Annotated in this window: 110 protein-coding genes, 1 tRNA gene and 1 pseudogene (2 of these 112 cut by a window edge); 65 read left to right on the top strand and 47 right to left on the bottom strand. The window is 71.2% G+C overall.

Going from position 1 to position 112,276, the window contains the following annotated elements; genetic code table 11:
- From ACBJ59_RS28310 to ACBJ59_RS28335, 6 genes are all read left to right on the top strand, one after another.
- Positions 1 to 17, top strand: the 3' end of a protein-coding gene (locus ACBJ59_RS28310) for a 3'(2'),5'-bisphosphate nucleotidase CysQ (RefSeq protein ID WP_375113276.1). The gene continues 748 nt to the left of window position 1, outside the view; only the last 17 of its 765 coding nucleotides appear in the window; the start codon falls outside the window, past its left edge; it ends in the stop codon at positions 15 to 17.
- A gap of 19 nt (positions 18 to 36) precedes the next feature.
- Positions 37 to 951, top strand: coding sequence for a sulfate adenylyltransferase subunit CysD (gene cysD, locus ACBJ59_RS28315; RefSeq protein WP_364128942.1), 915 nt, complete (start codon positions 37 to 39; stop codon positions 949 to 951).
- Positions 952 to 2,214, top strand: a complete 1,263-nt coding sequence (gene cysN / locus ACBJ59_RS28320) for a sulfate adenylyltransferase subunit CysN (RefSeq protein WP_375113277.1) — start codon at positions 952 to 954, stop codon at positions 2,212 to 2,214.
- Between the two features lie 91 nt (positions 2,215 to 2,305).
- Positions 2,306 to 3,208, top strand: a complete 903-nt coding sequence (locus tag ACBJ59_RS28325; RefSeq protein ID WP_375113278.1) for a sulfotransferase — start codon at positions 2,306 to 2,308, stop codon at positions 3,206 to 3,208.
- Positions 3,205 to 4,083 carry a glycosyltransferase family 2 protein gene (locus ACBJ59_RS28330; protein WP_375113279.1) on the top strand — a complete coding sequence of 293 codons (879 nt, stop codon included), beginning with the start codon at positions 3,205 to 3,207 and terminating at the stop codon, positions 4,081 to 4,083. The genes ACBJ59_RS28325 and ACBJ59_RS28330 overlap by 4 nt, the downstream gene beginning before the upstream one ends.
- 398 nt (positions 4,084 to 4,481) lie before the next feature.
- A complete protein-coding gene (locus ACBJ59_RS28335) occupies positions 4,482 to 5,213 on the top strand; it encodes a WecB/TagA/CpsF family glycosyltransferase (protein ID WP_375113280.1) in 732 nt (243 codons plus the stop codon).
- Here the strand turns inward: ACBJ59_RS28335 and ACBJ59_RS28340 are convergent.
- From ACBJ59_RS28340 to ACBJ59_RS28365, 6 genes are read right to left on the bottom strand one after another with little or no spacing between them, the layout of a single operon-like run.
- Positions 5,200 to 6,093 (bottom strand): sulfotransferase, encoded by an 894-nt coding sequence (locus ACBJ59_RS28340; protein WP_375113281.1) that lies wholly within the window; start codon positions 6,091 to 6,093, stop codon positions 5,200 to 5,202. The two genes, ACBJ59_RS28335 and ACBJ59_RS28340, sit on opposite strands and share 14 nt — an antisense overlap.
- Positions 6,090 to 7,334 carry a lipopolysaccharide biosynthesis protein gene (locus ACBJ59_RS28345; protein WP_375113282.1) on the bottom strand — a complete coding sequence of 415 codons (1,245 nt, stop codon included), beginning with the start codon at positions 7,332 to 7,334 and terminating at the stop codon, positions 6,090 to 6,092. The genes ACBJ59_RS28340 and ACBJ59_RS28345 overlap by 4 nt, the downstream gene beginning before the upstream one ends.
- On the bottom strand, positions 7,331 to 8,176 hold the full coding sequence (locus ACBJ59_RS28350; RefSeq protein WP_375113503.1) for a sulfotransferase domain-containing protein: 846 nt from the start codon (positions 8,174 to 8,176) through the stop codon (positions 7,331 to 7,333). Before ACBJ59_RS28350 ends, ACBJ59_RS28345 begins: the two co-directional genes overlap by 4 nt.
- 5 nt (positions 8,177 to 8,181) lie before the next feature.
- Positions 8,182 to 9,078, bottom strand: a complete 897-nt coding sequence (locus ACBJ59_RS28355; RefSeq protein ID WP_375113283.1) for a hypothetical protein — start codon at positions 9,076 to 9,078, stop codon at positions 8,182 to 8,184.
- A complete protein-coding gene (locus tag ACBJ59_RS28360; RefSeq protein ID WP_375113284.1) occupies positions 9,075 to 10,340 on the bottom strand; it encodes a hypothetical protein in 1,266 nt (421 codons plus the stop codon). The genes ACBJ59_RS28355 and ACBJ59_RS28360 overlap by 4 nt, the downstream gene beginning before the upstream one ends.
- Positions 10,337 to 11,629, bottom strand: a complete 1,293-nt coding sequence (locus tag ACBJ59_RS28365; protein WP_375113285.1) for a Wzz/FepE/Etk N-terminal domain-containing protein — start codon at positions 11,627 to 11,629, stop codon at positions 10,337 to 10,339. The genes ACBJ59_RS28360 and ACBJ59_RS28365 overlap by 4 nt, the downstream gene beginning before the upstream one ends.
- Before the next feature lie 281 nt (positions 11,630 to 11,910).
- On the opposite strand from ACBJ59_RS28365, the gene ACBJ59_RS28370 reads away from it, so the two are divergent.
- Complete coding sequence (locus tag ACBJ59_RS28370; protein WP_375113286.1) at positions 11,911 to 12,939, top strand: glycoside hydrolase family 26 protein; 1,029 nt, start codon at positions 11,911 to 11,913, stop codon at positions 12,937 to 12,939.
- On the opposite strand, the gene ACBJ59_RS28375 is transcribed toward ACBJ59_RS28370, so the two are convergent.
- From ACBJ59_RS28375 to ACBJ59_RS28385, 3 genes are all read right to left on the bottom strand, one after another.
- Positions 12,884 to 13,702: a sulfite exporter TauE/SafE family protein gene (locus ACBJ59_RS28375; RefSeq protein ID WP_375113504.1), complete on the bottom strand. Its 819-nt coding sequence runs from the start codon at positions 13,700 to 13,702 to the stop codon at positions 12,884 to 12,886. The genes ACBJ59_RS28370 and ACBJ59_RS28375 overlap by 56 nt on opposite strands.
- A gap of 149 nt (positions 13,703 to 13,851) precedes the next feature.
- Entirely contained in the window at positions 13,852 to 15,066 is a 1,215-nt protein-coding gene (gene cysC, locus ACBJ59_RS28380) for an adenylyl-sulfate kinase (RefSeq protein ID WP_375113287.1), read from the bottom strand.
- A gap of 126 nt (positions 15,067 to 15,192) precedes the next feature.
- The gene (locus ACBJ59_RS28385) at positions 15,193 to 15,912 is read right to left on the bottom strand and encodes a methyltransferase domain-containing protein (RefSeq protein WP_375113288.1); all 720 of its coding nucleotides are present in this window, start codon (positions 15,910 to 15,912) and stop codon (positions 15,193 to 15,195) included.
- A 62-nt stretch (positions 15,913 to 15,974) separates the two neighbouring features.
- Between ACBJ59_RS28385 and ACBJ59_RS28390 the strand changes: the two genes are divergently transcribed.
- From ACBJ59_RS28390 to ACBJ59_RS28480, 19 genes are all read left to right on the top strand, one after another.
- Complete coding sequence (locus tag ACBJ59_RS28390; protein ID WP_375113289.1) at positions 15,975 to 16,337, top strand: signal peptidase I; 363 nt, start codon at positions 15,975 to 15,977, stop codon at positions 16,335 to 16,337.
- A gap of 93 nt (positions 16,338 to 16,430) precedes the next feature.
- Complete coding sequence (gene mfd, locus ACBJ59_RS28395) at positions 16,431 to 19,919, top strand: transcription-repair coupling factor (protein ID WP_375113290.1); 3,489 nt, start codon at positions 16,431 to 16,433, stop codon at positions 19,917 to 19,919.
- 30 nt (positions 19,920 to 19,949) lie between these two features.
- Positions 19,950 to 20,549, top strand: coding sequence for a SurA N-terminal domain-containing protein (locus tag ACBJ59_RS28400; protein WP_375113291.1), 600 nt, complete (start codon positions 19,950 to 19,952; stop codon positions 20,547 to 20,549).
- A gap of 2 nt (positions 20,550 to 20,551) precedes the next feature.
- Positions 20,552 to 21,496 carry a MazG family protein gene (locus ACBJ59_RS28405; RefSeq protein WP_375113292.1) on the top strand — a complete coding sequence of 315 codons (945 nt, stop codon included), beginning with the start codon at positions 20,552 to 20,554 and terminating at the stop codon, positions 21,494 to 21,496.
- Between the two features lie 91 nt (positions 21,497 to 21,587).
- Positions 21,588 to 22,865 (top strand): phosphopyruvate hydratase, encoded by a 1,278-nt coding sequence (gene eno, locus ACBJ59_RS28410; RefSeq protein ID WP_375113293.1) that lies wholly within the window; start codon positions 21,588 to 21,590, stop codon positions 22,863 to 22,865.
- A 64-nt stretch (positions 22,866 to 22,929) separates the two neighbouring features.
- Positions 22,930 to 23,346 (top strand): septum formation initiator family protein, encoded by a 417-nt coding sequence (locus ACBJ59_RS28415; RefSeq protein ID WP_375113294.1) that lies wholly within the window; start codon positions 22,930 to 22,932, stop codon positions 23,344 to 23,346.
- On the top strand, positions 23,336 to 23,824 hold the full coding sequence (locus ACBJ59_RS28420; RefSeq protein WP_375113295.1) for a DUF501 domain-containing protein: 489 nt from the start codon (positions 23,336 to 23,338) through the stop codon (positions 23,822 to 23,824). The genes ACBJ59_RS28415 and ACBJ59_RS28420 overlap by 11 nt, the downstream gene beginning before the upstream one ends.
- Positions 23,815 to 24,762: an exopolyphosphatase gene (locus tag ACBJ59_RS28425; RefSeq protein WP_375113296.1), complete on the top strand. Its 948-nt coding sequence runs from the start codon at positions 23,815 to 23,817 to the stop codon at positions 24,760 to 24,762. The genes ACBJ59_RS28420 and ACBJ59_RS28425 overlap by 10 nt, the downstream gene beginning before the upstream one ends.
- Before the next feature lie 172 nt (positions 24,763 to 24,934).
- Entirely contained in the window at positions 24,935 to 26,098 is a 1,164-nt protein-coding gene (locus ACBJ59_RS28430) for a hypothetical protein (RefSeq protein ID WP_375113297.1), read from the top strand.
- Between the two features lie 97 nt (positions 26,099 to 26,195).
- On the top strand, positions 26,196 to 26,522 hold the full coding sequence (locus ACBJ59_RS28435; protein WP_364129007.1) for a PadR family transcriptional regulator: 327 nt from the start codon (positions 26,196 to 26,198) through the stop codon (positions 26,520 to 26,522).
- On the top strand, positions 26,519 to 27,445 hold the full coding sequence (locus ACBJ59_RS28440) for a hypothetical protein (RefSeq protein WP_375113298.1): 927 nt from the start codon (positions 26,519 to 26,521) through the stop codon (positions 27,443 to 27,445). Before ACBJ59_RS28435 ends, ACBJ59_RS28440 begins: the two co-directional genes overlap by 4 nt.
- Positions 27,446 to 27,463: 18 nt before the next feature.
- Entirely contained in the window at positions 27,464 to 28,258 is a 795-nt protein-coding gene (locus ACBJ59_RS28445) for a uracil-DNA glycosylase (RefSeq protein ID WP_375113299.1), read from the top strand.
- A gap of 96 nt (positions 28,259 to 28,354) precedes the next feature.
- Complete coding sequence (locus ACBJ59_RS28450) at positions 28,355 to 29,671, top strand: NAD(P)/FAD-dependent oxidoreductase (protein ID WP_375113300.1); 1,317 nt, start codon at positions 28,355 to 28,357, stop codon at positions 29,669 to 29,671.
- 79 nt (positions 29,672 to 29,750) lie between these two features.
- A complete protein-coding gene (locus ACBJ59_RS28455) occupies positions 29,751 to 30,263 on the top strand; it encodes an ACT domain-containing protein (protein ID WP_364129018.1) in 513 nt (170 codons plus the stop codon).
- Positions 30,260 to 30,796: a peptide deformylase gene (locus ACBJ59_RS28460; protein ID WP_375113301.1), complete on the top strand. Its 537-nt coding sequence runs from the start codon at positions 30,260 to 30,262 to the stop codon at positions 30,794 to 30,796. Before ACBJ59_RS28455 ends, ACBJ59_RS28460 begins: the two co-directional genes overlap by 4 nt.
- A 49-nt stretch (positions 30,797 to 30,845) precedes the next feature.
- Positions 30,846 to 30,918 (top strand) — tRNA-Leu (locus ACBJ59_RS28465).
- A gap of 564 nt (positions 30,919 to 31,482) precedes the next feature.
- Positions 31,483 to 32,277, top strand: coding sequence for a Bax inhibitor-1/YccA family protein (locus tag ACBJ59_RS28470; protein ID WP_375113302.1), 795 nt, complete (start codon positions 31,483 to 31,485; stop codon positions 32,275 to 32,277).
- 168 nt (positions 32,278 to 32,445) lie between these two features.
- Positions 32,446 to 32,679 (top strand): DUF4287 domain-containing protein, encoded by a 234-nt coding sequence (locus ACBJ59_RS28475; RefSeq protein WP_043628756.1) that lies wholly within the window; start codon positions 32,446 to 32,448, stop codon positions 32,677 to 32,679.
- A 55-nt stretch (positions 32,680 to 32,734) separates the two neighbouring features.
- Complete coding sequence (locus tag ACBJ59_RS28480) at positions 32,735 to 33,142, top strand: PPOX class F420-dependent oxidoreductase (protein ID WP_375113303.1); 408 nt, start codon at positions 32,735 to 32,737, stop codon at positions 33,140 to 33,142.
- A gap of 63 nt (positions 33,143 to 33,205) precedes the next feature.
- Here ACBJ59_RS28480 and ACBJ59_RS28485 read toward each other — a convergent pair whose 3' ends face one another.
- The 3 genes from ACBJ59_RS28485 to ACBJ59_RS28495 form a co-directional block, all read right to left on the bottom strand.
- Positions 33,206 to 34,423 carry an acetyl-CoA C-acetyltransferase gene (locus ACBJ59_RS28485; RefSeq protein WP_375113304.1) on the bottom strand — a complete coding sequence of 406 codons (1,218 nt, stop codon included), beginning with the start codon at positions 34,421 to 34,423 and terminating at the stop codon, positions 33,206 to 33,208.
- 72 nt (positions 34,424 to 34,495) lie between these two features.
- Complete coding sequence (locus ACBJ59_RS28490; protein WP_375113305.1) at positions 34,496 to 35,839, bottom strand: hypothetical protein; 1,344 nt, start codon at positions 35,837 to 35,839, stop codon at positions 34,496 to 34,498.
- Between the two features lie 104 nt (positions 35,840 to 35,943).
- Positions 35,944 to 36,927, bottom strand: coding sequence for an SGNH/GDSL hydrolase family protein (locus ACBJ59_RS28495; RefSeq protein WP_364138115.1), 984 nt, complete (start codon positions 36,925 to 36,927; stop codon positions 35,944 to 35,946).
- Positions 36,928 to 37,054: 127 nt separating this feature from the next.
- Between ACBJ59_RS28495 and ACBJ59_RS28500 the strand changes: the two genes are divergently transcribed.
- A complete protein-coding gene (locus ACBJ59_RS28500; protein ID WP_375113306.1) occupies positions 37,055 to 38,425 on the top strand; it encodes a cystathionine beta-synthase in 1,371 nt (456 codons plus the stop codon).
- On the opposite strand, the gene ACBJ59_RS28505 is transcribed toward ACBJ59_RS28500, so the two are convergent.
- Entirely contained in the window at positions 38,422 to 39,279 is an 858-nt protein-coding gene (locus ACBJ59_RS28505; protein WP_375113307.1) for an NAD(P)-dependent oxidoreductase, read from the bottom strand. The genes ACBJ59_RS28500 and ACBJ59_RS28505 overlap by 4 nt on opposite strands.
- Positions 39,280 to 39,341: 62 nt before the next feature.
- On the opposite strand from ACBJ59_RS28505, the gene ACBJ59_RS28510 reads away from it, so the two are divergent.
- On the top strand, positions 39,342 to 42,533 hold the full coding sequence (locus ACBJ59_RS28510; protein ID WP_375113308.1) for a BTAD domain-containing putative transcriptional regulator: 3,192 nt from the start codon (positions 39,342 to 39,344) through the stop codon (positions 42,531 to 42,533).
- Here ACBJ59_RS28510 and ACBJ59_RS28515 read toward each other — a convergent pair.
- A pseudogene (locus ACBJ59_RS28515) lies at positions 42,456 to 43,457 on the bottom strand (sensor histidine kinase); the annotation flags it as partial. The gene ACBJ59_RS28510 and the pseudogene ACBJ59_RS28515 overlap by 78 nt on opposite strands.
- Positions 43,458 to 43,669: 212 nt before the next feature.
- Here ACBJ59_RS28515 and ACBJ59_RS28520 point away from each other — a divergent pair.
- The gene (locus ACBJ59_RS28520; RefSeq protein WP_364138104.1) at positions 43,670 to 43,864 is read left to right on the top strand and encodes a hypothetical protein; all 195 of its coding nucleotides are present in this window, start codon (positions 43,670 to 43,672) and stop codon (positions 43,862 to 43,864) included.
- A gap of 138 nt (positions 43,865 to 44,002) precedes the next feature.
- On the top strand, positions 44,003 to 45,142 hold the full coding sequence (locus tag ACBJ59_RS28525; RefSeq protein WP_375113309.1) for a cystathionine gamma-synthase: 1,140 nt from the start codon (positions 44,003 to 44,005) through the stop codon (positions 45,140 to 45,142).
- 63 nt (positions 45,143 to 45,205) lie between these two features.
- On the opposite strand, the gene ACBJ59_RS28530 is transcribed toward ACBJ59_RS28525, so the two are convergent.
- Together ACBJ59_RS28530 and ACBJ59_RS28535 are read right to left on the bottom strand one after the other, a co-directional pair.
- Positions 45,206 to 45,637 carry a hypothetical protein gene (locus ACBJ59_RS28530; RefSeq protein WP_375113310.1) on the bottom strand — a complete coding sequence of 144 codons (432 nt, stop codon included), beginning with the start codon at positions 45,635 to 45,637 and terminating at the stop codon, positions 45,206 to 45,208.
- Between the two features lie 10 nt (positions 45,638 to 45,647).
- Positions 45,648 to 45,773: a hypothetical protein gene (locus ACBJ59_RS28535; RefSeq protein WP_375113311.1), complete on the bottom strand. Its 126-nt coding sequence runs from the start codon at positions 45,771 to 45,773 to the stop codon at positions 45,648 to 45,650.
- A gap of 139 nt (positions 45,774 to 45,912) precedes the next feature.
- Between ACBJ59_RS28535 and ACBJ59_RS28540 the strand changes: the two genes are divergently transcribed.
- Positions 45,913 to 46,335 carry a DUF6292 family protein gene (locus ACBJ59_RS28540; protein WP_364119062.1) on the top strand — a complete coding sequence of 141 codons (423 nt, stop codon included), beginning with the start codon at positions 45,913 to 45,915 and terminating at the stop codon, positions 46,333 to 46,335.
- 252 nt (positions 46,336 to 46,587) lie between these two features.
- Here the strand turns inward: ACBJ59_RS28540 and ACBJ59_RS28545 are convergent, their stop codons facing one another.
- The 4 genes from ACBJ59_RS28545 to ACBJ59_RS28560 form a co-directional block, all read right to left on the bottom strand.
- A complete protein-coding gene (locus ACBJ59_RS28545) occupies positions 46,588 to 47,040 on the bottom strand; it encodes a GNAT family N-acetyltransferase (RefSeq protein WP_375113312.1) in 453 nt (150 codons plus the stop codon).
- Positions 47,041 to 47,115: 75 nt separating this feature from the next.
- Complete coding sequence (locus tag ACBJ59_RS28550) at positions 47,116 to 49,074, bottom strand: VWA domain-containing protein (RefSeq protein WP_375113505.1); 1,959 nt, start codon at positions 49,072 to 49,074, stop codon at positions 47,116 to 47,118.
- A gap of 50 nt (positions 49,075 to 49,124) precedes the next feature.
- The gene (locus ACBJ59_RS28555; RefSeq protein WP_375113313.1) at positions 49,125 to 49,865 is read right to left on the bottom strand and encodes a hypothetical protein; all 741 of its coding nucleotides are present in this window, start codon (positions 49,863 to 49,865) and stop codon (positions 49,125 to 49,127) included.
- 62 nt (positions 49,866 to 49,927) lie between these two features.
- On the bottom strand, positions 49,928 to 51,319 hold the full coding sequence (locus tag ACBJ59_RS28560) for a sigma 54-interacting transcriptional regulator (RefSeq protein ID WP_375113314.1): 1,392 nt from the start codon (positions 51,317 to 51,319) through the stop codon (positions 49,928 to 49,930).
- 171 nt (positions 51,320 to 51,490) lie between these two features.
- Here ACBJ59_RS28560 and ACBJ59_RS28565 point away from each other — a divergent pair, with 171 nt between their 5' ends.
- Together ACBJ59_RS28565 and ACBJ59_RS28570 are read left to right on the top strand one after the other, a co-directional pair.
- Entirely contained in the window at positions 51,491 to 52,666 is a 1,176-nt protein-coding gene (locus ACBJ59_RS28565) for an FIST N-terminal domain-containing protein (protein WP_375113506.1), read from the top strand.
- A gap of 25 nt (positions 52,667 to 52,691) precedes the next feature.
- Positions 52,692 to 53,831, top strand: coding sequence for an ROK family protein (locus tag ACBJ59_RS28570; RefSeq protein WP_375113315.1), 1,140 nt, complete (start codon positions 52,692 to 52,694; stop codon positions 53,829 to 53,831).
- A gap of 91 nt (positions 53,832 to 53,922) precedes the next feature.
- On the opposite strand, the gene ACBJ59_RS28575 is transcribed toward ACBJ59_RS28570, so the two are convergent.
- The 5 genes from ACBJ59_RS28575 to hppD all read right to left on the bottom strand — a co-directional run bounded on the left by ACBJ59_RS28575 (position 53,923) and on the right by hppD (position 58,254).
- Positions 53,923 to 54,522, bottom strand: coding sequence for a hypothetical protein (locus ACBJ59_RS28575; protein WP_375113316.1), 600 nt, complete (start codon positions 54,520 to 54,522; stop codon positions 53,923 to 53,925).
- Positions 54,523 to 54,590: 68 nt separating this feature from the next.
- Complete coding sequence (locus ACBJ59_RS28580; RefSeq protein WP_364119047.1) at positions 54,591 to 55,136, bottom strand: RNA polymerase sigma factor; 546 nt, start codon at positions 55,134 to 55,136, stop codon at positions 54,591 to 54,593.
- A 74-nt stretch (positions 55,137 to 55,210) separates the two neighbouring features.
- Positions 55,211 to 56,620, bottom strand: coding sequence for a M1 family metallopeptidase (locus ACBJ59_RS28585; RefSeq protein WP_375113317.1), 1,410 nt, complete (start codon positions 56,618 to 56,620; stop codon positions 55,211 to 55,213).
- A gap of 46 nt (positions 56,621 to 56,666) precedes the next feature.
- Entirely contained in the window at positions 56,667 to 57,110 is a 444-nt protein-coding gene (locus tag ACBJ59_RS28590) for an RDD family protein (RefSeq protein WP_375113318.1), read from the bottom strand.
- Positions 57,111 to 57,144: 34 nt separating this feature from the next.
- A complete protein-coding gene (hppD, locus tag ACBJ59_RS28595) occupies positions 57,145 to 58,254 on the bottom strand; it encodes a 4-hydroxyphenylpyruvate dioxygenase (protein ID WP_375113319.1) in 1,110 nt (369 codons plus the stop codon).
- A 103-nt stretch (positions 58,255 to 58,357) separates the two neighbouring features.
- Here hppD and ACBJ59_RS28600 point away from each other — a divergent pair, with 103 nt between their 5' ends.
- Together ACBJ59_RS28600 and ACBJ59_RS28605 are read left to right on the top strand one after the other, a co-directional pair.
- Positions 58,358 to 58,837, top strand: coding sequence for an Lrp/AsnC family transcriptional regulator (locus ACBJ59_RS28600; protein WP_364119039.1), 480 nt, complete (start codon positions 58,358 to 58,360; stop codon positions 58,835 to 58,837).
- Positions 58,838 to 59,052: 215 nt separating this feature from the next.
- Positions 59,053 to 61,083 carry a transglycosylase domain-containing protein gene (locus ACBJ59_RS28605; protein WP_375113320.1) on the top strand — a complete coding sequence of 677 codons (2,031 nt, stop codon included), beginning with the start codon at positions 59,053 to 59,055 and terminating at the stop codon, positions 61,081 to 61,083.
- 82 nt (positions 61,084 to 61,165) lie between these two features.
- Here ACBJ59_RS28605 and ACBJ59_RS28610 read toward each other — a convergent pair whose 3' ends face one another.
- Positions 61,166 to 63,160 (bottom strand): thioredoxin domain-containing protein, encoded by a 1,995-nt coding sequence (locus ACBJ59_RS28610; RefSeq protein ID WP_375113321.1) that lies wholly within the window; start codon positions 63,158 to 63,160, stop codon positions 61,166 to 61,168.
- A gap of 107 nt (positions 63,161 to 63,267) precedes the next feature.
- Here ACBJ59_RS28610 and ACBJ59_RS28615 point away from each other — a divergent pair, with 107 nt between their 5' ends.
- Positions 63,268 to 64,413, top strand: a complete 1,146-nt coding sequence (locus ACBJ59_RS28615) for a hypothetical protein (protein WP_375113507.1) — start codon at positions 63,268 to 63,270, stop codon at positions 64,411 to 64,413.
- Between the two features lie 12 nt (positions 64,414 to 64,425).
- Here the strand turns inward: ACBJ59_RS28615 and ACBJ59_RS28620 are convergent, their stop codons facing one another.
- From ACBJ59_RS28620 to mca, 3 genes are all read right to left on the bottom strand, one after another.
- Positions 64,426 to 64,710, bottom strand: coding sequence for a GNAT family N-acetyltransferase (locus ACBJ59_RS28620; protein WP_364119033.1), 285 nt, complete (start codon positions 64,708 to 64,710; stop codon positions 64,426 to 64,428).
- Complete coding sequence (locus tag ACBJ59_RS28625) at positions 64,711 to 64,911, bottom strand: hypothetical protein (protein ID WP_375113322.1); 201 nt, start codon at positions 64,909 to 64,911, stop codon at positions 64,711 to 64,713.
- A 70-nt stretch (positions 64,912 to 64,981) separates the two neighbouring features.
- Positions 64,982 to 65,866 carry a mycothiol conjugate amidase Mca gene (gene mca, locus ACBJ59_RS28630; protein WP_364119027.1) on the bottom strand — a complete coding sequence of 295 codons (885 nt, stop codon included), beginning with the start codon at positions 65,864 to 65,866 and terminating at the stop codon, positions 64,982 to 64,984.
- A 133-nt stretch (positions 65,867 to 65,999) separates the two neighbouring features.
- On the opposite strand from mca, the gene ACBJ59_RS28635 reads away from it, so the two are divergent.
- The 13 genes from ACBJ59_RS28635 (at position 66,000) to ACBJ59_RS28695 (ending at position 78,148) form a co-directional block, all read left to right on the top strand.
- On the top strand, positions 66,000 to 66,419 hold the full coding sequence (locus tag ACBJ59_RS28635; RefSeq protein ID WP_375113323.1) for a DUF4307 domain-containing protein: 420 nt from the start codon (positions 66,000 to 66,002) through the stop codon (positions 66,417 to 66,419).
- 108 nt (positions 66,420 to 66,527) lie between these two features.
- Positions 66,528 to 67,028: a transcription elongation factor GreA gene (gene greA / locus ACBJ59_RS28640; RefSeq protein WP_364119022.1), complete on the top strand. Its 501-nt coding sequence runs from the start codon at positions 66,528 to 66,530 to the stop codon at positions 67,026 to 67,028.
- A 122-nt stretch (positions 67,029 to 67,150) separates the two neighbouring features.
- Positions 67,151 to 68,311 carry a C40 family peptidase gene (locus ACBJ59_RS28645; protein ID WP_375113324.1) on the top strand — a complete coding sequence of 387 codons (1,161 nt, stop codon included), beginning with the start codon at positions 67,151 to 67,153 and terminating at the stop codon, positions 68,309 to 68,311.
- Positions 68,312 to 68,382: 71 nt separating this feature from the next.
- The gene (locus ACBJ59_RS28650) at positions 68,383 to 68,904 is read left to right on the top strand and encodes a hypothetical protein (RefSeq protein ID WP_375113325.1); all 522 of its coding nucleotides are present in this window, start codon (positions 68,383 to 68,385) and stop codon (positions 68,902 to 68,904) included.
- 249 nt (positions 68,905 to 69,153) lie between these two features.
- Positions 69,154 to 70,947 (top strand): phosphoenolpyruvate carboxykinase (GTP), encoded by a 1,794-nt coding sequence (locus ACBJ59_RS28655; protein WP_375113326.1) that lies wholly within the window; start codon positions 69,154 to 69,156, stop codon positions 70,945 to 70,947.
- 74 nt (positions 70,948 to 71,021) lie between these two features.
- Positions 71,022 to 72,008, top strand: coding sequence for a TIGR04222 domain-containing membrane protein (locus ACBJ59_RS28660; RefSeq protein WP_375113327.1), 987 nt, complete (start codon positions 71,022 to 71,024; stop codon positions 72,006 to 72,008).
- 113 nt (positions 72,009 to 72,121) lie between these two features.
- On the top strand, positions 72,122 to 73,021 hold the full coding sequence (locus ACBJ59_RS28665; protein WP_375113328.1) for a TIGR04222 domain-containing membrane protein: 900 nt from the start codon (positions 72,122 to 72,124) through the stop codon (positions 73,019 to 73,021).
- 1 nt (position 73,022) lies between these two features.
- Complete coding sequence (locus ACBJ59_RS28670; protein ID WP_375113329.1) at positions 73,023 to 73,838, top strand: DUF692 domain-containing protein; 816 nt, start codon at positions 73,023 to 73,025, stop codon at positions 73,836 to 73,838.
- Positions 73,835 to 74,308 (top strand): hypothetical protein, encoded by a 474-nt coding sequence (locus ACBJ59_RS28675; RefSeq protein WP_375113330.1) that lies wholly within the window; start codon positions 73,835 to 73,837, stop codon positions 74,306 to 74,308. The genes ACBJ59_RS28670 and ACBJ59_RS28675 overlap by 4 nt, the downstream gene beginning before the upstream one ends.
- Before the next feature lie 25 nt (positions 74,309 to 74,333).
- Positions 74,334 to 75,215, top strand: a complete 882-nt coding sequence (locus ACBJ59_RS28680) for a hypothetical protein (protein ID WP_375113331.1) — start codon at positions 74,334 to 74,336, stop codon at positions 75,213 to 75,215.
- A gap of 86 nt (positions 75,216 to 75,301) precedes the next feature.
- Positions 75,302 to 75,802, top strand: a complete 501-nt coding sequence (locus ACBJ59_RS28685; RefSeq protein WP_375113332.1) for a hypothetical protein — start codon at positions 75,302 to 75,304, stop codon at positions 75,800 to 75,802.
- A gap of 55 nt (positions 75,803 to 75,857) precedes the next feature.
- Complete coding sequence (locus ACBJ59_RS28690; RefSeq protein WP_364118995.1) at positions 75,858 to 76,619, top strand: isoprenyl transferase; 762 nt, start codon at positions 75,858 to 75,860, stop codon at positions 76,617 to 76,619.
- 260 nt (positions 76,620 to 76,879) lie between these two features.
- Positions 76,880 to 78,148, top strand: a complete 1,269-nt coding sequence (locus tag ACBJ59_RS28695; RefSeq protein ID WP_364119084.1) for a PhoH family protein — start codon at positions 76,880 to 76,882, stop codon at positions 78,146 to 78,148.
- On the opposite strand, the gene ACBJ59_RS28700 is transcribed toward ACBJ59_RS28695, so the two are convergent.
- From ACBJ59_RS28700 to ACBJ59_RS28710, 3 genes are read right to left on the bottom strand one after another with little or no spacing between them, the layout of a single operon-like run.
- Positions 78,149 to 78,655, bottom strand: coding sequence for a hypothetical protein (locus ACBJ59_RS28700; RefSeq protein ID WP_375113333.1), 507 nt, complete (start codon positions 78,653 to 78,655; stop codon positions 78,149 to 78,151).
- On the bottom strand, positions 78,652 to 80,064 hold the full coding sequence (locus ACBJ59_RS28705) for an ATP-binding protein (protein WP_375113334.1): 1,413 nt from the start codon (positions 80,062 to 80,064) through the stop codon (positions 78,652 to 78,654). The genes ACBJ59_RS28700 and ACBJ59_RS28705 overlap by 4 nt, the downstream gene beginning before the upstream one ends.
- On the bottom strand, positions 80,061 to 80,735 hold the full coding sequence (locus ACBJ59_RS28710) for a response regulator transcription factor (RefSeq protein ID WP_364118986.1): 675 nt from the start codon (positions 80,733 to 80,735) through the stop codon (positions 80,061 to 80,063). Before ACBJ59_RS28710 ends, ACBJ59_RS28705 begins: the two co-directional genes overlap by 4 nt.
- Before the next feature lie 321 nt (positions 80,736 to 81,056).
- On the opposite strand from ACBJ59_RS28710, the gene ACBJ59_RS28715 reads away from it, so the two are divergent.
- Positions 81,057 to 81,716, top strand: a complete 660-nt coding sequence (locus tag ACBJ59_RS28715; protein WP_375113335.1) for a lytic transglycosylase domain-containing protein — start codon at positions 81,057 to 81,059, stop codon at positions 81,714 to 81,716.
- 70 nt (positions 81,717 to 81,786) lie between these two features.
- The gene (locus ACBJ59_RS28720) at positions 81,787 to 83,784 is read left to right on the top strand and encodes a glycosyltransferase family 2 protein (protein WP_375113336.1); all 1,998 of its coding nucleotides are present in this window, start codon (positions 81,787 to 81,789) and stop codon (positions 83,782 to 83,784) included.
- Here the strand turns inward: ACBJ59_RS28720 and ACBJ59_RS28725 are convergent.
- The 5 genes from ACBJ59_RS28725 to ACBJ59_RS28745 are packed head-to-tail and all read right to left on the bottom strand — an operon-like array spanning position 83,774 to position 89,865.
- On the bottom strand, positions 83,774 to 84,919 hold the full coding sequence (locus ACBJ59_RS28725; RefSeq protein WP_375113337.1) for an alpha/beta hydrolase family protein: 1,146 nt from the start codon (positions 84,917 to 84,919) through the stop codon (positions 83,774 to 83,776). The two genes, ACBJ59_RS28720 and ACBJ59_RS28725, sit on opposite strands and share 11 nt — an antisense overlap.
- The gene (locus ACBJ59_RS28730) at positions 84,920 to 85,918 is read right to left on the bottom strand and encodes an alpha/beta fold hydrolase (protein ID WP_375113338.1); all 999 of its coding nucleotides are present in this window, start codon (positions 85,916 to 85,918) and stop codon (positions 84,920 to 84,922) included. It abuts the gene before it with no gap.
- Complete coding sequence (locus ACBJ59_RS28735) at positions 85,915 to 87,189, bottom strand: MFS transporter (RefSeq protein WP_375113339.1); 1,275 nt, start codon at positions 87,187 to 87,189, stop codon at positions 85,915 to 85,917. Before ACBJ59_RS28735 ends, ACBJ59_RS28730 begins: the two co-directional genes overlap by 4 nt.
- Positions 87,190 to 87,220: 31 nt before the next feature.
- A complete protein-coding gene (locus ACBJ59_RS28740; protein ID WP_375113340.1) occupies positions 87,221 to 89,113 on the bottom strand; it encodes a helix-turn-helix domain-containing protein in 1,893 nt (630 codons plus the stop codon).
- The gene (locus ACBJ59_RS28745) at positions 89,113 to 89,865 is read right to left on the bottom strand and encodes a 3-hydroxybutyrate dehydrogenase (protein ID WP_364118968.1); all 753 of its coding nucleotides are present in this window, start codon (positions 89,863 to 89,865) and stop codon (positions 89,113 to 89,115) included. Before ACBJ59_RS28745 ends, ACBJ59_RS28740 begins: the two co-directional genes overlap by 1 nt.
- A gap of 241 nt (positions 89,866 to 90,106) precedes the next feature.
- On the opposite strand from ACBJ59_RS28745, the gene trpD reads away from it, so the two are divergent.
- The gene (trpD, locus tag ACBJ59_RS28750; protein ID WP_375113341.1) at positions 90,107 to 91,156 is read left to right on the top strand and encodes an anthranilate phosphoribosyltransferase; all 1,050 of its coding nucleotides are present in this window, start codon (positions 90,107 to 90,109) and stop codon (positions 91,154 to 91,156) included.
- 3 nt (positions 91,157 to 91,159) lie between these two features.
- Here trpD and ACBJ59_RS28755 read toward each other — a convergent pair whose 3' ends face one another.
- Complete coding sequence (locus ACBJ59_RS28755; protein ID WP_375113342.1) at positions 91,160 to 92,545, bottom strand: class II fumarate hydratase; 1,386 nt, start codon at positions 92,543 to 92,545, stop codon at positions 91,160 to 91,162.
- A gap of 470 nt (positions 92,546 to 93,015) precedes the next feature.
- Between ACBJ59_RS28755 and ACBJ59_RS28760 the strand changes: the two genes are divergently transcribed.
- On the top strand, positions 93,016 to 93,273 hold the full coding sequence (locus tag ACBJ59_RS28760; protein ID WP_364118960.1) for a hypothetical protein: 258 nt from the start codon (positions 93,016 to 93,018) through the stop codon (positions 93,271 to 93,273).
- A gap of 83 nt (positions 93,274 to 93,356) precedes the next feature.
- On the opposite strand, the gene ACBJ59_RS28765 is transcribed toward ACBJ59_RS28760, so the two are convergent.
- The 3 genes from ACBJ59_RS28765 to ACBJ59_RS28775 all read right to left on the bottom strand — a co-directional run bounded on the left by ACBJ59_RS28765 (position 93,357) and on the right by ACBJ59_RS28775 (position 97,139).
- Positions 93,357 to 95,315: a protein kinase gene (locus ACBJ59_RS28765; protein WP_375113343.1), complete on the bottom strand. Its 1,959-nt coding sequence runs from the start codon at positions 95,313 to 95,315 to the stop codon at positions 93,357 to 93,359.
- Positions 95,316 to 95,350: 35 nt separating this feature from the next.
- A complete protein-coding gene (locus ACBJ59_RS28770; protein ID WP_364118954.1) occupies positions 95,351 to 96,460 on the bottom strand; it encodes a serine/threonine-protein kinase in 1,110 nt (369 codons plus the stop codon).
- Positions 96,461 to 96,530: 70 nt separating this feature from the next.
- Positions 96,531 to 97,139 carry a superoxide dismutase gene (locus tag ACBJ59_RS28775; protein WP_375113344.1) on the bottom strand — a complete coding sequence of 203 codons (609 nt, stop codon included), beginning with the start codon at positions 97,137 to 97,139 and terminating at the stop codon, positions 96,531 to 96,533.
- Positions 97,140 to 97,754: 615 nt separating this feature from the next.
- Between ACBJ59_RS28775 and ACBJ59_RS28780 the strand changes: the two genes are divergently transcribed.
- Both ACBJ59_RS28780 and ACBJ59_RS28785 read left to right on the top strand, forming a co-directional pair.
- A complete protein-coding gene (locus ACBJ59_RS28780) occupies positions 97,755 to 97,943 on the top strand; it encodes a DUF5999 family protein (protein ID WP_375113345.1) in 189 nt (62 codons plus the stop codon).
- Positions 97,940 to 98,446, top strand: a complete 507-nt coding sequence (locus ACBJ59_RS28785; RefSeq protein WP_375113346.1) for a GNAT family N-acetyltransferase — start codon at positions 97,940 to 97,942, stop codon at positions 98,444 to 98,446. The genes ACBJ59_RS28780 and ACBJ59_RS28785 overlap by 4 nt, the downstream gene beginning before the upstream one ends.
- Positions 98,447 to 99,115: 669 nt before the next feature.
- On the opposite strand, the gene ACBJ59_RS28790 is transcribed toward ACBJ59_RS28785, so the two are convergent.
- A complete protein-coding gene (locus ACBJ59_RS28790; RefSeq protein ID WP_364118945.1) occupies positions 99,116 to 100,768 on the bottom strand; it encodes a fumarate hydratase in 1,653 nt (550 codons plus the stop codon).
- Between the two features lie 62 nt (positions 100,769 to 100,830).
- Positions 100,831 to 101,706: a DMT family transporter gene (locus ACBJ59_RS28795; protein WP_375113347.1), complete on the bottom strand. Its 876-nt coding sequence runs from the start codon at positions 101,704 to 101,706 to the stop codon at positions 100,831 to 100,833.
- A 68-nt stretch (positions 101,707 to 101,774) separates the two neighbouring features.
- Here ACBJ59_RS28795 and ACBJ59_RS28800 point away from each other — a divergent pair, with 68 nt between their 5' ends.
- Genes ACBJ59_RS28800 through ACBJ59_RS28810 form a run of 3 tightly spaced genes read left to right on the top strand, consistent with a single transcriptional unit; the run spans position 101,775 to position 105,073 of the window.
- Positions 101,775 to 103,187: a PLP-dependent aminotransferase family protein gene (locus ACBJ59_RS28800; RefSeq protein WP_375113348.1), complete on the top strand. Its 1,413-nt coding sequence runs from the start codon at positions 101,775 to 101,777 to the stop codon at positions 103,185 to 103,187.
- A gap of 50 nt (positions 103,188 to 103,237) precedes the next feature.
- Positions 103,238 to 104,176, top strand: coding sequence for a Gfo/Idh/MocA family oxidoreductase (locus ACBJ59_RS28805; protein WP_375113349.1), 939 nt, complete (start codon positions 103,238 to 103,240; stop codon positions 104,174 to 104,176).
- Between the two features lie 33 nt (positions 104,177 to 104,209).
- On the top strand, positions 104,210 to 105,073 hold the full coding sequence (locus tag ACBJ59_RS28810; RefSeq protein WP_375113350.1) for a deoxyribose-phosphate aldolase: 864 nt from the start codon (positions 104,210 to 104,212) through the stop codon (positions 105,071 to 105,073).
- A 34-nt stretch (positions 105,074 to 105,107) separates the two neighbouring features.
- Here the strand turns inward: ACBJ59_RS28810 and ACBJ59_RS28815 are convergent, their stop codons facing one another.
- On the bottom strand, positions 105,108 to 106,280 hold the full coding sequence (locus tag ACBJ59_RS28815; protein ID WP_375113351.1) for an MFS transporter: 1,173 nt from the start codon (positions 106,278 to 106,280) through the stop codon (positions 105,108 to 105,110).
- A 94-nt stretch (positions 106,281 to 106,374) separates the two neighbouring features.
- Here ACBJ59_RS28815 and ACBJ59_RS28820 point away from each other — a divergent pair, with 94 nt between their 5' ends.
- Entirely contained in the window at positions 106,375 to 106,965 is a 591-nt protein-coding gene (locus ACBJ59_RS28820) for a TetR/AcrR family transcriptional regulator (protein WP_375113352.1), read from the top strand.
- Here the strand turns inward: ACBJ59_RS28820 and ACBJ59_RS28825 are convergent, their stop codons facing one another.
- A complete protein-coding gene (locus tag ACBJ59_RS28825; RefSeq protein ID WP_375113353.1) occupies positions 106,966 to 107,634 on the bottom strand; it encodes a DUF998 domain-containing protein in 669 nt (222 codons plus the stop codon).
- Between the two features lie 96 nt (positions 107,635 to 107,730).
- Between ACBJ59_RS28825 and ACBJ59_RS28830 the strand changes: the two genes are divergently transcribed.
- Together ACBJ59_RS28830 and ACBJ59_RS28835 are read left to right on the top strand one after the other, a co-directional pair.
- A complete protein-coding gene (locus tag ACBJ59_RS28830; protein ID WP_375113354.1) occupies positions 107,731 to 107,922 on the top strand; it encodes a hypothetical protein in 192 nt (63 codons plus the stop codon).
- A gap of 54 nt (positions 107,923 to 107,976) precedes the next feature.
- Positions 107,977 to 108,627 carry a DUF1707 domain-containing protein gene (locus tag ACBJ59_RS28835; RefSeq protein WP_364118923.1) on the top strand — a complete coding sequence of 217 codons (651 nt, stop codon included), beginning with the start codon at positions 107,977 to 107,979 and terminating at the stop codon, positions 108,625 to 108,627.
- 40 nt (positions 108,628 to 108,667) lie between these two features.
- Here the strand turns inward: ACBJ59_RS28835 and glpX are convergent, their stop codons facing one another.
- Positions 108,668 to 109,702, bottom strand: a complete 1,035-nt coding sequence (gene glpX / locus ACBJ59_RS28840) for a class II fructose-bisphosphatase (protein WP_364118920.1) — start codon at positions 109,700 to 109,702, stop codon at positions 108,668 to 108,670.
- A 171-nt stretch (positions 109,703 to 109,873) separates the two neighbouring features.
- Between glpX and ACBJ59_RS28845 the strand changes: the two genes are divergently transcribed.
- From ACBJ59_RS28845 to ACBJ59_RS28855, 3 genes are all read left to right on the top strand, one after another.
- On the top strand, positions 109,874 to 110,482 hold the full coding sequence (locus ACBJ59_RS28845; protein ID WP_364118917.1) for a TetR/AcrR family transcriptional regulator: 609 nt from the start codon (positions 109,874 to 109,876) through the stop codon (positions 110,480 to 110,482).
- An 11-nt stretch (positions 110,483 to 110,493) separates the two neighbouring features.
- The gene (locus tag ACBJ59_RS28850; RefSeq protein ID WP_375113355.1) at positions 110,494 to 111,024 is read left to right on the top strand and encodes a DUF4245 domain-containing protein; all 531 of its coding nucleotides are present in this window, start codon (positions 110,494 to 110,496) and stop codon (positions 111,022 to 111,024) included.
- Positions 111,025 to 111,164: 140 nt separating this feature from the next.
- Positions 111,165 to 111,395, top strand: coding sequence for an exodeoxyribonuclease VII small subunit (locus ACBJ59_RS28855; protein WP_375113356.1), 231 nt, complete (start codon positions 111,165 to 111,167; stop codon positions 111,393 to 111,395).
- 44 nt (positions 111,396 to 111,439) lie between these two features.
- Here the strand turns inward: ACBJ59_RS28855 and ACBJ59_RS28860 are convergent, their stop codons facing one another.
- On the bottom strand, positions 111,440 to 111,853 hold the full coding sequence (locus ACBJ59_RS28860) for a nitroreductase family deazaflavin-dependent oxidoreductase (protein ID WP_375113357.1): 414 nt from the start codon (positions 111,851 to 111,853) through the stop codon (positions 111,440 to 111,442).
- 82 nt (positions 111,854 to 111,935) lie between these two features.
- Here ACBJ59_RS28860 and ACBJ59_RS28865 point away from each other — a divergent pair, with 82 nt between their 5' ends.
- Positions 111,936 to 112,276 carry the 5' portion of a TetR/AcrR family transcriptional regulator gene (locus tag ACBJ59_RS28865; RefSeq protein WP_375113358.1) on the top strand. It continues 259 nt past the right edge of the window, so only the first 341 of its 600 coding nucleotides appear in the window; it begins with the start codon at positions 111,936 to 111,938; its stop codon lies beyond the right edge, outside the window.

The raw sequence follows: 112,276 nt of genomic DNA on the forward strand, positions 1-112,276 counted from the left end.
GGGACCTGCACCGCTGAACCGCCGGAGGAAGCTCCCATGCTCCAGCGCGACTACACGACGTCGCAGCTCGACGTGCTCGAAGCAGAGGCCATCCACATCATGCGTGAGGTGGCGGCCGAGTTCGAGCGTCCATGTCTGCTCTTCTCCGGGGGCAAGGACTCGATCGTCATGCTCCGCATCGCGGAGAAGGCGTTCTGGCCCGCCGCCATCCCGTTCCCGCTCATGCACGTGGACACGGGCCACAACTTCGACGAGGTCATCGAGTTCCGCGACCGCCGCTCGGCCGAGCTGGGCGCGCGGCTGATCGTGGCCAGCGTGCAGGACTCCATCGACCAGGGCCGGGTCGTCGAGGAGACCGGCCGGCGCGCCTCGCGCAACCGGCTGCAGACCACGACGCTGCTCGACGCGATCGAGGAGCACGAGTTCGACGCGGTGTTCGGCGGCGCCCGGCGCGACGAGGAGAAGGCCCGCGCCAAGGAGCGGGTGTTCTCCTTCCGCGACGACTTCGGCCAGTGGGACCCGAAGAACCAGCGCCCCGAGCTGTGGAACCTCTACAACGCGCGCATCCGCAAGGGTGAGCACATCCGCGTCTTCCCGCTGTCCAACTGGACCGAGCTCGACGTCTGGGACTACATCAGGCGCGAGGGCATCGAGATCCCCTCCATCTACTTCGCCCACACCCGCAAGGTCTTCGAGCGCGACGGCATGCTGCTGCCCGACTCCGACGTCGTCCAGCGCGGCGACGACGAGCCGCTGTTCGAGTCCGTGGTGCGTTACCGCACCGTGGGCGACATGACCTGCACGGGCGCCGTCAAGTCCACGGCCGTCACGGTCGAGGAGATCATCGAGGAGATCGCGGCCACCCGGATCACCGAGCGCGGGGCCACCAGGGCCGACGACCGCTCGTCCGAGGCCGCGATGGAAGACCGTAAGCGAGAGGGTTACTTCTAAATGGACATTCTTCGCTTTGCCACTGCGGGAAGCGTCGACGACGGCAAGTCCACCCTCATCGGACGGTTGCTCTTCGACTCCAAGGCGATCTTCGAGGACCAGCTCGAGGCCGTCGAGCGGACCTCGCGCGACCGGGGCACCGAATACACGGATCTGTCGCTGCTGACCGACGGCCTGCGGGCGGAGCGGGAGCAGGGGATCACGATCGACGTGGCGTACCGCTATTTCGCGACGCCGCGCCGCAAGTTCATCATCGCCGACACGCCCGGCCACATCCAGTACACGAGGAACATGGTCACCGGCGCCTCCACGGCCGACCTGGCGATCATCCTCATCGACGCCCGCAAGGGCGTGCTGGAGCAGTCGCGGCGGCACGCCTTCCTGACCTCGCTGCTGCGCGTCCCGCACCTGGTGCTGGCCGTCAACAAGATGGACCTGGTCGACTACTCCCGGGAGCGCTTCGAGGAGATCAGGGAGGAGTTCACGGCGTTCGCGTCCAAGCTGAACGTCTCCGACCTCACCTTCATCCCGATCTCCGCGCTCAACGGCGACAACGTGGTCTCGCGGTCGGAGAACATGCCGTGGTACCTCGGCACCTCCCTCCTGCACCACCTGGAGAACGTGCACATCGCCTCCGACCGCAACCTGACCGACGTGCGCTTCCCCGTCCAGTACGTCATCCGCCCGCAGCGGGCCACCGACCACGCCTTCCACGACTACCGCGGCTACGCCGGCCAGGTGGCGGGCGGCGTGCTCAAGGCCGGTGACGAGGTGATGCACCTGCCGTCGGGCCTGACCACGCGGATCGCCTCGATCGACACCTTCGACGGGCCGGTGGAGGAGGCGTTCCCGCCCATGTCGGTGACGCTGCGCTTCGAGGACGACCTCGACATCTCGCGCGGCGACATGATCGCCCGGCCCAACAACCAGCCGCAGGTGGCGCAGGAGCTGGAGGCGATGGTCTGCTGGATGGCCGACGGCCTCAAGCTGACGCCCAGGTCCAAGCTGACGATCAAGCACACGACCCGCACCGCCCGCGCGATGGTGCGCGATCTGCACTACCGGCTCGACGTCAACACGCTGCACCGCGACGAGGCTGCGACGTCGCTCGGCCTCAACGAGATCGGGCGGGTGTCGCTGCGGGTCACGCAGCCGATGTTCGTCGACGACTATGCCCGCAACCGGCTGACCGGCGGCTTCATCCTGGTGGACGAGGCCACGAACGGCACGGTCGGCGCCGGCATGATCATCGACGCCAGCTGAGGTAGATCTTTTAGGGTTCTCGTTACCCGCTGATTACTCTGCGCGCTAGGGTCATCGCGTTCCGTGTTCACGCGACGCGAAGGCCCTTCCCGTGACCGATCCCACTCCCGCGACCGCCCAGGTGGTTTACCTCGGCGGCCTCGGCCGCAGCGGCACCACGCTGCTCGAGAGGCTCCTCGGCGAGCTTCCCGGCGTGGTGGCGCTGGGAGAGGTGGTGCATCTCTGGGAGCGGGGGATCCTCGCGGAAGAGCTCTGCGGGTGCGGTATGGCCTTTCCGTCCTGTCCGTTCTGGCGCTTCGTGGGGGAGCGCGCGTTCGGTGGATGGACCCGGCGGCTGGCCGAACGGATCCTGGCCCTGCGGGCCAGGGTCGACCGCACCCGCAGGATCGCGCGCATCGCCCATCCCGACCTGGCCGAGTACGCGCGGGCGTACCGGCAGCTGTACGACGCGGTGGGCGCGCCGGTCGTGATCGACTCCAGCAAGCACGCGTCGCTGGCCTGCTGCCTGGTGGCCGGCGGGCTGGACGTACGCATCGTGCACGTGGTCAGGGACCCGCGCGCGGTCGCCCATTCCTGGAGCAGGACCGTGCACCGGCCGGAGGACGGCCACCCCATGACCCGCTGGAGCCCGGCCCGCACCGCCGTCCACTGGGCGGCCCAGAACGCCGCGCTGGAGCTCCTCCCCGGGCGCGGGGCCCGCGTGACCAGGATCCGGTACGAGGACCTGCTCGCCGACCCCGGGGCCACCCTCAAGGCGCTGGCGCTCCGGCTCGGGCTGCCGGAGCCCGAGCTGCCGTTCATCGAGGGGCGCACCGCCTGGCTGGGGCCCTCCCACACCGCCTCGGGCAACCCGATGCGCTTCCACGTGGGGCGGGTGGAGCTGCGGCGGGACGACTCGTGGCTGTCGGGCCTGCCCGACGGCGACCGGCGCATGGTCAACGCCCTCACGTGGCCGCTCAGGGCCCGGTACGGCTACGCGGGGGCGGCCGCGTGAGCCGGTGGCCGTCCGTCGGGGTGGTCATCCCGACGCGCGGGGACCGTCCCGGGCCGCTGCGCGAGGCCGTGGAGGCGGTGCTCTGCCAGGACTACGCGGGGGAGCTCTCGGTGGTCGTGGTGGCGGACGGGGTGCCGTTGCCCCGGGTGGGCGGATCCGTACGGGTCCTGGGCAACAGGCTCACCCCCGGGCTGCCCGGCGCGCGGAACACCGGCATCGCCGCCTGCGACACCGACCTGATCGCCTTCTGCGACGACGACGACGTGTGGCTGCCCGGCAAGCTCACCGCCCAGGTGCGGGCCCTGCGGGACGGGGGCGAGTTCGCCAGTTGCGGCATCGAGGTCGAGCACGGCCGCCGCCGCGTGCCCCGCCTCGCCGGCGCCTCCGCCATCACCGTGGCCGACCTGATCCGGTCGCGGATGGTGATGGTGCACTCGTCGACGTTCCTGTTCCGGCGCGGCGTGCTCTGGCCCGACGAGAGCGCGCCCGGCGGCCAGAACGAGGACTGGGACCTGGCCCTGCGCGCCGCCAAGCGGCGACCGCTCGTCCACGTCGACCAGCCGCTCGTCCGGGTGCGCTGGGCCGGCTCCCACTACGCCGCCCGATGGGCGGACCGCATTGCCGGGCTCGAATGGATGCTCGCCCGGCACCCCGAACTGGCCGTGGACCCGTGCGGCGCGGCGCGGGTCTACGGCCAGCTGGCCTTCGGGCACGCGGCGCTCGGGCAGCGCGGCTCGGCCGTCCGCTGGGCCGCCCGCAGCTTCGCCTCCCGAGCCGGCGAGCCGCGCGCCGCGATCGCGCTCGCGGTGGCGGCCGGCCTGATCTCCGCGTCCACCGTCCTCTCCGCCCTCCACAACCGAGGACACGGCATTTGACCCCCCACCCCCACGCCGGCTCCCCTTCGGGGGCTGCTTCGGCTTCGGGGCCCGCTTCGGCCGTGAGGATCGCCTCACCCCCCGACGCCGCCCCACCTCCCGCCACCACCCCACCGCCCCGGCGGCCCAGCGTCCCCGCACCGCGCCCCTCGGAGCCGGCCGAGCGCCCGACGCCCGTCCCGCCCTCCGAGTGCCCCCCGCCTGCGCCCGGTGCCGCCGTGTGCTCGCCCGCGCCCGGTGCCCCCGTGTGCTCCCCGCCCTCGCCGGGCGTGTCAGTGGGTGCGGGGCTGAGGGGGCCCGGGAGGCGAGGGGCGGAAGGCGCGGGAGAGGGGCAGGGGCGAAGGTTCGGAGGCGGCGGGGTCGGAGGCGGGGGGCGGGTGCGGGTGGGTGGGGTCGAGGTGGATGCGTTGAGCGAGCGGGAGGTCGTGCGGCGGGTCGCGGTGGCGCTGGAGGCCGGGAAGGGCGGGCGGATCGTCACGCCGAACGTGGACATCTGCCGCGCCGTCGCCACCGACCCCGCGCTGGAAGAGCTGGTGTGCACGGCCGACCTCGTCGTCCCCGACGGCATGCCGCTGGTGTGGGCGGCCAGGCTGCTCGGCACCCCCGTGCCCCAGCGCGTCACCGGCGCCGACCTCATCTGGTCGCTCAGCGAGCTGGCCGCCCGCCACGGCTGGCCCGTCTACCTGCTCGGCGGCCCGCCCGGCGTGGCGCGCAGGGCGGCGGGCCGGCTCGCCAGCCGCCACCCCCGCCTGGCGATCTGCGGCGTGCACGCCCCTCCCTACCACTTCGACGCCACCCCCGAGGGGGCCGCCCGGGTTCGCCGGATGGTGGTCGCCGCGAGGCCCCGGCTGGTGTTCGTCGGGCTCGGCTTCCCCCGCCAGGACCGCCTCATCGCCGACCTGCGGGAGGAGCTGCCGGATGCGTGGTTCGTGGGCTGCGGGGCGGCCATCGCGTTCGCGGCCGGCACGGTGGCCAGGGCGCCGCGCTGGATGCGGCGCGCCGGGCTGGAGTGGGTGTTCCGGCTCGCCGCCGAGCCCGGCCGGCTGACGCGCCGCTATCTGGTCGACGACCTGCCGTTCGCGGTACGCCTGCTCGCCGGCTGCCTGGCCACCCGCATCAGCCGGCGGTGAGGGCGCGGATCCGGGCCGCCTCCTCCTCGCCGAGGCCCCGGGCCCCGTCCAGCAGCGCCTGCCGCGAGTCCATCCGGCGGTAGGCCGTGCGGGACAGGCCGGACCACGCGAAACCCCCGGTCCGGGACGTGCCCGTGTCGTGGCAGCAGGCCCTGGTGATCCGGCGTTCGGCGGTGGGGGTCCAGGGGAGGCCGGCGTACGCGTACAGGCGCCGGAAGCCGGGCACCGGGTCGGCGGCCAGCGACTCGTACGAGGTGACGAGGATGCCGGGCGTACGGTCCAGGATCGTACGGGTCGCCCGCCACAGCGCGGCCGCCTTGGCCACGCGGTCCCGCGACCCGACGAGCGCCCGCAGCTCCAGCAGCTCGGGATGGTCGCGGACCAGCAGCGGCTGCCCCAGCAGCTCCTGGAAGTGCACCGTCCACCCGAGCCGCTGCCAGCTGGCCACGAACGACACCGGATCCCGTACCAGCGCGATCACCCGGCACCCCAGCCGCCGCGCGAACCAGCCCGCGCTCAGCACCGCGAACGGGTCGTCCAGCAACGCCCGCCGTCCCGCCAGGCGGCCGAGCGTGAAGGCGGTGCCGTAGCGGAGCAGGCGGGCCAGGTCGTACGGGGAGCGGTTCGCGCGCAGCTCGGCCAGCCAGCGGTAGCGCAGGGCGACCGTGTCGCGGAAGGCGGGCAGCCAGGCGGCGGAGTTGTCGTCGCAGATGTACTGGAACCGGTGCGTCACCCGGGCGGCGAGCACCCCGGGGCAGCGGCCGGGCGGGTGCTGGGGGTTGAGCGGCTCGTTGACGTAGACCAGGTCGCCGCCGGCGGCGAGCATCCTGCCCGTCCAGCTCGTACCGCTCCGGGGCAGGCCCGTCACCAGGACCGTCATGCGGCCGCCCACCGCCGCACGCGCAGCGCCGCGAGGGTGTGGCGGCCGAACGGGTGCAGCCCGTAGCGGCGGTGCAGCTGCCACAGGGGGAGCAGGTTCTTGACGAGCACGCCGCCCGACCAGCCGGCGACCGCCCCGAGCGCGCCGTGGGCCGGGATCAGCGCCAGGTCGAGCAGCACGGTGCAGCCGACCGCGGCCAGCAGGTTGAGCAGGCTGGCGCCGGTGTGCCCGGCGGCCGTCAGCACCACGTCGACCATCCCGCAGGCCGTCGCCACCATCATCGTCCCCGCCAGCACCAGCGCCACCGGCACCGCCGAGTCGTACGAGGGCCCGAACACCTTCAGCACCCACGGCGCCAGCCCCGCGTACGCCAGCCACACCGGCCATGTCAGCAGCACCAGCCAGACCGTGGCCGCCTGGTACAGCTCACCGGCCCGCTCCCGCTCCCCGTCGGCCAGCGCCCTGACCAGCCCCGGCTGCACGGCCTGCGCCAGCCCCTGGTTGGCGAGCTGCCCCACCACCTTGAACCGGGTCGCGGCCGTGTAGACGGCGGCCTGCGCCGGCCCGGCGAGCACTGCCACGATCACGATGTCCACCCGCTGGAACACCGCCTGGATCGCCCCCGCGACCGACCGCGGAGCCGTGTACCGCCACAGGTCCCGCCCGGTCCCCGGCAGGTACGGCGTGCGCGGCACCCGCCCCCGCAACCCGCCCGCCGCGAGGACCAGCACCGGCAGGTACGGCACCCCCCACGCCAGCGGCAACCACCAGACCGCCGCCCCGGCCAGCGCCGCCCCGGCGACCAGCGCGAGCTGGCAGGCCGGCACCAGCACGCCCTCCAGCAGCACGGTGGGCCGCATGGCCCCGAACCCTCGGGTGGAGGCCAGCAGCACGTCGGCCGCCACCATGACCGGCAGCAGCCCGGCCAGCGGCCCCAGCCGCGGGTACAGCACGACGGCGGCGCCCGCCGCCACCACGACGCACGGCACGAGCCCCGCCCGGATATATCCGGAAATGCCGCGATAGCCATAGGTCTTGGCGCGCGCGATGAAGTAGATCAGCCCGGTCCCGGCGTCCAGCTTCGCGATGCCCGCCGCCATGAGCGCCAGCGCGGTCGCGGTGAAGAAGGCGCCGGCCTCGGCCGCCGGGTACGCCCTGGTCACCACCACCACCAGCACGAACTGCGCCAGCGCGCTGAAGGCCGCCCCCGTGAGCCCCGCCAGCCCCTTCCGGACGCTCACCGCCGCCACGACGGCTCACCGCCCAGCCAGCGGGTCAGCCGCGCGTCGTACGCCTCGAAGTGGTCCCGCAGCGCCTGCCCCAGCACCCGGGGCACCCGGCGCGGCAGCGCGCGGCCGTTGTGCCGCTCGAACGTGGGATAGCCCAGATGCGGCACCCCCAGGAACTCCAGCACCCGGTCGTAGGCGGCCTCCGGCTCCGCGAAGAACCGGTGGCTGTCGAGCACGAGGATGCGTTCGCGGCCGATCAGCGCCTCCAGGCGGTCGAGCTGGTCGGCGTAGCGGCCTCGCGCCAGGTAGCCGTGGTGGCGGTGCGAGTGGTGCAGCGCGAAGGGCGATTCGCGGAGCCGCTCCTCGGCCCCGGCCAGGCGCCTGGCCTCCAGCTCCAGGGCGTACTCGAAGTGCGACTCGGTCTCGAAGCCTCTGGCCAGCTCGTGGGCGTGCGCGGAGCAGGCCCGTTCCACCGGGTCGCGGACCAGCACGATCAGCTTGACGCCGGGCAGGTCGATGGCGATGCGCTCCCCGGCCAGGGGATGGAACAGGTAGTAGGGGGAGGATTCGTACGCCTGGGCGCGCGTGCCGTACCGGTGGCCGAGCAGGGCCGCGCTCACCCGCAGCGGGAAGTGCGCCTGGTACCAGGCCATCCCGCGCCAGTAGGCGACGTCGAAGTAGTGCACGCCCTTGTGCAGGACCGGTTTGAGGAGCAGCGGGTGCTGGGCCAGCGCCCGGTAGAGGGAGGTCGTGCCGCACCGCTGCGCCCCCGCGATCAGGAACGACGGCAGCACGCGCGCCCCTGACGTGAACCGGCCCGTGGCCCGCGACAATGACAGCACCGATCGCTTCATGGTCCTCACGTGAGCAGCTCCTCGTGGTCGACGGCCGGGTTGAGCCAGGACTCCGGCGGCCCGAGCGGCGCGTGGCCGTCGGCGGCGTGCCGGTCGGCCAGCGCGATGAGGTACCGCAGCGCGGTCTGCCTGGCCGTCGCCGCGGACAGGCCCAGGGGAGCCAGCAGCCGTACGGCCCCGGCCACGCACGCCCGCGCCGCCACCGGCGGCTCCATCCGGCGCAGCGCCCGCTGGAAGAAGTGGTGCACGGCGTCGAACCCGTAGGGGACGCCGACCTCGTACCGTTCCCAGTCCCAGACCAGCAGCCGCCCGTCGCGGGAGCGGCAGATGTTCCACGGGGCCAGGTCCCCGTGCCAGGCCGGGCGCGCGCCGCCGGTGCCCGCGATCTCCCTGACCGCCGCCAGCAGCAGCGGCTCCGGCACCCGGCCGCGCCGCACCGGCAGCGGCGACAGGGCCAGCACGGACAGGCCCCGCCAGTCGCCGTGGTGCAGCACGGACGGGGTGGCGATCGTGCTCAGGGGCAGACCGGCCAGCCTGCGCAGGGCCGCCGCCTCGGTGCTGATCAGCTCGCGGGCCCGCGCGCTGTCGCCGATCTTCACGAACGCCAGCCGCCGCCCGTCCGCGCGGGCCTCCAGGATGGGCTTGCGGTTGGCCCGCAACGCGGGACGTACGTGCAGGACGGTCTCGACCGGCCGGTGGAAGACCTCGCTCAGATGCGCCGCGATGGACCCCTCGACCGGCACCACGACCTGCGACCCGAGATGCCACCAGCGGCGCGGCGCGAGCCGCCGGGGCACGGCGGGGTGCGGCAGCACGGTGTACGCCCGGGGCGACCCGGAGCCGGGATACAGCAGCCGCACGGTCTCCGCGAGGTAACCAAGTCGGACAGCCGCATCACTCATGAATTCCTCCACAGGAGGGCGAACGAGATGAGATACAGGCTGAGCGGCGTGACCAGGCCGTCGTAGATGAACATGTAGAGCAGTACGAGCCCCATCACGAGCACCCCGGCCAGCCCGATGGGGCTGCGGTCACGCCAGTGGCGGCGGATCGCCCCCAGGAAGAACGCCACGTAGAGGGCCGCCCCCGTGAACCCCTGCGTGATGATCAGTAGCCAGAGTTGCCCGTCGCTCCCCAGCGGCGGGTGCCCGCAGGTCGCGCACCACTCGGTCTTGCCGGTGGTGATCGTCCGGTGGTTGCCCATGGCGTTGCGGGTGTTGCCGTATCCGATGACCGGCGAGTGGCCGGCCGCGGTGAGGGTGGCGGTCACGGTGAAGGCCCGGATGTCGTTGGAGTGCGGTCTGTCCAGCCGCTGCGCGAACAGCGGGGCCAGCGGGCTCAGCATGAACGCCAGCGCCGCCGCCACGACCGCCCCGCAGAGCGCCACCCTGGTACGCCCGCCCACCCGGACGATCACGTAGAGCACGGCCAGGCCGAGCCCGATCCACAGGCCGCGGTTGAGCGAGTAGACGACGGGGATCGCCGCCAGGGCCAGCACCACGGCCACGAACGCCCGGTGCCGCGCCCGGCCGTACACCCACCAGCCGACCACGAACCAGACCAGCAGCACCGACGCGTTGCTGCCCCAGGCGTTGGCCCACTCGTACGGCGCCTCGGGTCTCGGCGAGGCGAACCCCAGCACCTTCTGCGTCTGCGCGGCGGTGGGATGGATGAGGTTCTGCACGAACGAGTTCCCGCTGATCCACTCGGGCAGCAGCAGCTCCACCGGCGAGGTGAAGGCGAAGGCGGGGAAGAACACGCCGAGCAGCCCACCCGCGACCGTGGTGACGAACAGCACGCCGAGCATCCGCACCAGGCGCAGCTGCGGCAGCTCCCGCTCGGTGAGATTGCCCAGGTAGAGCAGCACGACGAGGACGGAGCAGTAGAGCGCCAGCCGCATGGAGTAGCCGACGATCCGGCCCGCCCCCAGCTCGCCGTACGTGCCCGGCGGCGTCTCCGCCAGCATCAGCGCGCTCACCAGGTAGCCGGCCAGCAGCAGTACCCACAGCCCGAACCCGCGCGGCACCTTGATCGGCCGGCGCCGCCACAGCACCACCGCCATGGGCACCGCCAGCACGATCACCGACAGCCCGCCGAACCCGAGCGCCCACCAGACCGGATAGCCGACCAGCAGCGCCCCGATGGGCCAGGCGGGCCCTCTCACGTCGGCTTGCCCGGCCGCCGCGGGTGGTGGATGGCCTGCATGGGCGTGGTCTCGGCCGACACGCTCGGCTCCAGCTCGCCGGTCGCGACGAGCTTGCCGAGCGAGGTGTGCGGGCGCGGCTCCAGCAGGGGTACGAACGACGGCACCGCGTCGGTGGCCGTCACCGCGCCGACGATCGGCACGTCGTGCCGGGCCAGCTGGCGTACGGTGGCCGCGACCTCCACGGAGGTGACCCGGCCCAACCCGAGCAGCAGCACGGCCGCGTCCGCCCTGGCCAGGTCGCGCACGTCGGAGCCGTCGAGCACGACCAGCGGCGCGCTGACGGCGAGCGGCTCGGCCAGCGACGAGGCGTACAGGTCGGCGGGCAGGGCCCTGACCAGCAGCCGCTTGCCCGGGCACGCGGAGACCACGGCGCAGGCCAGCTCGTGCAGCACGCCGTGCTCGCGCGGGCTCGACAGGTCGGCGAGCACCGGCAGGCCGGTGAGGCGTTCGACGTCGGCGGGCGTGCGCAGGCGGGTGTCGAGGCGGTCGCGGGCGTACGCGGCGGCCGAGCCGAGCAGCAGGCCAGCCATGAGCCCGGTGCCGAGGTAGAGGGGCAGGCTGGGGGAGCTGGGCGCGGTCGGCGGCGTGGCCTGGCCGATGACCGTGCCGGGGGTCACCGCGACCGTTCTCAGCGCGTCGTACTTGAGCGCCAGGTTGGCCGCCTGCCGGTTGAGCACGCCCTGGCGCTGGGTGGCGATCGCGTGCTCCGGGCTGCCCTTGGTCAGGCCGTCGAGCTGCTTGATCACGAGGTCGATCCCGGCGTTGACCTGCTTGAGCTTGCTCAGCACGGCCTCCTGCTGCTCGGCCATGGAGGTCAGCGCGCTCTCGCGGCGATGGGCCAGGTACGCCTCGGCGTAGGCCCGGGACTGCGTGGCCGCGACGGCGGGGTCGGCGGCGGTCACCGAGATCCACAACACCGCCGAGTTGGGCGGCACGGAGACCTCGACCGGCTCGGGGACGGCGAGCCCCAGGGTTCTGGCCGCCCGGGCCGCGACCACGGCCGACTGCGCGACCTGGGCCTCGGTGTCGAGGTTGAGCGCCTCGCGCTGGCGGTTGGTCACCTGGTTGGCCGGCTCCTGCGGGCCGATCGGCATGACCAGCACCTGCGTGGTCGCGGTGTAGGAGGGAGGGGTGAGGCGCATCAGCGCGAGTCCCGCGGTGCCGCCGAACACGACGCAGCCCACCAGGAGCAGCCACCGCCTGCGCAGCAGCGAAAGATGCTCGTCCAGGTCGGTGCCGGAGCTCATGTGCGCCCACTATAGGGCGGACGGTCATTACCCATGTTGAATACTCAAGATTTTCTCCGGTAAGGCCATAAAGAAGCTCCCCGATAAAGCGAAATATCCGGAAATGCGGAACGTTACTTGACCGCCACGAACTGGGGAGACTTCCACACTGGCTGAAGTTCCAGGAATGACATGGCAAGGTTCAGGAGTGAGAGGCGGGGGTCGTTCGACGAGGGAGTTGGAAGGCTTTGCAGCTACGGGGAATTTCGCTGAAAGCAACATCCGGCGGTGCCATTCTGGCCGTGGCCGCGGTGCTGGCCGCCTGCTCCGGCGCGGAGGGCTCCAACGCCCTGCCGCCGGCCGAGGCCCCTGCGGTGAAGGAGGTCGCGGGATCGCCCGCCTGTACGGCCACCTCCAGGCTCATCCCGTCCTGCGGCGCCTGGTGGGGCATGGCGCCCGAGGTCTTCACCGGCGCGCCGGTGGAGCAGGCGCTGCACGGCGCGGAGTCGCGCATGGGCGCCGCTGCCGACGTGCTGCACGTCTATCACCGGGGCAGCGAGCTGTTCCCCACCGCGGCGGAGGTCCGGCTCGCCCGAGACCCGGCCAGGCCGCGGCTGCTGATGATCAACTGGAAGCCGTCGTTCGACCACACCTGGGCGGAGATCGCCCGCGGGGCCCTCGACGCCCGGATCGACCGGCTGGCCGCCTACCTCAGGCGCACCTTCCCCGAGCGGTTCTTCCTCACCCTGCACCACGAGCCGGAGAACGACGTCGACTCCGCGTCGGGCTCGGGCATGCAGGCCACCGACTACGCGGCCATGTTCCGGCACGTGGTGCTCAGGCTGCGGGCCGGCGGGGTGAAGAACGCCGTCGTGGTCATGACGTACATGGGGGCGCCCAACTGGGCGGCCAAGTCCTGGTTCGAGGACCTCTACCCGGGTGACGACGTGGTCGACTGGGTGGCCATGGACCCGTACGCCGACGACCGGGTGCACGACTTCGAGGGGCTCGTGAACAAGACGCGCAAGGAATATCCGGAGTGGCCGGGGTTCTACCGGTGGATGCAGGCGCGCTTCCCCGGCAAACCGGTCATGGTGGCCGAGTGGGGGGTGTTCGAGCGGCCGCACGACCGCTCGTTCAAGCGGAAGTTCTTCGAGTCGGTGCTCAAGCAGATCAAGCGCTATCCGCAGATCAAAGCGCTGCTCTACTTCGACTCGCCGCAGGCGCCGCGCGGCGACACGAGCTTCGACTCCGATACGGGGGCCGACAAGGCGTTCAGCGAGCTGGCTCGAGATCCGTACTTTCGCTCGACGCCCGTGCCGCGGCCCTGACCCGCAGGCGCCAGCCCGCGATCGTGACCGCGACGGCCGCCGCGAGCGCCCAGACGGTGAGGATGTTGCTCGCGTCGAGCAGCTTGAGCGCGGAGGCGAGCAGGACGATCGCCAGCAGGGCCCTGATCAGGCCGCCGGGGGCGCGCGAGGAGATCCTGGCGCCGAGGTAGACGCCCGGGATCGAGCCGATGAGCAGCGACACCGTGAGGTCCAGCTGGAAGTCGCCGAACAGCAGGTGGCCGAGCGCGGCGGCGGTGACCAGCGGCACGGCCTGCACCAGGTCGGTGCCGACGAGCTGGTTGGCCTTGAGCGCCGGATAGAGGACGAGCAGGGCCACGATGATCAGCGAGCCCGATCCGACGGAGGAGACGCCGACCACCACACCGCCCACCATACCGACCAGTAGGGTCGGAATTGGGCGCACGACGATGTCGTGGGTGCTCGACTCTCCACCCCTCGAGCCGAGCCAGCTCTTGATCGCCATGCCCGCGACGGCCAGCAACAGGGCGACGCCGAGGGCGTACTTGACCGCGTCGGTGACCGCGAACGCCCGGGCCAGGAAGACCCCGCAGAAGGCGGCCGGCACCGAGCCCGCGCACAACCAGCCGACCAGGCGCAGGTTGACGGTGCCGCGGCGCAGGTGCACGACGCTGCCGACCGGCTTCATCACGGCCGAGGCGACCAGGTCGCTGGAGACCGCGGCCAGCGGCGGCACGTTGAAGAACAACATCATCATCGGGGTCATGAGAGCCCCGCCGCCCATCCCGGTCAGCCCGACCACGACGGCGACGAGGAAGGACCCGCCGATCAGCGCCCAGTCCGCGCTCAACGGTCGATCACCGCTCCTCCTTCGTTCCGCGGGGTGCCCCGCTCATCGGCCGCCACTCCGCTCGGCGCGTCGGGTCCGCTCCGTCAACGGATCCACCCTCCGCCCTTCAGCGTGTCCAGCACCCGGGACACGGCCGCCTCGACCGAGATGTGCGTGGTGTCGATCACCAGGTCGGCGTCGTCCGGCTCCTCGTAGGGGTCGGAGATGCCGGTGAACTCGGGGATGAGACCGGCGCGGGCCTTGGCGTACAGGCCCTTGCGGTCGCGCCGCTCGCACTCCTCCAGCGGCGTGGCGACGTGCACCAGCAGGAAGTCCGCGCCGACCGACTCGACCATCTCGCGCACCTCCTCGCGGGTGCCCGCGTACGGCGCGATCGGGGCGCAGATGGCCAGGCCGCCGTGGCGGGCGGTCTCGGCGGCGACGAAGCCGATGCGGCGGATGTTCAGGTCGCGGTCGGCCTTGGAGAAGGTCAGGCCCTTGGACAGCAGGTGGCGCACCACGTCGCCGTCGAGGTAGGTCACCGTGCGGGTGCCGAGCTCCAGCAGCGTGTCGCGCAGGCCGCGGGCGATCGTGGACTTGCCCGAGCCGGACAGGCCGGTGAAGAACACCACCAGGCCGCGCCGGTGCGGCGGGCCGGGGATGTGCACGGGGTCGGGGCCCGCAAGGTGCTCCGCCGCGCCGTAGGCGGTGGCGACGTGCTCGCGCAGCTCCAGGTCGATCTCGGGCTCGTCGCGCGGCGCCAGGGGCACCGACACGACGATCGTGTCCGCGGGGAGCTTCTCCTTGGCGCGCAGCGCGGCGCGGACGACGGCCGGGCCCGCCTCGCCGTACGAGAGGGGGAGCAGCATGATCACCGCGCCCAGGTCCTGGGCCGTGCCGACGATCTCGGAGAGGTCGTCGAGGGGCCCCCGCATGGTGACGGCCAGCGCGGGCCGCCCGCCCAGCTCGTCCTTGACCTCGGCCGGGGTGCGCCGCAGGCGCGCGAACGGCCCGTGCTCCGGCGCGCTCAGGCCCTTGACCGGGCCCGAGGTCAGGCCGTCGGGCTCGCGGGCGGTCACGGTGAGCGCGGCCAGCGCCAGGCCCTCGGGGTCGAGCAGCGTGACCTCGTCGCCGGGGGAGACGTCGGCGGGCAGGTGGAGGGTGACGGCCGCGGGCCACCGGGTGCCGTCGGCCAGGGTGCCGCGTTCGTGCACCGCGTGCAGGTCGTCGTGGCCCAGGAACCCCGTCAGCGGCTCGAACGCGCCGGAGAGCAGCAGCTCGAGGTCGGCCAGCTCGCGCGGGTCGGGGGTCCACTCCACGATGCCTACATCCCAACTATTCCGATTGAATTGGTAGGAAAGAAGTCTAGCGACTGGTACCAGTGTGTCGCTAGACCGCACCCCGCACGACCGTCCCCCCTGCCCCGCACGGCGCGGGGCGCCGGGTCAGATGAGCCGGGCGAAGTGGTGCTGGGGTTTTCTGATCACCATGGTGATCTCGTCGTGGGAGGCGGGGAAGCGGCCGTTGGTCAGCCGGGCCATCAGCGTGACGGCGGCGGCGCCGATCCGGCCCGTGCGGGCCGGGCCGCTGGTGTTGCGCTCGTCGTCGGTGATCATGAGGCCGCGGCTGAGGCAGAACGCGTACAGGCCGTCGCTCGACGCCAGCGGCTCGTACACGGCCGGCAGCGGGCCCGGCGTGCCCCTCCTGACCAGAATCCGCCACAGCAGGCGGCGCACCAACGACGGCATGATGCGGTCGAGCAGGCCGTAGGCCGACCTGCGGTCGCGCATGCGCAGCAGCACCAGGCCGCCCGGCCGCAGCGACTGCAGCAGCCGGTCGAACACCAGCTCGGCGTGTCTGACCCGTTCCAGCAGGAAGGAGAGCTGGATGACGTCGAAGGCCCTGGGCGGCAGCGGCACGCAGCGCAGATCCCCCAGCGACCAGGCGACCAGGTCGGCCCGCTCCTCCAGCACCCTCCTCACCGCGGGGTGGTCCTCGTCGGCCCCGGTGGCCCTCGTCTCGACGTGGTCGAGCACCAGGGGTTCGTCGTGCGCGCACCCGGCGACCAGCACGTCGAGCCGCCTGATCGGCTGCCCGGCACAGTGCTCGCGGACCCGCTCACCGAAGAGGTCGCCTCGCTGGGCGACCGATCGCACCTCAGACATGTGACCTACAGTAATCAATCAATCGGTATCAGTAATGCATTTCCCTGCTAGCGTCCTGGCTCGTGAGCGATCGGGTCTACGTGGGCAACGCCGGTGTGGACGCGGCCCTGGACCGGGGGTGGTTGCTCGGTCACTTCAAACCCCCGGGCGATCCAAGGCACAGCGACGATGTCGAGATCAAGTGGGGCGTGCACCCTCCCGGCGACGAGCGCGCGGAGTGGGTCAGGGGCGAGGACCGCACCGCCCTGCTCGTCCTGATCAGCGGCCGGTTCCGGGTGGAACTGCCGGGCCGCAGCGTGTTGCTGGCCGAGCCCGGCGACTACGTGGTCTGGGGCAAGGGCGTCGACCATTCCTGGCGGGCGGAGGTGGAGTCCACCGTGCTGACCGTTCGCTGGCCGTCGGTGCCCGGCTACCGCGTCGGCTGACGGTGGGTGTGGCGAGTAGTCTTGAAGGGACCCCCGCGACCTGACCCGGCCGGGGGTAGTCGTGTTGCCGTCGTGGGGCTGTGGGCGTATCTGATGAGTCTTTCCGGACTGCTTGACCTTGTTCGCGCCGACCCGAAACTGACCGCCGCTCTCGAAGAGGGCGGCGATGTGTCGCTGATCGCGCCGTCCGCGCTGAGGCCGTTCGGCGTGGCCGCGCTGGCCGGGCACGACCAGCGGACCGTGCTCGCCGTCACCGCGACCGGGCGCGAGGCGGAAGACCTGGCCGCCGCGCTGACCAGCCTGATCGAGCCGAGCCTGGTGGCGGTGTTCCCGACATGGGAGACGCTGCCGCACGAGCGGCTCTCGCCGCGCAGCGACACCGTGGGACAGCGGCTGGCGGTGCTGCGCCGGCTGGCGCACCCGGTCAAGGGCGACGCCGCGGCCGGGCCGCTCAGCGTGATCGTGGCCCCGATCAGGGCGTTGCTGCAGCCGATCGTGAAGGGGCTCGGTGATCTGGAGCCCATCAGGCTGCGCGCCGGTGACGACGCGGACCTCGACGAGGTGGTCACCAACCTGGTCAACAACGGCTACCACCGGGTGGACATGGTGGAGAAGCGCGGCGAGGTGGCCGTGCGGGGCGGGCTGCTCGACGTGTTCCCGCCGACCGAGGAGCACCCGCTGCGGCTGGAGTTCTGGGGCGACACGGTCGAGGAGATCCGCTGGTTCAAGGTGGCCGACCAGCGCTCGCTGGAGGCGGCCGAGGACGGCCTGTTCGCGCCGCCGTGCCGCGAGCTGCTGCTGACCGACGAGGTCAGGGCCAAGGCGCGAGAGCTGGCCGAGGAGCACCCGGCGCTGGCCGAGGTGCTCGACCAGCTCGCCGAGGGCACGCCGGTCGAGGGCATGGAGGCGTTCGCGCCGGTGCTGGCCGGGGAGATGGACCTGCTGCTCGACCACCTGCCGGCCAGGTCGGCGGTGTTCGTGTGCGACCCCGAGCGGATCAGGGGGCGCAGCGAGGAGCTCGTACGCACCTCGCAGGAGTTCCTCGAAGCCTCCTGGATCAACGCGGCGGCCGGCGGCGAGGCGCCGATCGACCTGGGCGCGGCCGCGTTCCGCTCGCTGGAGGAGATCCGCGGGCACGCCGACGTGCTGGGCCAGCCGTGGTGGACGATGGCGCCGTTCGGCAACGGGGTGGAGCTGGACGCGCAGGACTCCGAGGCCTACCGCGGCGACACCGCCAAGGCGCTGGCCGACATCAAGGGCTGGCTGGCCGACGAGAAGGCGGTCGTGCTGCTCAGCGAGGGCCACGGGCCGGCCGAGCGCATGGTGGAGCTGCTCAAGGGTGTCGACGTTCCCGCACGGCTGCGGAAATATCTCGACAAGGCGCCTGAGGCGAAGGTCGTCCACGTCTCGACCGGCCTGATCGAGCACGGCTTCATCACCCCCAACCTGGCCGTCCTCACCCACCTCGACCTGGTCGGGCAGAAGGCCTCCACCAAGGACATGCGGCGCCTGCCCTCCCGCCGCCGCAACATGGTCGACCCGCTCCAGCTCAAGGTCGGCGACCACGTGGTGCACGAGCAGCACGGCGTGGGCCGCTACATCGAGATGGTGCAGCGCACGGTGCAGGGCGCCACCCGCGAATACCTGGTCATCGAATACGCCAAGGGCGACCGCCTCTACGTGCCGACCGACCAGCTCGACGAGGTCACCCGCTACGTCGGCGGCGAGGCGCCCACGCTCAACCGCATGGGCGGCGCCGACTGGGCCAAGGCCAAGTCCCGGGCGAAGAAGGCGGTCAAGGAGATCGCCGGGGAGCTGATCAGGCTCTACTCCGCCCGGATGGCCTCGCCCGGGCACGCGTTCGGGGCCGACACGCCGTGGCAGCGGGAGATGGAGGACGCCTTCCCGTACGCCGAGACCGGCGACCAGCTGGAGGCCATCGACGAGGTCAAGCGCGACATGGAGCGCGGCATCCCGATGGACCGGCTGATCTGCGGCGACGTCGGCTACGGCAAGACCGAGATCGCGGTGCGCGCGGCGTTCAAGGCGGTGCAGGACGGCAAGCAGGTCGCGGTGCTGGTGCCCACGACGCTGTTGGTGCAGCAGCACATGTCCACCTTCGCCGAGCGCTTCTCCAGCTTCCCCGTGGCGATCAAGGCGGTCTCGCGCTTCCAGACCGACGGCGAGGTCAAGGGCACGCTCGAAGGTCTCCGGGCGGGTGCGGTCGACGTGGTGATCGGCACGCACCGGCTGCTCAGCCCCGAGGTCAGGTTCAAGGACCTGGGGCTGATCATCATCGACGAGGAGCAGCGGTTCGGCGTCGAGCACAAAGAGGCGATGAAGCACCTGCGCACCCAGGTGGACGTGCTGGCCATGTCCGCCACGCCGATCCCGCGCACGCTGGAGATGGGGCTGACCGGCATCCGCGAGATGTCCACGATCCTCACGCCGCCGGAGGAGCGCCACCCGATCCTCACGTTCGTGGGGCCTTACGAGGAGAAGCAGATCGGGGCCGCGATCCGGCGCGAGCTGATGCGCGACGGCCAGGTCTTCTTCGTGCACAATCGGGTGGCCTCGATCAACCGGGTCGCGGCGCGGCTGCGGGAGCTGGTTCCCGAGGCGCGCATCGCGGTGGCCCACGGGCAGATGAACGAGCACCAGCTCGAGAAGATCATGGTGGGCTTCTGGGAGCGCGAATACGACCTGCTGGTCTCCACCACGATCGTCGAGTCCGGGCTCGACGTGCCCAACGCCAACACGCTGATCGTGGACCGGGCCGACAACTACGGCCTGTCGCAGCTCCACCAGCTCCGCGGCCGGGTCGGGCGAGGCAGGGAGCGCGGTTACGCGTACTTCCTCTACCCGCCGGAGAAGCCGCTGACCGAGACCGCCCACGAGCGGCTGGCGACGATCTCGCAGCACACCGAGATGGGCGCGGGCATGTACGTCGCGATGAAGGACCTGGAGATCCGCGGCGCGGGCAACGTGCTGGGCGCCGAACAGTCCGGGTTCATCGCGGGCGTCGGCTTCGACCTGTACGTCCGGCTCATGGCCGAGGCCGTGCAGGAGCAGAAGGCCAAGCTGTCGGGCGTCGAGGTGCAGGAGGAGCAGCACGACGTCAAGGTCGAGCTGCCGATCAACGCCCACATCCCGCACGACTACGTGACCTCCGAGCGGCTGCGGCTGGAGGCGTACAAGCGGATCGCGGCCATCAGCTCCCCGGCCGACATCGACGAGGTGCGCGACGAGCTGACCGACCGCTACGGCAAGCCCCCGGCGGAGGTGGAGAACCTCCTGGAGGTCGCCATGTTCCGGATCAAGGCCCGCTCCGCCGGGCTCACGGACGTCACGCTGCAGGGGCAGAACATCAAGTTCGGCCCGGCCAGGCTCAAGGAGTCGCAGCAGGTCCGGCTCGACCGGCTGTACAAGAAGGCGATATACAAGCAGGCGGCGGAGACGTTGCTGGTGCCGGTCCCGAAGACCAAGCCCCTGGGCGGGCAGCCGCTGCGCGATCTCGACCTGCTCAAATGGTGCGGTGACCTGGTCGAGGCGATGTTCCTCGAGCCCGCACGGGTAAGCTAGCGGCGGTTTTCGGGTCGGAAAGGGACGTACGTGAAGTCGATACGAGTGGCTGTGGCCGCCGCAACGGTGGCCGTGGCACTGACCGCCTGCTCCTCCCCCATGCAGGCCGGGGCCGCGGCCGTGGTCGGGAACGAGCGCATCTCGACGAGCAAGCTCAACACGGACACGCAGGCTTACCTCGCCGCGCTGAAGCGGGCCAAGCTGGACGAGTCGGCGCTGGGCGTGCCGGTCATCCAGGTCGTGCTGCAGCGCCTGGTCAACGTGAGCGTGTCCAGGCAGCTCATGGCCCGGCACAACGTCCAGGTGAGCGAGACGGAGGTCGACGCCGCGCTCAAGGACCCGGGGCAGTTCGAGTCGCCCGAGATCAACCTGCTGGCCAACGGAGTCTCGCCGAACGACGCCCGCGACTACGGCCGGGTGATGGTGGGCCTGTCGAAGCTGCAGCAGAAGTTCGGCCAGGCCGGGCAGCAGCGGCTGGTCGCGGAGTTCAGCTCGATCAAGCCGGTCTTCAACCCGCGTTACGGCACGCTCAACCCGCAGCGCTCGGAGCAGAACCCGGCGCTGTTCGTCGACACCGGCAGGTTCGGCAAGCTCACCCAGCAGGCGCAGCCGCAGCCGCAGCAGGGCTGATCGTGCCGCTGATCGTCGTCACCACCTCGCCCAGGGTCGCGCCGGGCCTGCTGAGCCACCAGGCCTGGCAGGCGCTGCGCTCCGGGCCGGTGCTGACCGCCTCCGCCGCCCATCCGCAGCTTCCCTACCTGGCGGAGGCCGGGGTCGAGGTCGAGGTCGTCGAGCCGGACCCGTCCGGTCTGGCGCGGCGGGCGGTCGCCGAGACCGTGGTGTGGCTCTCCGAGCAGGACGGCGAGAACTTCATGCGGGCCGTCGGGCACGCCGCGGTCGCGCTGGCGGAGCCGCCGGTGATCGAGGTCGTGCCGGGGTCGTACGACCTGCCGGGCGCGCGGGTGCTCGACCTGGTCGCGGTGATGGACCGGCTGCGCACCGAGTGCCCGTGGGACCGCAAGCAGACGCACGAGACGCTGGTGCCGTACCTGCTGGAAGAGGCCTACGAAGTGCTCGAGACCATCGAGCGGGGCGACTACCAGGCGCTCCGGGAGGAGCTGGGCGACCTGCTGCTGCAGGTGGTGTTCCACGCCCGGGTGGCCGACGACTTCGACATGGACGACGTGGCGGCCGGGATCGTGGACAAGCTCGTCCGCCGCCACCCCCACGTGTTCGGCTCCGTACGCGTCGAGAGCGCGGACGAGGTCAACGACAACTGGGACGCGATCAAGGCGGCCGAGCGGGCGGCCAAGGGCACGGAGTCGGTGCTCGACGGGGTCCCCATGGGGCAGCCGGCACTGTCGCTGGCCGCGCAGCTGGTGCGCCGGGCCGAGCGGGCCGGGGCGCCGGAGTCGTTGTCGGCCGCGGTCGGGCAGGGGGTCGCGCGGGAGCTGTTCGACCTGGTGCGGCGGGCCGCCGAGGGCGGGCTGGACGCCGAGGCCGAGCTGCGCGCGGCGGCGCGGTCGTACCGTGACCGGGTGCGCGCGTGGGAGTCGTCCGGCCAGGACCGGGGCTGACCGGCGGGGGCGCAGGCCCGTGCAGTCTTCGGGTGCGGGCGTACCGATAGGCTCTGATGGCATATTGCCTTTCGATTTAGGAGCGCATCCCGTGGCTACCATCGAGGTCGTATACGCTCGCGAGATCCTCGACTCCCGGGGCAACCCGACGGTCGAGGTCGAGGTGGTGCTCGACGACGGCAGCACCGGCCGCGCGGCCGTGCCGAGCGGGGCGTCCACCGGCCAGTTCGAGGCGGTCGAGCTGCGTGACGGCGGCAAGCGCTATGGCGGCAAGGGCGTGGAGAAGGCCGTGCTCGCCGTGACCGACGAGATCTTCGACGAGATCAGCGGCGTCGAGGCCGAGGACCAGCGCATCATCGACCAGATCATGATCGACCTGGACCGCACGCCCAACAAGGCCAAGCTCGGCGCCAACGCCATCCTGGGTGTCTCGCTGGCCGTGGCCAAGGCCGCCGCCGACAGCGCCGACCTGCCGCTCTTCCGCTACCTGGGCGGCCCCAACGCCCACGTGCTGCCGGTGCCGATGATGAACATCCTCAACGGCGGCGCCCACGCCGACACCAACGTGGACATCCAGGAGTTCATGATCGCGCCGATCGGGGCGGAGACGTTCCGCGAGGCCGTGCGCATGGGCACCGAGGTCTACCACGCGCTCAAGAGCGTGCTGAAGGAGAAGGGCTACGCCACGGGCCTGGGCGACGAGGGCGGCTTCGCGCCCAACCTGCCCTCCAACCGCGACGCGCTCGACCTGATCCTGGTCGCCATCGAGCGGGCCGGCTACGTGCCGGGCGAGGACATCGCGCTGGCTCTCGACGTGGCCGCCTCCGAGTTCCACAAGGACGGCGTCTACACGATCGACGGCAAGGGCCTCTCGGCGCAGGAGCTCATCGCCTTCTACGAGGACCTGGTCGCCAACTACCCGCTCGTCTCGATCGAGGACCCGCTCGACGAGGAGGACTGGGAGGGCTGGAAGGCCATCACCACCTCGCTCGGCGACAAGGTGCAGCTCGTCGGCGACGACCTGTTCGTGACCAACCCCGAGCGGCTGGAGCGGGGCATCAAGGACGGCGCGGCCAACGCCCTGCTGGTCAAGGTCAACCAGATCGGCACGCTGTCGGAGACACTCGACGCCGTGGACCTGGCCCACCGCAGCGGCTACCGGTGCATGATGAGCCACCGCTCCGGCGAGACCGAGGACACGACGATCGCCGACCTCGCCGTGGCGGTCAACTGCGGCCAGATCAAGACCGGCGCCCCGGCCCGCTCGGACCGGGTGGCGAAATACAACCAGCTGCTGCGTATCGAGGAGCTCCTCGACGACGCCGCCCGCTACGCGGGTCGCGCGGCGTTCCCGCGTTTCCGGCGCTAGTTTCGAGTACGGCTCGCGGCACCCCGATCCGGCCGCGAGCCGCACTTGAGGGGGTGTGCAGCAAATGGCGAAAAGGCCGCAGCTGACCGGGCGGGCCGCCATCCTGGCCGTCGTGGTGTGCGCGATCGCGATGAGCCTGGCCTACCCTGTGCGCGAATACATCAGCCTGCGCCGCAGCATCTCGGAGCTGCGGGCCGAGAAGGCCAGGGTCGAGGCCGAGAAGCAGGCGTTGCTGGCCCGTGACCGGCAGAGCGACGATCCCAACTGGATCAAGAAGACGGCCAAGGAACGGCTGCACTACTGCGGGCCCGGCGAGAAGTGCTATGTGGTGATGGAGCCCGAACAGGGCAAGGAACAGACGGCCGTGAAACAGCCGGCGACGGTGCCGCCGTGGTATCAGACGCTCTGGGAGTCCGTGGAGGCCGCCGACAAGGGCACCGGTCGCCGGGCTGTGACGGGAAAGGAAAGCGTTGGACAGTAAGGACGTCGAGGTCGTACGGGAGCAGCTCGGGCGGCCGCCCAGAGGGCTGCGCGCGGTCGCGCACCGCTGCCCTTGCGGCAACCCCGACGTGGTGGAGACCGCGCCGCGGCTGCCGGACGGCTCGCCCTTCCCGACCCTCTACTACCTGACCTGCCCCAAGGCGGCCTCCGCCATCGGCACGCTGGAGGGCTCGGGGCTGATGCGCGAGATGCAGGCCAGGCTGGCCACCGATCCCGAGCTGGCGGCCTCCTACCGCGCCGCGCACGACGACTACGTGGCCAGGCGCGACAGGGCGGCGCAGGAAGAGGGCCTGGCGCCGCTCCCGCGCGACATGCAGAGCACGGGGGGAATGCCGCAGCGGGTCAAGTGCCTGCACGCGCTCGTGGCGCACGAGCTGGCGGTGCCCGGGGCCAACCCGTTCGGCAGGGAGGCGCTGGACGCTCTCCCCGACTGGTGGAGTGACGGACCATGCGTGTAGCCGCCATCGACTGCGGCACCAATTCCGTACGCCTGCTCATCGCCGACGTCGAGCGGGACGAGCTCGGCGACGTCGAGCGGCGGATGGAGATCGTCCGGCTCGGCCAGGGCGTCGACAGGACCGGCCGGCTGGCGCCGGAGGCCCTGGAGCGCACGTTCGCGGCCATGCGCGGCTACCAGGAGCTGATCGACCGGCACGGCGCCACCGCCACGCGCGTGGTGGCCACGAGCGCGACCAGGGACGCGGCCAACCGGCAGGAGTTCGTGGACGGCGTCCGCAAGATCTTCGGGGTGGAGCCCGAGGTGGTGACGGGGGCCGAGGAGGCCGAGCTGTCGTTCACGGGCGCGACCAGGGGGCTGGTGCACCTGTCGCCCGAGACGGAGGTGCCTCAGGGCCCGCTGCCTCCCTACCTGGTGGTGGACATCGGCGGCGGCTCCACCGAGTTCGTGGTCGGCTCCGAGCACGCGCAGGCGGCACTGTCGGTGGACATCGGCTGCGTACGCCTGACCGAGCGGCATCTGCGCGACGCCGGCGACCCGCCGTCGGCGCCGGCGCTGGAGGCCGTGGTGGCCGACATCGAGGCCGCCCTCGACGGGGTCGAGGCGGAGGTCCCCGTCCGGCAGGCGCACACGCTGGTGGGCCTGGCGGGCTCGGTGACGACGGTGGCGGGCATCGCGCTCGACCTGCCGGCCTACGACTCCGCCCGCATTCACCACTCGCGGATTTCCGCCGAGCAGGTGCACGACGTCACGCGGCGGCTGCTCGCGATGACCCATAGTGAGCGCGCGGCTCTGCCCGTGATGCATCCCGGGAGGGTTGACGTGATTGGCACCGGCGCGCTAATTCTTGACCGCATCGTCCGTCGTTTCGCGTTCTCGCAGGTCGTCGTGAGCGAACACGACATCTTGGATGGAATCGCCTGGTCCCTTGCCGGATAGCTGAAGAAATCCGGACATTTCCGATCCGCGGGTCGTGTTGAGCGTGCAATCACTATTGTGATTAGGTAAAGGGGCATTACGGGGGCTTTGCCATATCGCTGTGCGCGAAAGGCGCTGGCGTGGCGACCGTTCCCGAGCGCGTCTCTTCCCTCACGGAATGGAGCACTCTCACATGATGTCTGTTGGGTTAGCACGCAGGGCCGCTGCGTTCGGCGCGTCGGCCGCGGTGCTGGCCACCATGGCCGCGGGCCTGGTCGCCGGCCCCGCGCAGGCTGCCACCTCGGCCACGGCCGCGGGCAAGGCCGCGTCGGGACCCAAGGTCTCGGTCTCCGCGCCGAAGGCCTCTCCCGGTGACTACGAAGGTTCCTGCCCGGCCAAGGTGAACTTCTCGGCCAAGATCAAGGTGCCTGTCAAGGGCAAGACGGAGCTGGCCTACCGCTGGCTCCACGGTGACGGGTCCAAGAGCAAGGTCAACGTGATCAAGCTCAGCGGCAAGGGCACCAAGACGGTGACGGTCAAGCAGTCCATCACCTTCAAGGAAGACGTCAAGGGCTGGGAGGCCGTTCAGGTCCTCGGTCCGAAGAAGGTCACTTCCAAGAAGGGCTACTTCGCCGTCGACTGCCAGAAGCCGCAGGAGAACGTGCGTACGCACCTCGACGTCTCGGTCAGCGCCCGCGCCTGGGCCAGCCCGAGCTCGTACGCCGGCCCCTGCACCCCCGGCGACAAGATCGACTTCGTCGGCCTGATCGAGACCACCCGCCCGACGTGGGTGCGTTACCGCTGGGTCCTCAACGGTGACGTCGTCGACTACGGCAAGATCAAGGTCCGCGACGCGCGCAAGGTCGGCTTCGGCATCTCCCCGCGTCACAGCCAGCGCGGCTGGGCGCAGCTCGAGATCCTCGGCCCTGACGGCACGTCCTCCAACCGGGCCTACTACAAGGTCTGGTGCAAGGACAGCGCCCCTGAGGCTCCCGCCACCAAGGTGAGCGCCTCCTCCTCGGTGTCGACCACGAGCGACTGCAAGGTCTTCGCGAGCGGCACCGTCAGCTCGACCGGCGCCGGCAAGGTCCGTTGGACCTGGACGCTGAACGGCACGGTCGTGGGTGGCAGCGAGACGTACTTCGGCCGCCACGGTGGCACGAAGGCCGTCGAGACGATCACCAAGGAGCTGACCGGCGACGCCGCCAAGGGCGGCACTGTCACGCTGTCGGTCTTCGGCCCCGGTGACAGCGCCGCGGTCACGAAGTCCTACCCCGCGTGCCAGGTCCCGACGACGCCGACGCCTTCGCCGTCGCCGTCTTCGTCGACCACGCCGAGCGCGCCGTCCGCCTCCTGAGCGGAACGACGCTGATCGGCTGAACCGGGTGGCACCTTCGGGCGCCACCCGGTTTTTCGGTTGCCACTATTCTGCTTTGCACAGTAGTGTGCATCGCGTGGACAGCAGCCAGCTCCTCAAGGGCGTGCTCGACCTGGCCGTGCTGGCCGTGCTCGACGAACGTGACGGCTACGGCTACGACGTCGTGCGCAGGCTCAGGGAGGCCGGTCTGCAGGACGTGGGCGACGCCTCCGTCTACGGCACGCTGCGCCGCCTGTTCAAGGCCGGCGCGCTGACCTCTTACGTGGTGGCCTCCGACGAGGGGCCGCACCGCAAGTACTACGGGCTCAACGACGTCGGCAGGGAGATGTACGCCGCCTCGGCCAAGACCTGGGCCTCCTTCTCGGCCACCATGGCAGCCCTGCTCAAGGAGGGACAAGCATGACCCCCGAACAGTACGCCCAGGCCGTACGGGAGGCTCTGGCCGGCCATCCCGAGCGGGAGGAGTTGCTGGAAGACCTCGACGACCACCTGGCCGAGATCGCCGCGGACCCCGGCCTGCCGCTGGAGGACCGGCTCGGGCCGCCCGAGGCCTACGCCGAGGAGCTGGCGGCCGCGTACGGGGAGCGCCCCGAGCGGGGCCCCAGGAAGCGCCTGGACCCGCGCGCGTGGGCCCGGAGGGCGCATACCGGGCTGATGGGACAGGGGCCCTACAGGAGCTTCGTGGGCTTCCTGCCGGAGTTGCGGCCGGGGTGGTGGGTGCTGCGCGGCTACGTGCTGGCCATGCTGCTGCTGTCCATGACGGGCGAGGGGCAGGTCGCCCCGGAGAACCCCGCCGACTGGGCAGTCGTGGCGGCCGGGGTCTGGGTCTCGGTCTGGTTCGGCCGGCGGCGCAGGAGGCGGCCGGTGGTGCTGGTGGCGCTGGCGGCCAACGTGGTGGCCTCCTTGGCGCTGCTCGCGGGCCTGGCGCAGGCGGAGTCGCCGCAGCCGCGGGAGGTCTACATGGCCCAGCCCGACGTGTGGATGCGGCAGGCGTCGTCCGACGGCGTCTACAACATCCAGCCCTACGCCAAGGACGGCACCCCGCTGACCGACGTCTACCTCTACGACCAGGACGGCAACCCGCTCACGACCGATCCCGAGGACTACGGCTACGAGGTGGACCGGTCATGTGGCGAGCCGGTGCTCAACCGCTATCCGCTGCCGCTGGTCGAGCAGCGGGCGGCACTGGCGGCGGAGACGGGCCCGTCGCCCACGCCGTCGGCGTGTCCCACCCCGGAGCCGGCCCAGGTCCCGGCGGCCACGGCGACGCCCGCGCCCGTCCCCACGCCCGCGAAGACGCCCGCGAAGACGCCGGCGAAGGACTGATCGGGCACCATCGGTGTCATGAGTTTCGTACCTCCTGGCACCGGCTGGCCCGACGACCCCGCGACCGCTGACACGCCGGTCGCGCTCGATCCCGCCGACGTGCGCCGCCTCGCCGCCGCCAGCGGCACCCTCGCGGAGCTCACGGCCAGGCAGTCCGTCTGCCGCGCGTGCCCCCGCCTGGTGGAGTGGCGCGAGGAGGTCGCGGAGGTGAAGCGGCGCGCGTTCGCGGAGGAGACGTACTGGGGCCGTCCCGTCCCCGGGTGGGGCGCCGAGCAGCCGCGGATCCTGCTGGTCGGGCTGGCGCCGGCCGCCCACGGGGGCAACCGGACCGGGCGCATCTTCACCGGCGACCGCAGCGGCGACTGGCTGTTCGCCTCCCTGCACCGCAGCGGCCTGGCCGCGCGGGAGACCAGCACGCACGCGGGGGACGGCCAGCGGCTCCTGGGGACGCGCGTGCTGGCCTCCGTGCGCTGCGCCCCGCCCGCGAACAAGCCGGCGCCGTCGGAGAAGGCCACGTGCTTCCCGTGGATGGCGCGGGAGGTGGCGCTGGTCGCGCCGGACGTACGGGTGATCGTGGCGCTGGGCGGCTACGCCTGGCAGGCGATGTGGCCCGCGCTCAAGGACGCCGGCTACGCGCTGCCGCGCAGCCGGCCGCCGTTCGGCCACGGGGCCGAGGTCGAGGTCCGGTACGGCGATGCCCCCGTCACGCTCGTCGGCTGCTACCACCCGAGCCAGCAGAACACCTTCACCGGCCGCGTCACCGCCCAGATGCTGGACGACGTCTTCTCGAGGGCCAGGTCACTGGCTGTGTGACGCGTCCCACCATCCCCCGATTGGATTCGTCGAAAGCGAGGACGTAGGCTTGTGAATGCTTTCACAAGCACTCTCCACGAGGGATGGGGCCTCAGGATGAACAAGCACATTTTGATCGTCGGCGGTGGCTACGTCGGCCTGTACACGGCGCTCCGGCTGCAGCGCAAGCTCCACCGGGAGCTGCGCGGCGGCGAAGCCCGCATCACCATCATCGACCCCCAGTCCTACATGACCTACCAGCCGTTCCTGCCTGAGGCCGCGGCGGGCAACCTGTCGCCGCGCCACATGGTGGCCCCGCTGCGGCGGATCCTCCCGAAGGTCCGCATACTCAACGGAACGGTGACCAAGATCAATCACTCCGAGCGTACCGTCACCTTCCGGCCCGCCGAGGGGGAGGGCCGGAAGGTGGCCTACGACGTGATCGTGATGGCCGCGGGCTCGATCTCCCGCACGCTGCCCATTCCCGGGCTCACCGACATCGGCATCGGCTTCAAGACCGTCGGTGAGGCCATCGCGCTGCGCAACCGCGTGCTGCACCTGCTCGACGTGGCCGAGTCGACCGACGACCCGGAGATCAAGCGCAGGGCGCTGACGTTCGTGGTGGTGGGGGCCGGCTTCGCGGGCGTCGAGGCGCTGGCCGAGCTCGAGGACATGGCGAAGGACTCCACCCGCTACTACCGCAACATCGAGCCGTCCGACCTGCGCTGGGTGCTCGTGGAGGCGACGAACCGGGTGCTGCCCGAGGTCGGCCCCGAGATGGGCAAGTGGACGCTGGAGCAGCTGCGCGAGCGCGGCATCGACGTCAAGCTCGAGACCCGCCTGGTGTCCTGCGAGGGCGGCCACGTGGTGCTGTCGGACGGCTCGGAGTTCGAGGCCGAGACCCTCGTGTGGACCGCCGGGGTCAAGCCCAGCCCCGTGGTGAACGACAGCGACCTCCCGCTCGACGAGCGCGGCCGGATCAAGGCCACCGCCACGCTCACGGTGGCGGGCACGCCCGACGCCTTCACCGCCGGGGACGCCGCGGGGGTGCCGGACGTGACGAACCCGGGCCAGTACTGCGCCCCGAACGCCCAGCACGCGGTGCGCCAGGCCAAGGTGCTCGCCGACAACATCGTCCGCCTCCTGCGCGGGCAGGAACTGGTCGAATACCGCCACAAGTATGTCGGATCGGTGGCCGGTCTCGGCCTGCACCAGGGCGTCGCCAATGTCTATGGCGTCAAGCTTCGCGGATTCCCTGCGTGGTTCATGCACCGGACCTACCATCTGTCGCGGGTGCCGACGCTGAACCGCAAGGTCCGTGTCGTCGTCGATTGGACCCTGGCCCTGTTCTTCAAGCGAGAGACGATCTCTCTGGGTGAGATGGAGCACCCGCGCGAGGGCTTCAGGGCCGCCGTGGCGACGACTCGCCGCTAGCCCAGGTACGGCAGCGCCCCGGCGATCATCGCCGGGGCGTTTTCGGCACCCCTGGTCGCAAGCAGAAGGGGTACCACGGGTGGGTCTCTCAGCGGTGACCGTGCTCGGCGTCGACCGGCCTGGCGTGATCGCCGCAGTAACCGGTTCGCTCGCCGACTGCGGCGCGAACATCCAGGACTCGACCATGACGTTGCTCGGGGGCCACGTGGCGATGATGCTGCTCGTGTCCGGCGAGCTGGACTCGGCCGAGCTGATGAAGCGCGTGGGCGAGCCGGACCTCGTGATCACCGCTTCGGCCATCGAGGCCCGCCGCCACTTCTGCGACGACGGCGGCGGCCTGGGTTACGTGCTGACCGTGCACGGTCCCGACCGGCCGGGCATCATCTCCGCGATCAGCGCCGTGCTCGCCGCGGACGGCGGCAACATCACCGGCATGAGCACCAGGCTCACCGGCCGCCTGTACGTGCTGATCGCCGACGTCGAGCTACCCGAGGAGGTGGACGTGGCGGCGCTCATGCGCAGGCTGGCGGCCGTCGGCGCCAGCCTGGACTCGGACATAACCTTCCGGCCCGTCGAACCGGACCTGTTGTGACCCGGCCGGCCGGGACCCCCCGGGGGACCGCGCGGAAGCTGCTCGGCGCCCCGCACCCCATCCTGTCCGCCGTGGCGGAGCCGGTGGACCCGACCGCCCCCGAAGTCGTGGCCGCGGCGGCCGACCTCCTGGCCACCCTGCGCCACGAGCCCGCCACGACCGGCCTGGCCGCCCCCCAGATCGGCCTGAGCTGGCGGCTGATCGCCTTTGACGCCGGTCTCCACCCCAGGAGCCGTTCGTGGGCCGGAGAGCTCGTGGTGGCCAATCCACGGCTCGCGGGCGCGGCCCACTGGGACCACGGGCGCGAGGGCTGCGCATCCATCAGGGGGCTCACCGCCGACGTGTGCCGTGCGACGCGTATCACCGTACATGGGCATTTGCCAGGCACCGGCGAGACCGTCACCATCGAAGCTGATGCCTTCGAAGCTCGCTGCATTCAGCACCAACTGGACCATCTGGACGGTCTACTCTTCTTGGACAGAGTCCCTGGAGCGCTATCACTTCACCGCAGACTTCACAGTTGTGACGCCTGATGCGAAGTTGTGCTCCTCGGAAGCATGGTCCGTTTCGTATGATTGCGGCGCCCCCGTAGCCCAATGGCAGAGGCAAACCCCTTAAAAGGGTTGACGTGCGGGTTCGAATCCCGCCGGGGGCACTTGCCATCTTCATTGTCTTTGGGTCTCTGACCTGGAGGTTTACCGCGATCGTCGGACTGGGCCCGGGCGTGCCCTTCGTGGTCGATATCGAGTTGTTATGGAGTTGTTCTGTCACCGGCCGATCACTGCTGGTGGAGGGCCGGTGCCGTACCGGTGGAGTGCGTCGCGGGTGGCCCGGTAACCTCCGGTGGACAGGGTGTGGATGTGGGCCCGTGTTCGCCCGCCCGAAAACTTTTCGTGCTCCTCTCGATATTGACAACGCGTCGGTTTCCTGCTTTCTCCCGCGCTTTGCGGATGTTTCTTTCCGTGAATGGCCGACTACGCTTTACAACCGGCCTTTTCGTTCCGGGAAACACGGATAGTCGCCGACCGGGCCTCCGCCGGGCCGGGCGCCCCTGGCCGGCCGCCCCTCCGGGAAGGGTTTCCGGCGGCGGATGATCAGGGGAACTCTCCGGTGGGCACGTTCGTTGAGAACGGAGCCGTCCCGAATGAACATCGATCTAGAGCGACAGTTGACCAAGGTGCCGCCGCGCCCCTTAGGCTCGGCGTCACAGGAGGCAGCGATGGAGAGCAAGAACCCCGTATTCAGCAGGTCGCGGCAGCAGGCCGCGACGGGCTGGGCAGGTCCCAACCCGTCCCCCGACCAGTTGCAGAACATGTACGACGCGCCGTCGTACGCACCACCGTCCCGGCCGGCGTTCCGGACCATGACGCTCGACGACGTCGTGGTCCGAGGGTTCCTGACCCTCGGGACACTCGTCGTGGCCGCTGCCGCGGCCTGGATCCTGAACGTCCCGCCGATGGTCGCCATCGGCGCGGCCGTCGTCGCGCTGATCCTCGGGCTGATCGCCTCGTTCACGATGAGCACCAACCCGGCGCTCATCCTGGCGTACGCGGTGTTCGAGGGCGTGTTCCTCGGCAAGATCAGCTCGGTCTTCGAGGGCATGGTCAGCGGCATCGTGCTGCAGGCGGTGCTCGGCACGGCATTCGCGTTCGGCGCGGTGCTGACCGTCTACTCCCTGCGCATCGTCCGCGTCACGCCCAAGCTGGTGAAGTTCACCGTCGCGGCCGCCATCGCGGCACTCGGGCTGCTGCTCGTCAACATGCTCGTGGGCCTGTTCAATGACGGTGGTCTCGGCCTGCGCACCGACAGCCCGATCGGCTGGATCTTCAGCGTCGTCATGATCCTGCTCGGCTGCTTCTTCCTGCTGCTCGACTTCGACTCGATCGAGCAGGGCGTCAAGCAGGGCGCCCCGGAGAAGTTCGCCTGGCAGTGCGCGTTCGGCCTGACGCTGAGCCTGGTGTGGATCTACCTCGAGGTGCTCCGGTTCGTCAGCTATTTCACCAGTAGCGACTAGCCGTTCAGCCTCGTGTCACCCCAGAGGGCCTCGCCGTTCCGGCGGGGCCCTCTCGCTGTGCGACCGAAAATCTACCCGCCGTCACAAAATGATGCCAGGTTGGGGGCTTGCCATTCTCACGTGGGTGTTGCAGTGTCAAGCAAAGGACCTTAATCCGCGGAGGTGCCCATGTCCTTGAACCACTCACCGGAGACGCAGACAAAGCTGATCGCCAGAGTCCCCACGATAACGGGACGCGAACTCCCAGAGTGGTTTCAAGCCATCGACAACGGCCCGGCTTTCCTGAGGTGTGACGAGCGGGCCAACTGGCTCGCCGACGAGCACGGGCTGACCCACGGCTACGCCGCCGCCATCGTCCACGAGCACGAGCGGCACCGCCGTAACCGCATGGGCTTCATCTAGGCCCAAACCCATCCCCGCGCCCGTGCCCCAAGCACGGGCGCGTCATCATGGGGGGATGGATCTCGACACGGCACTCGGCTTTCTCCGCAGCAACCACCACGCGGTCCTGCTGACCAGGCATCCGGATGGGCGCCCGCAGATGTCCCCGGTCACGGTAGGAGTCCAGGACGGCCACGTGGTCATCAGCACTAGGGAAACGGCGATCAAGGTCCGTAACCTGCGCCGCGATCCGCAGGTGTCGCTGTGCGTCTTCACCGACCGGTTCTTCGGCGAGTGGATCCAGGTGGACGGCACGGCGGAGGTCGTCTCCCTGCCGGAGGCCATGGAGCACCTGGTCACCTACTACCGCGACATCTCGGGCGAGCACCCCGACTGGGAGGACTACCGCGCCGCCATGGTCCGCGACCGGCGCGTGATCGTGCGGGTCACCCCGACCCGGGTGGGGCCGGAGCACCACGGCTGAGGCCGGGCGCCCGGTTGCGCGGGCGCCCGACCACCGTACATACGGTCTGCTAAGGGCGTACGGTCAGCTCAGGCGCTCGATGACCATCGCCATGCCCTGGCCGCCGCCCACGCACATCGTCTCCAGCCCGATGTTCTTGTCGTGGTGCTGCAGGCTGTTGATCAGCGTCGAGGTGATCCGGGCCCCCGTCATCCCGAACGGGTGCCCGACCGCGATCGCCCCGCCGTTGACGTTGAGCCGGTCGAGGTCGATCCCGAGCTCGCGGTAGGAGGGGATCACCTGGGCCGCGAACGCCTCGTTGATCTCCACCAGGTCGATGTCGTCGATCGCCATCCCGGCCCTGGACAGCGCCTGCTTCGACGCCTCCACCGGCCCGAGCCCCATGATCTCCGGCGACAGGCCGGAGACGCCGGTGGACACGATCCTGGCCAGCGGCGTGATGCCCAGCTCGGCCGCCTTGACGTCGCTCATCACGACGACCGCCGCGGCGCCGTCGTTCAGCGGGCAGCAGTTGCCGGCCGTGACGGTCCCGTCGGGGCGGAAGACGGGGGCCAGCGAGGAGACCTTCTCGTATGTCGTCCCCGCCCGCGGCCCGTCGTCCTTGCCGACCACGGTGCCGTCCGGCAGGGTCACGGGCGTGATGTCCTTCTGCCAGAACCCGTCGGCCAGCGCCTTCTCGGCCAGGTTCTGCGACCGCACGCCGAACTCGTCCTGCTCCTGGCGGGAGACCCCCTTGATCTGGGCGACGTTCTCGGCCGTCTGGCCCATGGCCACGTAGACGTCGGGGATCTCGCCGTCCTGGCGCGGGTCGTGCCAGGCGCGCCCGCCCTCGGCGAACGACTTCGTCCGGCCCAGCGCGTCGAGGAAGATCGGGTTGTGGGTGTCGGGCAGCGAGTCGGAGTTGCCCTTGGTGAAGCGGGAGACGGTCTCCACGCCGGCCGAGACGAACACGTCGCCCTCGCCCGCCTTGATCGCGTGGAAGGCCATCCTGGTGGTCTGCAGCGACGAGGAGCAGTAGCGGGTCACCGTGGTGCCCGGCACGTCGTCGAGCCCCAGCATCACCGCCACCACCCGGGCCATGTTGAAGCCCTGCTCACCACCGGGAAGCCCGCAGCCGAGCATGATGTCCTCGATCGAGGACGGGTCGAGCTGGGGCACCTTGGCCAGCGCCGCCTGGATCATCTGCACGGTCAGGTCGTCGGGCCTGATGTCCTTGAGCGAGCCCTTGAAGGCTCGTCCGATCGGGGAACGCGCGGTTGCGACGATGACTGCCTCGGGCATGGCCCCTCCTTTGTCGGCGCTAATAGTAGAACTATATTCCAGTTCTTCGCGCAAGGCCCGCGGACCCCTGCCCTATCCGTACATACCTGGCGCCGTCGTCGTGTGGTCGTTCACGGCGTGGATGGCGCCCTTCTCGTCCCGCCACAGCCGCCAGCCGTCCTGGCTGCCCGTGAACCAGGGCGGCGGGGCCGTGGCCGGGGAGACCCGCTTGCCGGTGCCGAGGTCGTATTCGCAGATGGCGGCCGTGGAGTAGAAGCCCGGCGCCTGCCCGCGCAGCGGCAGCGGCTTGGGGTCTGTGACGCAGAAGGACCAGCCGCGCTCCTCCTCCACCGGCACGGCCTGGCCGGAGACGATGTCGAACGCCGTGCCCTTGGCGTTGTGCTTGAGGAAGCCCAGTTTGTCCATCCGGTCGGGGAAGGCCAGCCACCAGCCGGAGCCCGGCACCTCGGCGGCGGTGATCTGGCCGACCACGCGCCCGGTGCCCGAGTCGAGCCGGGCGAAGCCGCCGTAGGAGCCGTGGCGGTCGACCGGGCGTACGACCGGGGCGTAGCCGGGGTTGCCGCTCGGATAGACGCGTACGACCGAGGGCCGCATCCAGTTGATCGTCCCGTCGGCGATCTTCACGGAGAACAGCCCGAACGTGGAGACCTTCTTGGTCCGCGGGTTCGTGTAGGGGGCGACGTAGCCGACCAGGTCGTCGCCCGACGAGCCGAACGCCCACCCGCCCGACATGTCGATCCCCGGCCCGAGCGCCTGCTCGATCGGCTGCTGCCACTGGAGCTTGCCGGTCTTGAGCTCGTACGACTCCACCATGGGGTTGGCGGCCAGCCTGAGCAGCAGGACCCGGTTTTGGTCGGCCCACTCCACCTCGGAGATCCCGGGCAGCTTCCACAGCTGCTTCCCGGTGGCCGGATCGAGCACCACCATGCGCGCCTTGGCCAGCGCGGTGTGCTCGGACAGGCACACGTACGGGCCGCAGCGCTGCGGGCCGAACGTCGAGTGCACCGGCCTCGTCCACTTCTGCACCCCGGAGTGGGCGTCGCGGACGACGAGGGTGGCGTTCCAGGAGCCCTTCCTGACCGGGTCGAGCGCGGCGACCACGCTCTGCCCCCCGGCCGCCTGCACGATGGCGGGTGCGGAGACGCCCATGCCGGGCAGGCGGCCGGCCATCGTGGCCGGGTAGGCCCACAGCCGCCTGCCGTCGCGCAGGTTGACGGCGACGGTCTCGAGCGTGCCGTCGGGCCTCAAGGAGGTGGTGGCGACCACACCGCCGGCCACCGCCATCCGGCTGACGGCGTTGACTTGGGTGTTGTGCCAGGTCGGGAAGTTCGAGGTGGCCGCGTCGCTGCCGGAGCAGGCGGTGGCGGCGAGGGTTCCGGCGAGAGCGATGGACGGTTTCCAGAGGGGCCGGAGCACGGGCAATTCACTCCAAAGGGGACGAGGAGTGACGGCTTCGACTCGGAGGGTAACCGGCTGGGGGCGCGGTCTCGCCGAGCCGTCGGGGGTCATCGGAATGACCGTCAGGCGTCGTTGACGGGCTCGCCGAGCCTCCGGCGGAACAACGTCGCCCACTTCCCGTGCAGGCCCGTCGCCCGTCCGTCGACCCGGGTCGCGGTGACCTCGGTGCCGGACTCCTCCGCGGCCGTAGCCGCCGCGAGGTAGATCGGTTGCAGTGCTTCGCCGCGTGCGGGACGCGGCTCGGGCCAAAGCCCCAACGCAGCGCACACCGAAGGTAGCACCGCGTAAGCGGCCTGCGCGTAACCTCGGTCAGATGGATGGAAACGATCCGGTCCGAACATTTCTGTCGGATTTGTAGCGAACTCCGGGCCCAGGACGTCGGCGAACGCCACCGTACGGCCACCCGCGTCCACCACCGCCACCGTCTGCGCCGCGGCGAGCTGGCGGCTCCAGCGCCGCGTCACCCAGCGCAGCGGCTGCGCGATGGGCCGCACGGTGCCCAGATCGGGACAGGTGCCCACGACCACCTCGACCCCCGCGTCGCGCAGCCGGCGCACGGCCTTGGCCAGATGCCGCACGGCGATCGCGGGCGGCGTCTGGGTGATGATGTCGTTCGCCCCGACGAAGATGACCGCCAGGTCCGGCTCCATGGCCAGCGCCACGTCCACCTGCTGCGCCAGGTCGGCGGAGGGGGCGCCGGACTTGCCCGCGACCAGCAGGCGCACCTTGCGCTCCGCGACGGCGGCCAGGCCGTTGGCGAGCAGCACGCCGGGCGTGTGGGCGGGATCGGTCATGCCCAGGCCGACGGAGGTGGAGTCGCCGAGCATGGCCATCTTGAGCGGCTCGCCGGGGAAGTCGCCGTACACGCCGTCGGAGGGCGGCCCGTCCAGGCCGTGCGGACGTCCGATGACCTTGCGCGCGAGCAGCCCTTCGGCGATCAGCAGCCCGTACGCCGTGGCTCCCAGGGCCGTCAGCCCGCCACCACCGAGCGCCGCTGCCGTAGCAATCTTCCGTGCCGCCCGCGCCATGCCAGCTGCCCAGACCACGTAGGTGCCCTCCCTAGTCGAACTCGGCGGTAGCGTTTGCTTGAAAGTAGCCGAGGGCCTGCCACCCCCACTGGATCTCGGCCATTGGCAAGCTGATCAAGCTTTGGCAAAGAAGGTGAACACCTCGGTGCGCGTTTACGATTCCCTGGTCGACCTGATGGGGAACACTCCGCTGGTCCGGCTGCACAAAGTCAATGCGGGAGTCCCCGCCCAGGTGCTCGCCAAGGTCGAGTACTTCAACCCGGGAGGCTCGGTCAAGGACCGCATCGCGGTCCGCATGATCGAGGCCGCCGAGAAGTCGGGCGCGCTGCGCCCCGGCGGCGTGATCGTGGAGCCGACCTCCGGCAACACCGGTGTGGGGCTGGCCATCGTGGCCCAGCAGAAGGGATACCGGTGCCTGTTCGTGGTGCCGGACAAGGTGGCCCAGGACAAGATCGCGGTGCTGCGGGCGTACGGCGCCGAGGTGGTCGTCTGCCCGACCGCCGTCTCGCCCGACCACCCCGACTCCTACTACTCGGTCTCCGACCGGCTGGCGCGCGAGGTGCCCAACGCCTGGAAGCCCGACCAATACTCCAACCCCAACAACCCCGACTCCCACTACCACTCGACCGGCCCCGAGGTGTGGGAGCACACCGACGGCAGGGTGACGCACTTCGTCGCGGGCATCGGCACCGGGGGCACGATCAGCGGCGCCGGGCGCTACCTGAAGGAGGTCTCCGGCGGGCGGGTGAAGATCATCGGGGCCGACCCCGAGGGCTCGGTCTACTCCGGCGGGTCCGGGCGCCCCTACCTGGTGGAGGGCGTGGGCGAGGACATCTGGCCGGTCACGTACGACACGCAGATCTGCGACGAGATCATCGCGGTGTCCGACAAGGAGTCCTTCAACATGACCCGCCGGCTCGCCCGCGAGGAGGGGCTGCTGGTCGGCGGCTCCTGCGGCATGGCCGTGGTCGCGGCGCTGCGGGTGGCGGCCACGGCGGCGCCCGACGACGTGGTGGTCGTGCTGCTGCCGGACGGCGGCCGCGGCTACCTGTCGAAGATCTTCAACGACGACTGGATGGCCGACTACGGGTTCCTGACCACCTCCTCCGACGAGGGGCTGGTCGGTGACGTGCTGGCGCGCAAGAGGCCGGGGCTGCCGGAGTTCGTGCACGCGCACCCCCACGAGTCGGTCGGCACGGCCATCGCGATCATGCGCGAATACTCGGTGTCCCAGCTCCCGGTGATGAAGGAGGAGCCGCCGGTCATGGCGGCCGAGGTGGTCGGCTCCATCGTCGAGCGCGATCTCCTCGAAGCCCTCTACCACGGCAGGCTCTCCTCCGACGACCCGATCGCCGATCACATGTCGGCGCCGCTACCCACGATCGGCAGTGGTGAACCTGTGGCGCGTGCGGTTGAAGCGCTGGAGAAGGCCGATGCGGCGGTTGTGCTGGAAGACGGCAAGCCCTCCGGGCTGATCACCCGGCAGGACCTGCTCGCCTTCCTGGCCAACCACTAGGGCTTTCTGATCGACTCGATCACGGTGCCGAGGCCCTCGCCGCCGCGGCCCTCGGCGTCGGCGCGCTCGAACAGCCGCTGCAGCGCCTTCGGCACCGTGGTCTCCACCCCCGCCTCCTCCAGCGCCTCCACGGCGTGGGCGAGGCCGACGGCCTGCATGTGCAGGGAGTTCAGCTCGCCCGGATAGACCCCCGCCTCGAACTCCTCGGCCAGGTGCCTGGCGAAGCCCATCGCCCCGTCGCCGCCGAGCGAGATGAACGACTCCTGTGCGAACGGCAGGAACTCCTTCGGCTCCACCCCGGCCGTGCGCAGCAGCGCCATCGCGTGCATGTAGCTCGTCAGGCTGGACCAGAAGATCAGCAGCTGCGCCTGGTAGTACAGCATCGCCAGCCCCTCGTCGGCCCCCACGTAGGTGACCTCGCTGAGCGCCTCCAGCGTCGCCTTGTGCCGGTCGAGTGCGTCCTTCGGGCCGCTGTAGAACGTGTACGCCCCCGGCTCCCCGATCCCCGGCGGCGGCACCATAATGCCCGCCGTGATCAGGGTGCCCCCGCGCTCCGCCACCCGGCGGGCCGCCTCGCGCAGCTCGTTCGGGGTGCCCGAGCTGAGGTTGACCACCACCTTCCCGTCCAGCCTGGCGTCGCCGAGGCTGTCGTACATCGCCTGGTAGCTGATCTGGCTGAGAACCAGCAGCTCGCCGTCCGCGGCCGTCGCCGCCCGCCTGGCGCCCTTGGCCACCAGCGGGTCGGCCTTGCTCGCCGTACGGTTCCAGACCGCCACCTCGTGGCCCGCGGCCAGGAACGTCTCCGCCATTTTCGACCCCATCGGGCCGAGCCCCACAACTGTCACTTCGCTCATGCCCCCACCATCGGGCAGGCCGCTACGGAAACACTTCGGGTCCGCCACGGGTTGGCTATGACGTGGTGCGTTTCGGGGTGCTCGGGCCGTTGCAGGTCCGGTCGGATGACGGCTCGCCTCTCACCGTGGCCGAGGCCAAGGTGCGGGCGCTGCTGGCCGACCTGCTCGCGCACGGGGGCGGGCCGGTCTCGGCCGACCGGCTCATCGACGACCTGTGGGGCGGGCGGCCCACCCGCAACCCGCTGGGCACCCTCCAGGCCCGCGTCTCCCAGCTCCGCCGCTCGCTCGGTGACCCGGCCTCGGTCGTGCTCGGCCCGGCGGGGTACCGGCTGGCGGACCACTCCTCCGACGCCGACCGCTTCCGCGCGCTCGTGGACCGGCGCTCGGAGGACCCCGCCACGCGGGCGGCCGAGCTGGAGGAGGCCCTCGCGCTGTGGCGGGGGCCGGCCTACGCCGACTTCGCCGACGCGGACTTCGTCCGAGCCGAGGCCGCCCGCCTGGAGGAGACGCGCCTGGTGGCCCTGGAGGAACAGGCCGAGGTACGCCTGGAACTGGGCGACCCCGTGGAGCTCGGCGCCCTGGTGGCCCGGCACCCGCTGCGCGAGCGGCTCGTGGCCGCCCACATGAGGGCGCTGTACCGGGGCGGGCGGCAGGGCGAGGCGCTGGCCGCGTACGGGGAGCTGCGGGAGCGGCTGCGGGAGGAGCTGGGGGTAGACCCGTCGCCCGAGCTGGTGGCGCTCCACCAGGCGATCCTGCGGCAGGACCCGGGCCTGTCGGCCCCGCCCCGCACGAACCTGCCCGCGCCTCTCACCGAGCTGGTCGGGCGGGCGGCGGAGCTGGCCGAGGTCCAGGAGCTGCTGGCCACGTCCCGGCTGGTGACGCTGACGGGGCCGGGCGGCGTCGGCAAGACGCGGCTCGCCCTGTCCGTCGCGCGCGACGCCGCCGAGCCGGACGGGGTCTGGCTGGTCGAGCTGGCCGGGGCGGTCGATCCGGCCGAGGCGGTGGCCGCCGTGCTCGGGGTGCGCGACGACGCCGCCGCGCCGCTGCCGTCCAGGCTGGCCGGGGTGCTGGCGGGCAGGCGGGTGCTGCTGGTGCTCGACAACTGCGAGCACCTGGTGGGCGCGGCGGCCGAGCTGGTGTCGGGCCTGCTGCGGGCCGCTCCGGGGCTGCGCGTGCTGGCCACCAGCCACGAGCCGCTGGGGGTGACGGGCGAGCACGTACGCGTGGTGCCGCCGCTGCCGGAGGCCGAGGCCGTACGGCTGTTCACGGCCCGGGCGAACGTCGGGGCGAGCCCGGCGGTGGCCACCATCTGCCGGCGGCTGGACGGCATCCCGCTGGCCCTGGAGCTGGCCGCCACGCGCGTTCGGGCGCTCGGAGTGCAGGAGCTGGCGGACCGGCTGGACGACCGGTTCCGGCTGCTCAACGCCGGGATGCGGGACGCGCCCGCCCGGCAGCGCACGCTCCGGGCGATGATCGACTGGAGCTGGGAGCTGCTGACCGGCGCCGAACGGGTGGTGCTGCGGCGGCTGGCCGTGCCCGCCGACGGGTGCACGCTGGAGGCCGCCGAGGAGATCTGTGCCGAGCCCGGCGTGGACGTGCTGGACACGCTGGCCAGGCTGGTGGATCGGTCGCTGGTGGTGCGCGTGGCGGGACCCCGGTTCCGGCTGCTGGAGTCCGTGGGGGCGTACTGCGTGGAGCGGTTGCGGGAGGCGGGGGAGCACGACCTGATCCGGGAACGCCACGCTCGCTACTACACCGCGCTGGCCGAGCGGGCGGACCTGCGGGGGGCGGGGCAGCGGGAGTGGCTCTCGCGGCTCGACGCGGAGAGCGCCAACCTGCGTCTCGCGCTGGCCGGCGCGGAGGCGTTGCGGCTGGTCAACGCGCTGGCCTGGTACTGGATTCTGCGCGGGCGGCTCCGGGAGGCACGGCGGGCCCTGTCGGCGGCGTTGAGCGGGGCCGCCGGATCCCCTTCGGGGGCGGTCGCCGCGCGGGCGTCGGTCTGGCTGGCCGGGGTCGAGCTGCTGATCGGGGAGGCGGCCTCGCCCGTGCGGCGGGGCGAGCTCGACCGCGCCGGGGCGGCGCTGGCCGACTGGCTGCTGAGCCACGTGCGCTGGGCGTACGGGGACCGGCAGGCGCACGAGGCGGCGGCGAACCGGGCGCTGGCGGCGTACGAGGCGCTGGGGGACCGGTGGGGGGTCGCGGCGGCCCTGTGCCTGCGGGCCAAGCTCGCCGTCGGGCGCGGCGACCTGGCGGGGATGGAGCGCGACGGGGAGCGGGGGCTGGCACTGTTCAGGGAGCTGGGTGACGCGTGGGGGCAGATCGAGGCCATGGACGTGCTCGACCGGGCGGCCGAGATCCGGGGGGACTATCCGCGGGTCGCGCGGCTGCGGGAAGAAGGGCTGCGGCTGGCGGAGGAGCTGGGGTTCGAGGTGTCGTTCAAGCTGGCCGGGCTGGGGCGGATCGCGTTGCTGGCGGGGGACTACGCGGGGGCCGACGACTACCACGAGCGGGCCCGGGTGCTGGCGGTGGAGCAGTCGTACAAGTCGGCGGAGGAGAACGCCCTGCTGGGGCTGGCCATGAGCGCGCGGCGGAGGGGGTGGTACGCGGAGGCGGAGGCGTACCTGCTGCCCGTGCTGGACTGGCTGCGGCAGGTGCGGGGGACGCCCGGGGTCGCGTTCATCATGGCCGAGCTGGGGTTCGCGGCCGAGCAGCGGGGCGACGCGGAGGCGGCGCTCGACCGGCATCGCGAGGGTTACGTGGCCGCGCGGGCCACCGGGGACCCGCGGGCGATCGCGCTGGCCCTGGAGGGGCTGGCCGGGGCCCTGTCGCTCTCCGACGCGGAGGAGGCGGCGGGGTTGCTCGGGGCGGCGACGGCCATCAGGCGGTCGGTGGGGGCGCCGCTGCCGGCGGGTGAGCGGCTGGACGTGGACCGGATCCTCGGGCGGCTGCGCGCCGCGCTCGGCGACGAGGCACTCGGGCGGGCGCTGGCCTCGGGGGAAAGGGCTCTGGCGTCAGGGGAACGGGTTTTTGCGTCAGGGGAACGAGCCCTGGCGTCAGAGGAGCGGGCCCCGGCCGTACGGGAGCTCGGTCCAGGCGAGCGGGAGCTCGGCTCAGGGGAGCGGGAATTCGGCGACCACTTCCCAGGCGCCCTCGGGGGACGGGCCCGCGTAGAGCCTGCCGCCCAGCGCCTCCACCCGCTCGGCCATCCCGACCAGCCCGAACCCGCCGCCGAGGCGGGACACCCGCGGGTCTGAGCCGGACCCGAAGTTGCGGACGCGCAGCACCACGAACCGCTCGTGGCGCCGCAGGTCCGCCTCCACCCAGGCGGTGCGGGTGGCGTGCTTGCGTACGTTCGTCAGGGCCTCTTGGAGCACCCGGTGCAGGGTCGTCATGACCTCCGGCGGCAGCGTACGGTCGTCCAGCCCCGGCCCGATCTCGAACGCCACCCTGGGCCCGTCCGACGAGAACCGGTCGGTCAGCATCCGCAGGTCGGCCAGCGTGACGCCCGGCTTGCGATTCGCGTCGTCCGCGGCGCGTAGCACCGTGACCATGCGCCGCATGGACGTCAGCGCCTCCGACCCCGCCGTCGCGATCGCGTCCAGCGCCGGCGCCACCGCCTCCGGGCGGGTCTCCGCGACCGTCCGCGCGGCCTGGGCCTGGACCACGATGCCCGTGATGTGGTGGGCGACCAGATCGTGGAGCTCGCGGGCCAGCTCCAGGCGTTCGGCCCGGCGTACCGAGTGGACCGCCTCCGTACGGCGCTCCTGCTGGAAGCGCAGGTAGCCGCCGACTCCGGCGGCCGTCGACCAGCCGGCGAACAGGATGAACGAGAACACCAGCCCCGCGTTCTGGTAGTCGCGCCCGCTCGCCTCCGACATCAGCACGATCAGCGCCACGCACGCCAGCACGGCCGCCCGGCGCACCGGCTCGACGTGCCGCAGCACCCCGATGAGCAGGATGAGCAGCGAGCCCGTCTCCGTCATGCCGGGCACGCCGTCGAGCCCGGTGCCCCCGATCGCCAGCGACGTGCCCAACGACAGGGCCAGCATGACGACGAAGCCCTCCAGCCGGTACCGGCGCCGCAGCACCACGGCCGTCATGCCGGCCGCGCCGCAGACGGGCACCAGCCACTGGAAGGTCCCGACGTCGTAGGCGATCACGAGGTCGACCAGCAGCATCGTGCCCAGCCAGCCGAGTACCGCGATCTCGCTGAGCCGGCGGAGCCAGTACACGACGCGTTTCGAGTCCCCCACGCCCCGAGCCTAGGCCGGAAGTCGGACAAGTCGTATCAACCGTTTGGCCGAGGGGGCTCGCCGGAGACCAGCCCTTCAGTGGAGGCGGCGGGCGGGGGGCTTCGCCGATGCTGGATATGTCGGAAGGGGACAGGGAAATGGTTGCCATCGGGTTCGTGCTGCTGGGTGTCGGACTGGTCGTCGGGGTGCTGCTCGCGCTCGCCGACCCCGTGCTGCTCTCCCGCATCAACGGGGAGCGCGCGGAGGGCGGTCGCGGACGGTTCATCAAGGCGGACGTCGTACGGCTCTCGCCCCGGTCAGGCGAGGACCGGCCCGAACCCAAGGCGGCCTGACGACCCGGCTCGCGCGGGCATGGTGCGCGAGCCCGAACGGGGAGCCGTTGGGGACGGTGCCCCCGTGAGCGGCCCGCGATCCGGTGGGGACCGGATCGCGGGCCGTCTTCGTACGGGTCTTCCGTTAACGTGGCCTGTATGAGCAACGGTTTTGAGACCCTGGCCATCCACGCAGGTCAGGAGCCCGACCCGCTGACCGGCGCGGTCGTGCCGCCGATCTACGCCACGTCCACGTACAAGCAGGACGGCGTGGGCGGCCTGCGGTCCGGATATGAGTACAGTCGCTCGGCCAACCCCACCAGGACCGCGCTCGAATCCGCGCTGGCCGCCGTGGAGGGCGGGGCGCGGGGGCTGGCGTTCGCGTCGGGGCTGGCCGCCGAGGACACCCTGCTGCGTACGGTGTGCAAGCCGCAGGACCACGTGATCATCCCGAACGACGCCTACGGCGGCACCTACCGGCTGTTCGCCAAGGTGCACCAGCGGTGGGATCTCCACTACGACCCCGTGCCGCTGCACGACCTCGACGCCGTGGCCGCGGCGATGACGCAGAAGACCAAGGTGGTCTGGGTCGAGACGCCCACCAACCCGCTGCTCGGCATCGCCGACATCGCCGCCCTGGCCCAGCTCGCCCACGACAACGGGTCGCTGCTGGTGGTGGACAACACGTTCGCCTCGCCCTACCTGCAGCAGCCCCTCAGCCTGGGGGCGGACGTCGTCGTGCACTCGACCACCAAATACGTGGGCGGGCACTCCGACGTGGTCGGCGGTGCGCTGGTGGCCGGCGACGCCGGGCTGGGCGATGAGCTGGCCTACCACCAGAACGCGATGGGGGCGGTGGCCGGGCCGTTCGACGCGTGGCTGACGCTGCGCGGGCTCAAGACGCTCGGCGTACGCATGGACCGCCACTGCGACAACGCCGAACGCGTCGTGGACCTGCTGCTCGCCCACCCGCGCGTGACCGAGGTGCTCTACCCCGGGCTGGCCGAGCATCCCGGCCACGAGGTGGCGGCCAAGCAGATGCGGCGGTTCGGGGGCATGGTGTCGTTCCGCGTCGCCGGGGGCGAGGCGGAGGCCGTCGCGGTGTGCGACCGGGCCAAGCTGTTCACGCTGGGGGAGTCGCTCGGGGGCGTCGAGTCGCTCATCGAGCACCCGGGCCGGATGACGCACGCCTCGGCGGCCGGGTCGCCGCTGGAGGTGCCGTCCGACCTGGTGCGGCTGTCGGTGGGCATCGAGACCATCGACGACCTGCTCACCGACCTCACCCAGGCGCTCGGCTGACTCCGGGGGGTCCCTGGCCGGCCGATACCTGGTCGGCCGGGGTCGCGCCGACCAGGCATGGGCTCATTCGGGAACCACCATCAGGAACAGAATCACCAGCCAGATCACCGACAGCAGCCCGCTGATGGCGGCGATCCGACCGTTCTGCACCTTCGCATCGTCGTCCGCGCTCTCGCTCGAGAGTGCATGGACGGCGGTGCGCAGGTCGCGGTCGATGATGACGAGCAGCACGGCGGCCACGATGAACAGCGTCATGGACGCCGTCATGTACCACTTGCCGAGCAGCCCGCCGCCCAGTGTCACGCCGAGCACCAGCCCGAACACGAACACACCCAGGCTGCCGAGGCTGTAGATCCTCGTCGTACGCTGGATGAACTGCAGAGCGGGCACGTTCTTGTTGCGGATGACGCGCGGCGCGGCCATCGTCGCGGCGGTGACCGGGCCGATCGTGAAGATCGCGAATCCGATGTGCAGCCAGAGAAGCAGGGACGACATGCCGGAGAGACTAGTCCCCGGCGATCTCGCTGGGGGACTCGACACTCTCTTTGCTCTCTGCGGAGCAGCGCATGCACAGCTCCGTGGCCGCCACCGCGACGACCATCAGCACAATGAGGAGAACCATGGCAATCATGGGTGCCCCTCCTTCCCCGTCTAGGACGTAAATATCGTCCGTAATGACTAGACGGCTGTGCAACGGAATAAGTTCGCCGCGGGTATGGTTGCTTGTCGTCGCTTTTTCCTTACCGATTGGGCACAAGGGGGTGCCGTCCGTGGCCATCAGGCACGTCGAGCCGTATACCGACGAGTGGCTGCAGCAGCCGTACAGCTACGTGCAGCAAGTCGTCGACCTGCTCGGACCCGAGGTCGTGGACTGGTGGGAGGGTCCGTGCGACCCCCGTGACGCCACCCTCAAGCTCTCCGACGGCACCGCGCTGGTGTGGGACGAGGAGAGCGGCTGGCGCCTCGGAGCCTTCGTCTCGGGCGGGCGCGGCCGGCACACGGAGCTGTCGGGCGTCCGCTACCTGGGCCACGGCCTGCTGCCGAAGCCGGAGCGCGTACCGTCGGCGCTGAGCGACGCGAGGGCGGGCGTGGGCGCGAGCTCGGCCTGGCGCCCCTGCTACCGCTCCCACCGCAACTGCCGTGACGGCTTCGACGTCGCGCTCGACTTCTACTCCCGCCTCATAGAGGCCTGAACCCGGGACAACCGTCTCGAATCCCCGGCCAATCGCATGGGCCTCCGCCGCTGACGCGCTCCGCGCGAGACCGGCTCCGGGCTCCCCTTACGGGGGAGCCGAACCCCGAGCCTGGGCCGGGGGCCGCATGATGGGCCCTTCCCGGCTGGGGACTGCAGGGCGCACGTCACGTGTGCGACGAGGGGCGCGGAGGAGAGCGATCAGCCGGTCCCGACCGACGCGCGATGAGGAGGCTGGGCGGTCACCGCGGGGTCAGTGGAGCACCAGCAGGATGTGCTCGTCCTCGCCGTGCTTGATCGTCCCCGACCGCTCGAACCCGTGCTTCTCCAGGAGCCGTACGGACGCGGTGTTCGCGTGGAAGGGATCGGCGTACAGCGGCCGGGTCTGCTCCTTGCCGAGGAAGAGCTCCATCGCCCGGGTGCCGACGCCCCGGCCCCAGAACGCCCGCCCGAACCAGTAGCCGATGAAGCGCCGGTCCTCCTCCCACCAGGCCACCAGGTTGCCCGCCAGGGCGCCGTCCACCACGACGGCCTGCACGAAGACGGTCGGGTCGCCGAGGACACGGGTCTTCCAGTGGCGCAGGAACGCCTCCCGCTCCCGGGGAGCGAATCTCGACCGCCGCACCGCCTCCGGGTCGTGCTCCTGCTCCAGGAACACCTCGAGGTCGGCCTCCACGACATCCCGCAACCGCACGTCATCGCTCATGCCGAGAGAGTTTGGCAGGCGGCACCGACAATTCGTGCGCGGGAGTGGTCAGCCGCCGCCGCGCGGTCTGTGGCGTCAGCGGGAGCGGCGCAGGCGGAGGAAGTCGCTGACGACGTACTCGCCCAGCCGGTCCGCGCTCGGCGAGAAGACGCGCCCGCCGTTCCTGCGGGCCACCTCGTCCACGAACTCCTTCAGCCGGTCGTCGGCCGCCAGCATGAAGATGTTGATCGTGGCGCGGCGGCGGGTCATCTTGTCCACCTCGGCCAGCGTGAGCTCCAGGGTCTCGTGGGAGGGCGGCCACTCGAACGCCGACTGCCCGTTGCGCATCAGGTGCGCCGTGGGCTCGCCGTCCGTGACCACCAGCACCACCGGCTCGAAGTCGGGGTGGCGATCGAGGTGGCGGCCGGCGATCAGGAGGGCATGGTGCAGGTTGGTGCCCTGGACCATGTCCCAGTCGAGGCCCGCCAGCTCGTCCGGCTGCAGCACCCTGGCGTAGTTGGAGAAGCCGATGATCTGCACGGCGTCCTGCGGGAACTTCGAGGCCACCAGAGCCTGCAGGGCCAGGGCCGTCTGCTTGGCGGCGGCCCAGGTGCCGCGCAGGGCCATCGAGTAGGACAGGTCCACCAGGAGGCAGACGGCCGCGGCGCTGCGCCGCTCGGTCTCGGCCACCTCGAAGTCGTCCACCGACAGCCGCACCCCGACCCGGTCGCCGAGCGCGACGCCGCCGCTGCGCACGCCGTTGACCAGCGTGCGCACGACGTCGATCGGCTGCTCGTCGCCGAAGCGCCAGGGGCGCGACGAGCCCGTCAGCTCGCCGGCCGAGCCCGCGTCGTGCTGCTCGTGGTCGCCGCGGCGGCCCGCGTCGAGCGAGGAGAACACCCGGCGCAGCGCGGTCTCGCCCAGGCGGCGTACGGCCTTGGGGGTGAGCTCCAGCTTGCCGCGGCGGCGCAGGAGGTAGCCCTGCTCCTCCAGCTCCCGCTCGATCCGCTTGAGCGCCTCCAGGTCGTCGACCGCCGAGCGGCCGAGCGCACGGCGTACGGCGGCCTCGTCGATGTCGTCGAGCCGCGCGCCCGGGTAGTCCTGGCGCAGGGCGGTCTCCAGCTGGGTCAGGTCGGCCAGCTCCTCCAGCGCCGTCACCGCGTCGCCCATGCCGAGCGGCTCCTCGCCGGTGAGGCGTTCGGGGGCGTTCCAGGCCAGGTCGGGACGGCGGGCGTAGAGGGCCTCGCCCAGGCGGCGCATCTGGTCGGACAGGCCGGCCTGGTCGAGCGTCTGGTTCATGAGGTTGGACAGCTCCTCGCGCTGGCGCGGGGTCATCGAGGCGAGCATGCGCTGCGTGGCGGCGGCGCGGCGGGCCAGGATGTCGACGAGCTCGTCCAGGTTGCGGGGCTTCTCGGGAAACAGATCGCCATATTTCGCCATGAAGGCGTCAAAGTCCGCCTGGGTGTGCTCGCCTCGGGAGTCCTTGTCGAGCATGTCGTTCAGGTCCGACATCATCTGGCGGACGCGTTCGAGGGCCTCGGGGTCGGGGTTGGCGAGCGCGTCGCGCAGGCCCTTGAACTGGCTGTCCAGGACCTCCCGGCGCAGCAGGTCGCGCAGCTCCTCGAAGGTCTGGCGGGCCGCCGCCGAGCGCCAGTCGTACGTGCTCAGCTCCTGGATCGCGCTGGCGGTGTCCTCCGGCAGGCCGTCGAGCCCGGCCTCCCGCAGCCGCGCGTCGTCCGACGGGTCGGGGAACAGCTCGGCCCGCTCCTGCCCGATCGCCTTGTCCAGCAGCGCCCTGGCCCGCTCCAGCGTGCCGTCCAGGCGCCCGCGCTCGCGCAGGTCACGGCGGCGCCTGCGCACCTCCCTGAGCATGTCGTCGAGCCCGCGGCGCTCCTGCGCGCCGGGCAGGCCGCGCTTGAGCAGGTCACGCAGGGCGTGGACCGGCGTCGAGCCCGACAGGATGGCATCGCCCATCTCGTCGAGCGCCGCGCGTACGTCATAGGGAGGGGCCAGGGGGTCGGGGCCGTCGTGGAATTCGCCATAGCGGAAGGCCATCACGAAACCACGCTAACCCGAGAAATGCCTTCATGTGTGGACATGGAATTTCAGGCGTCGCCGAAGACCTCCCACACCTGGTCCAGGGAGTCCACGCCCGGCGTGTAGTCGATCTTCACGAGGACGGGGTACCGGGCGCCCTTGAGCGCCTTCGTCAGGTCCGTCCACGTGCACTGCTTCTTGCCGAGACCGTTGCGGTCCGCGTTGACCGGCCGGCCCGTCAGCCAGCCGTCGCCGCACCGGGCGGTGGTGCGGTAGAAGACCGTCGAGTACGAGTAGCCCAGCTTGATCTTCTTTCCGCCGGTCGCGAACACGACGGTCGTGTCGTTGACGCGCTTCAGCGTGCCCGTGGCCGAGCGCCCGCCGGGCCAGTCGGCGACCAGGATCTCGTTGACCCTGGTGGCCTTGCCGCCCCGGTGTTCGACGCGCACCGGCACGGGCCCGCGCCCCAGCGACGCGCGCAGGTGGGCGGGTGCGCAGGCGGTGCGGCCCAGGCCCTTGGCGTCCAGGGCGACCTGGCCCTCGGTCTCCTTCAGGTCGCACGCGACCGTGACCCGTGCGTACGCGGCCCCGGTGTAGTCGAGCCGCAGCTCCTTGGCCCCGGACAGGGTTTTGAGCCGGTGGAGCACGTTGCCCTGCCGGGTGAGGCGGGTGGCCGTCTTCGGCACGATCCGGAGGTGCCCCTTGCCGTCGGACCAGGCGTACCCGTACGCGGAACTGGCGGCCTGGGCGGGGGCGGTGAAGGCGCTCAGGGCGAGGGCGGCGGCGGTGGCACAGACTAGCGGGCGCATGGGCGGTCTCCCCCGACGGAGTGATGAACTACTCACTATGACGCGGGAGACCGCCGACATGTTCACGTCCGGTAGACGGTCACTCCATCAAGGTCTTCCTTGGACAGGCGCCGCATGAGGTAAAGACCCTCCAGCGCGAACTCCAGAGCGGCGGCGGCGTGCCCCGGCGACTCCTCGCCCGCGCCCATGCCCAGCCGCGACATGACCTTGGCCAGGCCCGTGACGGGACCGATGCGGTGCAGCAGCTCCCCTGCGGGCACCAGATCGCCGGACTCCACCTGGTTGCCCTCGGCGAACTTGTCGGTCACCGGAGACAGGTCCATGCCGCCCAACCGGCTCCTGAACGTCTCCGCCGTCGCCCGCCGCAGCAGGTGGGCGAGGATGTCGGTCTCCCGGCCCTCCTCGCTGACCTCGAACTCCACCTTGCCCCGCAGGCTGTGCACGACGCAGGCCAGGTCCACCACGCGCGTCACCGCCTGCTCCTCGCCCGTGATCGCCGCCCGGCGCACGGCGGAGGCGGCGGCGGTCTCGGCCGCGGCGATCGAGAAGCGCGCCGACACGCCGGAACGGGCGTCCACGGCGGTCGACTCGCGGACCAGCCGGGTGAAGCGGGCGATCACCTCGATCAGGTGCTCGGGGACGTCGGCCCCGATGTCCGGCACGGACTCCTGGCGGATGAGCGTGAGCTCGTCCTCGACGGTCTGCGGGTAGTGGGTGCGGATCTCGGCGCCGAAGCGGTCCTTCAGCGGCGTGATGATCCGGCCCCTGTTGGTGTAGTCCTCGGGGTTGGCGCTGGCGATGAGCAGGATGTCGAGCGGCAGCCGCAGGTTGTAGCCGCGCACCTGGATGTCGCGCTCCTCCAGCACGTTGAGCAGCGACACCTGGATCCGCTCGGCCAGGTCGGGCAGCTCGTTGACCGAGAAGACGCCGCGGTTGGTGCGCGGGACCAGGCCGTAGTGGACCGTCTCGGGGTCGCCCAGCGTGCGCCCTTCGGCGATCTTGATGGGGTCGACGTCGCCGATCAGGTCGCCCACGGAGGTGTCGGGCGTGGCCAGCTTCTCGCCGTAGCGCGAGTCGCGGTGCTTCCACGCCACCGGCAGCTCGTCGCCCAGCTCCCGCGCCAGGGTCTGGCAGCGCGTGCACGCCGGCGCGTACGGATGGTCGTTGATCTCGCAGCCCTCGACCACCGGCGTCCATTCGTCGAGCAGGCCGGTGACCGTGCGGATGAGCCGGGTCTTGCCCTGGCCGCGCTCGCCGAGGAGGACCAGGTCGTGCCCGGCGAGCAGGGCCCGCTCCAGGTGTGGCAGGACGGTGTCGTCGAAGCCGACGATGCCGGGGAAGCGGGGCTCGCCCGACCGCAGCCTGGCCAGCAGGTTTTCCCGGACCTCGGCTTTGACGGTGCGATGAACGTGGCCGCTCTCTCGCAACTCGCGGAGAATACGTGGCTGATGCACGGGAACGAGACTACGTCCCCCGCGAGGAATGTGGCAGAGACTTTCGCATCTGGCGGAGATTTCGGATCTTGACTATTGCGTGACGGTTCGTGCGCGTGCTTGTCCCTTTAGTGGGGAGAATCGGGCCTAGGGAACTTGGACATGTCGAGGGAGGCGAGATCCGTGGCCGTGTTGACAAGCCGCTTCGCCGACGGCCTCGCCGTGGGTTCCGACCTGGTGGAGGCCGCGGAGAACGCCGTCGGCCAGGCACTGTCGAGGCTCAGCGGCCAAGCCGACTTGGTCTGCTTCTTCATTTGCGGGGACGATCCCGAGGACGTCGCGCGGGCCGGTGAGGCCGCGATGAAACTCGCGCCCGAGGCACACGTGATCGGATGCAGCGCCACTGGAGTGATCGGCGACGGGCAGGGAGTGGAGCTGACGCCCGCCGTGAGCGCCTGGGCGGCGACCCTGGACGGGGCGCGGCTGACCACGTTCGCGCTGGAGACGCTGACGGCCGAGGACAGGTTCGTGGTGGTCGGGCTGCCCGAGCGGGGCGGGGACGACCATGTGGCGATCCTGCTGGCCGATCCGTACACCTTTCCGACCGACGCCTTCGTCGAGCGCTCGGTCGACGTGCTGGGCGACCTGCCGCTGATCGGCGGGCTGGCGAACGGGTTGCAGGGGCGGGGCTCCGTACGGCTGTTCGCCGACGGCGAGATCTACACCGAGGGCGCGATCGGCGTGCTGCTCAGCGGGCCGGTCAAGATCAGCACCGTGGTCAGCCAGGGCTGCCGCCCGATCGGCCCGAGCATGGTGGTCACCGCGTCGGAGGACAACCTGCTGCTGGAGCTGGCCGGCCAGCCGGCGCTGGCCCGGCTGGAGGACATCGTCAGCGACCTGGACGAGGACGACCGCGAGCTGGTCGCCTCGGGCCTGCAGATCGGGCTGGCCATGGACGAGTACGCCGAGCGCCACGAACGCGGCGACTTCCTCATCCGCGGCGTCATCGGCATCGACCCCGAACGCGAGGCCGTGGCCATCGGCGACATCGTGGAGGTCGGCAGGACCGTACGCTTCCAGGTGCGCGACGCCGCCACCGCCGACGAGGACCTGTACGACCTGCTCGACGCCCACCGCGAGGAGCTGGGCAAGGTGGACGGGGCGCTGCTGTTCTCCTGCAACGGGCGGGGCTCGGCCATGTTCGGCACCGCCGACCACGACCCGGTCGCCCTGCGCGACACGCTGGGGCCCATCGGCGTGGCGGGCTTCTTCGCGGCCGGCGAGGTCGGTCCCGTCGCGGGCCACAACCACGTGCACGGGTTCACGGCCTCCGTCCTGGTCTTCTCCAGCGCCACCGCCGGCCCATGACCCCGTGCGGTGCGGCGGGCCGCCCGTGATCCTCGCGATCGACGTCGGTGGCACCAAGATGGCCGCCGGCCTGGTCGGCCGCGACGGCACGGTGACCCGGTCCAGGCGGGTCGCGACCCCGCAGGGCGCGGACGCCGAGACTCTCTGGCGGACCCTCATGGACCTCGTCGAGCCCCTGGCGCAGGGCGCCGAGGGGGTGGGGGTGGGCTGCGGCGGACCCATGACCTGGCCGGAAGGGGAGGTCTCGCCGCTGAACATCCCGGGCTGGCGCGACTTCCCGCTGCGCGCCCGGCTGGCGGCGCTGTTCCCCGGTTTACCGGTACGCCTCCACAACGACGCGATCTGCCTGGCCGTGGCCGAGCACTGGAAGGGCGCCGGGCAGGGCAGCGACGACATGCTCGGCATGGTGGTGTCCACGGGCGTGGGCGGCGGGCTGATCCTGAACGGGCGGCTGGTCAACGGCAGGACGGGCAACGCCGGGCACATCGGGCACGTGGTGGTCGAGCCGGAGGGCGGCCCCCGCTGCGGCTGCGGCGGCCACGGCTGCCTGGAGGCCGTCGCCAGAGGCCCGGCCCTGGCCGCCTGGGCCCTTGACCAGGGCTGGGTGCCCAGCGGCGGCACCGCCCCGACCCATGCTCCCGGCGGCGGCACCGCCCCGACCCATGCTCCCGGCGGAGTCACCGCCGCGCCCCATGCTCCCGGCGGCGGCGAGACGGTCCACCGCCCTGGGACCGTGAGCGGGCCCACGAGAGCCGATGAGGCCGTGGGTGCCGTGACGGGTGCCGTGACGGGTGACGCGACGTACCGGGAGGACCGCGGGGTGACGGCGCGGGGGCTGGCGGCGGACGCGCTGGCCGGGGACCCGGTCGCGGTGCGGGCGATGCGCCGGGCCGGGCGGGCCCTGGGCGTCGCGATCGCCTCCGCCACCCACCTGTGCGACCTGGACCTGGTCACCGTCGGCGGCGGGCTCTCCCAGGCCGGGGAGCCGCTCTTCGGCCCGCTGGAGGAGGCGCTGCGGGAGCACGCCCGGATGGGGTTCGCCCGCCGCGTCAAGGTCATGCCCGCCGCCCTCGGCCAGGAGGCGGGCCTGGTCGGCGCCGCCGCCCTGCTCCTGGCCGGGGACCGCTACTGGGACGACTGCCGGGACGACGCACCGCGTACATGACGCGGTGCATGACGGGGCACATGACGGGGCATATGACAGGCCCGGCGGCCCCCGCTGCTCGGGAGGGACCGCCGGGCCCGGGAACGGCGCGTCAGCCGTTCTGTGTGTTCAGGCTCGGCCCCTGCTCCTCCGTACCGGAGTCGAGGCCGGGCCCGTCGTCCTTCCGCTCGTTGGTGCCACCGGACCCGGGAGGAGGCGCCGGCAGCGTGGTGGTCTCGCACGGCGCGACCGCACCCTTGACGACCTCCAGCGCCGTCGCGAACGGCGGCTGGTCGTCTCCTTCCTTGCTCTTTGAGACGGCCAGGACCAGCGTCGAGCCGGCCGGCACCTGCCCCTTCTCGATCTTGAAGGCGATCCCGTCGCCGTCCCTGCCGATGCTCGTCGCGAACTGCCCCTGACCGCCCCCACGCTCCCCGCGCGGCTGCTTGCAGGTCTGCCCCTCAGGCAGGTAGTCCACCACCGCCCGCACCCCGGCGTCGGCCAGCTCGGCCTCCAGCCCGTCGGGGTCGCTGAACGAGTGGATCCGCACGCTGACCCCGCCGTCGGAGCCCGTGGTCACCGCGTACGCCGGGCTGCCGGTGAGCCCGGTCAGCACCGCCACCGCCGTGGCGGCCGCCGCGACCCCCGCCACCGCGGCGGACAACCCCACGAGGCGCCGCCGGGAGCGCCGAACCGGTGTCACAGTGGTCATCCTGTCCTCCGCCGTCCTCGTCGTGATCTCATCCTTGAGTGCACTGAGAAGGCGATCTTCGAAGTTGCTCATGTCTGTCCTTCCAGGTACACGGCCGATGGCGAAGCGACGCTCTCAAGGGCACGTCTGGCCCGGTGCAATCTGACCCGTGCGGTCACCTGCCTGATGCCCAGGGCCGCGGCGGCTTCCGTGACGGTGAGCTGGTCGATCGCGACGAGTTCCAGAACCGCGCGCTCGCCCTCCGGCAGGCCCTCCATGGCCTCCAGAGCGCTGCGCATCCGGCGCTCGGCGTCGATCCGCTCCTCCATCCGGGCGAGATCGTCGTCGTCCATCAGCCGGCGGCCGGCGACGCGGCCGGCCGCCCGCGCCTCCCGTGCCGCCTTGCGATACTGGGCCGACACGACGTTGCGCGCGACGCCGTACAGCCACGCGATCTCGCTGCCCCGTCCGGGCACGTACGTGTCCGCGGAGTCGAGCACCGCCAGAAAGATGTCCGCCGTCAGGTCCGCTGCCAGGTGAGGATCGCTCACCCGGCGCACCACGAACCTCATGACGGCATCGACGTGGCGGCGATAGAAGGCCTCAAAGGCCGCGGGGTCCTCATGGAGGCGCACTGGCCTCGCTCCCTTCGTCGTTCGCCCTTACACCTGTTCTTGGACCGAGCGACGAAAAGCGTTTCCGGGCGGGGTCAGGCGGGGCGTCTGGGCTGGAAGAGCCAGGCGTCGAAGAGCCCGTTGAGGTCCTTGCCGGACAACCGCTCGGCGAGGTCGACGAACTGCTCCGTCGTGACGTGACCGTAGCGGTGCTCGGCAGCCCACGTCCTGAGCAGGGTGAAGAACGTGGCGTCGCCGATGGCCTTGCGCAGGGCGTGCAGGGTCATGCCGCCGCGCGTGTAGACCGACTGGTTGAACAGGTCGTCGGGCTTCGCGCGCCCCGGGGGATATTTCCACATCGGGTCGTCGGCGGGGCGCTGGTGGAAGTCCCTGAAGAACGACTCCGCGGTCTTCTTGCCCTTGTGCTCGGACCACAGCCACTCGGCGTAGGTGGCGAAGCCCTCGTTGAGCCAGAGGTCCTTCCACCGCCGGATGGTCAGGCTGTTGCCGAACCACTGGTGGGCCAGCTCGTGCGCGATGATCGTCTCACCGGGGTCGAAACCGCCGTAAAGGGGCTTGGTCTGGTTTTCCAGCGCGTAGCCGGCGGAATAGTCGTCCACCACGCCGCCCGTCGAGGAGAACGGGTAGGGGCCGAAGACCGTGGACCAGTAGTCGGTGATCTCGGCCGAGGCGGTGTAGAGGTCGTTGAGCGAGGCCTTGAACTTGGGGTCGGCGGCGGCCAGGTTGGCGATGCCGGCCGCCGTGTTGCCCTGGCGCAGCTCGAACTTGCCCAGCGTGGCCGTGGCGAGGTAGGTCGCCATCGGGTGGCGCTCGCGCCACCGGTAGGTGGTCTTGCCGCCGGAGGTGGTGGGCTGCCCGGCCGGCTCGCCGTTGGCCAGGGCGGTCACGCCGGCGGGCACGGTGATCGTGAAGTCGAACGTGGCCTTGTCGGAGGGGTGGTCGTTGTTGGGGAACCAGGTCTTGGAGCCGTTGGGCTCGGAGGCCACGAAGGCGCCGTCGGAGGTCGGGATGAAGCCGTAGGTGCCCAGGTTGGCGTTGTTCGTGGCCGGCTTGGGCAGGCCGGAGTAGGTGACCTTGACGGTGAAGGGGGTGTTGCCGTCGATCGCCTGTGGCGGCCGCACGGTCAGCTCGTCGCCCTGCCGGGTGAACGTGGCGGGGGAGCCGTCGACGGAGACCTCGCGCACGGTGAGCCCGGCGAGGTCGAGGTTGAAGCTGGTCAGCTCCTGGGTGGCGCCGGCGTGGATGGTGGTCACGCCCTCCAGGCGCTTGGTGGTGGGGGTGTAGTCGATGGCCAGGTCGTAGTGGGAGACGTCGTAGCCGCCGTTGCCGTCGGTCGGGAAGTCGGGGTCGCCGATGCCGGGCGCGCCCGCGCGGTGGTCGGCGGGCAGGTGGTGCCCGGTGGGCGGTGGCTCGTCGGCGGGAGAGCAGGCGAGCACGCTGATGAGCGTCGCGAGCATGGCCACCCCGCGTCTGTCGAAACGCATCGGCGAACGAGCCCCCTTCAGATCGTGACCAGAATATTACGCTGGGTCAGGCGTTCACGACGACCGTCCGTGCGGCCTTGTCGTGCAGGGCCTGTTTACGGGGGTCGAAGAGGATCCAGCCGAGATCCAGCAGGGGTCCGACGCAGCAGAGCCATTCGAGCAAGGTCGCCACGGCCTGCCGGACCGCCGCCTGCCCCACGCCTATCCTCCCGCCGTGCTCCTGCACGACACGCATGCCGAACAACTTCTTGCCCAGCGTCTGACCATTCCAGAAGGCGTGCAGGAGCCAGAAGTACAGGAAGGCCACGAGGCTGGCCACGAAGGTGTGCTCCACCGGATAGCGGTCCCAGGCACCCCTGCTCTCGTCCCAGACGTAGTCCCAGCTCGTCCAGGTGAACGGGGCGGAGGCGATGTTGATGATGAGCCAGTCGAGGACGCCGGCGAACAGTCGCCGCCAGCGTCCCGCCAGCCCCGGCGGCGACAATCCCATGATTTCTGGATGACCGCCACAAAGTCGGGACAAACTAAAGGTTGCCCCTGCGTTCCTGCTCGCGCTCGATGGCCTCGAACAGCGCCTTGAAGTTGCCCTTGCCGAATCCGAGCGAGCCGTGCCGCTCGATGAGCTCGAAGAAGACCGTGGGCCTGTCCTGCACCGGCTGGGTGAAGATCTGCAGCAGGTAGCCGTCCTCGTCGCGGTCCACGAGGATCTTGCGCCTCTTCAGCTCCTCGATCGGCACGCGCACCTGCCCGATGCGCCCGCGCAGCTCGGGGTCGTCATAGTACGAGTCCGGCGTGTCCAGGAACTGGACCCCGGCCGCCCGCATGTGGTCCACCGTGGTCAGGATGTCGTTGGTGGCCAGCGCGATGTGCTGCACGCCCGGGCCGCCGTAGAACTCGAGGTACTCGTCGATCTGCGACTTCTTGCGGCTGACGGCCGGCTCGTTGAGCGGGAACTTGACCTTGCGCGTGCCGTCGGCCACGACCTTGGACATCAGCGCCGAGTACTCGGTGGCGATGTCGTCGCCGACGAACTCCGCCATGTTCGTGAAGCCCATGACGTTGCGGTAGAAGTCCACCCACTCGTCCATCTTGCCGAGCTCGACGTTGCCGACGCAGTGGTCGACGGCCTGGAACAGCCGCCCGTGCTTGGTCGCGGGCGGCGCCACCAGCGGCTCGGCGGGGGCGTAGCCCGGCAGGTAGGGCCCGCCGTAGTTGGACCTGTCGACCAGCGTGTGCCGGGTCTCGCCGTACGTGGCGATGGCCGCGAGCACCACCTTGCCGTGCTCGTCCTCCACCGTGTACGGCTCCACCAGCCCCTTCGCCCCGTGGGCGACCGCGTAGGCGTAGCCCCCCTCCACGTCGGGCACCTCGATGGCCAGGTCCACGACCCCGTCACCGTGCTCGGCCACGTGCCGCGCCAGGTCCGTGCCCGGGCGGATCGAGGCCCGGAACTCGAACGTGGCGCTGCCCGAGGTCAGCACGTACGCGGCCACGTCCGGGCTGCCGTTCTCCGGGCCCCGGTAGGCGACCAGCCGCATCCCGAAGGCGGTCGAGTAGTAGTGAGCAGCCTGCTTGGCGTTGCCCACGGCGAACACCACGGCGTGCATGCCATTGACCGGAAAGACATCACTCATACCGCCAACTCTCGATTTATCTGGACGAGTTGCGCAAGAGTTACCTCAATGAGTGCACAATCTGCCTAGTCTCCCGGCGAATCGTCCGGTAGATCTGTACACCATGACGATCGACGATCTCGACGCCCGGCTGATCGCCCTCCTGACCGCCGAGCCCCGCCTGGGCGTGCTGGAGTGCTCGCGGCGGCTCGGCGTGGCCCGTGGCACGGTCCAGGCCAGGCTCGACCGGCTCATCGACAGGGGAGTGATCACCGGCTTCGGCCCCGACGTGTCGCCGGAGGCGCTCGGCTACGACGTCACCGCGTTCGTGAGCATGGAGATCAGGCAGGTGGCCGGGCACGATCCGGTGGCCGACCGGCTGGCCCGCATCCCCGAGGTGCTGGAGGTGCACACGATCACCGGGGACAGCGATCTCCTGTGCCGCGTGGTTGCCCGGACCAACGCTGATTTGCAGCGGGTTATCGACTTGATCGTTGATGTTCAGGGCGTACTCAGGACTAATTCGATCATCGCCCTCGACACCCCGGTTCCCTACCGAGTGCTGCCTTTGGTCGCCGATGTTCCGCGTCGAGGCGGGCGCTAGTCGTACTATCGCTAAGGGACGAGGCACCATTGTCGATCGTTTACCCTTGGCATCCGCCCAGCTTGCGGGGGTTGGGCGACGCTTGACGAGGGGGTCGAGGGGTGCGGAGTGGTGGTGGTAACGGGATGCGAAAGCGGCGGATTCTCCGAGTTCTACTGATTTCTATTGGCACGGGAATCCTCGTACTAGCCGGGCTTTTCGCGATTGCTTGGGCGTTGACTCCTATTCCCGACACGACCCAGAAGCAGGCCACCGCGCAGGGCTCGGTGATCTATTACCGCGACGGCAAGACCGTGCTCGCCCGACAGGGGATCGACCGCAGGAACATCGAGCTCGCCAAGGTGCCCAAGCACGTGCGCGACGCGGTCATCGCGGCCGAGAACCGCTCGTTCTACGAGGACGCCGGCGTCTCGATCAAGGGCACCGGGCGGGCCGTGTGGTCCACCCTCACCGGGCAGCAGCTCCAGGGCGGCTCCACGATCACCCAGCAGCTCGTCCGCAACTACTACAGCGGGCTGAGCCAGGAACGTTCCGTCACCCGCAAGTTCAAAGAGATCCTCATCGCGATGAAGGTCGACCAGTCCAAGTCGAAGGACTGGGTGCTGGAGCAGTACCTCAACACGATCTACTTCGGCCGGGGCGCCAACGGCGTCCAGTCGGCCGCCCGCGCCTACTTCGGCAAGGACGTCGAGAAGCTGACCGTGGCCGAGGGGGCCTACCTGGCGGCGGTGATCCAGCAGCCGAGCCGCTTCGCCGACCCCAAGGGCTCCGACCTGGTGGCGGCCCAGGAGCGCTGGCAGTCGGTGATCAACGCCATGGGCCAGACGGGCGCGCTGCCGGCCGAGCGGGCGGCCGCCGAGAAGTTCCCCACGCTGAAGGCGCCGAAGAAGCCGTTCGAGCTCAAGGGCCAGGCCCAGTACATGCTGGAGCAGGTCACCGCCGAGCTCAACCGGCGCGGCTACACCGACGAGGACATCAACGGCGGCGGGCTCAAGATCGTCACGACGTTCGACAAGAAGCTCATGCAGGCGGCCGAGCGGGCGGTCGCGGACGTCCTGCCGGACGACACGCCCAAGAAGGTACGCACGGGGCTGGCGGCCGTCGATCCCGCCACGGGCGAGGTCGTGGCCTTCTACGGCGGGCGGCCGTCCCAGTCGAAGTACTACGACAGCGCGTTCTCGGCCAAGGTGATGGCCGGGTCCACGTTCAAGCCGTACACGCTGGCCGCCGCCCTCAACAACGGCTTCGAGCTGTCCACCAGGGTCGACGGCAACTCGCCGCTGCGCGTGGCCTCCGCGTCCCAGGAGATCCCCAACGACGGCGACCGCTCGTACGGGCAGATCAACCTGATCAGCGCCACCCAGAACTCCGTCAACACCGCCTTCGTGGACCTCGGCCAGAAGGTGGGCCTGGACAAGGTCGCCGAGACCGCCGAGGCGGCCGGGATCCCGGCCGCCCAGCTCGACCAGCACAAGAGCGCCGCCGCCTTCCCGCTCGGCGTGGCCTCGGTCAGCGCCGTCCAGAACGCCTCCGGCTTCTCCACCTTCGCCAACAAGGGCGTGCACGTGGAGGCCCACGTGGTCAAGTCGGTGACCGACGCGAAGGGCCGCAAGGAGGTCGTCAAGCCGGTCGCGACCAAGGTGGTCAGCGAGCAGGCCGCCGCGGACACCGCGTACGCGATGCAGCAGGTCGTCAAATACGGCACCGGCACCGCCGCCCGGCTCTACGACCGCCCGGTGGCGGGGAAGACGGGCACCACCGACGACTCCAAGTCGGTCTGGTTCAACGGCTTCACGCCGCAGCTCGCGGTGGCGGTGGACATGTTCCGCGACGACAACGCCACGGTCACCATCCCCGGCTACGGGACGCAGTTCGGCGGCCAGCTGCCCGCGCAGATCTGGCGGGCGTTCATGACCGAGGCGATGGCGGGCAAGCCGGTCGAGGAGTTCCCGGAGCCGTCGGAGTACGGCTGGTCCTCCGACTACTCCGAGCCCGGCCAGGACAGGGACGTGCCCGGTTACGAGTACACGCGGCCGGAGAGCCCGGACGACTGGGACCAGCCGGAGCCCGACTTCAGCGAGCCGCCGTTCACGGACCCGCCCGTCACGGAGGGCCCCGACGACAACGAGCGACCGGACGAGCAGCCGGAGGAGACCGCCCCGCCGCCCACGCAGGTGCCCGACCAGCCGACGGTCCAGCAGGACGGCGACCCGGGCGGCGGCAGGAGCCGCCAGCCCACGGGATGACGGCTCCTCGGGCGGTCAGCCGGCTCGGCCCGCAATGACGCGGGTCGTCGGCCGGACGGCTCGCCCGCGACGCCTCGGGCGGTCAGCCGGCCAGCTCGGCCCGCAGCGCCTTGACCGTCGTCACGGGCATGCGGCAGGTGAAGCCCCGGCACACGTAGGCGGCCGGTGCGTCGCCGACCAGCCCGCGGCCCTCCAGCAGCGCCGGGAAGGCCGCCTCCCGCGGGACGAGCGGATCGCCGGTGCCCCGGTCGCCGCCGTCGTCCCGGCCGAGCGCCACGACCAGCCCGGGCGCGTCCGCGAGCAGCGCCTCCCGGTGCAGCGCGGCCGTGCGCGGATCGTCGGCCGGGCCCACGACGGCCACCTCCACGGGCCCCGACAGCGCCGCCCGCGCCACGGCCAGCCCCCACCCCGCGAACCTGGCATGCCCGGTGGCCAGCACCGACACGGTGCCCAGGGCGGCGTGAGCGGCCTCCCGGTGGCGCGTGGAGCCGGTCAGGGCGCCGTAGGAGAGCAGCGCGCCGGCGGCCGCGTACTGGCCGGAGGGGGTGGCGTTGTCCGTGGGGTCCTGCGGGCGCTGGAAGAGCCGCTCGGCGTCGTCGGCGGTGTCGTAGAAGCCGCCCGTCCCGTCGGCGAACCGGTCGAGCACGGTGTCCAGCAGCGAGCCCGCCAGCCGTAGCCACCTGGCCTCGCCGGTCACGCCGTACAGGGAGATCAGGCCCTCGGCCAGGTTGGCGTAGTCCTCCAGCACCCCGGCGTTGGTGCCCGCCCGGCCGTCCCTGGAGGTGCGCAGCAGCCTGCCGTCCGCCATGTGCGTGCCGGCGAGCAGCTCCGCCGCCGCCGTGGCCGCCGCCACCAGGTCGGGCCGCTCGAAGACGACCCCGGTCTCCGCCAGGGCAGCGATGGCCAGACCGTTCCAGGAGGCCACGACCTTGTCGTCGCGCCCCGGGCGCACCCGGCGCTCCCTGGCGGCCAGCAGCCGGGCCCGCACGTCCGCGTGGCGCGCCGGGTCCTCGGGGTCGCGCAGGAGCTGCAGCACGGACGTTCCGTGCTCGAAGGTGCCCGTCACCTCGAACAGCTCCGCCGCCCACCGGCCGTCATCCTCGCCGAGGACCTCGGACAGCTCCTCGGGCGTCCAGACGTAGAACTTGCCCTCCACGCCCTCGCTGTCGGCGTCGAGCGCGGAGGCGAAGCCGCCCTCGGGCGTACGCAGCTCGCGCAGCAGCCAGTCCGCCGTCTCCAGCGCCACCCGCCGCGCCAGGTCGCCCCCGCCCGCCTTCCACCAGTGCGTGTAGACGCGCAGCAGCAGGGCGTTGTCGTAGAGCATCTTCTCGAAGTGCGGGACGACCCACCCCGAGTCCACGCTGTAGCGGGCGAACCCGCCGCCGAGCTGGTCGTACATCCCGCCGCGGGCCATCGCCTCCAGCGTCCTGCCGCTCATCTCGCGCTCGCCGGAGCGCAGCAGGAACTCCAGCACCATCGACGGCGGGAACTTGGGCGCCCCGCCGAACCCGCCGTCGGCGGCGTCGAACGACTCCCGCAGGTTGCGCACCGCCTGCCGCAGCGTCTCCTCGCCCGGCAGCGGCCCGCTGGGCAGCGTGGTGTTCTCGTTGAGCGCCTGCACCACCTTCGACCCCTGCAGCAGCACGGACTCCCGGTCACCCGTCCACACGTTGTGCACCTCGGTGAGCAGGCGCTGGAAGTGCGGGCGCGGGAAGTAGGTGCCGCAGTAGAAGGGATGCCCGTCGGGCGTCGCGAAAACGGTCATCGGCCAGCCGCCCTGACGGGTCATGGCCTGCGTGGCGCCCATGTAGACGGCGTCCACGTCGGGCCGCTCCTCGCGGTCGACCTTGATGTTGACGAAGTGCTCGTTCATCAGCCGCGCGGTGCCGGGGTCCTCGAAGCTCTCGTGCGCCATGACGTGACACCAGTGGCACGCCGAATAGCCCACGCTGATGAGCAGCGGCACGTCCCGGCTGCGGGCCTCCGCGAACGCCTCCTCACCCCACGGATGCCAGTCCACGGGGTTGTCCGCGTGCTGGAGCAGGTAGGGGCTTGTCGCGTCTTTCAAGCGGTTCATCAGGACCTCCCCCAACCAGCCTAGAGGGCGCCGCACTCCCGTTCCGGGAGCAGGTCGGCACAGGCTGACTCCGGCGGCCGGTACGGCGTAGGTTACGGGGCGTGGATATGGACTTCGTCTGCGCCCACGCCGGCCGTCCGGCGACCGCCGTCACGCGCCGGGACGTGGCCCGCGCGCTGCTCGCCGTACCGTCGGGAGTGGCCCTCGTGGCGCTGCCCGACCTGCGGCGGGCCATGATGGCGGCGGGCAACCCGCTCTCCGTCGCGTTCTGGGAATCCGCCAAGGCGACCCTCAGCTCGATCGAGGCGGGGGTGGCCACGGTCGGTGACGTGCAGCGGTGGGTCGAGTCCACCGGCACCGAGCCGATCCTCATGACGCCCAGCTACTTCGTCTGGCCGGAGGAGGACGAGCGCGGGCCCGTGGCGGCCGAGATGTTCGCGCGGCTGGTCGCGTACCTGGAGGAGCGGGTCGAGTCGGGAGAGATCGACCCCGACGCGCTGGCGGCGGGCGAGCAGGAGGCCCGCGGGGCGTACGAGGAGCTTCAGGAGCGCTGGCTGAGCACGCCGCTGCCCGACGGCCGGGTGCCGGGGTTCGCGGTCAGCGACGAGCAGGACGAGGAGCTGTTCGCGGCCTGGGACGAGGAGGAGGCGTTCGCGCTGTCGGAGCTGCGGCGCATCCTCGCGGACCTGCCCAAGCAGCCCGAGCTGCCCGGGGAGGAGCTGGAGGCGGCCGCGGTACGCCTGCGCGCGCTGCTGGCCCTGCCCGGCTACCCCGCCAACGTGCTGCGGGCCTGTGCGGGGTTCGAGGACCGGCCGCTGCCCGACGACGACCTGGAGCTGTGGCTGACGGTGGCGGCGGGCGTCGCGGGGCCCGTCTCGGACCTGTCCGAGGGCGCGGACGTGCTGGAGGAGTTCGCCGACCTCGACGGGGAGCTCAGCGAGGAGGACACGGCGCTGGCCAACCTCTGCGCGATCCAGCACGCGGACTGGCTGGCCGGGGTGGCGGCGCTGGTCAGGATGGGGCCTGGGGTGCTGGCCTCGCCCGAGCGGATGGCGCGGCTGATCGCCGAGTCGGAGGACATCGACGTCGACGACCAGGACGTCGACGACCTGGACGCGACGGAGGGACTCTTCGCGTCGGTGGTGACCCTCTGGGCGCATCTCGGCATCGTCGACGGTGACGAGGTGCTCACCCCGCTGGGCTGGTGGGGGCTGCCGAAGGCGCTCGAACGTGCCTGGTCGGCCGCCGAATGACGGGCCCGCCCGTCAGGAGGCGTCGACCAGGTCCTTGAACTCGGGGTGACGCTCGATGTATTTCGCCACGTAGGGGCAGCGCGGCACGACGCGCAGGCCGGTGTCGGCGCTCGCCTGGAGGGCGTGGCCGACCAGCTTGCCCGCCAGCCCCTGCCCCTCGTAGGCCGGCAGGACCTCGGTGTGCGTGAACACGATCTTGGTGGGCAGCAGCAGATAGTCGGCGAACCCGGCGACCTTGCCGTCCACGAGGATCTCGAACCGGCTCTCCGTCGAGTTGTCGACCACTTCTATCGGCATCTAATCGGCTTTCTTGTCAGCGAGGGCCTTGTCATCGGCCTTGCCGGCCGTGTCCTCGGCTTCGCCCTCGTGTGGCACCTGGATCTTCGACATCTGCTTGTTCATCGACTTGATCAGGATATACAGGGCGAAACCCATGAGGGCCACGACGACGAAGCCGAGCAGGCCCGGGCTCACATCACCAGCTGCTAGAATGGTCACGCTTCCAGTCTGCCACCAGGGGGGCATGGTCCGGCCAGGGGTCCGGCCCCTGTTTCGACCTGCGGCCCGGTCAGTGGCAGGCGGGCTCGACCTCGTCGGCGTGGATGCCGGCGAACAGGTCGTCCTCCGGCAGCTCGGTGTCCACGAGCGAGCGGGCCAGGTGGTAGTCCTCGGTCGGCCAGATCTCCTGCTGCAGCTCGCGCGGGCAGACGAACCAGAAGCCGTCGGGGTCGACCTGGGTGGCGTGCGCCAGCAGGGCGTCGTCGCGGAGCTGGAAGTAGTCGCCGCACGGCACCCGCGTGGTCACCGGCCACTTGGCGGGGCGGTCTTCCCAGCGGGAGATCCAGTCGGCGTAGGGGGAGCCCAGGCCGCGCTCGGTCATCGCCTCGTGCAGCGCCTCGAACCGCTCCTTGGTGAAGCCCATCTGGTAGTAGAGCTTCAGCGGCTGCCAGGGGTCGCCGGTGCCGGGGTAGCGGTCGGGGTCGCCGGCCGCCTCGAAGGCCTCGACGGAGACCTTGTTGGTCATGATGTGGTCGGGGTGCGGGTAGCCGCCGTCGTCGTCGTAGGTGATGATCACGTGCGGCCTGAACTCGCGTACGGCGGCCACCAGCGGCGCCGAGGCGTCCTCCAGCGTCTGCACGGCGAAGCAGCCGTCGGGCAGCTTCTCGTCCTCGTTCTCGGGCAGCCCGGAGTCAACGAAGCCCATGAAACGCTGCTCGACGCCGAGGATCTCGCGCGCCCGGGCCATCTCGGCCCGGCGCACCTCGGCGATGTTGGCCACGATCTCGGGCCGGTCCATCTTGGGGTTGAGCACAGATCCACGCTCACCGCCCGTGAGGGTACAGACCAGCACTTCCACGCCTTCTCGCACGTAACGCGCCATCGTGGCGGCGCCCTTGCTCGACTCGTCGTCGGGGTGGGCGTGGACGGCCATCAGCCTCAGCGGTGCACTCACGGGCTCGATGCTCCTCAGTAGGACCGGTCAGTCGCCCAGAGAGGTTAGTTTCTGCTGGGCGGTCGCGAGGGCACACCCCCCGCGGGCGACAATTGTCTCGGATAACGCTGAGGGAGTGCAGGGAGATTCCGCCATGGTCACCAAAGATGTCGAGAACGGACCCGTTCTCGGCACACCCGACGACTTCCCCGACCGGCCCAAGCGAGGTGGCAGGCTCGTCGTCCACGTGGTGATCGGCGTGTTGGTGGCCATCATCGCCGGTGGCTGGGGCTACGTGATGTGGTCGATGACGGCGGGCGGCTCGGAGGCGCCGTCGCAGGTGGTGACGTTCAAGGTGAACGGCCCGAGCCAGGCGGAGATCACCTTTGAGGTGTACAAGCCGGACGATAGGGTGGCCGTCTGCCGCATCAGGGCACTGGACGTCGATCACGCGGAAGTGGGCAGCAAGGAAGTAAGAATCCCGGCTGGTGAGGGTAGTAAGCAGCTCAAGGAAAGCCTCGACACGAGCGGTCGGGCGACTTCCGTCCACATCCAGTACTGCAATCTCGTATAGTGAGACATTTGGGGAAGCGTTCGAGCGGTTAACTTGTTAGCCTTTCGCAATTCAACCGTACGCAACCTCAAGTGATCTCAGGGCCCCCTAGGCAAGCAAGGAGAACCCGTGGCCGACTCTCGCGATGAGAACGTCACCTGGCTGACGCAGGAGGCGTACGACCGCCTGAAGGCGGAGTACGAGTATCTCTCTGGCCCCGGGCGCGTCGACATCGCCAAGAAGATCGAGGCCGCCCGTGAAGAGGGTGACCTCAAGGAGAACGGCGGCTACCACGCGGCCAAGGACGAACAGGGCAAGATGGAGGCCCGGATCTTCCACCTCCGGCAGATCCTCGACAACGCCCAGGTGGGAGAGGCCCCCAAGGCCGAGGGCGTGGTGGGCCCCGGCATGACCGTGACCATCAGGTTCGTCGGCGACGACGACGAGGTCACCTTCCTGCTCGCCTCCCGTGAGGAGAGCGGAGCACCGATCGACGTCTACTCGCCGAGGTCCCCGCTCGGGTCGGCGATCAACGGCAAGAAGATCGGGGAGAAGGCGACCTATTCCCTGCCCAACGGACGGCAGAACACCGTCGAGATCCTCGAGGCTGTGCCGTACATCGGCAACTGACCCCCCTGGACGATGACCGCCGGGCCCACGTTGGCCCGGCGGCGTTTTCGCATGGATCGGGAATTCGGCAAGACCTGCGTTTCTTAGTTAAAACTCGTAAGCGGCGCAATACGTACAAGCTGGTGCCGTTCATCGTGGTGGCGCTCGTCGCGGTGCTGACCGCCGACGTGCTGCTGCTGACGCAGCCGGGCACATCCGTCAAGCCCGCGGCCGTGCGCGCCACGCCGAAGCCCACGCTCCTGGCCGATCAGCGGCCCCAGCAGCAGTTGCCGCCGCAGGAGCCGGCCAGGACGCTCCAGCCGGTGGCGCCGCTGAGCAAGCTGCACAAGCCCAACCTGTTCGTGCTGACCCGCAAGCCCTTCACCAACGAGCTGCTGCAGAAGGTCGCCAAGCTGCGGGGGGTTCGGGCGATGGAGCTCGCCGACGCGGCCTCCATCACGCTCGACGGCAAGCGGGTGCAGACGCTGGCCGTCAACCCGTCCACCTTCCGCGCCTACACGCCCAAGGTGACCGCCTCGTCGGACGCGCTGTGGCAGAACATCGCGGCCGGTGACGTGGCCGTCTCGTTCGTGCTGGGCAACGACGGCGGGCTCGCGCTGCACAGCCGGGTGGCGGCGGGCCCGGCGGGGCAGCTGCGGGTCGGCGCGTACGCCACCACCGGTTTCGGCGCCGTGGACGCGGTCGTGTCGAGAGAGGTGGGCCGCACGCTCGGCCTGCCCCACGACAACGCGCTCATCGTCAGCGCCCCCAAGACCAACTCCGACGAACTGCGCAAGCGCATCCTGCGCGCGCTGCCCAAGGGCACGCAGGTGGCCCTGGTGAACCCGGTGCTGCCCCAGACGCAGCAGAACGTGCCGCAGCAGAACTGGCCGGCGGGCTCGTTCATGACGGGGGAACAGCTCACGGCGGCGCTGAAGGCGGCGGTCTCCAAGCTCGGCCGGCCGTACGTGTGGGGTGCCGAGGGGCCCGAGACGTTCGACTGCTCCGGCCTGGTCCAGTGGGCCTACGGGCAGGCGGGGGTGCGGATGCCCCGGGTGACGCACCAGCAGTGGGTGACGGGGCCGCAGGTGCCGTACGCGCAGGCGCAGCCCGGTGACCTGCTCTTCTGGCGCAACGACCCGACAAATCCGGATTACATCTCGCATGTGGCGATTTATTGGGGCGACGGGAAGATGTTGCACGCCCCGCGCACCGGCGACGTGGTGAAGATCGCCCCCGTCAGCACCCGTAACCTGGCCGGAGTCGTCAGGGTCAGCCCCATCGCCGCGGCCAAGGTGCGCTGAGCCCTTTCCCCAACGCACAGTTCCGTGTTCCCTCGCGTGCAAATGGCCTGCAAGTATGTAATGTTGATTACATGACAACAGATGACGCTTCGGCACAGGTGCGTGGCTGGTTCACGGGCCGGATGCCCGAGGGGTGGTTCACCGGCGCGCCCGAGATCGTCAGGGACCGCGAGGAGATCGCGGTGCTCGGCACCCTGCCCGACCCTCCCGAGGACACGCCCGAGGCCGAGCGGGCGGCCCTGATCGAGGGGCTGGCGCGCAGGTTCAGGGAAGAGACGCGCGAGCGGCGGATCGAGATCGCCCGGGAGGCCGAGCGCAAGTTCCGGCAGAAGGTGTCCTGGGGCGTGGTCTGCGGCGGCGAGACTGTGATGTTCACCACACTGTCCGTGCCGGTGATGACCCGGTTGCGCCAGGCGGAACGCCAGGTCCTCGACACCCTCGTGGCCGCCGGCGTGGCCAGGAGCCGCAGCGACGCGCTGGCCTGGTGCGTGCGCCTGGTCGGCAAGAACACCGACACCTGGCTCGCCGAGCTGCGCGACGCGCTCCAGCATGTCGACCGAGTTCGCTCCGCCGGGCCCGACGTCAATTCCTGAGATCTCCCAGCGGAAACGGCCCGGCGAATGGACTAAACCAATCGGGAAATTGGTTTAGACCAGCGCAATTGGACTGGACCACTGCTCGGAATTACCTCTTTTAAATCCGCTCCGCATGGGTAGGCTCCCCCAATCGTCAGGGCCGCTGCCTGCGGCGACGGCCTGGCCGACAGGTCTATGCCAATTGGCTTTCCGGCCGCTTCGTCGTTAATGATGACTGGGCCCTGAGAGAGTGGAGGAGTCACCGTCGTGTCCGTTTCCGTGGAAGTAACCGCACCCACCAGCAATAGTGAATTGGCCGCGTGGGTGAACGAGATCGCAGCCCTGACCCAGCCGGATCGCATCGAGTGGTGCGACGGGTCGGAGGAGGAGTGGACACGCCTGACCAACCTCCTCGTCGAGCAGGGCACGCTCACGCGCCTGGCCGCCAGGCCCAACAGCTTCTACGCCAAGTCCGACCCCACCGACGTGGCGCGGGTCGAGGACCGTACCTTCATCTGCTCCGAGCGCGCGGAGGACGCGGGGCCGACCAACAACTGGATCGCCCCGGACGAGATGCGCCGCACCTTCGGGCGGCTGTTCAAGGGCTGCATGCGCGGCCGGACCATGTACGTCGTGCCGTTCTGCATGGGCCCGCTGGGCGGCGAGATCTCGCAGCTGGGCGTCGAGATCACCGACTCCGCGTACGTGGCCGTCTCCATGCGCGTCATGACCCGGATGGGCGACAGGGCGCTGCGCCTGATCGAGGAGAGAGGCGACTTCGTCAGGGCCGTCCACTCCGTCGGTGCGCCGCTCGAGCCGGGCCAGGTGGACATGCCCTGGCCGTGCAGCTCGACCAAGTACATCAGCCACTTCCCCGAGACCCGCGAGATCTGGTCCTACGGCTCCGGCTACGGCGGCAACGCCCTGCTCGGCAAGAAGTGCTACGCCCTGCGCATCGCCAGCGTCATGGCCCGCGACGAGGGCTGGCTGGCCGAGCACATGCTCATCCTCAAGCTCACGCCGCCCACGGGGGAGACCCGCTACATCGCCGCCGCGTTCCCGAGCGCCTGCGGCAAGACCAACCTCGCCATGCTCCAGCCCACGATCCCGGGCTGGAAGGTGGAGACGATCGGCGACGACATCGCCTGGATGCGCTTCGGCAAGGACGGCCGCCTCTACGCGATCAACCCGGAGGCCGGCTTCTTCGGCGTCGCCCCCGGCACCGGCCAGGTGACCAACGCCAACGCGATCAGGACGCTCTGGGGCAACAGCATCTTCACCAACGTCGCGCTCACCGACGACGGCGACGTGTGGTGGGAGGGCCTCACGGAGGAGCCCCCGGCGCACCTGACCGACTGGAAGGGCCGCTCCTGGACGCCCGACAGCGACGAGCCCGCCGCCCACCCGAACGCCCGCTTCACCACCCCGGCCGAGCAGTGCCCGACCATCGCACCCGAATGGCAGGACCCCAAGGGCGTGCCCATCTCAGCGATCTTGTTCGGCGGTCGCCGCGCCACCGCCGTACCTCTGGTGACGGAGTCGCTGAGCTGGGAGCACGGCGTCTTCCTCGGAGCCAACGTCGCCTCCGAGAAGACCGCCGCCGCCGAGGGCAAGGTCGGCGAGCTGCGCCACGACCCCTTCGCCATGCTGCCGTTCTGCGGCTACAACATGGGCGACTACTTCGGCCACTGGCTGAAGATCGGCCGCCGCGAGGGTGCCGAGCTGCCCCGGATCTACTACGTCAACTGGTTCCGCAAGAACGCCGACGGCAAGTTCGTCTGGCCGGGCTTCGGCGAGAACAGCCGCGTGCTCAAGTGGATCGTGGAGCGGCTCAACGGCGAGGCCAAGGCCGTGCCCACGCCGATCGGCCTGCTGCCGGCCGACCTCGACACCGAGGGCCTGGACCTGTCGGAGGAGGACCTGCGCACGCTGCTCACCGTCGACCGGGACGTGTGGCGCGAGGAGGCGGCGCTGATCCCCGACCACTTCGACAAGTTCGGCAGCCATCTGCCGAAGGAGCTGTGGGACCAGTACAACGCCCTGCTCGACCGGCTCGGCTGAGCGGAACTCCCTTGTGCGGTACGGCCGGAGCCGTCTAACTTGACGGCCTGCCGTACCGCCAAGGAGGGCCGCACGTGGACGTCATCCTGCTCCTTGCCGCCATCGGCGTGTTCTTCCTGGTCAGCTCGGCGGAGCAGCGGGTCGAGCGGGAGCGCCGCCGCGTCGGCGAGACCGAGCCGAGCGGCGCCTCGCATCAGTTGACCCACTACGAGCTGGCCTACCTGTCCGGCGGGCCCCGGCGGGCCGTCAACACGGCGCTGGCCGTCCTCGCGACGGCCGGTGCCGTTCGCGTGTCGCGGGGCTCGCAGGTCACCCCGGTCCACGGGGCGCGGCCCTCGCCGGAGCCGCTCGAGCAGGCCGTGCTCGACGCGCTGGCGGCCCGGCCGGGCGGCTACCGGGCGAGCGAGCTGCGGCGGGCGCTGGAGAGGCATCCAGCGGTCACCGGGCTGGCCGCCGGGCTCGAACGGCGGGGGCTGATCGTGCCGGAGGGCGCGTACGGCACGGCGTGGCGGCGCAGGGACCAGGTCAAGATCGCGCTGGGCGTGGCCGTGGGCTTCCTCGTGCTGCTGTTCGTGCTGTCGGGGCTCGGGGTGGCCGGGAGGGAGCCGGTGTTCATCGGTGCCCTGCTCATCTCCGGGACCGCCGTGGTCGGCGGCTTCATGGCGCTGTACAGGCACCGGCGGCGGCTGCGCGGCGTCGTCACCCGGGAGGGGCGCGCCGTGCTGACGTCGGCCCGCGAGTTCCATCCCAGGGGCGTACGCGACCCGAGCTCGCTCGCCTTCGCGGTCGGGATCCCCGTGGCGCTCTACGGCCTGCAGGACGCCGGCGACCAGGCCCTCTGCGACGAGCTGTCGGTCGGTGACCCGGCGGCCGACTGCGCGGGCTCCTGCGGCAGCCACGGCGGCGGCGACGGCGCCACGTACGGCACCGACTCCTACGGCACCGGCTCCTACGGCGGCCTCGACTTCGGCGGCGGCTCGTCGAGCTGTGGCGGCGGGTCGAGCGCCGGGGGCGGATCCAGCTGTGGCGGCGGGTCGAGCTGCGGATCCAGCAGCAGCTAAAGGCGCAAAACCTCGGCTCCGCGCGACGGAAACTTTACGCTGGCCTCAAGGTGTCTTTCCGACAGGCCGGGTGGACCCGGCCGGACGAGCGGGGGCCTCACATGGACCTGTTCATGCTCATCGTTTCGGTGGCCCTTGGGGCGTACGCCGCCGTCACCATCTCCGCCATCCAGCGTGGGCACGCCGTCATCCGGTCCGACGCGGCGGGAACCCGCCTTCGCGACCTCGGCCACTACGACCTGGCGTACCTGGTGGGCGGGCCGCAGCGGGTGGCGGACACCGCCATCGCGCTGCTCGCGGACTCCGGCGCGATCCGCGTGTCGCGCGGCGGCCGGGTGCACCAGGTCACCACGGGCGTCGTCACGCGGGAGCCCGTCGAGGAGGCCGTGCTGGGCGTGGTGGCCGACCGCTCGGGCCTGCCCGTGATGTCGCTCCGGATCGAGGTCGTCAGGAGCCTGGCTATGGAGGCGATCAAGCAGCACCTCACGGCGCAGGGGCTGCTCATGGAGGACGGCGCCTTCGCCCAGGTCAGGAGGCTGAGCCGGCGGCTGCGGGCGCTGTCGGTGCTGGCGTTCGCCGGCGCGGCGGTGGAGGCGCTGCGGGTCCTCCTGGACGCGGGCTTCCACGGGGGCGTCGCCCTGCTCGTCTTCGCGGGCACGGGGGTGGCCGCCGAGATCGTCCTCGGCCACCACCGGCGCTCCATGAGGGCCACGCTGACCGCCTCCGGCCTGGCCGCCCTCGACGCGGCCAGGCAGGCCAACGCCCGGGGCGTCGCCGAGGGGCCCGTCCCGCTCGCGCTCTACGGTCTCGGCGAGTTGCGCGACCCCGGCCTGCGGCTGGAGCTGAGCAGGCGGGAGGTCCGGCGCGGTCGCCGGAGCGGGGCCTCGTACGCTGCGGGTGGCTCGACCAGTTGCGGCGGCGGGGTCTCCGGCCCATCGGGTTGCGGGAGCGGGTCGTCCGGTTGCGGCGGCAGCAGCGGTTGCGGCGGCGGTGGTTGTGGCGGAGGAGGCTGAGATGGGCGGGCTGGGAGTGGGCATCGGCTGGCGGTCGGAGCTGGACCTGACCATCGAGCGGATGGCCGGCGTCGACTTCCTCGAAGTGGTCGCCGAGAACATCAAGCCCGCTCACCCGCCCGAGTCGTTACGCGTGCTGCGGGCCCGGGGCCTGCCGGTGATCCCGCACGGGGTGTCGCTGGGGATCGGCGGCGCCGAGGAGCCCTCCCCGGCCCGGCTCGCCCATCTGGCCGCCTGCGCCCAGGCCCTGGACGCGCCGCTGGTCAGCGAGCACCTGGCGTTCGTCCGCGGCGGCGGCCTGGAGGCCGGGCACCTGCTGCCGGTGCCGCGCACGCGCGAGTCCCTGCGGGTCGTCACCGAGAACGTACGCCGCGCCCAGGACGCGCTGCCCGTCCCCCTGGCCCTGGAGAACGTCGCCGCCATCTTCGGCTGGCCGGACGACGAGCTGACCGAGGCCGAGTTCCTGGCCGAGCTGGTGGAGCGCACCGGCGTGGGGCTGCTGATCGACGTGGCCAACCTCTACACCAACCAGGTCAACCTGGGCCTGCCGGCCGTGGCCGCGCTCGACGCGCTGCCCCTGGAGCGGCTGGCGTACGTCCACGTCGCCGGCGGCTACGAGCACCACGGCATCTGGCATGACACGCACACCACATCCGCGCCGCAGGCCGTCCTCGACCTGCTCACCGAGCTGTGCGCCCGCACCACGCCGCCGGGCGTGCTGCTGGAGTGGGACGACGACTATCCGAGCGACGACGTGCTGGCGAGCGAGCTGTCCAGGATCAGGGCCGCGATGGCCCTGGCCGGGGGCGTGCGATGACGCCCGAGCCCCCGGCGGCCGGCTCGGCGACGGACGACGGCGTCCCAGGGGGTGGCAGCGTCGCAGGGGCTCGGGCGGCGACGGACGACGGCGTCCCCGAGGCTCGGGTGACGACGGACGACGTGGGGCGGGCCGCGCTCGCCGAGGCGCAGGGCCGGGTGGTGGCGGCGCTGGTCGCGGGGGCGGAGCTGCCCGAGGGGTTCGACCCGGAGCGGATGCGGGCGCAGGCGGCCGGCCTGGTCGCCAAACGCCGCGGCATCGTGGCCAGGATCCGGCCGGACGCGGCCGCCGCCGCGGGCTCCGATCTGGCGGCCGAGTTCGCCGCGTACGCGCGTGCCCGCGCCACCCCGCCGCCCGACTACCGCACCGACGCCGGCGACTTCGCCGCCTGGTTGCGCGAGCGCGGCCGGATGCCCGACGAACCGCCCCCGAAGCGCCGCTGGTGGTCCCGCCTCCCTGGCTTAAGCTGATCGCAGCAAGCGCTTGGGAGGCGGCATGCGGATCGTCAACATGGGCGAGTGGCCCCTGGGCCAGGAGGACGAGCGGCACCACGAGCCCGGCGGCGAGCCGCTGTGGAACGAGTCCTGGTACTACGACTTCGTCTCCGAGGACGGCGAGGTGGGCGGCTACGTCCGCCTCGGCCTCTACCCCAACTGGAAGCGGGCCTGGTACTGGGCCTGCGTCGTGACGAAGGACGGGATCGTCACGCACCTCGATCACGACGCGCCGCTGCCGGACGCGGACCTGACGGTGGCGGGCGCCGGTTACACGGCCTCCCATCGCACGACCAACCCGCTCCGGACCGTACGCGTCCGCCTGGACTCCGCGGACCTGGCCCTCGACCTCGAATGGCGGACGGCGGGAGGCGTCTACGGCTACGCGATCACCCCCCGCTACGAGATCCCCTGCGAGGTCACCGGCACGATCGGCGGCACCCCCTTCCGCGGCCACGGCGAGCGCGACCACAGCTGGGGCGTGCGCGACTGGTGGTCCATCTCCTGGTTGTGGAGCAGCGCCCACATGGAGGACGGCACCTACCTGCACGGCATGCGGGCCAACCTCGGCCTGGAGCTGCCCTGGCCGGCGTTCCAGGCGCCCCCGGGCGGCGAGGTCGAGCACGTGGCGGGCTTCTCGGCGGCCACCTCATTCGACGGGGACCGGCCGAGGGAGACCGTGCTGCGCTTCCCCGGAATGACCACCACGGTGCGCCCGATCGCCTTCGCCCCCGTGACGCTGACCTCTCCCGAGGGCGCGGTCGCCGAGTTCCCCAGGGCGATGTGCGCGTTCGAGACCGAGGACGGGCGCAGGGGCCACGGCTGGACGGAGTGGCACCAGCCGCCGGGCTGGCGGGAACATGCCTGGCAGTCACCTGCATAACCGGGTTTAGGGGACATTCGGCCGGAAACTGTGAGGGGATGGGGGGACTGCGCTGCGTTGACGGGTCATATCTGACCGTCACGCCGGTGGCGTGCACGGACAGCCTCGGCACGCCGTACGAGATCACCCTTGAGCTGCATCGCGACGGCACGCCGTACGGCAGCGTGGGGGAGCGCTGCGGCTGGCTGCTGGCCCGCCTGGCGCGCGGCGTCGACGAGGCCCGCCAGGGCGGGGGAGCGGCCAGGCACTGGACCGACCCCGACGACCGCTTCCCCGACGAGGAGCCGGAGAGCGAGCTGTTCTCCTTCCGCTACCGCACGAGGGCCGGCCTGGTGGGCGGCGGGGAGCTGCGCTGCCAGCTCAGGACCATCCCCGTGTGGCAGCCGGGGCCGGGTGAGTGGCGGCTCACCAGGCGGGCCTACGTGGAGGCGTGGGGCGCCACGGGCGTGGGCATGCGGGCGGTGCTGAAGTCCTCGGAGTTGGCGGTGTTCGTGCGCGAGCTCGTGGATGAGGCGGAAGTGTGTCTAGAAGGTAGAGATCTGGCGAGGAATCCGGTGGAGGGGGCAGGCACGGGCGATTCGCGGTGATAATTGCCTGTTGGGTCAACCGACCAAAGGCACAGCACCGCTGGGGAGGCACTCCGTGGGCCTGCGCGATCTGGTCTACCGGCTGTATGAACACCGGCTGGAGACCAAGCTGTCGAAGGACAGCGTTCCCCGGCACGTCGGGGTCATCATCGACGGCAACCGCCGCTGGGCGCGCGCCATGGGCATGCGCGACGTGGCGTCGGGCCACCGCAAGGGCGCGGACAAGATCTCCGAGCTGCTCGGCTGGTGCCGTGAGACGGGCGTCGAGGTCGTCACGGTGTGGATGCTGTCCAATGACAACCTCAACCGGCCGAGGGAAGAGCTGGAGCCGCTGCTGCGCATCATCGAGGACGTGACGCAGGAGCTGGTGGACGAGGGCTGGCGGATCAGCCCGGTCGGCGCGCTCGACCTGCTGCCGGATCGCACGGCCAATGTCCTAAAAAATGCAAAAGAAGCTTCATCACACCGTCCAGGCCTGATTGTGAACGTTGCAGTTGGGTATGGAGGAAGACGTGAGATTGCCGATGCGGTGCGCTCACTGCTCCAGGAGCAAGCGAGCAGGGGAGCGAGCATCGAGGACCTGGTCGAGGTGCTCGATGTGGAGCACATCGCGGAGCATCTTTACACTCGCGGCCAGCCCGATCCGGACCTCCTCATCCGGACCTCGGGCGAGCAGCGTCTGTCGGGCTTCATGCTCTGGCAGAGCGCTCATTCGGAGTTCTACTTCCACGAGGCCTACTGGCCTGACTTCCGCAGGGTCGACTTCCTGCGGGCGCTGCGTGATTACGCTGCGAGAAACCGACGTTACGGTTCCTGACCCGACATTCGGGTATCCAGGACGTAACGTTGGAAGTGTCCGGTCACAGGTCGGACATTTCGGAGAGGTCCCGCCTTTGCACCAACATCTGCCGAGGGGGGCCGGATTCCGGCACACCGACGGCAGCTCGCGGTCGGGGACGCGGGTCCGGTCCGATTCCCACCTCGTCTGCAGGGCGCCCGCACCAAGGGGCGCCCGGGGGAGAACGTGTGGCAGTGTCCTCGAGCAACCCTACTCACCAGTCGGCCAAGCGCACGTACGTGCTGGACACCTCGGTTCTGCTGGCCGACCCGGCCGCGATGACCCGGTTCGCCGAGCACGACGTGGTCCTTCCGATCGTGGTCATCACGGAGCTGGAAGGCAAGCGGCACCATCCGGAGCTCGGCTACTTCGCGAGGAAGGCTCTGCGCTACCTCGACGAGCTAAGGGTCCAGTACGGCAGACTGGACGAGCCGATGCCGACCGGGGACGGCACGATCAGGGTCGAGCTCAACCACAGCGATCCGTCCATTCTGCCCGTGGGCTTCCGCCTCGGTGACAACGACACGCGCATCCTGACCGTGGCCCGCTCGCTGGCCGCCGAGGGCTGCGACGTCGTGCTGGTGTCCAAAGACCTGCCGCTGCGGGTCAAGGCGGCCTCCATCGGGCTGTCCGCCGAGGAATACCGCGCCGAGCTGGTCCACGAGTCCGGCTGGACGGGGATGGCCGAGGTCCAGGTGACCACCGAAGACGTCGAGACGCTCTTCGACAAGGGCACCGCCGACCTGGAGGAGGCCAGAGAGCTCCCCACGCACACCGGCCTCCGGCTGCTGTCGGCCAAGGGCTCGGCGCTGGGCCGGGTGCAGCCCGACAAGTCGGTCCGCCTGGTCCGCGGCGACCGGGAGGTCTTCGGCCTGCACGGCCGCTCGGCCGAGCAGCGCATCGCGCTCGACCTGCTGATGGACCCGGAGGTCGGCATCGTCTCGCTCGGTGGCCGGGCCGGCACGGGCAAGTCGGCGCTGGCGCTCTGCGCGGGTCTGGAGGCGGTCCTGGAGCGCCGCCAGCACCGCAAGGTGATCGTCTTCCGCCCCATCTACGCCGTCGGCGGCCAGGAGCTCGGCTACCTGCCCGGCAGCGAGGGCGAGAAGATGGGCCCCTGGGCGCAGGCGGTCTACGACACGCTCGGCGCGATCACCTCTCCCGAGGTGATCGAGGAGGTGCTCGACCGGGGCATGCTGGAGGTGCTCCCGCTGACGCACATCCGGGGCCGCTCGCTCCACGACGCGTTCGTGATCGTGGACGAGGCCCAGTCGCTGGAGCGCGGGGTGCTGCTGACGGTGCTGAGCCGGATCGGCGCCAACTCGCGGGTGGTGCTCACCCACGACGTGGCCCAGCGCGACAACCTGCGGGTCGGCCGGCATGACGGCGTGGTGGCGGTGGTGGAGAAGCTGAAGGGCCACCCGCTGTTCGCCCACGTCACGCTGACCAGGTCGGAGCGCTCGCCGATCGCCGCACTGGTGACGGAGATGCTCGAGGACATCACCATGTGATCATTTCAGCTCGCCGCAGGTGAACTCCCCCTCCGTCCTGGAGGGGGAGTTCTCGTTCTCCCGGACGATCTTGACCAGCTCGAACGCCGCGTCCTGCTGGGCGGTGCAGACGATCTGCGCCTTGCCGAGCTTGGTCAGCGTGCCCTCGCCGCTGATGTAGACGGTCAGCGTCGAGGTGCGCGGGAGCTGGATCTCGTCGCGCTGCGGCGGGTTGATCGAGTTCTTGATCCTCAGGTACGTGAACCCGCGCAGCGCCGTGTCCCGGTCCCCGAGCGGTTGCGTGGAGGCCTCGAAGAGTGCCCCGAGCAGGCTGGCCACGGTGTCGGTGTCGACGTCGGCCGGTTCCAGGGCGAGCTCGCCGTTCCTGATCAGGAAGATCGTCTTGGACGGCGGCGGGATCCTGATGGTGGGCGCGTTGCCCCGGTCCTGCACGTCCGTGGGCGAGATGCCGCAGGCCGTGAGGGTCAGCAGGGCGGCGATGGCGAGGGCGCGTACGGGCGTCTTCATGCGTGCGGGAGCCAGACCGTGAAGAGGGTTCCGGGATTCTGGGGGCGTACGGAGATCGTGCCGCCGTGGAGGAGGACGTTCGCGCGGGCGATGGCCAGGCCCAGGCCGCTGCCCTGGCTGCGCTCCCGGCCGGCGCCCGCCTTGAAGAAGCGGTCGAAGACGTGCGCCAGCGCCTCGTGCGGGATCCCTTTGCCGTGGTCGCGCACCTTCACCTCCAGGCCGTTCTCGGTGGCCCTGGCGCTGACCACCACCGGAGGCAGGCCGTGCTTGAGCGCGTTGCCGACGAGGTTGGCCACGATGACGTCGAACCTGCTGGCGTCGAGGGTGGCGGTCAGGCCCTGGGACGCCTTCACCGTCACCTCGTCGCTCCAGCCGCGCACCTCCAGGCAGTCCTGGATGGCGTCGGCCACGTTCACCGGTTCGAGGTTGAGCGTGGCGGTGCCCGCGTCGAAGCGGCTGATCTCGATGAGGTGCTCGACCAGCTCGCGCAGGCGGTCGATCTCCCTGAGCACCAGCCGCACGGCCTGCGCGGGCGCGTCCGGCAGGTGGTCGGCCTCGTCGGAGAGCATGTCGGCCACGGCCGTCATCGCGGTCAGCGGCGTGCGCAGCTCGTGCGAGACGTCGGCCACGAACCTGCGCGACATGGCCTCCAGCGAGCGCAGCTCGGCCACGCTCAGCTCCAGCGCCGCGGCCGCGTCGTTGAACCTGGCGGTGAGCCCGGCCAGCTCGTCCTGGCCGTGCACGGGCAGGCGGGTGTCCAGCCGGCCCTGGCCGAGCGCCTGGGCGGCGGCGCTCAGCCGGCGTACCGGCAGGAGCACCTGCCTGGCCGACAGCAGCGCCACGACCAGGGCGATCAGCACGATGCCCACGCCGGCCTGGGTGAGCGTGGTCCTGAGCGTGGCGAGCTGGCGCTCGTCGTCCTGCATGGGGAAGAAGACGAATGCCCGCAGCCCGGTGGCCTCCGCCCCGCCCGAGTTGGCGCGGTACACCTCGGCGCCGACGATGAGGAACAGCTCGTTGCGGATGATCTTGCGCTGGGTGACGACGCTCTGCTTGGCCCGGCCGTACAGCTCGTTGGGCACGTCGCTCATCGACAGGGGGCCCTCGGCCGCGATCAGGCCGTGGTACTCGACCAGCACGCTGCGGCCGGGGCCGCTGAGCGCGTGGGCCAGGCGGTCGAGCTCCTTCGACGTCGGCGCGGCCTCACCGGGCCTGAGTTTGCCGACCGGGAACGTGACGCTGCCGAGCTCCCTGGTCACCAGGTCGAGCGAGGTGGTCTCGGCCCTGGTGACGAGCGCGGTCTTGGCCAGCTCGAAGCCGATCGTGGCGACCACCAGCGCGGCGGCGACGGCGACGAGGGTGAACGTGATGACCAGGCGGGCGCGCAGCCCCGTGGGAAGCGGGATCACGGAGGGCTGAACCGGTAGCCGAAGCCGCGCACGGTGTGGATGAAGACGGGCTCGGCGGGCTTGGGCTCGATCTTGGCCCGGATGCGCTGCACGCAGGCGTCCACCAGGCGGGAGTCGGCGATGTGCGTGTGGTCCCAGACCACGCGCAGCAGGTAGCGGCGGTTGAGCACCTGGCCGGGGTGCCGTACGAGCTCCAGCAGCAGCCGCAGCTCGGTCGGGGTCAGGTGGATCTCCTTGCCCGACAGCGTGACCTTGAGCGCGCCCCGGTCGATCACGAGGTCGCCGAAGGTGATGCGGTCGGAGGCGGCGGACTCGGCCCGGCGCAGCACGGCGCGGATGCGGGCGTCCAGGACCCGGGGCTCGACCGGCTTGACCACGTAGTCGTCGGCGCCGGCCTCCAGCCCCACCACGACGTCCAGGTCGTCGCCCCTGGCGGTGAGCAGGATGACCGGGAGCTGGTCGAGCTTGCGTACGCGACGGCACACCTCGACCCCGTCGATTCCCGGGAGCATGACGTCGAGGATCGCGATCTCCGGGCGGCGGGCTCTGATGTGGTCGAGAGCCTCCTCACCCGTCGCGTACGACGTGACGGAATGCCCCTGTCGGGTCAGCGCCAGCTCGAGAGCCGTACGGACCGAGGGGTCGTCTTCAACAAGGAGGATGCCAGCCACGCGCACATTATTATTCCATGTCCCGAATATCCGGGTTGTGTCACCGAACTGTGACATGGCGCGGATCCGATCCCGAAGAAGGCACGCAACCCTGAAAGCGGCTTCCCTTCGGTTACGGGCGCCCGAAGGGGAGCCGTTGTCTGGTGTGACTAAAGTCACAATATTTCGGAAACTCCCACCTAACCTGGTGGTTGGTGAAATTTACGCCAAGGGATTCCCGCGTTTCGGTTGCGGACCACCCCCTATGACAGGGCAAGCTCATGCATCGTGAGCCCCGGTCCGCAGTTGAGTGAGCGCCCCCCGAAGGAAGATCTCCCCTCGGTGCGCCGGCCTGCGCGCTTCACTCCCAAGCGCGTCATCATCACCGTGCTCTCCCTGGTGATCGTCTTCGGCGGCGGCGGTTTCGTCGCCTACAGAGCAGTCGAGAACGCGAACGAGCCGCCCAAGGACGCCTTCTCCCTGGAGGACCTGGGCAAGCTCGCCAGCGGCGACCTCTACGCGCCCGATCCCGAGAACGACCTGCTCAAGGCCGAGGCCGAGCAGGCGTACCGGGCCGACCAGCTCAAGAAGGGCCGCTCCGGCGCGGCGGGCAAGGGCCTCGACTGGGTCGTGCCCAAGCAGGCCCCCGCCGGCGACGGCTTCCCCGCCCAGAACTTCCCGCCGGGCAGCGACCCCTCGCCGGGCAGCAACAAGGCCACGGCCAAGGCCATGATGGCCTCGTTCGGGTTCGGCGCGGACCAGTGGGGCTGCCTGGAGCGGCTCTGGCACAAGGAGAGCGGCTGGAACGAGCGGGCCATGAACCGCTACTCCGGCGCGTACGGCATCCCGCAGTCCCTGCCCGGCAGCAAGATGGCCAGCGCGGGCGCCGACTGGCAGACCAACGCCGCCACCCAGATCAAGTGGGGCCTGGGCTACATCAAGGGCCGCTACGGCAGCCCCTGCGGTGCCTGGGGCCACTCACAGTCCGTGGGTTGGTATTAACGGGTCAACTTTCCGCCTCTAATCGGCAAGCCGTCACGCCCGATCCTGTATACGGGCGCACGCTGGCCGCATGGGTGTGAAGGTCAGTGTGATCATCAATGTCCACAATCCGGGTGACACCGCCGACGCGTGCATCCGCTCCGCGCTGGAGCAGACGATGCCCGCGGACGAATACGAAGTGATCTTCGTGGACGACGGGTCCACGGACGGGATCGCCGAGCGCCTGGACACCATCGCCACGGTCCGGACGAACGTCCGTGCGCTGCACCTGCCGTACACGGGCTCACCGAGCCGCGGCCGCAACGTGGGGCTCGCGGCGGCCGCCGGCGACTACGTCTACTTCCTCGACCCGGGCGACCGCCTGGAGCGGGACGCGCTCGTGCACATGCATGAGCGCGCCGTGGAGACCGACGCGGACGTGCTGGTCGGCCGGCTGATCCGCGACTACGGCCCGCCGATGACGGCGTTCGAGCGCAGCTCGGCCCGCGCCGACATCCTGCGCGACCGGCTGCTCACTCTGCTGGTCCCGCAGCAGCTCTACCGCCGGGCCTTCCTGGAGGAGCACGAGCTGGGCTTCTCGGTGCCCGGCGGCCGGATGGGCGAGCAGGCGTTCGTGCTGCGGGCCTACCTGCAGGCCAAGGTCGTCGCGGTGCTGGCCGAGCACGTCTGCTGCCACCTCGGGGAGCGCCCGCCTGCCGAGGAGGAGCCGCGGGCGATCGTCAAGGAGCTGCACGCGCTGCTCGACGACATCGACACGTACGTGGGCGAGGGCCGCCAGCGCGACCGCATGTACGCCTACTGGCTCCGCTACGCCGTCCTGCGCCCGCTGGTGACCGCCAAGTTCGCCGACTCCTCCGTCGACCGGGGCATGCACTTCCGCGTCGTCCAGGAGCTGATGGCCCGGCGCTTCCCCGAGCGGCTCGACCGCCACCTGCCGGTCCAGCTCCGCGTGGTGGCCGGGTACGTACGGATGGGCCGCCTGGACCAGATCGTGCTGCTGGCGAACTCCGTCAGGCGCGCGGGCCTGCGCGCCGACCTCACCGAGGTGCGCTGGGACGCCCACGTCCTGGTGCTCGGGCTGACCGCGGAGATCCGGGCCGGCGACGGCTCACCGGACAGGTACCGGGTGGACGGCGACCGCCTGCACTGGATCCCGCCGCGCTCGTTGGACACCAAGAAGCTGTCGCCGGACGTCACCGACATCACCGACGCCGTCGAGCGGGCCCGCATCGAGCTCTACGTGCGGCACACCGAGACGGGCGTCGTCCACTTCCTGCCGCTGACCCAGCACGTCGAGCGCATCCAGGACGGCCGCCGCCGCGTCCGCATCCGGATCAAGGGCGAGACCAGGCTGGACATCACCAGCGCCGCTCTCGGCGAGCCGCTCAGGCCGGGCCAGTGGGAGGTGCACGTCCGCATGTACAGCGGCGCCAACCAGGCCAGGAGCCGGGTCAGCCGCCCCGAGGGCCCGCTCAACTGCCTGGGCGTGCTGGCCCAGCGGCCCAGGATGCGGCTGGTGGTGCCGTGCTGGAGCGATCAGGGGGAGCTGGGCCTGGCCATCGAGCCGCGCTCGTTCTCCGAGTCGATCGCGCTGGTGTCGCCGGGCGTGATGGTCAAGCAGCTCGACAAGCACCTTTACGTCGTGCTGCCGGTGCCGTACGTGCCGCCGAGCGGCGGGCCGGCGCTGGAGCTGGTGCTGCGCAGCACCGGCCGGCGGGGCCGCGAGGTGTGCGCGCCCGCGCTGGTCGAGGCGGGAGTGCCGGGGCGGATCGCGGGCCAGCTGGTGGCCAAGGTGCCGGTCAAGCGGCTGATGCCGGGCGTCGAGCATCTGGGCCCCGGCGACTGGATCACCTCGCTGCGCTCCTCGGAGGAGGAGATCGGGCTGCGGTTCGCGCTGGAGATGCGCAGGGGCCGGGTCGAGGTGCGCCCGGCCACCGCCGTCGGTCCCGAGCGCCGCTCGCCCATGGGCCGGGAGACCGTGCTGTACCGCCTCGGCAGGCGGCTGCCCGGCGCGCGGCACATGGTGCGCTGGGCGCGCGCGGGCAGGCATCGCTACCTCAGGGACTGACCCAGCCCTCCAGCTCCTGGAAGGCGCTCCTGAAGGCCGGGAGCATCGGCTTGAGCCGGTCGGGGTGGACGTCCACCAGGCTGTCCAGGTGGTTGCCGCCCTCGACGCGGTGATAGCGGAACGGCCGGTGCGGGCCGACCATCTTCGCGTAGACGTCGGAGTCGCGCGAGATGGGCAGCAGCGTGTCCAGCGTGCCGTGCAGGGTGATCAGCGGCTTGGTGATCCGCCCGGTCAGCGCGATCTTGGCCACGGCCGCGTACGGGCGGCGCTCGTCGTAGTCGTAGTCGGCGGGCGCGCCCTGGTAGGACGGGTCCAGCTCCTTCTGGTAGAGCTGCTGGGTGAGCTCCCAGTAGTACTGCCGGTGGAACGGCCACAGGAACTCCGAGCCCGCCGCGAACCCGGCGGCCCGCACCCCGGCCTCGTCCGGGTACGCCTTCAGGGCCGGGGGCAGGAAGTTCAGCAGGTTGTCGCCCTTGACCCGCCAGAGCGTGCCCTCCCAGTCCACGCCGCCGTCGTAGAGCCAGCCCCGGTTCTCCAGCTGCCACCTGACCAGGTAGCCGCCGTTGGAGATGCCGGCGGCGAACGTACGGTCGGGCTTGCGGCCGTACCGCTGCCTGACCACGGCCTTGGCGGCCACGGTGAGCTGGGTGACGCGGTGGTTCCACTCGGCGATGGCGTCGCCGGGGGAGCGGCCGTCCTCGTGGAAGTTCACGCCGACGTTGCCCTTGTCGGTGGCGGCGAACGCGTACCCCTTGGACAGGACCCAGTCGGAGATCGTGTAGTCGTTGGCGTACTGCTCCCTGTTGCCCGGGGTGCCGCTGACGACCAGGCCGCCGTTCCAGTTCTCCGGCAGCCTGATCACGAACTGGGAGTCATGGTTCCAGCCGCGCGTGGCGTTGCCGGTGGAGGTGTCGGGGAAGTAGCCGTCGATCTGGATGCCGGGCACGCCGGTCGGGTTGACCGTGGCGGCCGAGTGCAGCCCGGCCCAGTCGGCCGGGTCGGTGTGCCCGGTGAGCGCCGTGCCCGCCGTGGTCAGGTCGTCGAGCGCGGCGATCTCGGCGCGCTCGGCGCCCGGCACGGTGAGCTGCTGGGCGGGCGTCAGTAAGCTCGCCACGAGGGTGAGTGCGACCAGCATCTACGCCTTCCTCAGGTGCTCGGCCAGCAGGCGCTGGAACTCGGCGGGGTGCTCCAGGTGCGGGCTGTGGCCGCAGTCGTCCAGCACGGCCTCCTGGAAGCGGCCGTAGCGCTCCAGCACCGCCCTGGTCTGCGCCACCATGGGCTGGGCCGGGGTACCGGGGGAGCCGGGCACGACGCCGAGCGCGCCCAGGTGGGCCAGGTCGAACAGCGACGCGTCGGAGACGATCACGTCGTCGGCGCCCCTGATCCACAGGATCGGCGGCTTGGGGTCGATCTCGTGGAGGTCGTCCAGGCGGAAGTGGGTGGGCGCCAGGGCGTTGAGCACGCCGGTCTTCCCCGGCGCCACGCCCGGCCACGCGTCGGAGGAGGCGGCGTCGCCGGGGTAGTGCGCCTCGCCGACCCGGGTGGTCAGCATCGCGGCGACGTAGAAGTCCTCGTCGGGGACGGGGTGCTTGACGTAGGAGGAGCGGAAGACGTTGCGGGGCGACGTCGGCGACTCATCCGACATGTCGCCCGCCTGCAGCCGGGCCAGGAAGTCCGGATTGGCCGCCCCGGCTCCCGCGCCCGTGCCGTCCGGGTGCGTGAGCCGGCCGTCCGCGCCCGCGGTGCCCCCGTAGCCGTACGGGGAGACCGGGTTGACCAGGGTGACGCTCCTGACGGCCGCGGGGCGGTCGCGCAGGATCTGCAGGACGACGCCCCCGCCCATGCTCCAGCCGACCAGGTGGACCCCGTCCAGGCCCAGCTCGCCGATCAGCTCGATCAGGTCGTCGGAGTAGTCCCGCAGCCCCCTCGTGGCGTCCACGGGCGCCGGGTCGGTCCCGCCGAACCCGCGCAGGTCCGCCGCGAGCGGGCGGTACTCCTCGGGCAGCGCCGCCAGGCTGTCGCGCCAGAAGGCGCCGGAGGAGACGTTCCCGTGCACGAACAGCACGGGCTCGCCGGTGGTCCTGCCCTCGACGGTCAGGACGTGCTGGGTGAGCCTGGGTGTGGTGACCTTCATCGCGCGTGGATCCTTTCGGCCAGGTCGCGGCCCTGGGTCTCGCGTGCGGTGTAGACCGCGATCAGGGTGAGCACCGCCGCCAGGCCAAGGTAGATGGAGATGGGCACGCTGCTCGAGTAGGCCTGCAGCAGGGCGACCGCGATGATCGGGGCCAGCGCGCCGGCCACGATCGCCGAGAGCTGCGCGCCGATGGAGACGCCGGTGTAGCGCGTCCTGGTGCCGAACAGCTCGGAGAAGAAGGCCGCCTGCGGGCCGTACATCATGCCGTGGAAGAGCAGGCCGACGGTGACCGCCAGGGTGATCGCCAGGAAGTTGCCCGTGTCGACGAGCGGGAAGAACGCGAAGATCCACAGCCCGATGCCGGCGGCGCCCGCCAGGTAGATCGGGCGGCGGCCGACCCGGTCGGACAGCGCGCCCCATATCGGGATCGTGACGAAGTGGATGGCGGAGGAGATCAGCACCGCGTTCAGCACGGTCGAGTTGGAGATGCCGTTCTGCTTGGCGTAGGTGATGACGAAGACGGTCAGCAGGTAGAAGGAGATGTTCTCCGCCAGGCGCGCGCCGATCGCGGTGAGCACGTCCTTCGAGTGATACCGCAGCACCCCGACGATCGGGGCCCTGGGCTCGGGCGCGGACTCCCGGAACACCGGCGACTCGCTGATCGTCAGCCGGATCCAGAGCCCGATCAGCACCAGCACGCCCGACAGCAGGAACGGCACGCGCCAGCCCCACGACAGGAACGCCTCGTCGCTCTGCCAGGCGGCCAGCGCCGCCAGCACGCCGGTGGCCAGCAGGTTGCCGCCCGGGGCGCCCGCCTGCGGCCAGGAGGCCCAGAAGCCGCGCCGCGCCGTGTCGCCGTGCTCGGAGACGATCAGCACCGCGCCGCCCCACTCGCCGCCGAGCGCGAAGCCCTGCACGAGCCGGAGGGAGGTCAGCACGAGCGCCGCGGCGGGCCCCAGCGTCTCGTACGTCGGCAGGCAGCCGATCAGGAATGTCGCCGCGCCCATCATGACCAGGCTGACGACCAGCAGCGTCTTGCGGCCGATCCGGTCGCCGAAGTGGCCGAAGACCAGGCCGCCGAGCGGGCGGGCGATGAATCCGACGGCGTAGGTGAGGAACGCCAGCAGCGTCCCGGTCAGCGGGTCGGACTCGGGGAAGAAGAGCTTGTTGAACACGAGGGCGGCTGCCGAGCCGTACAGGAAGAAGTCGTACCACTCGACGGTGGTGCCGATCAGGCTCGCGGCGACGATCTTCTTGATGGAAGTGGCCATGCCGGTCACCGTAGGTTGTGACCGAGGTCACTCATATGGTGTTCGGGCCCACAGTCTTCGTGCCGGATGTGTGGCCGAGCCGGTGCAGGCGGAGCGCGAGCTGGATCTCCAGCGCCCGCTCGGGCTCCAGCCAGCCGTCGCCCAGGAGTTTGCCGATGCGGTCGAGGCGCTGCGTGACGGTGTTCACGTGGATGTGCATGGCCTCGGCCGTACGCGAGGGCGAGCCGCCCGTGCCGAAGTACGTCTCCAGCGTGCCGGCCAGCGCGGTGCCCCTGCGCGCGTCATAGTCGATCACCTCGCCGAGCACCCTGTCGACGAACCCGCGCACGTCGCGCCCGTCGCCCACGAGCAGCCCGACGAACCCCAGCTCGGCCGCGCTCGCGCCGCCGCCCGCGCGCCCGAGCGCGATCAGCGCCTCCGCGCACCGCCGCGCCTCCTGGTAGGCGGCGGCCACGTCCTGGACCACCTGCCCGCCCTGCCCGCCCACGCCGGACGCGCCCGCGGTCGCCGTGCCGTGCAGCGAGGCGGTCAGCTCGGCGGCCACGCGCTGCGCCATGACGCCCGCGTTCTCGCCCGGCAGCAGCAGCACCACCTCGTCGCCCCGCCCCGCGGCCAGCCCGTGCCGCATCGCGGCCTGGGAGGAGGCCCAGAAGGCGGCGCGTTCCCGCTGCCCTTCGTGCTTGGCCACCACGACGACGTGCGGCGCGCCCAGATCGACCCCGAGCCGCCTGGCCCGGTCGGCCAGCCCGGGGGAGTCGGGCCGCGAGATCAGGTCGTCGAGCAGCTCGCCCCTGACCCGCCCCTCGGCCTCGGCCACGCTCCTGCGGAACAGCAGCAGCAGCGCGCACACCAGCGCCGCCCGCTCCAAGATGCGCTCGTCGGCGTCGTCGCTGCGCAGCACCAGCGTGCACAGCGGCTCCCCGCCGACGTCCGCGGAGGCGATCAGCAGATCGCCCTTGCGCACGGTACGCCCCAGCGCCCTGGACGCCTGCGCCGCCTCGAACACCCCGGCGTCCAGCCCGGCCAGCTCGCCCGCGTCGCCGCTGATCACCCGGCCCAGGTCGTCGAGCACGGCCAGCGACCCGCCGAGCACGTCGGTCACCACGGCCGCCACGTCCTCGATGCCACCGCCGCGCAACACCAGCGAGGTCATCCTGTCGTGGGCCATGGCGGCCCGCTCGACGGCCTCGCCGTGTGCCCTGGCGGTCCTGTGGGCGTGGGAGAGCTCCTCCAGCGCGTTCCTGGTCTCCTGCAGCAGCCTGGCGTTGTCGATCGCGACGGCGGCGTGCGCGGCCAGGCTGGCCAGCAGCGACACCTCCTCCTGGTGGAACGGCCGCGCGCTGCGGTTGGCCGCCATCAGCACGCCGATCACCCGCTGCCCCAGCCGCAGCGGCACGCCCAGGATGGCGACCAGCCCCTCCTCCTTGACGGCCTCGTCGATGTGCTCCTTGTGCCGGAACCTGGCGTCGGCGAAGTAGTCGGCCGTCGAGTACGGCGTGGCCGTCTGCGCGACCAGCCCGCCCAGCCCCGCCCCCATGGCCAGCCGCAACGCCCGGAACTTGGCCGAGATCGACCCGTCCGTGACCCGCATGTAGGTGTCACCGCGCTCGGGGTCGTGCAGCGTCATGTACGCGACGTCGGTGGCCAGGAGCTGCCTGGCCCGGTGCACGATCGCCTCCAGCACGGCGTCGAGGTCGCGCAGCGCCGCCAGGTCGCCGGCCGTGTCGTAGAGCGCCGACAGCTCGGCCTCGCGCCGGGCGCGCCGCTTGAGCAGGTCACGCACCTTGAGCGCCTCGACCTTGGCCCGCTCCAGCTCCTCGATCGCGGCCGGGTCGGCGCCGGCGGCCCTGGCCTGGATGATCGGCCCCTCGAACTCGACCGCCGAAGCCTCCCTGGCCAGCAGTTCGAGGAAGTGTCTGGCCATCAGCGGGCGGTCCACCCGCCGTCCACCGGCAGCGACACCCCGGTGATGAACGCCCCGCTCGGCCCGCACAGGTAGGCGACCAGCTCGGCCACCTCCTCCGGCTCGATCAGCCGCTTGATCGCGGCGGGCTCCAGCATGATGTTCTCCACGACCTCCTCCGGCGCGATGCCGTGCACTCTAGCCTGGTCGGCGATCTGCGCCTCCACCAGGCCCGTCCGCACGTACGCCGGGCAGACGCAGGTCGAGGTCACCCCGTGGGGCGCCCCTTCGAGCGCCACCACCTTGGAGAACCCCTCCAGCGCGTGCTTGGCCGTCGTGTAGGCCGACTTGTACGGCGAGGCCCGCAACCCGTGCACCGACGAGATGTTCACGAACCTGCCCCAGCCCCTGGCGTACATGCCGGGCAGCACCTTCCGCGCGATCAGGAACGGCGCCTCGACCATCACCCTGAGCATCGTGGCGAAGACCTCGGGCGGGAACTCCTCGATCGGCGCGACGTGCTGGAACCCGGCGTTGTTCACCACGATGTCGACGGGCTCGTCCGGCAGCGCCGCCGCGAAACCCGGGTCGCTCAGATCGGCCACCACGGCCGTGCCGCCGATCTCGGCGGCCACCTTCCCGGCGGGCTCGGCCCGCATGTCGACGACCAGCACCCTGGCCCCCGCCGCGGCCAGCCGCCGGGCGCACGCCGCCCCGATGCCGCCCCCGGCCCCCGTCACCAGCGCGGTCCGCCCCGTCAGCTCGTTCGCCATACCCCGCACCTTAGGCGGTGGCCGCGCCGCGCCGCATGGGTGCGGGCGACATAGATGCGTGCCGCCATATGTGGATCAAGGGCATCTGCTATGTTGGGGGCATGATCGCGTATTCGTCACAGTGGTGGCCCGCCTCCTAGGCGGACCTCCGGCGCATACGCACACGGCCGCCTCGACGAGGCGGCCGTCACCGTTTCTGGTGGGTGTCCCCCCGTCGAGCACTGACGAGAAGGGGACTTTCATGACCACCACCTGGCCGCGGCTCCTCACCGCGCTGCTGGACGGCGTGTCGCTGACCTCCCGCCAGGCCGCCTGGGCCATGGGCGAGATCATGTCGGGCCGCGCGACGGACGCCCAGATCGCCGCGTTCGCCATCGCCCTGCGGGCCAAGGGAGAGAGCGTGGCGGAGGTGTCCGGGCTGGCCGACGGCATGCTGGCCAGATCGTCGGCCATCCGGGTCCAGGGCGACCCCGTGGACCTGGTCGGCACCGGCGGCGACCGGGCCAACACCGTGAACATCTCCACCATGGCCGCCGTCGTGGCCGCCGCCGCGGGCGCCAAGGTGGTCAAGCACGGCGGCCGGGCCGCGTCCTCCATGGCGGGGGCGGCGGACGTGCTCGAAGAGCTCGGCGTGGTCGTCGACCTGCCGCCCGCCGCCGTGGTCCGGGTGGCGGACGAGGTCGGGATCACGTTCTGCTTCGCGCCCGTCTTCAACCCGGCGCTGAGACGGACCTCGGGGCCGCGCCGCGAGCTCGGCGTCCCCACGGTCTTCAACTTCCTCGGCCCGCTCACCAACCCCGCGCTCCCGCCCGCCCAGGCGGTCGGGGTCTTCCATCCGGGCATGGCCCCGGTCATCGCGGGCGTCCTGGCCGAGCGCGGTTGCTCCGCGCTCGTCTTCCGGGGCGACGACGGGCTCGACGAGCTGACGACCTGCGGGCCCTCGACGATCTGGGTCGTACGCCGGGGCGTCGTGACGCGTACCGCCTTCGATCCCCTCGACCTGTCCATCCCGCGCGCCCATGCCGACGACCTGCGCGGCGGCGACGCGCGGCACAACGCGGACGTGGCACGGGCGGTGCTCTCCGGCGAGCGGGGCCCGGTGCGCGATGTCGTCCTGCTCAACGCGGCCGCCGCCGTGGTGGCCGCCGACGGCACGCCGCCGGCGGCCGAGCTCACGTCCGTCCTGGCCGCGGCGCACAAGCGGACCGCGGACGCCGTCGACTCGGGCGCCGCCCTGTCCCTGCTCACCCGCTGGGCCCACGCCACGAGGACGGCCTCGGGCCAGGTGTGACCCCTACGGCCTGGTCATCGAGAGTACGTCGAGCGCGGCGTCGAGCTGCTCCTCCGTCAGGGTGCCCGCGGCCACGTGGCCGCGCTCGATGACGACCTCGCGGATGGTCTTGCGCTCCGCCAGGGCCTGCTTGGCGATCTTCGCGGCCTCCTCGTAGCCCACGTACCGGTTCAGCGGGGTGACGATCGACGGGGACGACTCGGCGTACTCGCGCAGGCGCTCGACGTTCGCCGTGATGCCGGAGACGCAGCGGTCGGCGAGCAGGCGCGAGACGTTCGCCAGCAGCCTGATCGACTCCAGGATGTTGCGCGCGATCACCGGCAGCTGCACGTTCAGCTCGAAGGAGCCGGACGCCCCCGCGAACGTGATCGCCGCGTCGTTGCCGATCACCTGGGCCGCGACCATGGCCGTGGCCTCGGGGATCACCGGGTTGACCTTGCCGGGCATGATGGACGAGCCCGGCTGCAGGTCGGGCAGGTTGATCTCGCCGAGCCCCGCCCGCGGCCCCGAGCCCATCCAGCGCAGGTCATTGACGATCTTGGTCAGCGACACCGCCACCACCTTGAGCTGCCCGGACAGCTCGACGATGGAGTCCTGCGCGCTCTGGGCCTCGAAGTGGTCCCTCGCCTCCAGGAACGGGATGCCGGTCGCCTCGCGCAGCTTGCCGATCGCCTCCTGGGCGAACCCCTGCGGCGTGTTAATGCCCGTGCCCACGGCGGTGCCGCCCAGGGGCAGCTCCAGGACGTGCTCCAGCGCCGCCGTGACGCGTACGACGCCGTGCTCGATCTGCGTGGCGTACCCGCCGAACTCCTGGCCCAGGGTCACGGGCGTGGCGTCCATCAGGTGGGTGCGCCCCGACTTCACCACGCCGTCGAACTCGATCGCCTTCTCCCGCAGCGCCTCCGCCAGGTGCCTCAACGAGGGCAGCAGGTGGTAGGTCACCTCGGTCGCCGCCGCCACGTGGATCGAGGTCGGGAAGACGTCGTTGGACGACTGGGAGGCGTTCACGTGGTCGTTGGGATGCACGGGCCGGCCCAGCCGTTCCTCGGCCAGCGTCGCGATCACCTCGTTGGCGTTCATGTTGGACGAGGTGCCGGAGCCGGTCTGGAAGACGTCGATCGGGAAGTGGGCGTCGTGCTCGTTCTCCGCCACGTCGGCGGCGGCCTGCGCGATGGCCTCCGCCATGTCCTTGTCGATCACGCCCAGCTCGCCGTTGACCTCTGCGGCCACCGCCTTGATCAGGCCGAGGGCGGCGATGTGGGACGGCTCCAGAGGCCGGCCCGATACCGGGAAGTTCTCCACTGCCCGCTGGGTCTGCGCGCGCCACTTGGCGCCCGAGGGCACGCGTACCTCGCCCATCGAGTCATGTTCGATCCTGAACTCGCTCATGACTTCCAGTCTGACCCACCATCTCGCGCCGGGCTCGAAACCGGCGCCGCCGGGGGTCCCAGGTCAGCGGATCGCCAGCTCAGCGGCGCCTTGGTCTACCTCCGCATCACCTCGCCGGGACCGGCTCGTACGCCGGGCGCGCGCCAACGGGTGCGGGGCCGCGGGTCGAGGGGCTTTGCCGGACCGGGCGCCTGTGCGATACATCTCGCCCGGCGCCTCCGGCCGGGCCGCCGTCCCTTAAGCCGCCCTTTAGCGCACGGCATGACGGATATTACGGTCGTAGCGCAGCGTAGTTAACCGATTTCCGGGCATTCTGGCCGCGTATGCCTCGGCAATCATGGCCAGCCGCGACTTTTGCCTCCATCAGATCACCTTCGCCACCGCTGGTTCCTAGCGTGGGTCTTAACCCAACGTCCGTACTGGCATTTTTCGGACGCCAATCCTGGGAAACCAGCAAGAGGCGATCTTCTATGATCAAGGTCAACAACGTTCTCGCCGCCGGTGCGCTGGCGGCCTCAGCGCTGGTCGCGCCCGTCGCGGTCGCCGCACAGTCCGCCGCCGCCGACACGTCGGCCCAGAAGACCACCACGCAGACAGTCGCCTATCCGCTGCACCCCTGCAAATTCCACAAGAAGCCCGCCAAGTGCCGCGCCCGTGGCCACGGAGGCGGCGGCAACGGGAGCGGCAACATCAACATCAGCAACACGAACACCAACATCAACAACTAGCGCGACGATCAGGCCGGGCAGGGTCGCACCGGACACCCGGCGCGGCCCTGCTCCCTGCCTGTCGCCGGTCCGGGGCGGACCGATCAGCTGGAGAAGAGGGCCACGATGAGGACGGCGATCACCACGGCGGCCGCCGCGGCCACCGCCATCAGCACCAGCATGCCGTTGCGGTTGCCCGCGGGCTTCTGCTCCGGCTGCCCGGCGATGGCGAACAGGTCCGTGCCCAGTCCCTGGCTCTCGTGCGGCACCTGCTGCGGGCCCTGAGGCCCCTGCGGCATCGGCTGGTGCCGGGGCGGCTGCTGGCCGCCCGTGGGCGGCGCGGGCAGCGGGTAGACCTGCTGGCCCGGCGGTCCGTTCTTGGGCGACGGGATGCGGGTCGTGGCGACGGAGCCCTCGTCACCCGGATGCTGCGGCGGCCGGCCGCCGCCCTGCTCCGGCCCCGACGGGAACGGGCCCTTGGGCCGGGAGATGCTGACCGTACGCTCCGGGTCGTAGTCGCCTTCCGGAGCCGGCGGGTTGGCGTGCGGGCCGCCGCCCTGGCCGGCGCCGCCGGGACCGCCCGCCGCCTGCGCCTGGAAGGGCTGCTGTCCCTGCGGGGGACGGCCCGGGGTGGACTGTGGCACGGTGGGCGCGTTCGACCCGCGGGACGGTCCCTGAGGCCCCGAGGGAGGTGTCTGACCCTGGCCTCCGGCCGGTCGCTGCCCGGGCGCGCCGGGCTGCTGCCCGCCGCCGGGGCTGTTGGGGCCGCTCGGCCCCTGCGCGCCGTACCTCTGGGCGCCGGACCCCTGCGCTCCGGGCCCCTGCGCTCCTGGGCCCTGCGTTCCGGGACCCTGCGTTCCGGAGCCTGCTGGGCCGCCGCGTCCGCCGGGCCCTTGCGGCCCCGGCGCTCCGGGATGCGGCGCGCCGGACGCCGCGGCGCCCATGCCAGCGGCGCCCATGCCCGCGGCGTGCGGGGTCGCGGCCTGCGGGCCTGTGTTCTGGGGGCGGCCTCGGCCGGCGGGACCTTGAGCGGGCCCGCCCTGGCCCTGGGTGGCTGCCCTCTGACCGCCGGCGGGGCCTTGAGCGCCTGCGCCCTGTCCGGTGGGAATCTGGGGGCCGGTCGCGCGGCCGGCGGGTCCCTGGTCTCCAGGGGTGGTGGGTTGCGGAGCGGCGAACGGGTCGGGCAAAGCGGCCTCCTGAGCCTTAAGAGCCTCGGCCGTGAGCACCGGCATCTCGCTCGTCGGGGTGTCGGCGACCATGCGTAGCAGGGTCTCCGCCTTGGCAGCGCCGAGCCGCTGCCGGTAGTCCTTGTTCAGCAGCCCGTTCAGCACGGGTCGAAGCTGCCCCGCCTGCGTGGGCGGGTCGGCGCTCTCGGTGAGCAGCGCCGCCAGCGTCTCCGCGATCGTGGACCGCTCGTAGGCGGGACGTCCCTCGACGGCGAAGTACAGAGTCGCCCCGAGCGACCAGACGTCCGACTCGGGGCCGGTGTAGTCGCCCCTGGCACGTTCCGGGGCCGTGTAGCCGGGGGAGCCGATCACCATGCCCGTCTTCGTCAGCCGCGAGTCGCCCTCGGCCTTGGCGATGCCGAAGTCCGTCAGCACCACGCGCCCGTTCTCGGTGATGAGCACGTTGCCGGGCTTGACGTCGCGGTGGGTGATGCCCTGGGCGTGCGCGGCGCGCAGCGCTCCGAGCAGATCCACGCCGATCTCCGCCACGAGCCGCGGCGGCAGCGGCCCCTCCTCCTCGATCACCTGCTCCAGCGAGCGGGCTTCGATGAGCTCCATGATGATCCACGGGCTGTTGTCCTGGATCAGCACGTCATGGATGGAGGCCACGGACGGGTGGTTGATGCGCGAGGCGATGCGGCCCTCACGAACCATGCGTTCGCGCAGCTCGGCCCGCTGTTCCTCGGTGAGACCCGGGTCCTGGCGGATTTCCTTGACCGCCACCTCGCGCCCGAGCGCGCGGTCGCGGGCGCGCCACACGGTCCCCATCGTGCCCCGGCCGAGCGGGGTGATGAGCTCGTAGCGCTCCGCGAGCAGGCGTGTCTGCTGTTCCGGCATGAGAAGAAGATATCGATTCTCGCTTGGGAAGTGCTTTACCCTCGCTTGCGAAGTTCTCTTGGCCAGAACCGCCGAGGAAGGCACAACTTTATCACCGTAGCTTTGAAACGGGCATAAGCGGACGGAGCTGGCCGTGGTTCAACCCGCTTCCTGTGCACTCCCTCACCAGGTTTACGTTCCTGCCGCGGTGAGGGCACGTTGAGGGTGGCCGCCGGAGGATCCGCCCTGTGCAGCCCGCGATGCGCGGGCCTGCGTACGAAAGGGGGCTGGGAGGTCGGCGACGTGGGACGCGCGGGCCTGCTCGGGGTGAGGGGCTCCTCGGCCGAGCCGCCCGCGGCCACCCGGGCCAGCATGAGCGAGGCGCGTACGGAGTCGAGCCTGGTCGCCGGGTCGATCCTGAGCAGCGCGTCAAGCACGGGAGCCAGCGGCCCCGCCTTGGTCATCGGGATCGGCTCGCCACTGGTCAGTGCCGCGAGCGCGGCGGCGGCCGTACGCCTGCCGTGCAGACCCCGGCCCTCGACGGCGGTGTAGAGGGTCGCGCCGAGCGACCACAGGTCACCCGCCGGGCTGGCCTTCGAGCCGAGCACCCGCTCTGGAGCGATGTATCCCGCGGACCCGAGAACGATGCCCGCCTGGGTGATGGAAACGTCACCTTCGAGCGCGGCCAGTCCGAAGTCGGTGAGCACCGCCCGGTCCTCTGTCACCAGCACGTTGCTCGGCTTCACGTCGCGGTGCAGGATCCCCTTGGCGTGCACGGCGCGCAGCGCGCCCAGGATCTGCCGGCCGATCTCGGCGGCCCTGCGGGGATGGAGCGGTCCTTGCTCCTGGATGAGCTGCTCCAGGGACTTGGCCCGGAGCAGCTCCATCACGATCCACGGCCGGTCGTCCTCGGTGACCACGTCGAACACGGTGATGACCGAGGGATGCGCGACCATCGCGGTCGCCCGGCCCTCACGCTCGGTGCGCGCGCACAGCTCGGCACGCAACTCCTCGTCGAGCACGGTGGGCAGCCGAACTTCCTTGACCGCCACGTCCCGGTCGAGCAGCTCGTCATGTGCCCGCCAAACGGTGCCCATGCCGCCGCGACCAACCGGCTCCATGAGCCGATAGCGCGCGGCGAGTAGGTAACCGGAGGGCGCACGCATGCCAGGCAGCTTACCTATTTGTGTAAACCGACCAGTAGAGGCGGGGCCGATAATTTGTTGCGAACTTAAGTCAACCCGCCTGACTCGTCACGTCAGCAAACCTCCGGGCCACATCATCCCAGTTGATGAGGCCCCACAGTTTCTCGACGTAGTCCGGGCGGACGTTGCGATACTGAAGGTAGTACGCATGCTCCCATGCGTCGAACACGAGCAGCGGCGTGGTGTTCATCCCCACGTTGCCGTGGTGGTCGTAGACCTGCTCGACGACGAGCCTGCGGCTCAGCGGCTCCCAGGCCAGCACGCCCCATCCGGAGCCCTGCACGGACGCGGTGGCGGTGGTGAGCTGTCGCCGGAACGCGTCGAACGTGCCGAAGTGCTGGTCGATCGCGTCCCTGAGAGGCCCGTCGGGGCGGTCGCCGCCGTCCGGCGACAGGTTCTCCCAGAAGATCGAGTGCAGCACGTGCCCGGACAGGTTGAAGGCGAACGTCTTCTCCAGGCCCACCAGGTTCGAGAACTCGCCCTTGTCGCGGGCCTCGGCGAGGCGTTCGAGCGTGTCGTTGGCGCCTTTGACGTAGGCGGCGTGGTGCCCGGCGTGGTGCAGCTCCAGGATCTCGCCGGTGATGGCGGGTTCGAGCGCCGCGTAGTCGTACGGCATGTCGGGAAGCGTGTAGTCCCCCATGCGGCCGTCTCCTCCTTCGTCGATCTCGCTGATCTCGGAAGGGACACTATTGCAAGTAATTCGCAACTGCATCGGACTTGCGACCTAGGTCTTCTCTTGGCAATCTGTCGAGGGTCAGATTGGTCCCGCCGCGCGGGCGGCTTACCCCCGCCCGCGCAGGCGTTCCCGCCCGGCTTTCCTCGGAGCGTTTGCGCAGCTCACCGGGCCTCTGTGTCGATCGGCACAACGACTTGCCGGATTTTTGTGCATGATGCCAGGTAGGGGACTTTCAGGCGTACGGCAGGCTGACTGACAGGAACCCACGGGGCGGCGTCAGCGAGTTGTAAGGGTGCCGTAAGGGGGCGGGGGCATGGTTAAGGCAAGGAAGAAGGCGAGCTCCTGCCGGACAGCCGGAAGCAGACCGGAAACTGTCGGTCCCGAACGTCAGACTGAAAGCATCCGCCGAGGTCCACTACCGAAGACAGACCGCTAAGGACGTGATGAAGATGCGCCAGATCCAGGTTCGTCGCCGGCCGAGGAAGCCGACCAGAGCCGCACTGGACCTTCGCACGCCGTCAGGGCGCCAGTTGCCCTTTTGAGACCCAGCAATCCGGAGCGCAATCTGAGAGGTGCGCGATGTGCAGTCACTACCCCGTCTGCCCAAGTGCCGACTCCCTCGACCGTGAGAGGTCGCACGTGATCTCGGCCCACCCCGACCAGGGCTGGAGCCTCCTTTGCAACGGCGTCGTGCTGTTCGATGACACCGGTCTGCTGCTGCCCGACGGCAGCGTGGTGGCACCGCACCGGGCCCCGGTGGCCGCGTGAGCCTCTCCTGGGTCACCAGGCCGGAGGAGGAGCGAGACGTGCCGGCGATCCGCGGGATCAACCTCGCGGCGTTCGCGACCTCGCTCGAGGCCGACCTGGTCGACGCACTTCGCAAGGACCCCGCCTGGTTGCCCGGCCTGTCCATCGTGGCCGAGCACGACGGGGTCGTGGCCGGGCACGCGCTCTTCACCCGCTGCCACGTCGACGGGGCTCCCGCCCTGGCCCTCGCCCCCTGCGCCGTGCTGCCCGCCCGCCAGCGGCAGGGCGCCGGCTCCGCGGCGATCATCGCCGGTCTCGACGCCGCCCGCGACCGTGGCGAGTCCCTGGTGCTCGTTGCCGGGCACCCGGCCTACTACCCTCGGTTCGGCTTCGTCCGGGCCTCCTCCTACTCGATCCGGGCACCCTTCGACGTGCCTGATGAGGCGATGATGGCGCTGGCGCTCGCCGGGGCGCGGCCGGTGCCGAGTGGCACGATCGCCTACCCGGCCCCCTTCGCCCTCTGACCCGTCCGGCTCCCCGCCGCCCCCTGGCCGCCGATCCTCTCGCCGGGCCGACCCGCCTGGCCCCGCTCGCTTGGCCCGCTCGCCCTGGCCCCGCCGACTTCCCGGCCTCGCCGCCGGCGCGCCCGCCTCCCGCCTGGCTCCGCCGGCCCTCTGCCCGGCGATCCCCTGGCCGAGCCGACCCGCCTAGCTTCGCCGACTTCCCGGCCTCGCCGCCGGCGCCCGCCTCCCGCCTGGCTCCGCCGGCCCTCTGCCCGGCCGATCCTCTGGCCGAGCCGAGCCGCCTGGCCCCGCTCGCCCTGGCCCCGCCGTCGGCGCGCTCGCCTTCCGCAGACGGCCGGACGCCCAAAGGCGGGCGAGCCCTGAGGGCGCAGAAGGCGAAGGCGGGCGCGCCGGCGGCGGGGGCAGGCGGGTCGGCGGGGCCAGGCCGTTCACGGGCCCGGCCCGCGTTCGCGCTCAGTAGCCTCCGCTCGCCTGCGAGGCGTTTTCGTGTCGCCCGACCCGGCCGCCCGCGTGCGGACGCACGGAGGCGTGGCCGGGCCGGCGGGCAGAAGCAGCCGGGCAGGCGCGCGCCAGCCGGGCCGTGCCACGAGCGGTGTCAGTCCGGGGCCGTCGGCGGGGAGGGGCGCAGGGTGTCGGGGTGTGCGCAAGGCTCTCCTGGAGAGCTAGGGGTCAGCGGCGGCCGATGGACAGGACCGGGCCGGTCCTGTCGGTGAAGAAGTCGTCACCCTTGTCGTCCACGACGATGAACGCCGGAAAGTCCACGACCTCGATCTTCCACACCGCTTCCATCCCCAGCTCGGGGTATTCGAGCACCTCCACCTTCTTGATGCAGTCCTGCGCCAGCCGGGCCGCGGGGCCGCCGATGGAGCCCAGGTAGAAGCCGCCGTGCTGCTGACAGGCCTCCGTGACCTGCTTGGAGCGGTTGCCCTTGGCCAGCATCACCATCGAGCCGCCCGCCGCCTGGAAGCGCCCGACGTACGAGTCCATGCGCCCGGCCGTCGTCGGGCCGAAGGAGCCGGAGGCGTAGCCCTCGGGGGTCTTGGCCGGTCCGGCGTAGTAGACGGCGTGGTCCTTGAGGTATTGCGGCATCTCGCCGCCGTTGTCGAGGAGCTCGGCGATCTTGGCGTGGGCGATGTCGCGGGCGACGACGAGGGGGCCGGTGAGGGAGAGGCGGGTCTTGACGGGATATTTCGTCAGCTGGGCGAGGATCTCGGGCATGGGCCGGTTGAGGTCGACCTGGATGACGTCGTCCGAGAGGTGTTCGTCGGTCGTCTCGGGCAGGAAGCGGGCCGGGTCGGTCTCCAGCTTCTCCAGGAACACGCCCTCGGGGGTGATCTTGGCCAGTGCCTGGCGGTCGGCCGAGCAGGACACGGCGATGGCCACCGGGCAGGAGGCGCCGTGCCGGGGGAGGCGGATGACGCGTACGTCGTGGCAGAAGTATTTGCCGCCGAACTGCGCCCCGATGCCCAGCTTCTGCGTCAGCTCGAAGACCTTGGCCTCCATCTCCAGGTCCCTGAAGCCGTGCCCGGACGCCGACCCCTCGGTGGGGATGGAGTCGAGGTAGCGGGCGCTGGCGTATTTGGCGGTCTTGAGCGCGTATTCGGCGGAGGTGCCGCCCACGACGATGGCCAGGTGGTACGGCGGGCAGGCCGCGGTGCCCAGCGAGCGGATCTTCTCCTCCAGGAAGGCCAGCATGCGCTTCTCGTTGAGCACGGCCTTGGTCTCCTGGTACAGGAACGACTTGTTGGCCGAGCCGCCGCCCTTGGCCATGAACAGCAGTTTGTACTCGTCGGGGTGCCCGTGGGGGTCCTCGGCGTACAGCTCGACCTGGGCCGGCAGGTTGCTGCCGGTGTTCTTCTCCTCCCACATGGTGAGCGGGGCCATCTGGGAGTAGCGGAGGTTGAGCTTGGTGTAGGCGTCGTACACGCCGCGCGAGATGTGCTCGGCGTCGAGCCCGTCGGTCAGCACGTGGCGGCCGCGCTTGCCCATGACGATGGCGGTGCCGGTGTCCTGGCACATCGGCAGCACGCCGCCGGCCGAGATGGAGGCGTTCTTCAGCAGGTCGAGGGCGACGAAGCGGTCGTTGCCGCTGGACTCGGGGTCGTCGACGATCTTCCGGAGCTGGGCGAGGTGCGAGGCGCGCAGGTAGTGGGAGATGTCATGGACGGCCGTCTCGGTCAGCAGCCGCAGCGCCTCCGGCTCGACCTCGAGAAACGTACGCCCAGCCGCTTCGACCTTCCGCACCCCCTCCGATGTGATCAGCCGGTATTCCGTCTCGTCGGCTCCAAGCGGAAGCAGGTCGGTGTAGTCGAACTCGCCCATGTCCATCCTTTCGGTCCTCCAAGAGATTACGCGCCTCGGGAGTGACCGGTGGACCGACCCCGTCAGGCCTCCGACGGTCTGACGGCCGCCTTCGCGCTCGAGCGTTCGGCGCTGAGGCCGACCAGGATGCCGACGACGACGAGCCCGGCGCCCAGCAGGTCGTACGCGGTCGGCATTGCGACCCCGAGCACCGCCCCCGTGACGATGGCCGCCACCGGGATGAGCCCCGCGAACAGCCCCGCCCGGCCCGGGCCCAGCTTGGGCAGCGAGCTGTACCAGAGGAAGAACGCGATCACCGTGACCACGATCGCCAGGTACGTGAACCCGAGCACCTCCGGGACCGTCGGCGTCCTGAACATGCCCGCCCCCTCGGTGACCAGCCCCACCACGGCCAGCATGGGCACGGCCAGCGCCGTCGAGTACGCCGAGACCCTGATCGGCCCCAGCTTGGGCAGCAGCGGGATGGCCAGCAGGGAGAAGCTCACCTCGCCGACGAGCGCCGCGAGGGCCCACAGCAGGCTCTCGGTCGTGCCGCTACCGAGCCCTGTTGCCAGCGTCGCCCCGGTCACCACCACACCGGCGCCGAGCAGCAGCCGGGGCGCGGGCCGCCCGCCGGCCAGCGCGAGCGCCAGCGGCACGGTGCCCAGCACGGTCCCGACCAGCGCGGGCCCGGAGGCGCGGGTGGACTCGACCACGGCCACGTTGAAGACGACCAGGCCGAGCAGCGTCAGCCCGGCCAGGCAGAGCAGGTCGCGCGGAGCGAGTCGCACGAACCGCAGGCCCAGCGCTCGCGTTATGACAAGCAGGATGACCGAAGCGACGAGATACCGAACAGCCTGTCCGCCGTATATGGGATACGAGTCAACGAGCCCGGCGACGCCGGCCAGCGTCCCGACGAGGAACATGGCCGCGGCGGCCCCCACGATTCCGTTTCTCATGCGAAGGATGCTAGGGAGACAATGGTTCCCGCAAACAGTCCAATGTCCCGCCAGAAGACAGGACCAATATGGCTGACCTCCATATCAAGATAAATCGCGATAAGGGGGGAATCGCCGGGCAGATCGCGTCTGAGCTGCGCGACTCCATCCGGGGCGGGCGGCTCACCCCCGGCACCCGCCTGCCCGCCACCCGCGACCTGGCCACCGACCTCCAGGTCTCCAGGGGCGTCGTGGTGGAGGCGTACGAGCAGCTCGTCGCCGAGGGTTTCCTGGTCTCGCGGGTGGGCGTGGGCACCCAGGTCACCCCCAAGAACGCCGCGCGGGCCAACTCCAGGCCGCGCAACCCGGTGCCGGTCCGGCCCAAGCCGGCCCGCCGGTCGCCGAACACCCCTGTGTGCGCTCCGTACTACGGTCATCGCCCCACCTCCCCGGACCTCAGCCACTTCCCCCGTGAACGCTGGCTGGCGGCCGTCAGGCACGTCCTGACCACCGTACCCTCCGACGCCCTCGATTACGGGGACCCCGGCGGCGTGCCTGAGCTGCGCGAAGAGCTGGCCGGCTACCTCAGGCGGGTCAGGGCCGCCGATGTGCGCCCGGAGAACCTCGTCATCGTCGGCGGCGTGGCGCAGGGGCTGAGCCTGGTCCTGCACGTGCTGACCCAGCAGCGCCCGCTCCGGCTGGCCGTCGAGGACCCGACCAGCCACCGCCAGGTGCCGCTGCTGCGGCGGGCGGGCGCGCACCTCGTGCCGGTGCCGGTGGACGAGCAGGGGCTGGACGTGCGCAAGCTGAGCGGGGACGCCGTCCTGGTGACGCCCGCGCACCAGTTCCCGACCGGGGTGGTGCTCTCGCCGCCGCGCCGGGCCGCGCTGATGGAGTGGGTCTACGCGGGCAACCGCGTGATCCTGGAGGACGACTACGACGCCGAGTTCCGCTTCGACCGCGACCCCGTCGGCTGCCTGCAGGGGCTGGCGCCCGACCGGGTGATCCTCTCGGGCAGCGTGAGCAAGGCGCTGGCGCCCGGCCTGCGACTGGGCTGGGTGGCGGCGCCGCCCGACCTGGCCGAGGCGGTCCGCAGGGCGCGGGGCGAGCTGGATCTGGGCTCCCCGGTCATCGAGCAGTACGCGCTGGCCCATTTCCTGCGCACCGGCGGCTACGACAAGCATCTGCGGCGCATGCGCAGGGAATACCGTCGCCGCCGGGACGCCCTGGTCAAGGCGCTGGCCGAGGAGTTGCCGGAGGTCCGGGTCAAGGGGATCGAGGCGGGGCTGCACGTGTACCTGGAGCTGCCGGGGCGGTGGGACGAGTCGCGTACGGTCCGGGTCGCGCAGGAGCTGGGCGTGTCCGCCGAGCCGGTGGGGCCGATGCGGGACGCGGCGGGGCCGCCGGCCGTGGTGGTGGGGTTCGCGCGGCTGCCCGCGCACAAGGCGGCCGAGGCTGTCCGAGGCTTAAAGGTCCGAATGTCAGGACAAATTGTTGACTGAGGGAGAAATGCTCGCTTAGAAAGAAAGCCGGATCCCGAATTGGAGGCGCCATGCGTGTGGGACTGCTGGGTCTGGGCCGGATCGGAGCCTTCCACGCCGCGACCCTGGCCGCGCATCCCCTGGTGGACGAGCTGATCGTGGCCGATCCCGTACGCACGTCGCCGTACGGGAGGCCCGGGGACGCGTTCGAGGCGGACGCCGTGGTGATCGCCACGCCGACCAGCACCCACGCGGAGCTCATCGTCAAGGCGTGCGAGCGGGGCATCCCGGCCTTCTGCGAGAAACCGGTGGCCGGCACGGTGGCCGACACCGTGAAGGTGCTGGAGTCGAGCGCCGGCAACCGGGTGCAGATCGGGTTCCAGCGCAGGTTCGACCCCGGCTACGTGGCGGCGGCGACGGCGCTGCGCGCGGGGGAGCTGGGCGAGCTGCACCGCGTGCACCTGGTGACGGCCGATCCGGTCCCGCCGCCCGCCGAGTACATCCCGCTGTCCGGCGGCATCTTCCGCGACTGCCACATCCACGACTTCGACATCCTGCGCTGGGTGACCGGCCGCGAGGTGGTGTCGGTCTACGCGAAGGGCGCCAACCGCGGCGCCGCGTTCTTCGCGGCGGCGGGCGACGTGGACACCAGCGCCGCGCTCCTGACGCTGGACGACGGCACGCTGGCCACCCTCCAGGGCTCGCGCTACAACGGCGGCGGGTACGACGTGCGCATGGAACTGGCGGGCACCGAACGCACGCAGGCGGTCGGCCTCAGCTCGCGCGCCCCCCTCCACACGACGGAGGACGCGCCCCGCTCCGACGAGCCCTGGCCGGACTTCGTCACCCGCTTCGAGACCGCCTACCGCGACGAGATCGACGCCTTCCTGACCAGCGACCGGAGCCCGTGCTCGATCGAGGACGCGCTGGAGGCCCTGTACGTGGCCGAGGCCGCCGACCTGTCCCTGCGCGAGCACCGTCCGGTCGAGGTAGCGGAGGTACGGCGATGAGGGTTCGCACATGCCCGGACGGAGCGCCGCAGGGTGGCTGACTATCGCGAGCTGCGCCAGGTCAGGGCAAGGTTTCCCGAGCGCATCGCGGAGGCGGCGGCGGTACGGCGGCGCCGGCCGCTGTTCGGCCCGCGCGGCCAGCTCATGATCATCGCCGCCGACCATCCGGCCCGGGGCGCGCTGGGCGTGGGGGGCCGGCCGCTGGCCATGGGGAGCCGGGTCGAGCTGCTCGACCGGCTGATGGTCGCGCTGCGCCGCCCCGGCGTGGACGGCCTGCTGGCCACCCCCGACGTGGTCGAGGACCTGCTGCTGCTCGGGGCGCTCGACGACCTCATCGTCATCGGGTCGATGAACCGGGGCGGGTTGCAGGGGGCGGTGTTCGAGTTCGACGACCGGTTCACGGCGTACGACGCCGGGGCCATCGCCCGGATGCGGCTGGACGGGGGCAAGATGCTCTGCCGGATCGCGCTCGACGAGCCCGGCACCGCCGCGACGCTGGAGTCCTGCGGCCGGGCGATCACCGAGCTGGCCGGCGACGGGCTGGTGGCGATGGTGGAGCCGTTCTGGTCGAGCCGGGCGGGTCACGATCTGTCGCCCGACGGCGTGATCCGGGCCGTCAACGTCGCCCAGGGGCTGGGGGCCACCTCGGCGCGCACCTGGCTGAAGATCCCGGTGGTGCCCGACATGGAGCGGGTCCTGCACGCCACCACGCTGCCGGTCCTGCTGCTCGGCGGCGATCCCGGCGACACGCCCGACGTGGCCCACGCCGCGTGGCGCAAGGCGCTGCGGCTGCCCGGGGTGTGCGGGCTGGTGGCGGGGCGAGCCCTGCTCTACCCGCCGGACGACGACGTGGCGGCGGCCGTGGACGCGGCGGTCGCCCTGCTGGAGCCCGCCTGATCGGCTGGAACCCGCATGATCGGCTGGAGCCGGATCAGGTGGCCGCCTGATCAGTGGTGGCCGCCGCCCGCTTCGGCGCGAAGCCCGGGGCCAGCACGATGATCGCGGCGGCCAGCACCAGCGGCGCGGCGAACGCGATCCGCATGCCCGCGGCGTCCGCGATGCCGCCCACCAGGGCCGCGCCCACGATGAAGCCGACGTAGTTGAAGAGGTTCACCCTGGCGATGGCCACGCCGGTGCCCGCCGGGTCCAGCCGGCCCGCCGCCGAGAACGACTGCGGCGCCACCACCGAGAGCCCCACCCCGGTCAGGCCGAACGCGACGATGCCCAGGAACTGGTTGGGGGCCACGACGACGCCCAGCAAGCCGAGGGTGGCGATCAGGCCGCCGATCCTGACGATGACGGCGGGGCCGTACCGGCGGACGGCGAAGTCGCCGCCGAGCCTGACGGCCAGGGTGGTCGCCTGGTACGCGACGTAGGCCAGCGGGATCACCCTCGGGCCGGCCGCCAGCACGTCCTTCATGAACACCGTGTTGAAGTTGGAGACGGCGGCGTCGCCGACGTACAGGAAGCCCATGGCCAGGCAGAGCGGGAGGATCGGCCGCCACGGGAACCTGCCCGCGGTCACGGTCGCCGTCTCGACCTTCTCCTCCTTCGGCGAACACAGCTTCGGCCCGGCGTAGATCGAGCCGGCCACGGCGAAGACCATGGGGACGGCCATGACCACCGGGAGCGGCAGGTCGGCCGCCGCCGAGGCCCACAGCGCGCCGGCCATGCTGAACACGCTCCACACGCAGTGGAACCCGTTCAGCACCTGGACGCCGTACCTGCGCTCGACCGCCACGCCCTGCATGTTCATGCCCGCGTCCACCGCGCCCACCGCCACCCCGAACAGCAGCAGCACCGGCACCAGCAGCGGCACGTTCGGCGCGAGGCCGGCGAGGACCACGGCGACGGCCACCATCGGCTGCGCGACGCGCAGCAGCAGCCTGCTCCCCAGCCGGGCGGCGAACGCGCCCGCCGCCACGCTGCCGACGCCCGCGAACACGGGCACGATCAGCAGCAGCAACGTGAGGGTGCCCTCGTCGAGCTCATGCTTGGCCTGCAGGTTCGCGACCTGGATGAGCAGAGTGGCAAAGGACAGGCCCTGCACGCCGAAGACGAAGAAGGCGGCGACCCGGGTCTGGCGATCACGCAAGGACGGCACGGCGGCCTCCTGATCGGGGGGAATCAAACGTGAGGCGCGGTCAGGTTAGCGGCTGCCAGACGCCCTCCGCCAGCACCCGGATAGGCTGCCGGGAGTGAAACGGGGCTACGCGTCCGGCGCGGCGCGCAGGGAGCGCATCCTGGCCACCGCGCTGCTGGAGTTCGCCGAGAACGGCTACCGCGGCGCGTCGCTGGCCCGCATCGCCGAGCGCGCCGAGCTGTCCCAGGCCGGGCTGCTGCACCACTTCAGGACCAAGGAGCTGCTGCTCATCGCGGTGCTGGACTACCGGGACGAGCTCGACACACGCAAGTTCGACCTCGCGCCGGAGGGCGGGATCGACGCGCTGCGGGCCCTGGTCGGCGTGGTGGAGCACAACTCCCGCGTGCCGGGCCTGGTGCAGCTCTTCTCCGTGATCAGCGGCGAGGCCGTGACCCCCGGCCACCCCGGGCACGACTGGGCCAAGCGCCGCTACCGGCGGCTGCGCGCGAACGTGGCGGCGGCGCTGCGCAGGGGCGCCGAGCGCGGCGAGCTCAGGGCCGGGCTCGACGCCGAGGCGCACGCCGACCGGCTGATCGCGATGATGGACGGCCTGCAGACGCAGTGGCTCATCGATCCGGAGCGGGTGGACATGGCGGCCGTCTTCAGGGGATACGTCGACGACCTGATCGCCCTGCTGCGGCCCTAGCTATCCGGCGGGCTGCTCGGCGGGGGCCTCCTCGCGCGCCGGCTCCGCCACGTTCAGCCGCCGCGCGGCCGCCCACACGCCGAGCGCCAGCAGCGCCGCGACCTCGGTGACGGCCAGGCCGCGTTCGACCAGCCCGAGCGGCATGACCCGATACCACGGCAGCCCGTTGCCGGCCCCGACCAGCATCACCGCGCCGATGCCCACCACCCACAACACCGAGCAGATCCCGAACCCGAACGCCAGCAGCGTGGCCCGGGACCGCTCCCGGTGCCGCCAGGGCCGGGCGATGACGACCGCCGCCAGCGGCAGGCACAGGAAGGCCACGAAGCTGCCCACCCGGTGGATGCTGCCGCTCGTGCTCGGCCCGACCGACCAGTCGTGCTTCTCGAACCAGGCGGTCAGGAACAGCCCGACGCTCCACCCCATGAGCGCGAGCGTGCCGAAGATCCCGGCCAGCCTCTTGCGGGCCAGCGACACCCCGATGGCCACCGACCCCGCCGCCAGCAGGCCCACCCCGAGACCGAAGAGCCAGCCGTCGGGACCGAGGCCGTGCTCGCTGATGGTCCGCCTGAGCGGGTTCATCTCGTCGAGACTCGACAGCTCCAGGCCGAGGATCACCGCTACGCCCGCGCCTGCCGCGCCGAGACCCCATCGCGCCGGTTGATGCACGCACACCTCCCCTTTGCCGGGAACAACGGCCGTGCGCGGGGATGGATTCCTAAGAAAATCCTTAGAAAACAGGGTGTTCAGGTCAGCGCGCGACGGATGAGGTCGTCGCTGAGCCGCCGCAGCCGCTTCCTGGCATCCAGCTCGTACGCCCTGCGCGCGGACGCGGACCTGGAACTGGCCGTCTACCTCGTCTTCGGCGGGATGTGGTACCGGTTGCTCAACCGCCACGCCGAGGTGAACGCGGAACTCGCGGAGGAGATCGCCGGACTGCTGGCCAGAATCCGCTGACATCGGCCCATTCGGCACGAGCGAACAGGGCGAGCGCCAGATATCGTCAGAAGTGTGAACGAACGCGCGGGATCGTGGTTGCCGAAGCTGCAGGAAGTCGGGGAGCGGCTGGCGGAGGAGTGGGTGCAAGCCCGCCGCCCTCCGGCGCCGAACGACATACCGCAGCCGCACGAGCTGCGCGCGTCCGACGCCGACCGCGAACGCATCGCCCAGGTGCTGCAGGACGCGCACGCCGACGGGCGGATCACGCTGGAGGAGCTGGAGGAGCGGCTCGGGGTGCTCTACGCCGCGCGCACACTCGGTGAGCTGGCCGCGCTGACCACCGACCTGCTGCCCGCCGAGCAGCAGCCGCTCAACCTCGACGGCCGGCCGGTCTCGGCCATCTTCAAGAAGGAGCAGCGCGGGGGGCGCTGGGTGGTGCCGGCCGAGCTCGGCGTGACGGCCATGTTCGGCACGACCAAGCTGGACTTCAGCGACGCGATCCTGCAGAACCGGCGGATCATCATCAACGCCACCCTGGTCTTCGGCGGGCTGGAGATCCGCGTGCCGGAGGGGCTGGAGGTGATCAGGGTGGCCAAGGACAAGACGGTCCGCCTGACCAAGCAGCCGACCGAGCCGGGGGCGCCCGTGGTGGAGGTGCGCACCACGAACTTCGCGGGCGAGGTCAAGGTCAAGGAGCCACCCCGCCGCAAGCGCCGCCGCTGATCTCCTGTGCCCGGCTCTCTCCTGCCGGCCGGGCGGCGGCTCAGCCGGCCGTGTCGAAGTTGATCGCGCTGTACGCGCGCAGCTTCCAGAGCTGGTGCTCGCTCTCGATCTTGCGGATCGTGCCCGACCGGCCGCGCATCACCAGCGACTGCGTCATCGCCGATCCGGCGCGGAACCGTACGCCCTGCATGAGCTCGCCCTGCGTGATGCCGGTCGCCGCGAAGAACACGTCGTCGGACCTGACCAGGTCGTTCGTGGTGAGCACCTGCCCGAGGTCGTGCCCGGCGTCGACGGCCTTGGCGCGCTCGGCGTCGTCGCGCGGCCACAGCCTGCCCTGGATCACGCCGCCCAGGCACTTGAGCGCGCACGCGGCCACGATGCCCTCGGGCGTGCCGCCGATGCCCAGCATCAGGTCGATGCCGGTGCCCGCGCGGGCCGCCATGATCGCGCCGGCCACGTCACCGTCGGTGATGAACTTGATGCGCGCGCCCGTCTCCCTGATCTCCTTGACCAGCCGCTCGTGCCGGGGCCGGTCGAGCACGACCACGGTCACGTCGGACGGCGAGCAGTGCTTGGCCCGGGCGACCGCGTTGATGTTCACCGCCACTGGGGCCTCGATGTCCACCGCGTCGGCCGCCTCCGGGCCGGTGACGAGCTTCTCCATGTAGAACACGGCCGACGGGTCGTACATCGAGCCGCGCTCGCTCACCGCGATCACCGAGACCGCGTCGGGCATGCCGAGCGCCGTCAGCCGGGTGCCGTCAATGGGGTCCACCGCGACGTCGCAGTCGGGGCCGCTGCCGTCGCCGACCTGCTCGCCGTTGTACAACATCGGCGCGTGGTCCTTCTCGCCCTCGCCGATGACGACCACGCCGTTCATCGAGACCGTGCTGATCAACTGGCGCATGGCGTTCACCGCCGCGCCGTCCGCGCCGTTCTTGTCACCCCGGCCGACCCACCTGGCCGCCGCCATCGCGGCCGCCTCCGTGACGCGGACGAGCTCCAGCGCAAGGTTGCGATCGGGGGCGTGCTCGCTCGTCGCGAGCGCCGGCGGCACGGAAGTCTGGTCGGACATGATGGCTGGCCTCCTTGTGGGACATCTACGTCGATCGTAGTTGCCGGTCTCTTCCCGGCCAGAGGGGGATAATCTGCTAGGGGAAGAACGGATTTTGCGCTATACGCTGTGCGCGCCAAGGATCTTGCCTCCAACATGGAGCGTGGCGCCCCGCCGTGGAGGAGATCCCGTATGAGCGATGTGGAGAACGTGGTCGCCCAGCCGCGTACGTCCGAGCGTGGGGCCGCCACGCGCAGCTCTCTTCTGGCCGCGGCCCAGGAGGTCTTCATCTCCAAGGGATTCGCCGAGGCGGGCGTGACGGACGTGGTGGCCAGGGCCGACGCGAGCGTGGGGAGCCTCTACCACCACTTCTCCGGCAAGGCCGATCTCTACCTCACGCTGTGGGAGGAGTTCCAGGCCAGGCAGACGCAGCGGACCAAGCTCGCCGCCCGCGCGGCCCGCGCCTCCGGCGAGAGCGACCCGATGCACGTGTTCGTCAGCGCCGCCCGCGCCTACCTCGACGGCTGCCTTGAGGAGCGCGAGGTCGCCGCGCTGTTCCTGCGCGGCGACGGGCCGCCCGGCTTCGAGGTGATCATGCGCGACCGGCTGCGCAAGTGGGCGCAGCGCAACGCGGCGCTGTTCGAGGATGAGAAGGCGCTCGTCGTGGTGATCACGGGGGCGCTGGCGGCGGCCGTGTCCGAGGTCGTGCTCTCGGGCGATCGCGGCCTGGCCGAGGAGGTGCTCGCCATCATCGGCCAGATCCGCCCGGCCGCTTCGGCGACCGGTCCCTCCAGCGGGTAACCTCGCCAACTGTGCGACGGTTCACCCAAGGTCTGTACGGCTACGCGGTAGCCCTGTTCGTGTGCCTCGCGGGGGCCGGGCTGTTCCTGCTGGTCACCCCGCAGAGCCGGGATGAGCACATCCCGCGGCTCGACTACTCGATCACCGTCGCGAACTTCGGCCACTCGGTGCCGTACGGCGTGTGGGCCCCCCAGGGCGACCCGGCCGGCTGGGTGCCCAACAGCAACCGCATCGCCAAGGGCGAGAACGGCGCGCAGGTCCTCTACCTCGGGTTCGCCACGGCCCAGCGGGAGCACGCGATGTTCGTGCAGAGCAACGAGCAGCCGGCGGCCGGGTTCGCCAGCCGCATGGCCAACACCGACAAGGCCACGGGCACGCTGCAGGTCGGCGGGGTCGCCTGGGAGCAGCGCTTCCGCGAGGACAAGAACCAGCGCTCGCTGGTGCGCGTGCTGCCCGACGTGACGCTGGTCGTCACCGGCACGGCCGACTGGGCCGAGCTGGGTGAGCTGGCGGGCCGGCTCCAGCAGCGCCCGAAGGGCTGACGGCCACCTCTCCAGCAGCGGCCGGAGGGCTGGGCATCCGTCCGGAGGCGTGCTCCCGACGTGCTCCGGACGTGCTCCGGACGGCTGAGGCGCGTGTGCGGAGGCCGAGGTTGTCGGCCGGCGCGTCTAGGGTGGTTGGCGTGGCAGACGAGAAGGCACCCTCATACGAGCAGGCCCGCGAGGAGCTGACCGAGGTGGTGCGCCGCCTGGAGACCGGCGGGCTCACCCTGGAGCAGTCGATCGAGCTCTGGGAGCGCGGGGAGAAGCTGGCGGCCGTCTGCGAGGAGTGGCTCCAAGGAGCCAGGGTCAAGCTGGCCGCCGCCATGGCCCGCCGCTCCGAGCCCGGCACCTCCGACGACGCGCCCTTCTAGACCCTCGGTTCCTCCGGCGGCGTGCCAGGTCTCCGGAGGGGCGGTCAGGCGGCCGTTCTGAGCAGGGCCACCACCGGGATGCGACGGGTGGTCTTGGCCTCGTACTCGGCGAATCCGGGGGCCAGCGCCACCATCCGGGCGTAGAGCTCATCGCGCTCCTCGCCCTCGACGAACTCGGCCTTGACCCCGAACTCCTCCGTCCCCACCTCGACCCTCGCCTCGGGAGTGGCGCGCAGGTTGTGGTACCACGCAGGGTGGTTGTCGGCGCCGGCGTTGGAAGCGATGATCACGTAACGATCGCCGTCCGCGAGATACATCACCGGCGTGGTCGTGGGCTTGCCGCTTCTGGCTCCCGTGGTCGTCAGCAGCACCAGCGGGGAGCCCTCGAACATGCCGCCGACCCGGCCCTCGTTGGCCCGGAACTCGTCGATGATCTGCTGGTTGAACTCGTTGGGCATTCTCGGCTCCTCAAAATCGGAGAACTCTCCGGTTGGAGTCTAATCGGAGAGTTCTCCGTTTGCCAGGGATATGCTCGGCGGCGTGCGTGGACGTCGATCCCTGCCCGTCATCGGGCAACCCCAGCCCGAACGGGCCGATGCCGCACGGAACCGGCAGAAGATCATCGAGGTGGCGGCGAAGATGATCGCCGAGAGCGGCGCCAAGGGCCTGTCACTCGATGAGGTCGCCCGCGTCGCCGGTGTCGGCGTCGGCACGGTCTACCGGCGCTTCGGCGACCGCGCGGGGCTGGTCCTGGCCCTGATCGACGAGCGGGAGCGGCAGTTCCAGGCCGCCTTCTTCGCCGGGCCGCCGCCGCTCGGCCCCGGCGCCCCCGCGGGCGAGCGGATCGTCGCCTTCCTGCACGCGCTGATCGATCGGATCGT

The sequence above is a fragment of the Nonomuraea sp. MTCD27 genome, from assembly GCF_041950495.1.
Lineage (GTDB): Bacteria > Actinomycetota > Actinomycetes > Streptosporangiales > Streptosporangiaceae > Nonomuraea.

Coding starts and splice junctions, on each gene's coding strand:
- ACBJ59_RS28860 (WP_375113357.1), bottom strand. CDS start 111,853: ATGCCCAACGAGTTCAACCAGCAGATCATCGACGAGTTCCGGGCCAAC.
- hppD (WP_375113319.1), bottom strand. CDS start 58,254: ATGAGTGATGTCTTTCCGGTCAATGGCATGCACGCCGTGGTGTTCGCC.
- ACBJ59_RS28550 (WP_375113505.1), bottom strand. CDS start 49,074: ATGGCCTTCCGCTATGGCGAATTCCACGACGGCCCCGACCCCCTGGCC.
- ACBJ59_RS28740 (WP_375113340.1), bottom strand. CDS start 89,113: ATGGCCAGACACTTCCTCGAACTGCTGGCCAGGGAGGCTTCGGCGGTC.
- ACBJ59_RS28730 (WP_375113338.1), bottom strand. CDS start 85,918: ATGAAGGTCACCACACCCAGGCTCACCCAGCACGTCCTGACCGTCGAG.
- ACBJ59_RS28445 (WP_375113299.1), top strand. CDS start 27,464: ATGAGTTTCGTACCTCCTGGCACCGGCTGGCCCGACGACCCCGCGACC.
- ACBJ59_RS28485 (WP_375113304.1), bottom strand. CDS start 34,423: ATGCCCGAGGCAGTCATCGTCGCAACCGCGCGTTCCCCGATCGGACGA.
- ACBJ59_RS28430 (WP_375113297.1), top strand. CDS start 24,935: ATGATGTCTGTTGGGTTAGCACGCAGGGCCGCTGCGTTCGGCGCGTCG.
- ACBJ59_RS28545 (WP_375113312.1), bottom strand. CDS start 47,040: ATGAGCGATGACGTGCGGTTGCGGGATGTCGTGGAGGCCGACCTCGAG.
- ACBJ59_RS28720 (WP_375113336.1), top strand. CDS start 81,787: ATGGGTGTGAAGGTCAGTGTGATCATCAATGTCCACAATCCGGGTGAC.
- ACBJ59_RS28585 (WP_375113317.1), bottom strand. CDS start 56,620: ATGCGTTTCGACAGACGCGGGGTGGCCATGCTCGCGACGCTCATCAGC.
- ACBJ59_RS28615 (WP_375113507.1), top strand. CDS start 63,268: ATGGACTTCGTCTGCGCCCACGCCGGCCGTCCGGCGACCGCCGTCACG.
- ACBJ59_RS28700 (WP_375113333.1), bottom strand. CDS start 78,655: ATGAAGACGCCCGTACGCGCCCTCGCCATCGCCGCCCTGCTGACCCTC.
- ACBJ59_RS28650 (WP_375113325.1), top strand. CDS start 68,383: ATGACAACAGATGACGCTTCGGCACAGGTGCGTGGCTGGTTCACGGGC.
- ACBJ59_RS28610 (WP_375113321.1), bottom strand. CDS start 63,160: ATGAACCGCTTGAAAGACGCGACAAGCCCCTACCTGCTCCAGCACGCG.
- ACBJ59_RS28470 (WP_375113302.1), top strand. CDS start 31,483: ATGGAGAGCAAGAACCCCGTATTCAGCAGGTCGCGGCAGCAGGCCGCG.
- ACBJ59_RS28475 (WP_043628756.1), top strand. CDS start 32,446: ATGTCCTTGAACCACTCACCGGAGACGCAGACAAAGCTGATCGCCAGA.
- ACBJ59_RS28765 (WP_375113343.1), bottom strand. CDS start 95,315: ATGCCGGAACAGCAGACACGCCTGCTCGCGGAGCGCTACGAGCTCATC.
- ACBJ59_RS28600 (WP_364119039.1), top strand. CDS start 58,358: ATGACGATCGACGATCTCGACGCCCGGCTGATCGCCCTCCTGACCGCC.
- ACBJ59_RS28525 (WP_375113309.1), top strand. CDS start 44,003: ATGAGCAACGGTTTTGAGACCCTGGCCATCCACGCAGGTCAGGAGCCC.
- ACBJ59_RS28845 (WP_364118917.1), top strand. CDS start 109,874: ATGAGCGATGTGGAGAACGTGGTCGCCCAGCCGCGTACGTCCGAGCGT.
- ACBJ59_RS28755 (WP_375113342.1), bottom strand. CDS start 92,545: ATGAGCGAGTTCAGGATCGAACATGACTCGATGGGCGAGGTACGCGTG.
- ACBJ59_RS28590 (WP_375113318.1), bottom strand. CDS start 57,110: ATGGGATTGTCGCCGCCGGGGCTGGCGGGACGCTGGCGGCGACTGTTC.
- ACBJ59_RS28350 (WP_375113503.1), bottom strand. CDS start 8,176: ATGAAGCGATCGGTGCTGTCATTGTCGCGGGCCACGGGCCGGTTCACG.
- ACBJ59_RS28800 (WP_375113348.1), top strand. CDS start 101,775: ATGGCTGACCTCCATATCAAGATAAATCGCGATAAGGGGGGAATCGCC.
- ACBJ59_RS28620 (WP_364119033.1), bottom strand. CDS start 64,710: ATGCCGATAGAAGTGGTCGACAACTCGACGGAGAGCCGGTTCGAGATC.
- ACBJ59_RS28520 (WP_364138104.1), top strand. CDS start 43,670: ATGGTTGCCATCGGGTTCGTGCTGCTGGGTGTCGGACTGGTCGTCGGG.
- ACBJ59_RS28440 (WP_375113298.1), top strand. CDS start 26,519: ATGACCCCCGAACAGTACGCCCAGGCCGTACGGGAGGCTCTGGCCGGC.
- ACBJ59_RS28670 (WP_375113329.1), top strand. CDS start 73,023: ATGGGCGGGCTGGGAGTGGGCATCGGCTGGCGGTCGGAGCTGGACCTG.
- ACBJ59_RS28535 (WP_375113311.1), bottom strand. CDS start 45,773: ATGATTGCCATGGTTCTCCTCATTGTGCTGATGGTCGTCGCGGTGGCG.
- ACBJ59_RS28830 (WP_375113354.1), top strand. CDS start 107,731: ATGAGGTCGTCGCTGAGCCGCCGCAGCCGCTTCCTGGCATCCAGCTCG.
- ACBJ59_RS28365 (WP_375113285.1), bottom strand. CDS start 11,629: ATGAGCTCCGGCACCGACCTGGACGAGCATCTTTCGCTGCTGCGCAGG.
- ACBJ59_RS28680 (WP_375113331.1), top strand. CDS start 74,334: ATGCGGATCGTCAACATGGGCGAGTGGCCCCTGGGCCAGGAGGACGAG.
- ACBJ59_RS28795 (WP_375113347.1), bottom strand. CDS start 101,706: ATGAGAAACGGAATCGTGGGGGCCGCCGCGGCCATGTTCCTCGTCGGG.
- ACBJ59_RS28745 (WP_364118968.1), bottom strand. CDS start 89,865: ATGGCGAACGAGCTGACGGGGCGGACCGCGCTGGTGACGGGGGCCGGG.
- ACBJ59_RS28665 (WP_375113328.1), top strand. CDS start 72,122: ATGCTCATCGTTTCGGTGGCCCTTGGGGCGTACGCCGCCGTCACCATC.
- ACBJ59_RS28385 (WP_375113288.1), bottom strand. CDS start 15,912: ATGTCTGAGGTGCGATCGGTCGCCCAGCGAGGCGACCTCTTCGGTGAG.
- ACBJ59_RS28635 (WP_375113323.1), top strand. CDS start 66,000: ATGGTCACCAAAGATGTCGAGAACGGACCCGTTCTCGGCACACCCGAC.
- ACBJ59_RS28480 (WP_375113303.1), top strand. CDS start 32,735: ATGGATCTCGACACGGCACTCGGCTTTCTCCGCAGCAACCACCACGCG.
- ACBJ59_RS28530 (WP_375113310.1), bottom strand. CDS start 45,637: ATGTCGTCCCTGCTTCTCTGGCTGCACATCGGATTCGCGATCTTCACG.
- ACBJ59_RS28780 (WP_375113345.1), top strand. CDS start 97,755: ATGTGCAGTCACTACCCCGTCTGCCCAAGTGCCGACTCCCTCGACCGT.
- ACBJ59_RS28760 (WP_364118960.1), top strand. CDS start 93,016: ATGATCAAGGTCAACAACGTTCTCGCCGCCGGTGCGCTGGCGGCCTCA.
- ACBJ59_RS28450 (WP_375113300.1), top strand. CDS start 28,355: ATGAACAAGCACATTTTGATCGTCGGCGGTGGCTACGTCGGCCTGTAC.
- ACBJ59_RS28375 (WP_375113504.1), bottom strand. CDS start 13,702: ATGGGCGGCGGGGCTCTCATGACCCCGATGATGATGTTGTTCTTCAAC.
- ACBJ59_RS28575 (WP_375113316.1), bottom strand. CDS start 54,522: ATGACCACTGTGACACCGGTTCGGCGCTCCCGGCGGCGCCTCGTGGGG.
- ACBJ59_RS28725 (WP_375113337.1), bottom strand. CDS start 84,919: ATGCTGGTCGCACTCACCCTCGTGGCGAGCTTACTGACGCCCGCCCAG.
- ACBJ59_RS28675 (WP_375113330.1), top strand. CDS start 73,835: ATGACGCCCGAGCCCCCGGCGGCCGGCTCGGCGACGGACGACGGCGTC.
- ACBJ59_RS28425 (WP_375113296.1), top strand. CDS start 23,815: ATGCGTGTAGCCGCCATCGACTGCGGCACCAATTCCGTACGCCTGCTC.
- ACBJ59_RS28555 (WP_375113313.1), bottom strand. CDS start 49,865: ATGCGCCCGCTAGTCTGTGCCACCGCCGCCGCCCTCGCCCTGAGCGCC.
- ACBJ59_RS28505 (WP_375113307.1), bottom strand. CDS start 39,279: ATGAGCGAAGTGACAGTTGTGGGGCTCGGCCCGATGGGGTCGAAAATG.
- glpX (WP_364118920.1), bottom strand. CDS start 109,702: ATGTCCGACCAGACTTCCGTGCCGCCGGCGCTCGCGACGAGCGAGCAC.
- mfd (WP_375113290.1), top strand. CDS start 16,431: ATGAGTCTTTCCGGACTGCTTGACCTTGTTCGCGCCGACCCGAAACTG.
- ACBJ59_RS28790 (WP_364118945.1), bottom strand. CDS start 100,768: ATGGGCGAGTTCGACTACACCGACCTGCTTCCGCTTGGAGCCGACGAG.
- ACBJ59_RS28805 (WP_375113349.1), top strand. CDS start 103,238: ATGCGTGTGGGACTGCTGGGTCTGGGCCGGATCGGAGCCTTCCACGCC.
- ACBJ59_RS28775 (WP_375113344.1), bottom strand. CDS start 97,139: ATGGGGGACTACACGCTTCCCGACATGCCGTACGACTACGCGGCGCTC.
- ACBJ59_RS28735 (WP_375113339.1), bottom strand. CDS start 87,189: ATGGCCACTTCCATCAAGAAGATCGTCGCCGCGAGCCTGATCGGCACC.
- cysD (WP_364128942.1), top strand. CDS start 37: ATGCTCCAGCGCGACTACACGACGTCGCAGCTCGACGTGCTCGAAGCA.
- ACBJ59_RS28770 (WP_364118954.1), bottom strand. CDS start 96,460: ATGCGTGCGCCCTCCGGTTACCTACTCGCCGCGCGCTATCGGCTCATG.
- trpD (WP_375113341.1), top strand. CDS start 90,107: ATGACCACCACCTGGCCGCGGCTCCTCACCGCGCTGCTGGACGGCGTG.
- ACBJ59_RS28355 (WP_375113283.1), bottom strand. CDS start 9,078: ATGAGTGATGCGGCTGTCCGACTTGGTTACCTCGCGGAGACCGTGCGG.
- ACBJ59_RS28340 (WP_375113281.1), bottom strand. CDS start 6,093: ATGACGGTCCTGGTGACGGGCCTGCCCCGGAGCGGTACGAGCTGGACG.
- cysN (WP_375113277.1), top strand. CDS start 952: ATGGACATTCTTCGCTTTGCCACTGCGGGAAGCGTCGACGACGGCAAG.
- ACBJ59_RS28415 (WP_375113294.1), top strand. CDS start 22,930: ATGGCGAAAAGGCCGCAGCTGACCGGGCGGGCCGCCATCCTGGCCGTC.